Source organism: Polyangium mundeleinium, assembly GCF_028369105.1.
GTDB classification, from domain to species: domain Bacteria; phylum Myxococcota_A; class Polyangia; order Polyangiales; family Polyangiaceae; genus Polyangium; species Polyangium mundeleinium.
This window is the reverse complement of the sequence record NZ_JAQNDO010000001.1, coordinates 12,218,936-12,334,278: the sequence shown is the minus strand read 5'-3', so window position 1 is coordinate 12,334,278 and position 115,343 is coordinate 12,218,936. Positions and strand designations below refer to the sequence as shown.

Annotated in this window: 93 protein-coding genes (1 of these 93 cut by a window edge); 41 read left to right on the top strand and 52 right to left on the bottom strand. The window is 67.8% G+C overall.

Annotated elements, in window-relative coordinates; genetic code table 11:
- From POL67_RS48830 to POL67_RS48815, 4 genes are all read right to left on the bottom strand, one after another.
- A protein-coding gene (locus tag POL67_RS48830) for a hypothetical protein (RefSeq protein WP_271929062.1) crosses the window boundary here: on the bottom strand, window positions 1–175 show its beginning. Its footprint begins 416 nt before the window's first position; 175 of the gene's 591 nt are visible here — the first part of the coding sequence; it begins with the start codon at window positions 173–175; its stop codon lies beyond the left edge, outside the window.
- A 129-nt stretch (window positions 176–304) separates the two neighbouring features.
- Entirely contained in the window at window positions 305–856 is a 552-nt protein-coding gene (locus POL67_RS48825; RefSeq protein ID WP_271929061.1) for a hypothetical protein, read from the bottom strand.
- Between the two features lie 13 nt (window positions 857–869).
- Window positions 870–3,950 (bottom strand): serine/threonine-protein kinase, encoded by a 3,081-nt coding sequence (locus tag POL67_RS48820; protein ID WP_271929060.1) that lies wholly within the window; start codon window positions 3,948–3,950, stop codon window positions 870–872.
- A gap of 143 nt (window positions 3,951–4,093) precedes the next feature.
- Window positions 4,094–4,558: a zinc-binding metallopeptidase family protein gene (locus tag POL67_RS48815; RefSeq protein ID WP_271929057.1), complete on the bottom strand. Its 465-nt coding sequence runs from the start codon at window positions 4,556–4,558 to the stop codon at window positions 4,094–4,096.
- A 270-nt stretch (window positions 4,559–4,828) separates the two neighbouring features.
- Here POL67_RS48815 and POL67_RS48810 point away from each other — a divergent pair, with 270 nt between their 5' ends.
- Window positions 4,829–5,104, top strand: a complete 276-nt coding sequence (locus POL67_RS48810) for a hypothetical protein (protein WP_271929054.1) — start codon at window positions 4,829–4,831, stop codon at window positions 5,102–5,104.
- A 458-nt stretch (window positions 5,105–5,562) separates the two neighbouring features.
- Here POL67_RS48810 and POL67_RS48805 read toward each other — a convergent pair whose 3' ends face one another.
- From POL67_RS48805 to POL67_RS48795, 3 genes are all read right to left on the bottom strand, one after another.
- Window positions 5,563–6,225 (bottom strand): hypothetical protein, encoded by a 663-nt coding sequence (locus POL67_RS48805; protein ID WP_271929051.1) that lies wholly within the window; start codon window positions 6,223–6,225, stop codon window positions 5,563–5,565.
- A gap of 350 nt (window positions 6,226–6,575) precedes the next feature.
- Complete coding sequence (locus tag POL67_RS48800) at window positions 6,576–7,250, bottom strand: DUF2490 domain-containing protein (protein WP_271929049.1); 675 nt, start codon at window positions 7,248–7,250, stop codon at window positions 6,576–6,578.
- 46 nt (window positions 7,251–7,296) lie between these two features.
- Window positions 7,297–9,426, bottom strand: a complete 2,130-nt coding sequence (locus POL67_RS48795; protein ID WP_271929047.1) for a protein kinase domain-containing protein — start codon at window positions 9,424–9,426, stop codon at window positions 7,297–7,299.
- Between the two features lie 231 nt (window positions 9,427–9,657).
- Between POL67_RS48795 and POL67_RS48790 the strand changes: the two genes are divergently transcribed.
- The 3 genes from POL67_RS48790 to POL67_RS48780 all read left to right on the top strand — a co-directional run bounded on the left by POL67_RS48790 (window position 9,658) and on the right by POL67_RS48780 (window position 11,419).
- Window positions 9,658–9,891, top strand: coding sequence for a hypothetical protein (locus POL67_RS48790; protein WP_271929045.1), 234 nt, complete (start codon window positions 9,658–9,660; stop codon window positions 9,889–9,891).
- A gap of 66 nt (window positions 9,892–9,957) precedes the next feature.
- Window positions 9,958–10,452: a hypothetical protein gene (locus tag POL67_RS48785; protein ID WP_271929042.1), complete on the top strand. Its 495-nt coding sequence runs from the start codon at window positions 9,958–9,960 to the stop codon at window positions 10,450–10,452.
- Window positions 10,453–10,696: 244 nt separating this feature from the next.
- Window positions 10,697–11,419: a hypothetical protein gene (locus POL67_RS48780; protein WP_271929041.1), complete on the top strand. Its 723-nt coding sequence runs from the start codon at window positions 10,697–10,699 to the stop codon at window positions 11,417–11,419.
- A 1,029-nt stretch (window positions 11,420–12,448) separates the two neighbouring features.
- Here POL67_RS48780 and POL67_RS54010 read toward each other — a convergent pair.
- Both POL67_RS54010 and POL67_RS48775 read right to left on the bottom strand, forming a co-directional pair.
- Window positions 12,449–12,634 (bottom strand): tyrosine-type recombinase/integrase, encoded by a 186-nt coding sequence (locus POL67_RS54010; RefSeq protein WP_308789587.1) that lies wholly within the window; start codon window positions 12,632–12,634, stop codon window positions 12,449–12,451.
- Window positions 12,635–12,652: 18 nt separating this feature from the next.
- Window positions 12,653–13,399: a phage integrase N-terminal SAM-like domain-containing protein gene (locus tag POL67_RS48775; RefSeq protein ID WP_308789586.1), complete on the bottom strand. Its 747-nt coding sequence runs from the start codon at window positions 13,397–13,399 to the stop codon at window positions 12,653–12,655.
- 316 nt (window positions 13,400–13,715) lie between these two features.
- On the opposite strand from POL67_RS48775, the gene POL67_RS48770 reads away from it, so the two are divergent.
- The 3 genes from POL67_RS48770 to POL67_RS48760 all read left to right on the top strand — a co-directional run bounded on the left by POL67_RS48770 (window position 13,716) and on the right by POL67_RS48760 (window position 16,643).
- A complete protein-coding gene (locus tag POL67_RS48770; RefSeq protein WP_271929039.1) occupies window positions 13,716–14,267 on the top strand; it encodes a GNAT family N-acetyltransferase in 552 nt (183 codons plus the stop codon).
- A 240-nt stretch (window positions 14,268–14,507) separates the two neighbouring features.
- A complete protein-coding gene (locus tag POL67_RS48765; protein WP_271929036.1) occupies window positions 14,508–15,551 on the top strand; it encodes a DUF6891 domain-containing protein in 1,044 nt (347 codons plus the stop codon).
- 201 nt (window positions 15,552–15,752) lie between these two features.
- The gene (locus POL67_RS48760; protein WP_271929033.1) at window positions 15,753–16,643 is read left to right on the top strand and encodes an AlbA family DNA-binding domain-containing protein; all 891 of its coding nucleotides are present in this window, start codon (window positions 15,753–15,755) and stop codon (window positions 16,641–16,643) included.
- Window positions 16,644–17,010: 367 nt separating this feature from the next.
- Here POL67_RS48760 and POL67_RS48755 read toward each other — a convergent pair whose 3' ends face one another.
- Window positions 17,011–17,427: a hypothetical protein gene (locus POL67_RS48755; protein WP_271929031.1), complete on the bottom strand. Its 417-nt coding sequence runs from the start codon at window positions 17,425–17,427 to the stop codon at window positions 17,011–17,013.
- 896 nt (window positions 17,428–18,323) lie between these two features.
- Here POL67_RS48755 and POL67_RS48750 point away from each other — a divergent pair.
- The 10 genes from POL67_RS48750 to POL67_RS48705 all read left to right on the top strand — a co-directional run bounded on the left by POL67_RS48750 (window position 18,324) and on the right by POL67_RS48705 (window position 27,738).
- Window positions 18,324–19,073, top strand: coding sequence for an ADP-ribosylglycohydrolase family protein (locus tag POL67_RS48750; RefSeq protein ID WP_308789585.1), 750 nt, complete (start codon window positions 18,324–18,326; stop codon window positions 19,071–19,073).
- A gap of 239 nt (window positions 19,074–19,312) precedes the next feature.
- A complete protein-coding gene (locus POL67_RS48745) occupies window positions 19,313–20,191 on the top strand; it encodes a hypothetical protein (RefSeq protein WP_271929028.1) in 879 nt (292 codons plus the stop codon).
- 241 nt (window positions 20,192–20,432) lie between these two features.
- A complete protein-coding gene (locus POL67_RS48740) occupies window positions 20,433–21,209 on the top strand; it encodes an alpha/beta fold hydrolase (protein ID WP_271929025.1) in 777 nt (258 codons plus the stop codon).
- A gap of 352 nt (window positions 21,210–21,561) precedes the next feature.
- A complete protein-coding gene (locus POL67_RS48735) occupies window positions 21,562–22,080 on the top strand; it encodes a hypothetical protein (RefSeq protein WP_271929022.1) in 519 nt (172 codons plus the stop codon).
- A 341-nt stretch (window positions 22,081–22,421) separates the two neighbouring features.
- On the top strand, window positions 22,422–22,781 hold the full coding sequence (locus POL67_RS48730) for a hypothetical protein (protein ID WP_271929020.1): 360 nt from the start codon (window positions 22,422–22,424) through the stop codon (window positions 22,779–22,781).
- A gap of 163 nt (window positions 22,782–22,944) precedes the next feature.
- Window positions 22,945–23,550: a GyrI-like domain-containing protein gene (locus POL67_RS48725; protein ID WP_271929018.1), complete on the top strand. Its 606-nt coding sequence runs from the start codon at window positions 22,945–22,947 to the stop codon at window positions 23,548–23,550.
- Window positions 23,551–23,765: 215 nt separating this feature from the next.
- Window positions 23,766–24,881, top strand: a complete 1,116-nt coding sequence (locus POL67_RS48720) for a hypothetical protein (protein WP_271929015.1) — start codon at window positions 23,766–23,768, stop codon at window positions 24,879–24,881.
- A gap of 196 nt (window positions 24,882–25,077) precedes the next feature.
- On the top strand, window positions 25,078–25,734 hold the full coding sequence (locus tag POL67_RS48715) for a DUF6896 domain-containing protein (RefSeq protein WP_271929013.1): 657 nt from the start codon (window positions 25,078–25,080) through the stop codon (window positions 25,732–25,734).
- Between the two features lie 9 nt (window positions 25,735–25,743).
- Window positions 25,744–26,664, top strand: coding sequence for an ATP-grasp domain-containing protein (locus POL67_RS48710; RefSeq protein WP_271929010.1), 921 nt, complete (start codon window positions 25,744–25,746; stop codon window positions 26,662–26,664).
- A gap of 534 nt (window positions 26,665–27,198) precedes the next feature.
- Window positions 27,199–27,738, top strand: coding sequence for an RNA polymerase sigma factor (locus POL67_RS48705; RefSeq protein ID WP_271929007.1), 540 nt, complete (start codon window positions 27,199–27,201; stop codon window positions 27,736–27,738).
- A 33-nt stretch (window positions 27,739–27,771) separates the two neighbouring features.
- On the opposite strand, the gene POL67_RS48700 is transcribed toward POL67_RS48705, so the two are convergent.
- Window positions 27,772–29,130 (bottom strand): DUF1254 domain-containing protein, encoded by a 1,359-nt coding sequence (locus POL67_RS48700; RefSeq protein WP_271929005.1) that lies wholly within the window; start codon window positions 29,128–29,130, stop codon window positions 27,772–27,774.
- A gap of 746 nt (window positions 29,131–29,876) precedes the next feature.
- On the opposite strand from POL67_RS48700, the gene POL67_RS48695 reads away from it, so the two are divergent.
- Window positions 29,877–30,383, top strand: a complete 507-nt coding sequence (locus tag POL67_RS48695; protein WP_271929003.1) for a hypothetical protein — start codon at window positions 29,877–29,879, stop codon at window positions 30,381–30,383.
- 102 nt (window positions 30,384–30,485) lie between these two features.
- On the opposite strand, the gene POL67_RS48690 is transcribed toward POL67_RS48695, so the two are convergent.
- A complete protein-coding gene (locus POL67_RS48690) occupies window positions 30,486–31,418 on the bottom strand; it encodes an L-lactate dehydrogenase (protein WP_271929002.1) in 933 nt (310 codons plus the stop codon).
- A gap of 6 nt (window positions 31,419–31,424) precedes the next feature.
- Window positions 31,425–32,546, bottom strand: a complete 1,122-nt coding sequence (locus tag POL67_RS48685; RefSeq protein WP_271929000.1) for a lysine-2,3-aminomutase-like protein — start codon at window positions 32,544–32,546, stop codon at window positions 31,425–31,427.
- Between the two features lie 146 nt (window positions 32,547–32,692).
- On the opposite strand from POL67_RS48685, the gene POL67_RS48680 reads away from it, so the two are divergent.
- Window positions 32,693–35,476, top strand: coding sequence for a tetratricopeptide repeat protein (locus tag POL67_RS48680; RefSeq protein WP_271928997.1), 2,784 nt, complete (start codon window positions 32,693–32,695; stop codon window positions 35,474–35,476).
- A 71-nt stretch (window positions 35,477–35,547) separates the two neighbouring features.
- Here POL67_RS48680 and POL67_RS48675 read toward each other — a convergent pair whose 3' ends face one another.
- From POL67_RS48675 to POL67_RS48660, 4 genes are all read right to left on the bottom strand, one after another.
- Window positions 35,548–36,246: a hypothetical protein gene (locus POL67_RS48675; protein WP_271928995.1), complete on the bottom strand. Its 699-nt coding sequence runs from the start codon at window positions 36,244–36,246 to the stop codon at window positions 35,548–35,550.
- A 76-nt stretch (window positions 36,247–36,322) separates the two neighbouring features.
- Window positions 36,323–37,294, bottom strand: a complete 972-nt coding sequence (locus POL67_RS48670; protein WP_271928993.1) for a hypothetical protein — start codon at window positions 37,292–37,294, stop codon at window positions 36,323–36,325.
- Between the two features lie 24 nt (window positions 37,295–37,318).
- On the bottom strand, window positions 37,319–38,896 hold the full coding sequence (locus POL67_RS48665; RefSeq protein WP_271928991.1) for a serine/threonine-protein kinase: 1,578 nt from the start codon (window positions 38,894–38,896) through the stop codon (window positions 37,319–37,321).
- A 435-nt stretch (window positions 38,897–39,331) separates the two neighbouring features.
- Window positions 39,332–40,258, bottom strand: a complete 927-nt coding sequence (locus POL67_RS48660) for a hypothetical protein (RefSeq protein WP_271928989.1) — start codon at window positions 40,256–40,258, stop codon at window positions 39,332–39,334.
- Window positions 40,259–40,355: 97 nt separating this feature from the next.
- Here POL67_RS48660 and POL67_RS48655 point away from each other — a divergent pair, with 97 nt between their 5' ends.
- Window positions 40,356–42,110: a M1 family metallopeptidase gene (locus POL67_RS48655; RefSeq protein WP_271928986.1), complete on the top strand. Its 1,755-nt coding sequence runs from the start codon at window positions 40,356–40,358 to the stop codon at window positions 42,108–42,110.
- A 164-nt stretch (window positions 42,111–42,274) separates the two neighbouring features.
- Entirely contained in the window at window positions 42,275–42,802 is a 528-nt protein-coding gene (locus tag POL67_RS48650) for a hypothetical protein (protein ID WP_271928984.1), read from the top strand.
- Window positions 42,803–42,838: 36 nt separating this feature from the next.
- Here POL67_RS48650 and POL67_RS48645 read toward each other — a convergent pair whose 3' ends face one another.
- From POL67_RS48645 to POL67_RS48605, 9 genes are all read right to left on the bottom strand, one after another.
- Window positions 42,839–43,699, bottom strand: coding sequence for a sugar ABC transporter permease (locus tag POL67_RS48645; protein ID WP_271928983.1), 861 nt, complete (start codon window positions 43,697–43,699; stop codon window positions 42,839–42,841).
- The gene (locus POL67_RS48640) at window positions 43,696–45,957 is read right to left on the bottom strand and encodes an extracellular solute-binding protein (RefSeq protein WP_271928980.1); all 2,262 of its coding nucleotides are present in this window, start codon (window positions 45,955–45,957) and stop codon (window positions 43,696–43,698) included. Before POL67_RS48640 ends, POL67_RS48645 begins: the two co-directional genes overlap by 4 nt.
- A gap of 4 nt (window positions 45,958–45,961) precedes the next feature.
- Complete coding sequence (locus POL67_RS48635; protein ID WP_271928978.1) at window positions 45,962–47,044, bottom strand: ABC transporter ATP-binding protein; 1,083 nt, start codon at window positions 47,042–47,044, stop codon at window positions 45,962–45,964.
- A 15-nt stretch (window positions 47,045–47,059) separates the two neighbouring features.
- Window positions 47,060–48,991, bottom strand: a complete 1,932-nt coding sequence (locus tag POL67_RS48630) for an alpha-amylase family glycosyl hydrolase (protein WP_271928975.1) — start codon at window positions 48,989–48,991, stop codon at window positions 47,060–47,062.
- A gap of 25 nt (window positions 48,992–49,016) precedes the next feature.
- Window positions 49,017–50,693, bottom strand: a complete 1,677-nt coding sequence (locus POL67_RS48625; RefSeq protein ID WP_271928972.1) for a carbohydrate porin — start codon at window positions 50,691–50,693, stop codon at window positions 49,017–49,019.
- A 75-nt stretch (window positions 50,694–50,768) separates the two neighbouring features.
- Window positions 50,769–52,088: a glycosyltransferase family protein gene (locus POL67_RS48620; protein ID WP_271928971.1), complete on the bottom strand. Its 1,320-nt coding sequence runs from the start codon at window positions 52,086–52,088 to the stop codon at window positions 50,769–50,771.
- Entirely contained in the window at window positions 52,085–52,876 is a 792-nt protein-coding gene (locus POL67_RS48615) for a BtpA/SgcQ family protein (protein ID WP_271928969.1), read from the bottom strand. The genes POL67_RS48620 and POL67_RS48615 overlap by 4 nt, the downstream gene beginning before the upstream one ends.
- 22 nt (window positions 52,877–52,898) lie before the next feature.
- Window positions 52,899–53,750, bottom strand: coding sequence for a coiled-coil domain-containing protein (locus tag POL67_RS48610; RefSeq protein ID WP_271928966.1), 852 nt, complete (start codon window positions 53,748–53,750; stop codon window positions 52,899–52,901).
- 401 nt (window positions 53,751–54,151) lie between these two features.
- On the bottom strand, window positions 54,152–54,319 hold the full coding sequence (locus tag POL67_RS48605) for a hypothetical protein (RefSeq protein WP_271928964.1): 168 nt from the start codon (window positions 54,317–54,319) through the stop codon (window positions 54,152–54,154).
- A 99-nt stretch (window positions 54,320–54,418) separates the two neighbouring features.
- On the opposite strand from POL67_RS48605, the gene POL67_RS48600 reads away from it, so the two are divergent.
- The gene (locus POL67_RS48600; RefSeq protein ID WP_271928962.1) at window positions 54,419–54,748 is read left to right on the top strand and encodes a hypothetical protein; all 330 of its coding nucleotides are present in this window, start codon (window positions 54,419–54,421) and stop codon (window positions 54,746–54,748) included.
- 34 nt (window positions 54,749–54,782) lie between these two features.
- Here POL67_RS48600 and POL67_RS48595 read toward each other — a convergent pair whose 3' ends face one another.
- Complete coding sequence (locus tag POL67_RS48595) at window positions 54,783–55,529, bottom strand: hypothetical protein (protein ID WP_271928959.1); 747 nt, start codon at window positions 55,527–55,529, stop codon at window positions 54,783–54,785.
- A gap of 570 nt (window positions 55,530–56,099) precedes the next feature.
- Here POL67_RS48595 and POL67_RS48590 point away from each other — a divergent pair.
- Window positions 56,100–57,881: a hypothetical protein gene (locus POL67_RS48590; RefSeq protein WP_271928956.1), complete on the top strand. Its 1,782-nt coding sequence runs from the start codon at window positions 56,100–56,102 to the stop codon at window positions 57,879–57,881.
- A 36-nt stretch (window positions 57,882–57,917) separates the two neighbouring features.
- On the opposite strand, the gene POL67_RS48585 is transcribed toward POL67_RS48590, so the two are convergent.
- On the bottom strand, window positions 57,918–59,378 hold the full coding sequence (locus POL67_RS48585) for an FAD-binding protein (protein WP_271928955.1): 1,461 nt from the start codon (window positions 59,376–59,378) through the stop codon (window positions 57,918–57,920).
- A 240-nt stretch (window positions 59,379–59,618) separates the two neighbouring features.
- Here POL67_RS48585 and POL67_RS48580 point away from each other — a divergent pair, with 240 nt between their 5' ends.
- Window positions 59,619–60,548 (top strand): hypothetical protein, encoded by a 930-nt coding sequence (locus tag POL67_RS48580; RefSeq protein WP_271928953.1) that lies wholly within the window; start codon window positions 59,619–59,621, stop codon window positions 60,546–60,548.
- A gap of 201 nt (window positions 60,549–60,749) precedes the next feature.
- Here POL67_RS48580 and POL67_RS48575 read toward each other — a convergent pair whose 3' ends face one another.
- The 4 genes from POL67_RS48575 to POL67_RS48560 are packed head-to-tail and all read right to left on the bottom strand — an operon-like array spanning window position 60,750 to window position 63,868.
- Window positions 60,750–61,871 (bottom strand): WD40/YVTN/BNR-like repeat-containing protein, encoded by a 1,122-nt coding sequence (locus tag POL67_RS48575; protein WP_271928950.1) that lies wholly within the window; start codon window positions 61,869–61,871, stop codon window positions 60,750–60,752.
- A gap of 24 nt (window positions 61,872–61,895) precedes the next feature.
- Window positions 61,896–62,648, bottom strand: coding sequence for a hypothetical protein (locus tag POL67_RS48570; RefSeq protein ID WP_271928948.1), 753 nt, complete (start codon window positions 62,646–62,648; stop codon window positions 61,896–61,898).
- Window positions 62,645–62,923, bottom strand: coding sequence for a hypothetical protein (locus tag POL67_RS48565; RefSeq protein WP_271928945.1), 279 nt, complete (start codon window positions 62,921–62,923; stop codon window positions 62,645–62,647). Before POL67_RS48565 ends, POL67_RS48570 begins: the two co-directional genes overlap by 4 nt.
- A gap of 18 nt (window positions 62,924–62,941) precedes the next feature.
- A complete protein-coding gene (locus tag POL67_RS48560) occupies window positions 62,942–63,868 on the bottom strand; it encodes a hypothetical protein (protein ID WP_271928942.1) in 927 nt (308 codons plus the stop codon).
- A 361-nt stretch (window positions 63,869–64,229) separates the two neighbouring features.
- On the opposite strand from POL67_RS48560, the gene POL67_RS48555 reads away from it, so the two are divergent.
- Window positions 64,230–65,018, top strand: coding sequence for a hypothetical protein (locus POL67_RS48555; protein ID WP_271928940.1), 789 nt, complete (start codon window positions 64,230–64,232; stop codon window positions 65,016–65,018).
- A gap of 10 nt (window positions 65,019–65,028) precedes the next feature.
- Here the strand turns inward: POL67_RS48555 and POL67_RS48550 are convergent, their stop codons facing one another.
- From POL67_RS48550 to POL67_RS48540, 3 genes are all read right to left on the bottom strand, one after another.
- A complete protein-coding gene (locus POL67_RS48550; protein ID WP_271928939.1) occupies window positions 65,029–66,030 on the bottom strand; it encodes a hypothetical protein in 1,002 nt (333 codons plus the stop codon).
- Between the two features lie 33 nt (window positions 66,031–66,063).
- Entirely contained in the window at window positions 66,064–67,770 is a 1,707-nt protein-coding gene (locus POL67_RS48545) for a VanW family protein (protein WP_271928937.1), read from the bottom strand.
- A 209-nt stretch (window positions 67,771–67,979) separates the two neighbouring features.
- Complete coding sequence (locus POL67_RS48540; protein ID WP_271928935.1) at window positions 67,980–69,077, bottom strand: oxidoreductase; 1,098 nt, start codon at window positions 69,075–69,077, stop codon at window positions 67,980–67,982.
- A gap of 213 nt (window positions 69,078–69,290) precedes the next feature.
- Between POL67_RS48540 and POL67_RS48535 the strand changes: the two genes are divergently transcribed.
- Window positions 69,291–70,514, top strand: a complete 1,224-nt coding sequence (locus POL67_RS48535) for a hypothetical protein (RefSeq protein ID WP_271928933.1) — start codon at window positions 69,291–69,293, stop codon at window positions 70,512–70,514.
- A 47-nt stretch (window positions 70,515–70,561) separates the two neighbouring features.
- Window positions 70,562–74,080 carry a VIT domain-containing protein gene (locus POL67_RS48530; RefSeq protein ID WP_271928931.1) on the top strand — a complete coding sequence of 1,173 codons (3,519 nt, stop codon included), beginning with the start codon at window positions 70,562–70,564 and terminating at the stop codon, window positions 74,078–74,080.
- 12 nt (window positions 74,081–74,092) lie between these two features.
- Here the strand turns inward: POL67_RS48530 and POL67_RS48525 are convergent, their stop codons facing one another.
- Window positions 74,093–74,872, bottom strand: a complete 780-nt coding sequence (locus POL67_RS48525; protein WP_271928929.1) for a hypothetical protein — start codon at window positions 74,870–74,872, stop codon at window positions 74,093–74,095.
- A gap of 523 nt (window positions 74,873–75,395) precedes the next feature.
- Here POL67_RS48525 and POL67_RS48520 point away from each other — a divergent pair.
- The 8 genes from POL67_RS48520 (at window position 75,396) to POL67_RS48485 (ending at window position 87,947) form a co-directional block, all read left to right on the top strand.
- Complete coding sequence (locus POL67_RS48520; RefSeq protein ID WP_271928926.1) at window positions 75,396–76,835, top strand: sigma 54-interacting transcriptional regulator; 1,440 nt, start codon at window positions 75,396–75,398, stop codon at window positions 76,833–76,835.
- 174 nt (window positions 76,836–77,009) lie between these two features.
- Window positions 77,010–78,461, top strand: a complete 1,452-nt coding sequence (locus POL67_RS48515; RefSeq protein WP_271928924.1) for a serine/threonine protein kinase — start codon at window positions 77,010–77,012, stop codon at window positions 78,459–78,461.
- Window positions 78,462–78,476: 15 nt separating this feature from the next.
- The gene (locus tag POL67_RS48510) at window positions 78,477–79,589 is read left to right on the top strand and encodes a tetratricopeptide repeat protein (protein ID WP_271928922.1); all 1,113 of its coding nucleotides are present in this window, start codon (window positions 78,477–78,479) and stop codon (window positions 79,587–79,589) included.
- 21 nt (window positions 79,590–79,610) lie between these two features.
- Window positions 79,611–82,319, top strand: a complete 2,709-nt coding sequence (locus POL67_RS48505) for a MopE-related protein (RefSeq protein ID WP_271928920.1) — start codon at window positions 79,611–79,613, stop codon at window positions 82,317–82,319.
- Window positions 82,320–82,410: 91 nt separating this feature from the next.
- A complete protein-coding gene (locus POL67_RS48500) occupies window positions 82,411–82,974 on the top strand; it encodes a hypothetical protein (RefSeq protein ID WP_271928918.1) in 564 nt (187 codons plus the stop codon).
- A 37-nt stretch (window positions 82,975–83,011) separates the two neighbouring features.
- Window positions 83,012–84,937 (top strand): DUF3604 domain-containing protein, encoded by a 1,926-nt coding sequence (locus tag POL67_RS48495; protein WP_271928915.1) that lies wholly within the window; start codon window positions 83,012–83,014, stop codon window positions 84,935–84,937.
- A 175-nt stretch (window positions 84,938–85,112) separates the two neighbouring features.
- Window positions 85,113–86,729: a sensor histidine kinase gene (locus POL67_RS48490; protein WP_271928913.1), complete on the top strand. Its 1,617-nt coding sequence runs from the start codon at window positions 85,113–85,115 to the stop codon at window positions 86,727–86,729.
- A gap of 168 nt (window positions 86,730–86,897) precedes the next feature.
- Window positions 86,898–87,947: an SGNH/GDSL hydrolase family protein gene (locus POL67_RS48485; RefSeq protein ID WP_271928910.1), complete on the top strand. Its 1,050-nt coding sequence runs from the start codon at window positions 86,898–86,900 to the stop codon at window positions 87,945–87,947.
- Between the two features lie 16 nt (window positions 87,948–87,963).
- On the opposite strand, the gene POL67_RS48480 is transcribed toward POL67_RS48485, so the two are convergent.
- From POL67_RS48480 to POL67_RS48470, 3 genes are read right to left on the bottom strand one after another with little or no spacing between them, the layout of a single operon-like run.
- Window positions 87,964–90,303 carry an Eco57I restriction-modification methylase domain-containing protein gene (locus POL67_RS48480; protein WP_271928907.1) on the bottom strand — a complete coding sequence of 780 codons (2,340 nt, stop codon included), beginning with the start codon at window positions 90,301–90,303 and terminating at the stop codon, window positions 87,964–87,966.
- A gap of 8 nt (window positions 90,304–90,311) precedes the next feature.
- On the bottom strand, window positions 90,312–91,169 hold the full coding sequence (locus POL67_RS48475; protein WP_271928903.1) for a hypothetical protein: 858 nt from the start codon (window positions 91,167–91,169) through the stop codon (window positions 90,312–90,314).
- The gene (locus tag POL67_RS48470; RefSeq protein ID WP_271928900.1) at window positions 91,166–91,588 is read right to left on the bottom strand and encodes a hypothetical protein; all 423 of its coding nucleotides are present in this window, start codon (window positions 91,586–91,588) and stop codon (window positions 91,166–91,168) included. The genes POL67_RS48475 and POL67_RS48470 overlap by 4 nt, the downstream gene beginning before the upstream one ends.
- 164 nt (window positions 91,589–91,752) lie before the next feature.
- Here POL67_RS48470 and POL67_RS48465 point away from each other — a divergent pair, with 164 nt between their 5' ends.
- The gene (locus tag POL67_RS48465) at window positions 91,753–94,323 is read left to right on the top strand and encodes a DUF2169 family type VI secretion system accessory protein (RefSeq protein ID WP_271928897.1); all 2,571 of its coding nucleotides are present in this window, start codon (window positions 91,753–91,755) and stop codon (window positions 94,321–94,323) included.
- A 73-nt stretch (window positions 94,324–94,396) separates the two neighbouring features.
- On the opposite strand, the gene POL67_RS48460 is transcribed toward POL67_RS48465, so the two are convergent.
- The 10 genes from POL67_RS48460 to POL67_RS48415 form a co-directional block, all read right to left on the bottom strand.
- Window positions 94,397–95,212 carry an N-acetylmuramoyl-L-alanine amidase family protein gene (locus POL67_RS48460; protein ID WP_271928895.1) on the bottom strand — a complete coding sequence of 272 codons (816 nt, stop codon included), beginning with the start codon at window positions 95,210–95,212 and terminating at the stop codon, window positions 94,397–94,399.
- Between the two features lie 21 nt (window positions 95,213–95,233).
- Window positions 95,234–97,333: a type VI secretion system Vgr family protein gene (locus tag POL67_RS48455; RefSeq protein WP_271928893.1), complete on the bottom strand. Its 2,100-nt coding sequence runs from the start codon at window positions 97,331–97,333 to the stop codon at window positions 95,234–95,236.
- A 15-nt stretch (window positions 97,334–97,348) separates the two neighbouring features.
- Window positions 97,349–98,209, bottom strand: coding sequence for a DUF4123 domain-containing protein (locus tag POL67_RS48450; protein WP_271928889.1), 861 nt, complete (start codon window positions 98,207–98,209; stop codon window positions 97,349–97,351).
- Complete coding sequence (locus POL67_RS48445) at window positions 98,206–98,568, bottom strand: PAAR domain-containing protein (protein WP_271928887.1); 363 nt, start codon at window positions 98,566–98,568, stop codon at window positions 98,206–98,208. The genes POL67_RS48450 and POL67_RS48445 overlap by 4 nt, the downstream gene beginning before the upstream one ends.
- A gap of 12 nt (window positions 98,569–98,580) precedes the next feature.
- Complete coding sequence (locus POL67_RS48440; RefSeq protein ID WP_271928884.1) at window positions 98,581–100,665, bottom strand: type VI secretion system Vgr family protein; 2,085 nt, start codon at window positions 100,663–100,665, stop codon at window positions 98,581–98,583.
- Window positions 100,666–100,794: 129 nt separating this feature from the next.
- Window positions 100,795–100,983 (bottom strand): hypothetical protein, encoded by a 189-nt coding sequence (locus tag POL67_RS48435; RefSeq protein ID WP_271928881.1) that lies wholly within the window; start codon window positions 100,981–100,983, stop codon window positions 100,795–100,797.
- A gap of 39 nt (window positions 100,984–101,022) precedes the next feature.
- Window positions 101,023–101,787, bottom strand: coding sequence for a TfuA-like protein (locus tag POL67_RS48430; RefSeq protein ID WP_271928878.1), 765 nt, complete (start codon window positions 101,785–101,787; stop codon window positions 101,023–101,025).
- On the bottom strand, window positions 101,784–103,013 hold the full coding sequence (locus POL67_RS48425) for a YcaO-like family protein (protein WP_271928875.1): 1,230 nt from the start codon (window positions 103,011–103,013) through the stop codon (window positions 101,784–101,786). The genes POL67_RS48430 and POL67_RS48425 overlap by 4 nt, the downstream gene beginning before the upstream one ends.
- 4 nt (window positions 103,014–103,017) lie before the next feature.
- Window positions 103,018–103,719 carry an Ig-like domain-containing protein gene (locus POL67_RS48420; protein ID WP_271928872.1) on the bottom strand — a complete coding sequence of 234 codons (702 nt, stop codon included), beginning with the start codon at window positions 103,717–103,719 and terminating at the stop codon, window positions 103,018–103,020.
- Between the two features lie 23 nt (window positions 103,720–103,742).
- Window positions 103,743–107,039, bottom strand: coding sequence for a serine/threonine-protein kinase (locus POL67_RS48415; RefSeq protein ID WP_271928869.1), 3,297 nt, complete (start codon window positions 107,037–107,039; stop codon window positions 103,743–103,745).
- A 209-nt stretch (window positions 107,040–107,248) separates the two neighbouring features.
- On the opposite strand from POL67_RS48415, the gene POL67_RS48410 reads away from it, so the two are divergent.
- Together POL67_RS48410 and POL67_RS48405 are read left to right on the top strand one after the other, a co-directional pair.
- Window positions 107,249–108,091, top strand: a complete 843-nt coding sequence (locus POL67_RS48410; RefSeq protein WP_271928868.1) for a hypothetical protein — start codon at window positions 107,249–107,251, stop codon at window positions 108,089–108,091.
- Window positions 108,092–108,209: 118 nt separating this feature from the next.
- A complete protein-coding gene (locus POL67_RS48405; RefSeq protein WP_271928865.1) occupies window positions 108,210–108,893 on the top strand; it encodes a hypothetical protein in 684 nt (227 codons plus the stop codon).
- Between the two features lie 23 nt (window positions 108,894–108,916).
- On the opposite strand, the gene POL67_RS48400 is transcribed toward POL67_RS48405, so the two are convergent.
- Together POL67_RS48400 and POL67_RS48395 are read right to left on the bottom strand one after the other, a co-directional pair.
- On the bottom strand, window positions 108,917–110,746 hold the full coding sequence (locus POL67_RS48400; protein ID WP_271928863.1) for a sigma 54-interacting transcriptional regulator: 1,830 nt from the start codon (window positions 110,744–110,746) through the stop codon (window positions 108,917–108,919).
- A 416-nt stretch (window positions 110,747–111,162) separates the two neighbouring features.
- A complete protein-coding gene (locus POL67_RS48395; RefSeq protein WP_271928861.1) occupies window positions 111,163–111,981 on the bottom strand; it encodes a hypothetical protein in 819 nt (272 codons plus the stop codon).
- Between the two features lie 187 nt (window positions 111,982–112,168).
- Between POL67_RS48395 and POL67_RS48390 the strand changes: the two genes are divergently transcribed.
- Entirely contained in the window at window positions 112,169–112,591 is a 423-nt protein-coding gene (locus POL67_RS48390; protein ID WP_271928858.1) for a PaaI family thioesterase, read from the top strand.
- A gap of 167 nt (window positions 112,592–112,758) precedes the next feature.
- Here the strand turns inward: POL67_RS48390 and POL67_RS48385 are convergent, their stop codons facing one another.
- Window positions 112,759–113,754 carry a hypothetical protein gene (locus POL67_RS48385; protein ID WP_271928855.1) on the bottom strand — a complete coding sequence of 332 codons (996 nt, stop codon included), beginning with the start codon at window positions 113,752–113,754 and terminating at the stop codon, window positions 112,759–112,761.
- A 329-nt stretch (window positions 113,755–114,083) separates the two neighbouring features.
- Between POL67_RS48385 and POL67_RS48380 the strand changes: the two genes are divergently transcribed.
- On the top strand, window positions 114,084–114,593 hold the full coding sequence (locus POL67_RS48380) for a hypothetical protein (protein WP_271928852.1): 510 nt from the start codon (window positions 114,084–114,086) through the stop codon (window positions 114,591–114,593).
- Entirely contained in the window at window positions 114,590–115,216 is a 627-nt protein-coding gene (locus POL67_RS48375) for a hypothetical protein (RefSeq protein WP_271928849.1), read from the top strand. The genes POL67_RS48380 and POL67_RS48375 overlap by 4 nt, the downstream gene beginning before the upstream one ends.
- Window positions 115,217–115,343: the final 127 nt, after the last annotated feature.

The window sequence follows — 115,343 nt, the reverse complement described above, 5'->3', positions numbered from 1 at the left end:
CGCCCGTGCCACCGCTGCTAGAGCTGCTGCCGCCCTGGCCGGCGCTGCCGCCTTCCCCTGTGTCGTCACCCCCTTCGCCGCCGTTCCCCGAGGGCGGCTCGTAATTTCCGAGCCCGCACGCGGCGAGCCCCAAGGAAACGATCGCGATCGAAACGAAGCCAAGTCGATGGTCCATACCCCCGATGGTACCACGGCCTCGCGTGGCGGAACCACTCCGCGAGGCGCCCGGGGCCGAGCGGGACGGAAGATCAGGGGGTGGCGTGGCAGATGGCCCGCGGGGGCACGTAAGCCTCGGGGCGGTGTTTCATGAAGGCGCGCACTTGCCCGGCGTATCCGGCATGGTGCAGTCCTGTCCGCACGCGCAGACCACGGCTCCTTCGCAAACCTGTGCCTCCGTGCAATCTGCGTTCGACCAGCATTGCCCGCCGAGCAGCGGCTCCTTGCACACTTCGTTGACGCAGGTAAACATTGCGATGCAATCCAAAGCCGACTTGCAGCACTTCGGGCATGTGCTCGCCTCGGACGAGCCGGGGGGACACTCCCACGCGTCGCCGATGCATTGAGCCTGCGCTGGCGTGCTATTCATGCAGTCGTACAAGCATACTGGCATTTTTACTGGGTTACATTCCGGCAAGCTCCCCCCGAACCCGCCATTGCCGCCCGTGCCCGTGCCGCCTCCGACGCCAGTCGCGGTGACCGCAACACCGCCTTCACCTCCGTGGCCGCCAGTCCCACCGTTCGCGCCCTCACCCCCTTCGCCCCCGGCCCCCGAGGGAGGCTGATAACTCCCGAGACCACACGCGGCGAACAGCACGGAAAGAATTGCGATCGAGCCGAAGTAAAGTCGATGGTTCATGCCATCGCTTGTATCACGGAATGGCGAACGACCATATTACCGTGAACGGCTTGCCCTCGAACGGCTGTACGTTCACCTGCCGGAACGCCCGGTCCACGCACGCACCGACCTTTGTCCCCACGAAACGCTCGTCGAGCGAGACGGCCGAGACCGTGCCGTTCGGGTCGAGGACGAGCGCGACCTTGCCATTGCCCTTTGGTTCGGACGCGTCCTCGCGTTTGCAAGAGGACGCGACCACCTTGGCCTGCGACAGCTTCGAGTACGCCTCGCCGGGCACCACCGACCGCGCCACGGGGCCGCCGCGCGGCTGCGGCGGCAGCACCGTCACCGGTCCCGTGAGCCCGGGCTCCACCACGGGCGGCGGGATGTTTTCGGTTTCTCGCAAAAGATCTTCGAGCGGCTCGGGCAGCTTCGCGTTGTCGCGCTCCTGCTTGACGATGTACTCGTCGAGCTGGCGGACGACGCTCGAATCGAGCGCCGTGGGCTCCTTCGGCTCGGAGGCCGACGCTTTCGCCTGAAGCGCGAGCGACCCCTGTACGAGCTTTAGCGCCGTGAGCGCCGCCTTCACCTCGGCCTCGCGCTTCTCGGCCTCCTTTTGCCCCGAGACGGCCCGCTCTCGGTCGGCCTGCGCCTTCGACTCCCGCGCGAGCGCGAGCGCCGCCTCGGCCTTCGCCATCGCCGTGTCCGCCTCGGCCTGCGCGCGCTTCGCCTCGAGGTCGACGTACACCGTTCCCGCCCCGAGCGCGATGGCGCCGGCGAGGATGCCGACCACGCCCACGATGATGCGGCTGCGCTGCGCGGCCGAGACGCTGGCCGTGTAAAACCGTTTTGCCGCGCCTTCGAGGCGGAGCTGCCGCACGCGCAGGATCTCTTCGAGCAGCAGCAAGCGGCGCCTGCGCCACAGGAGCTCGGGGTCGGGTTTGTCGTCCCAAACCTTGGCTGCGTCCTCGAAATCCTCGATGACGAGCCGCTCCTCCCGCTCGCTCGCGACCCAGTCCCGGAGCCTGCCCCAGTGCACGAGCAGCGCCTCGTGGGCGAGCGTGACGAGCTCGACCTCGCCGTCCTTGCGCCGCTCGGTCTCGCGCAGGACGAGTCGCGCCTCCGCGAAGACCTGCACGACGGCGCGCGCGGCGGGGCCGATCTCGCGCACGAGGTCACCGATCGGCCGCGTCATGCGCGCTCCCGCGGGCGTCGTGAGCGAGAGCAGGACGCGCTGCACCACGCGCTCGGTACCTGCTTCCTTCACCGCGCGATCCAGCGTCTCGTTCGCGTGCCGCGAGAGCGCCCCGGAGAACTCGATCGCGCGGAGCGACGATCGCGTGATGAGCTTGTTCGCGCGATCGCGACTGTGCCAGAGCTCGCGCAGCGCGAACTCGACGAGCGGCATCGATCCGGCCGTCGTCTCCAGCGCTTCGATCAGCTCCTTGCGCAGCCGCGGATCCTCGAACGAGTAGCCGTAGCTCTCGAACGCTGCGTCGATGACCTCGCCCCACGCGGCCGATCCGAGCGGCGAGACGAGCACCGCGCCGCGCGTGATCACGCGGCCCACCTGCTCGTGCGCGAGGATCGGATCGAGCAAGTCGCGCCGCGCCGTCACCACGACGCGCAGGCCCGGCCACGGGCGCGCGCCGAGGCGCGAGAGGAGGTCGAGCGTCCACGTCTGGCTCTTGCCGGCGGGGCCCTGCGCGAGCGTGGCGATCTCTTCGAGCTGATCGACGAGCAACACGAGCCCGCGCTTGCTCTGCGCGAGCCACGCCTCGACCTGCGCGGCCGCCTCCTCGGGCGAGCGCCGCGGATCGATGCCCATGTGAAAGAGCGCCGTCGTGAGGACCTGCCGCGGGTCGGTGCCCGGCGAGATCAGGACGGTCTCCCATTGCCGCGGACCGCCGAGCGCGCCGTCGGCGATCGCGGGCAAGATGCCGGCGCGCGCGAGGCTCGATTTGCCGCTCCCGCTCGGCCCGAGCAGCGCCGCGAGGCCGCGCGTGCGCAAGACTTCGAGCGCCGCCGCGACCTCGACCCTGCGGCCGAAGAAGACGTCGCGGTGCTCCTTCTCGAAACGTTCGAGTCCGCGAAACGGCCCGTCTTCCTCCGGCGGCAGCGCGCGCCTCCGACCGACGAGCGCGCTGCGAATACGTTCGAGCTCGATCGCCACGATCTCGGCCGATCGGGGCCGCTCCTCCGGCTCGGGGGCGAGCAGTGCTTCCACGAGATCCCCGAGCGAAGCCGGGAGCTCCGACACGAGCTCGGCGAGGCGCGGCGGCCGCTTTCGCCCGTGAAGGACCTCCTCGTCGAGCGAGCCCCGGCCCGCCGCGGGCGTCCGACCGACGAGGCACACGAAGAGCACCGCGCCGAGCGCATAGAGGTCACTCGCGCTCGTCGCGGGCGAGAGATCCCGCCAGCAGACAGGATCGACGAACCCGCGTTTGCCCCCGATCGCCTCGAGCGGCGAACGAAACCCCCGATCACTCGGGCGATCCCCCGGCGTGCCGGGCGCGCTCGGGATCTTCGATCGCATCGAGGGAATGGTTTGTCCGGGCGTGGTCGTCGGCGACGCGGCCGAGATGCCGAAATCGATCAACTTGTACGCTGCGGGCGTCCCGAGCAGGGCGGCGTCGACGACGACGTTCGCGGGCGAGATGTCGCGGTGCACGAGCCCGGCGCCGTGGACCGCGACGAGGGCGGAGGCGATCGCGATGCCGGCATCGATCGTCTCGCGCACCGAGAGCGTTTGCTTGTCGCGCAGACGCTCGCCGAGCGACTCGCCTGCGACGTACTCCATCGCGAGCCCGATGACGCCGCGCGCCTCGTCGACGGGGAGCTGGTAGAAGCGCACGACGTTCGGGTGCTCGACGCGGCAGAGCCGCGCGGCCTCGTCGATGATCGCTTGCCTTCCGGCCTCGCCGCCCCCGTCGAGCGAAAAGAGCTTCACCGCCGAGAGCCGGAGCTTCGTCGTGCCCGCGGTCTCCTCGGCCAGCCAAACCGGCGCGAAGCCGCCGCGACCGAGCTGTCGCACGAGCCAGAACGCCCCGATGCGCCGCTCGGCATCGGGGAGATCGGTCAGCCGACGGACAGCTTCGGGCAGGGCGCTCGACATGCCAGGGAGGACATTCTCGCGAGGCCAGGGGGGCGTGTCAAATGGAGCCGACGCGAGCTCGAACGACGTGCGAGAGCGACGGAAGAGTCAGTGCGTGGGGCCCCTCGGGGGCGGCGCGGGCACCTGGGAATACCGGGGCGTACTCACGGTTTCGTGAGCGCACCCTCGATACGCACGGTGACGGGGACGTCGAACACGCCGGAGAGGCCGCCGCTGGTGTAGGCATAATGGCGCATCACGAAGGCGCCCTCGGCGTCGGTGCGCGTGACGAAGCGGGTCGTGACCTTGCCATTCTGGTTGAGCTCCGTGGTCATCCAATCGGGCCCTTCGAGGCCGCCGCCGAGGGCGCCCGGGAATGTGTCTGCGCTGGCTCCGACCATGACGTGAAACCAACGATAGCCCTGGGGTGGGTCGATCGGCGGCAGCTCGAAGACGAGGAAGCCGACCGCGTCGAACCACGGCTCGATGCCGCTTTCGGTACCCGGCTCGGTCTCCGAGCTGCTGCGGAGCTCGACCTCGCCGCCCGCTGCGCCGACCAGGAAGAGGCTCGTGTGCCGCCAGGGAAAAAGGCGAATCGGCGGGGGCGCTCGCCCAGCGCGACAGGGCATTGCCGGACCCCGCCGGCTGCGCGGGCCCCATGTGGAACGTCACGGGTGCGTCGCGCCAGACCCCCGGGCCGAAGTGCACCGCGCCAAACATGCCCGTCGCCCCCTGATCGGCGCCGAGGACCGGATAACGATGCACGGTGTCGAGCGTCGGCCACGGGGCCTTCCAGCCGTCGTCGTTCGGGTTCGCCGCGTAAAACCGCAGGGGTTGATCGAGCAGGTGCACGTAACCGCCCGCCGGCCGCCTCCGGGACGAGGAATGCGCCGAGCTCGATGAGGACGTCCGCGCTCGCGCTTCCGGGCACCTCGACCGCGAACGCGCCGTCCGCGCCGCGCATCACGACGAAGCCGTGCGTCGCCGAGACGAGCGGCCCGACGGTATGCGGCGCGCCGGGGGTCGCCGCGTCGCTCGGCTCGACGCGAACATCGATGGCCTCCGTCGATGTCGTGCGCACCGTGACCGAACCGACCACGCCCACGACATCCGCCGCCGCGCTGCCGAGACCACAATCGTCGACGTTCACCACGATACGCCTGGAATTGCCCTGAATGGGCGAAACCACGCCGCAGTGGGCACCCGCGGGGTTCGTCGTATCGACCAGGACCGCGGGCGTTGCTTCGCGGAACACGAGCGGCGTGCCGAGCACGGGGGGCGTCGTGGGGCCGCCGCCCGCGCCACCATCGCCATTGCCACCACCTGCACCGCCGATTCCCCCGCTGCTGGTTCCGCCGGGGTCCTCGCCGCCGGCACCGCCGGAGCCGCTGCTGGAAGGCACGCCCGCGGCGCACGCCGCGAGGACGAGGCCGAGCGCGATGGAAGGGAACGAGGATGCAAGGGGAAACAGACGATCGTTTCGCATGACGATCGCCATTGCAACGGCAATGCCACGTTCTCCTCGCATGCACGACGACCGCGGGTGTTCCGGCGCCGTTGCCTCTTTCGCTCCTCCGCGGCGGCCTTTGCGTGGGGACGCCGCAGGACCCGCCCACGCTGAATCCGCGGGCCGTCAACGCTTGTCGTCGACCGCGATCCAGGCGCCGAGCGCCTCCGCCGACAGGTCGAGGATCAGGTCGCTGACACGGTCCGCCCCCTCCTCGCGGACCCGCGTGGCCAGCCGCGCGTGCTCCCCGGGGCTCAGGCGACGGCGCAGGCGGCGCTCGAACAGATGCACGAGGGGGACGAGCTCGCCCTCGAGGCGTCCTTCCTCGCGTCCTTCCTCGCGTCCTTCCTCGCGACCTTCCTCGCGTCCTTCCTCGCGACCTTGCTGGACATACCTGCGGACGAACTCGCTCTGATACTCATAGTTCGGAATCGTCATGAGCTCCTCCAGGGCCGTCCGGGCTGCCTCGCTCAGGGAGGTTAGCACGAGATCCTCGTAAAGCGTGGCACGTTCCGGATCGAGCCCGACGCTCGCGGCCAGCGCTGCTATGGCCACGGCGAGTCCTCCCTCGCTCCGCCCGTGCGCCATCACCGAGAGCACGGACAGCTCCGGCCTTGCCCGCGCTTCGGGAATGTCTTTCACCACCGGAACGCCGTCCGGCCCGAGCACGAGGGGTGTCACGGAGGCCTCGCCAGGGCCGAGCACGATCGGCTGCGAGAGACGCGCCGCCAGCGCCGCGTTCGGCGTGATGACCAGCAAACACGCTGGACAGCGGTAACGAGCCCGCACCCCCCGCGACGTAGGCCGACCACGCAAAGCGTTTGTCCGGGTCCCATTGGAGCTGCGCCTCGACGATGATCACCAGAACCGGCCGATCGTCGAGCAAGAGCACGAGGAGATCGGCTCGAAGCTCCCGCGGGATGATGTCCGAAAGCTCCGCGGGCGCGATGCGCGCTTCGGTGAAATGTGGCAATGGCACCCCGAGCGCCTCGTGGAGCAGCTCCGCGGCCATCACGGGCCGGTTCCTGAAGAGCTCGACGATCGCCTCGTGCAGCAGGGAAGGCACGGGCGCGTGCGTACGCCGGGGCGTCTGCACCGTCAAGAAAAACGTTTTACCGGGAGCATACGCGCTCCCCCCATCACTTCCCCGGCGGCTGCACGTCGAAGAAAAGCGCCATGAAAAACACCCGGTCGTGCGTCCATCCCGAAGCATCTTCGCGGCTCCGGAGCATGAAGCCAGCGTCGAGGCGCGTCTGCGGCGAGAGCATGCGCGCGAGGCCGATCAGGGCGCGGTTTTGGTTCAGGCCGAGCCCCGAGAGGTCCACGAGCAGCTCGTTCCAGACAAACGGGATCCATTTCGCGCCCTTCGGCGCGTAGTTGATCCGGAGCTGATTGCGATACCGATACCTCGTCTCCGTATCGCGAAACCTCGCCTCGAAGCGATTGCGGTCGTTCCACGTGAAATCGCCGATACGCCCGAAGAAATTTGGCTCGAACTCGAAGCGCGCCTCCTGCGCGAATGCCCCCGTCGGCAAGCGATCGGCGTAAATCGTCCCCTGGACCCCGACGAACAGGAAGTCCGTCAAGAAAAACAGCGGCCCCGCCCGGAGGAACGACTGGTGCAGGCCCCCGCTTCGACCGTTCATGCGGGACTCGGCGTACACGCGGAGGTCGATGCGGGGGAACGTCGGCTTGTCCGTCCGGACGATCGGGACGCGGTTCTCCGACCAGAGCCAGACTTCGTAATCGGCATGCGCCTCGGACGCGAGGCCGAGCGTGAGGAGGGCGGCGGGGACGGCGAGGGCGCGCTTCATGCCCCGAGTCGAGCCACAGGTTTCGTTGGTGGTCAAGCGATCGGGCCTACGAGCCGTGATCGAGTACCGCGGACGTGCTCTGCCAGCTCCCGATGTCGCGCGGAACGAGGTTCGCCCCGCCGCCCCGCGCGTCCATGACACGCGCCCCCTCGTGCGTGAACGTGATGCCGACGAGCGGCGGCGCGCCCGCGTCCTTCTCGTAATACGTCCGCCAGACCGGCGACGTCGAGCCCGCTTGCCGACGCATCACCGAGGACATCGTCACGAGCCACGGCAGGCCCACCGGATCGAGCGCCATCGCCACCGGCCGATCCTTGGCCTCGACCTCCTCGGGGATCACCGCGCCGCGATCCAGGCCGAGCACGAAGCCCTCGCCCGCCGCCCACGCGAGGCGCTCGCCGCTGCAGAGCGCCGCGAACAGCGCGGGTTTGTCCTGCACGCCCGTCGCGTACACCGTCGTCTGCCCGTCGTAGCTCGCGAACAGCGCTCGCCCACGCGTCCCCTTCGCGTTCGCGCCCACGACGAGCATGCCGTAAGGACCCGAGGAGAGCGCGATCACGTGGCCCGAGAAGGGCAGCGCGACGGGCGCAGACCACGCCTCGTCGTTCCACAACCAGAGCTCGGGCAAGCTGTCCTCGTCGTCCTCCACGGCCGCCGTGACAACGGCGAACGTCTGCCCATCCCCGAGCGCGGCTTCGATCGGGCTCTCGCGCGGAGGCAACACGAGCGGCACGATCTGACCGGGCCGCACGAGCCGCACGTGCGAGGGGCCGACGAGCGCGAAGCCCGCGTGAGGACCACGCACGACGAACGTCGTCGCGGCGACGATCGGCGCGTCCTTGGGCCCGACAGGGATGGGCAAGGCGCGCGGACCCCACAGGTACATCAGCCGCCCGCCAAAGCGCGCGAGCGCGCGGCCATCGGGCTGGAACGCGATGTTGCCGGGCCGGAGCGGTGGCAGCATCACGCCCTTGATCTCGACGGGCGCGAGCTCGACGATCTCCGCGGTCGGCTCCAGCGTCACCGCGGGGCTCGCGAGCGCCTGGGTCGTGCGGAATGCGGTCGTCGCGCGGTCCTCGCGCGCAGCGCGGGCCTTCCACCGCGAGGCCGCCGATTCGAGCAGGGGCAGGAGCGCGTCGGCGAAAGCCCGGGCCGAGTCGAAGCGTGAAGGCGCCTCGCGCGGGGCGAGCGCGTGCGCGGCCTCCTCGTTGCGCAGCGGCTCGGGCAGGGCGGGCGAGGCGCCCTTGCCGAGCACACGATCGAGCTCGGTGAGTGTCGCACGATCGGCGGCAAAGCCCGGATGCATGCGCGGCGCGGTCACGAGCGAGCGGCGCTCGCCGGTGACGAGAAAGCCGTTGTCCCAGGGCCCGCGGCACCAGTGCTCGCCTCCGAGGACGAACCACACGACGGCGGCGAGCGCGTGCACGTCGGTCCACGGGCCGATGAGCGGATTCTTTTCACCGGGGCGCGAGAGCCACTGCTCCGTGCCCGCGTACTCGCGCGTGAGCGCGGCGATCGTGTAGGTCGCGTCGGCGACGCGGGCGATGCCGCAGTCGGCGATCTTTGGCGTCTCGTCGCCGATGGGCCCGACGATGAGCACGTTGTCGGGCTTGAGATCGCGATGGATGATGCCCTCGTCGTGGAGCGCGAGCACGCCTTCCACGATGCCGCGGCAGAGGCGCAGGGCGCGGATCGGATCACAGCCGTCGGGCGCGCGCGTGATGCGATCGGCGAGCGACGATCCGTCGGGCCCGCCGTCGACGTATTCGAGCGCGAGCCATGGCAGCTTCACGGTCCGACCGCGCACGTCGACGGGCGCCTCGCCCATGCCGTAGAAGCCCACGACGAACTCGGTGGGCGGCGTGCGGTCCATGATGCGGCTCAGCGCCGTGGCCTCGCGTTGCGCGAGCTGACCCGCGAAGATCCCTTCTTGCATGAGGTCCGACACCATGGCCGGCTTCATGACCTTCACGGCGATGCGGGGCGGACAGAGCGGCGAGAGCGCGCTCGATCGCCTTCCTGGATCGACCTCGGCGAGGAAGACGCTCGACATGCCGCCCACGCCGAGCAGCCTGGCGAGGCGTGCGCCGGTGGGGCTGCCCCACGCGTCCGAGAGCGTGGGCGCGCCGCGCGCGAGGTCGCGGAGATCGACGTCTTGGGAGCGCAGGAGCGGCATGCTCGGGGAGCGATGGTAGGCGCGGATGGTGCCTGCCGTCAAAGTGCGCGACAGACGAGCGGGGGCGGAGGCGGAGGCGGAGGCGCACGCGGGTACGGTACGCAGGGGATCCTGCTCGGGGTCGGCGAGCGTACCGTCGTGCTCGGCCTCTTAAGGCCAAGCCGTGCTCGCTGTGCTCGCAGCACTGCCTGCTGCTCCGCGCGGTGCTTCGCAGCCTTGAAGAGGCCAGCGGTGGAGCTGAACCTCGCAGAGGGCATCGACAACCACGGCGGAACGAAGCCGTTGACCTTAGCGAGCACGCGCTGGGTAACGCTATCGACATTGCAGGTTTCGATTTGGGCCCGCTATCGAAAGGGCAAAGCCCCCTGGCTGGCCCTTCTGTTTGTTGCTCATGTCTACTATTGGCCGCTGAGCCGAAGAGGTGACTCTTCTTTTTCGCGCCAAGGTCGATTTGGTGGACCGTGAACCTGTGAAGGCGGGCCGCCGCAGGCGATCGAGATCCGCGCCGGGACGTGTGCAGAGAGCGCAGCCGTGTCGCTGCCGTTCAGCGGGCCCGCGGGATGGGACGGCTCATGCACGAGCACGAACGCGCTTCCGGCCGGTGCGTCGTGCGGCGGCGAGCTCTGCGCGCAGTCTGTGCGGGCCTCGGTGCTCCCCGGTCCGACGAGTGAGTCCTGCGCACCGAAGAGCGCCGCGCCCTCGTTCACCACGAAGAGAGTGTGGAAGCTCGGCGCGCACGCGTGCATGGCGAACACGAACGACGACACGTGCGGCGAGAGCGCGACGAGGAGGTACTGCGTGGCCGATCCCGGCCCCGAGTTTCTCTTCGTCGTGCACGGCCAGGGTGTGCAGGAGCCTTGCCCGGACAACTACAACCACCAGCGTCATGAGATGTACCCCGAGGAACCGATCGATGATCGCGGCTGCGAGGCGTGCGAGTGCGGGGCGCCGAAGGGGTCGGCGTCGCCGAACAAGAGCAGCGCGATCACCTTCTGCTGCCGCAGGTCGAACTGGAGCGTCGCGTAGGTTACGCGGCCGTTCGTCGACGCCGCTCGATCACTTCGTGTTCACCGCAATCTGAACGGCCGTCGGCTCCCGCACGGTTACGGGAAGCAGGCGTTCTGCAGCACGCTCACGGTGCCGCTGTGGTCGTTCACGACGACGAGGTCAGTCTTGACGCGCCCGTGCACGATTGTTGCACATCCAAGGAATCCTGACCGGTCCTGGCGCCTGGTTGCGCCATGCTGAGCCATCTCCGGAGATGAAGAACATGTCTTTTCCCCGCAAGCAAAAGCCCCGCCGAAAGCCCTTTGTCGTCACCTTCGCCCAGGCCGCGACCGCCGTCGTGTTGTTGCCCGGGTGTATCACCACCGTCACGTCGAACCCGCCTCCCACCGAGACTGAGAACCCGCCTCCCGTCGAGACGCCCGAGTGCCCCGCGACGCCGCCGGACACGAACACGCCGTGCACCGAGCCGCTCTCGTGCGAGTACAACAACGGATGCGTGGAGGTGTATTATTGCGAAGAGGGGACATGGCACATGACGAGCGGGTGCAATCCGCCCCCCGTCGACCCATGCCCGTCCGAAGCGCCGGCGTCGGGAGCGCTTTGCAGCTACGTGACCACGTGCAGCTACACCGTTGATTACGGCTGCGGCCCGCAGGAGCAGACGGCCTCGTGTGATGGCGCGGTCTGGACCACCGAGGGCATATCGACCTGCAATCCCCCGCCCCCCGACTATTGTGTTTCCTACAAGAACGAGACGGAGTGCGGCGCGGACGCAGGCTGCCGCTGGCTCGTCCCGGGCTGCGGGATGCCGGCCCTCCCGGAGGCGGGCTGCTTCGCCGTGACGGATTGCACCGGCGACTTCGATTGCCCCATCTCCGGCGGCACGTGCCAGGAGGTGAGCATCAATCCCTGCCACAACCAGCCCTGCAACGCCTGCGGCATGACCGTCTCGGTGTGCGTGACGCCTACGCCTGCCCAACCGTGAGGGCGAGCCCGGTGGCGTCGCGCTTGGCGAGAAGCTCGGCGAGGCCACGTCCTGATCGGAACGTCGCGCGGACCGAGCATAAAAGACCGCGACGGTGCCGGCGAGTTGGTAGGCAACGAGGTCCACGCCTGGGAAGACGGTCCACATCAGGCGCAGCGAGATGGCAGCAAGGCGAGAGTCCACGGCCGCGAAGGTAGCGCAACGGGTTTGTCCTGGGAAGCGCGTCGAGGTCGAAGACTGGCGTGCGCAGCCCGGAGAAGTATGCCGGGGGCAACGAAGGTCGATCGCATCTGCGGCCGTCGGTCGCACTGGAGCGTCGAGTAGGTCGCCGGGGTCTCTCCAGAAAAATCTCGCGCTTCGCTGTCACCGCGATCGGCGTGTGGCCAAGATCTATCTGAGGGGCGATGTCACCTCGACGCTCGCTGGGGGTGTCTGGGCATATAGCCCCCAGCCTCACCCTTCCCGGGCCGGTTGCTGCCGGACTGCTCGCGCACCAGACCAGAAAGGGCACCTTGATCCGGCCCGGGAGGGGGAGGTTTTTCTCGTTGCTCGTCGCTCGAAGACGGGGCGACGTCGCACGCCTGACTGCGTCATGGCAATGGCCAGGTCAGGCCGACGGGCCCGGAGCTGCGCGAGCTCGCCGCGGTGCAGGCCGCGCTCCGGCGCTTCGGCGTGGATGGTCCGGAGGTCGAGGATCTCTGCCAGGACGTGTGATGATCGCGGCTGCGAGGCGTGCTGCTTCAGCCGCACAGTTTCGAGCGCATCGAGGTCATCGATCTACCTGTATCTGCGCCTCAACGCGGCCCGCTCGTCGTCCGAGGGCCGGCTGGGCTCTTGATCGAGAGGCTCGACCTAGATTCGTTCGGGGACCTTCGCGTTCCGCGAGCGGACGCGGGATGCGGTGTGTTCGCGAAGGGTTCTGGATTCCTGTTGTAGATCCGGACGAGCTGTGAGATCCGTACGTTTGTGGGCCTGGGTGGTGACGGGAGGTTCCGGTCAGCGAGCCACGTTCGTGGGGGTTTTCGCCCCTCACCGATCAAGTGGGCTCACGACGCCCAGGGGGCCGCGATCGGCGATGTGGGTATAAATCATCGTGGTTCGCACGTCGCTGTGCCCGAGCAACATCTGAATGGTGCGAATGTCCGTTCCAGCTTCCAGCAAGTGCGTGGCGGAGCTGTGGCGCAGGGTGTGGCAGGTAACGCGCTTATCGATCATCGCGAGACAAGCCGCCCGCTAGATAGCCTTCTGCACGCCGGTCTCGTGGATGTGATGGAGCACCAGCCGACCCGTCGCGGCGTCGATGCACGGTCTCGACGCTGGAAACAGGTATTGCCTGGCGAGGCTCGTGGCGGCGCCGGGCATCTTTGCGCGCAGCGCGTGCGGCAAGTCGACCTCTCCGCGACCCTTCGCGAGCTCCATGCGGTTGCGCGCCGCGACGTGCTCGAGCTGCGCCCGCAAGCTCTCACGTGCACGCACGGGCAGGAGCGCGGCGCGATCACGATTCCCTTTGCCGCGACGAACCATGACTTGATGGCGATCGAGGTCCACGTCCTTGACGCGGAGGGAGACGCATTCCATCAAGCGCAGGCCAGCGCCATAGAATATCTCGCCCATGAGTCGGAAGGGCGTGTCGAGCTTGTCGAGCAGGGCGAGGACCTCGCGGCGCGAGAGCACGGCAGGCAAATGCATGGGCCGTCGCGCGGGCTCGAGACCGGAGAGCTCGGGCATGGCCATGTCGAGGACACGTTTGTACAGGAAGACGATGGCGCAGAGGGCCTGGTTCTGCGTCGACGCAGACACGCGGCGCTGGGTCGCGAGGTCGTTGAGGAATGCGGTGATCTCTCGCGCGCCCATCGTGCGGGGATGTTGCTTGTGGTGAAAGCGGATGAACTCGCGGATCCAGTAGAGGTACGCTTCCTCGGTACGGCGAGAATCATGCAGGCGTCGGAGCGTCGCCTGCGCGGCTTCCAAGCGAGTCATGGGGTCCTTTCGCGGTTGTGGCGGCTCATCTCCTTCCATCGTCGCGTGGCGCGAAGAGTTGCGCGTCCTCGACGCAAGACTTGGATGATCATGACGCACGGCGGCTCCGTACGAGCGCGCATGTGCTGGTACGGATGTTGCGGCAACGGTCGTGATACGCTGGCGCTGCCGAATCCCCGAAAGAGGCGGGTTATGCAGCTGCTGCGTATCCTGCTGGGTTGCGCCGTTACGCCGCAGCGGGCTAACCAGCGTGGAGGGATGGTTATGCGGCGGCGGGCTAATTACACAGTTAGTCGGACAGGAACGAGGCACGACCGTGGGCCAAGGGAATCAGAGCGCGGCAACGCACCCAGCGCTTGCTGTTTCGATTCGTAGAGCAGCGCCGAACGATGTCGACGTCCTATTCAAGCTTCTGCGTACCTGCGTCGAGAACATGCGAAGCCGTGGTATCGATCAGTGGGACGAGATGTACCCAGACCTTGTCACGATCGAACTCGATGTCCGCAGCGGCACTGCGTTTCTCGCTTCCGTCGCGGGTGAGGTTGTTGGAACTCTAGTGCTAAACGAACATCAGGATCCGGAATACAGTGAGGTTGCGTGGCAATTTACCGCAGGTCGCGTGGCCGTCATTCATCGGCTCATGATACAGCCAGCGATGGAAGGAAAGGGGATCGCACGCGTGTTCATGCGATTCGCGGAGCAGCGGGCGCTGTCGTCGGAATATCGCAGCATCCGGTTAGACGCGTTCACCGGAAATCCGAGGGCACTGCGCCTGTACGAGCGGCTCGGCTACCGGGATGCCGGCAGCGTTCGCTTTCGGAAAGGCGAGTTCCGCTGCTTCGAGAAGGACCTTGGCACAGCCGGCTAACAAGCCGCTGGTGCCGATGGGCACGGAGCGCCCACGGCACAGCTTGGTCGTTGGGCCGGCAAGACGGAAGGGGTCGCAAGATCACGCGGCCGTCTCGTCGATGAGGACCGCGGGTGGCGCGGGTGATACCGTGCGCGCCCGCGACGTCGCCCGACATGCGGAGCCGGCGAGGGAATCGTCCACGTTCTCGCCGCTCCCACGCCGCCGCCCCCATTTCACCGAAAGCCACGGAAATCCCTGATGCTGCGCGACGAGTCCAACCCCTACTCCGCGGCCGTGTTCCTCAAGTCGTGGGCGCTTGAGATCCGCGCCGGATATACCCCCGCGGCGGCGCTCGACGTGACCGAGCGCTTGAACGAGTACTTGGACCCCGACGTCCCTCCGAACGTCGAGGCCTGCCTGCTCGCAGAGGTCACCCGGGAGACGGAGCAGCTCCTCCGCGAGGCCCACGAGGCCGAGGCGAGCTGGGCCGGGCCGACGATGAACGACCGCATCACCGCCGCGTTCGACGAGCTGCGCACCCGAGGCATCCTCGCCAAGGAGTGCGCCGGCCTGACGATTCAAGACGGCTGGGGATACGCATGCGCCGAGGCCGAACCAAGCTATGAAGGCGCCGTGTTCTTCCACCAGCAGGACGTGTTCGACGCGCTCCATGGGATGAGCCTGCTGCTCGCGTTTGGGGGCGTGCAGGAGCAACCCGAGGCCCCAGCGCAGGCGCGCGCGATCGCCCTCTCCGCGCTGGAGTCGCTCGCCGCCCACGGGGTGCCGGCGTCCTGGACCGGCCGCATCGAGGATCGCATCGAGATCCTTCCGTTCGAGTGGCAGCGCCGACGATGGACGACGGCCCCCCGAGAGATGAGCGGCGCGGCGACGTGGCAGCGAAGCACAAGGCAGCTCGGGCTCTTCTCGGTGTCCACCGCGGATCTCGAGCGCTTCGTGGCACCCGTCCGCGCCTACCGCACCACGTTCGGCTTCGACGCGATGCTCTCCGCCATCATGCGTGGCGTGTGGAAGTCGCTCGGCGGCGAGCGTGGGCAGGTCGGGCATGCAGGCGATCCACACGTGCTCGTGCCCGCCGGCGAGGTTACCACGATGATGCCGCGGGACGCGTTCGCGAATCTCGATCCCACCGAGGCCGCTGCAATCCGACGGCGAGCAATGGCTGCCAGGCGGCCTGTTGCGGGACCTCGCAAGAGCGGTGATGCGACAATGACCGTGCCGACGGACACTGCTGGAGCCGCGCCGGAGCAGGCGCGGTCGCGGCCCTGGTGGAAGCTCTGGTGAGACATGCGGCGCCGCGTCCTCATCTACCGTGGCGAGCGGCCCAACCCACGGCTGCACCCGACGGTAAACTCCGTGGCGCCTGGCGGCGCCCTCCGTTGCCCGCGGGTGAGCCGAGCGTTGGGCGGAACGGGCGCGCGACCGTCTGCATCTTCACCGCGTTCACGTAACTACGCAACGAACCTAGCCTAGCCGAATACCATCATGACGCCGCGGACTCTTGCCGAGTGGAGCATCGAAGTCATCGTTGACATCTTGACGAGGGGTTTGTTCGAGACGGAGGACTTTGATTTCAAGGAAGCGCTGCCGGATTCTCGCGACAACAAAGCGAAGGTTCGTCTTCGCGGTGCATGTTGTGCACTCGCGAATGCAAGCGGTGGCTTTCTGGTTTTTGGGGTAACCAATGACCGGGGAAAGGCTCCCCAAGCACGCCTGGTCGGCTTGGATCGCTTGCTCGACTTTCCGGAGCACTTTGGGAGCTACCCTCAAGCTTGCGTGCCGGGGATCGACTGGACGTTCCGGAACCCGCCGCTCGAGGCTCCTGGCGGCGGCTTCGTCCACATCGTTCATATCCCCAGAAGTTGGAAGGCTCCGCATGCGGTCGGGGATCCGAACGAAGGTTGGCGTTTCCTTAAGAGAACAAATCAGGGGGACCAAGGGATGAGCATGGAGGAGGTTCGGTCTGCCTTTCTCGGCTTCTACGAAAAGCGCATGCGCCTGCAGCTGCTTCGCGCCGAACTCGAGGCCTTGGGGCGCATCGCGCAGGAGTCGATGATCGCGCCCGAGCACATTTCTCAGAACTACAGCCTGACGACGTTTGATACGTCAGTGATCGAGTCTGTGCTTGCAGATACGTATCCGCTGACCGTATCTGCACCAGAAGTGGTGACGCTGCTGATTCAGCTGCGCCAACACGTTCGCGTCGCCAACAACAAGCTGCGGATGTTCTTCACTCGGGTTGCACTTCCCATGACGAATGCTGGGCCATTCATTCAGGCCCACAACGAGTCCATGGTGGGCAACTGCCGCGTGATCACCGCTCTGTGCTCGCAGACTGTCGCGGCTTTGACTCCCATCCTTGCCGGTGGACAATGACTGCCGCAAGACGTCCGCCCAACAAGCGGCTGGTGCTGACGGGTCGCTGAGCCTCGCTTCGCTCGGCGCGGCGCACCGCAGCACACCCGAGCGTTAGCCAGACGAGAGGGTTGCCTTGAACCGTGATGAAACGGCTGCCGAGTCCTTCGAGCGGACCCTCGCGGCGTTCGCCGGAATTGCCGTCGGAGAGCCAAATGCAGCCGACCGGAAGATGTTCAGCATCGTCGCGGCAGCTCATGGGGCGCACACGCGCATCACGGCGGGCGGCTTCTCCGTGCTCTGGCCGCATCGCCGTACTCCGTTTACGTACTGGCCCTGCCTCGCGCCGCGGGTCGTCTCGACCCTCCGGCTCCATGCACCGTCACACTCATTCGCGAAGCCCTTCGAGATCGACGAAGCCACTCTTGCTCGCCTCGGATTCTTTCGCGGAGGTGCCAGATGGTTCTGGGTCGCTCTGTCCATCGATGCCATCGTCATCGACTGTCGCCCGGCAACGATTGGCAGCACGCCGCCGACAATCCCGGATCCGCTCCCGCCGTGGAGTCCGGCCGAGAAGGTCTTTCTTCGATTCGAACAGCCCCGACCGTGCGGCCACTGCTCCGTCGCCCCCGAGCGATACCGTCTGATCGACGACGTACTCGTCTGCCTCTCGTGCGGAAGATCCGAACACGTCCCTGGGCTGGAACTTGAGCGGGCCACGTTGGAACATGCTGGCTAACTTACCGCTGCAACTGTCGGTCACCGGCATGGCGCACGGCGTCCTCCGGCCGCCGTGCTTGCTCATGGTGACCGCAGCTGAGCGGTGCGTTGGGCAGCCTCAGAACAGCGGCTCTCAGTATCGAATAGAACGTCATATACGCGTCGTGGCGAAATCTGCGAATACATTTCATACGTTCGTGAACCCAGCACGTGCATGGGCTCTTGTAATCTTTTTAATGGTCACTCAAAGTGTCGGGTGCGCCCGCGAGCCGGCACCATCGCCACCATCGCCGACAGGCAATTCCTCCGCGAGTCTTCGAGCGTCGGCGCCGACCGCTGCAAGTGCCTACGCGCCGCCAACCTCGGCGGCTTCGCCCACGCTAACGCAGCGTCCAATTCCCGCCGCGTCCGTCGATCTGGATCGTGAGCTTTCATTCTACGATTCCCAGGGACGGAGGGTCTGCCCGCGGCTTCTTGGGCAAGGCGAAGGTTACTTGGGTCCTGAGGCGAAGGACCTGCTGCCCGTCGACGGGTGTGGCTCCTGTCTTGAGATTACATCCGTGCTTGGCTCACCGTCGATGGCTAATCTGTGTGGTCATCTGTATCTACGTGTCGACTATGGGTGCGGTACTTGTGTGGAGATTACAGGGCCCAAGGGCTCACGAATCGTTTCGGTGACGAACGAGTGCAGCGTGCGGTGCGGCGGCCGCAACTGCGATCTATCCCTGACAGAGCACGTCTTAGCCGAGATTGTCGGCAAGACGTCGGTACCAAAGAAGGTGACCTGGAGGGCCGTTCCGTGCAGTGGATAGCATACGTCTCCGCGAGCACCGATAACTTGCACACGGAAAGCTGCCCAACCCGGCGCTGGTGCCGACGGCGCGCTGCGCGCCCGCGGCACACCGCAACGTTAGCCAGAGTGGCATGAGCCAAGTCGGAGTTTCTGATACGGGTGTATGGTCATGACCAGATTCTCCCCCGATGTCGCCCGGAGTTGCCTCCTTGCTGGTGCGCTCGGAGATGCGTGGGGTGGGCCATACGAGGGAGGCGGCGCGCTTGGGGTCGCACCGTTTCCCTCGGCGCCACGAATCTCCGATGACACATGGTTCCGCTACTCTCAAGGCCCTGCGCGACCTATCCGCTGGCGCGCATTGGGCACTCTGCGGCGCGTCGGGTGAATTCGCTGCTGGTAGTGGCGCTGCTATGCGGGTCGCGCCGCTGGCATTCATGCTCGACCCCGAAGTCGAGAATGACCGCCGAGTTGTTCGTGATGTCGCACGTATCACGCACAGAAACGAAGAGGCCTATGCCGGTGCGGTCGCCGTGATTGTCGCCATTCGCGCCCGCGCCCGGTCGAGCGTCCGGGATCTACTGGACGAAGCGGCTGCGATTACGCCGGACTCCGCCGTGCGCGACAGGCTCCTGGAGCTCCAAACGCTCCGCAAATCCCCCGCTACGATTGCAACCGAATTTGGGAATTCTGGCCGCGTCGTCGACACGGTTCCGCTCGCGCTATACGTGGCGCGCTCGAACATGTCGTTATCGCTGGAGACTCTGCTGGCCGAGGCGGCTGGCCTCGGCGGTGACACAGATACGATTGCTGCAATTGCCGGTCAGATCTCGGGCGCTGGTGTAGACTGCGCCGATCTTCCCTGGCCCAGGATCCAGCAGATCGCCGAGATCGCTCACGTAGAGAGGGGGGTGAATGCGTTCACGAGACTGCTTTCGTAGCGCTGACCTGGCTAACAAGCGGTTGCAACCGACAAGGGCTGCGTGGCCACGGGTGCTCGCTCCCGTGACGGATATGCCCGCTGCCGTGCCTGCTGCTGCGCGGACACGCCTCCAGGCAGCCCTTGCGGTTGAACCTGTCGTTGGGCCGACAAACCTCATCTTGGCGTATCGACGCAGTCCCAAGGGACGGACACCACGATGCACTGTTCCAGATCGCCGAGGCGTATGTATACTGCACCATGATCTCTCGATGGACGAAGGCTGCGTTCACGACCTCGATCGGGGTGGTCGCGGCGTGTCGCGGCGCCGCGCCGTCGCCGTCGAGCATCCCCTCGCCATCGAGCATCCCGTCGCCATCGAGCATCCCCTCGCCACAAGCGAGCGTTCCCCCGAGCCCGCCCGACGGGGACGCTCATGCGGCGCCCTCGAGCGACGGAAAGTGTAACGCCGGAGCGCCGAAGGCCGATGCGGCGTTCATGCCGGTCACGCTCCGCTTCGATCAGCGCCCGGACGGAACGACCACGGTCGAACCCGAGGTCGCAAGGCGATTCCCGGCGATCAGCGACGATGGTCGAACCATCGCCATTCTCGACGAGCGATGGACCATCGAGGAAGAAGCCAGCCTGCACCTCGCCTTCCTCGACGTCCGAACGAACAAACAGGCCGTGTTCACGCTCTGGGCACAATCGGCACGGGCCACCCGTCGCCCGCAGGCGCAGCGAGCCTTGGACAAGGGCCGCTGGCAATCGCTGATCCCGGGAGAGATCGGCGGCCAAGACTGCGGCCCTTCCGGTGTCGCCGTCGATCCGCACACGCTGCGTTTCAACGCGGTCGAGTTCCAGTTCGTGGGCGAGGGCTACAAGGTCGAACTCTTGCGGCGCACGCGCTCCGGAGACGCCAAACTGCCGCTCGTGGTGCACGGGCTCCCGGGGACGATGGGCGAAGCGGCTGTGCCGACGCGAGACGTCGGCGGGTCCTGTGGGGTCTGGGATCACCTGGAGGCGGGCTGGGTGTCTCAGGACGGCAGGGTCTACGTGTTCAAGCTCGGCGCGAACCTCGGTGGCCGATGCGGTCCAGCGCCCACGCCCGTCGAGTATTGCTCCTGGGTGTCGCAATGACGTGCGCGCTCCGCCCCACGCGTCGGCCCGGCTCGTGCTCGGACAAGCCGGGGGCGAAGCACTCGCGCCGGCCCGCTCCCCATATCGAGCTGCAATGCGCAAACGCAAGGAGCATCAGGACCGTCATGTACTGCCCAACAAGCCGTTGCTGCCGACGGGCCGAGCATCTTCGCTTCGCTGGACGGCCCCAGTCCGCGGCAGACCGTGACGTTGGGCGGCTCCGGCCCAGAAACGTGCTGCCATGAGCTCTGTTCCGGTGCCCTCAGATCTCGTCTACTTCACCGAGCGCGGATCGGGACCGCCCCTCCTGCTCATACATGGGTTGATGATCACTGGGGAGATGTTCGAGCCGGTCATCGAACATCTTGCAGCCCGGCATCGCGTGATTGTTCCAGACCTGCGCGGCCACGGGCGGAGTCGGGGACTTGCGCCGCCGTATACGGCGGCACAGCTTGCATCTGACCTGTCGCGCCTGCTCGACCATCTGGGCATCGACTCTACCGCGGTGCTCGGCTATTCGCAGGGCGGTGCAATTGCGCAACAACTGGTCCTTGACCACCCCCGTCGATGCGACCACCTCGTGCTCGCATGCACCTACGCCTTCAACATGGCGACATTTCGCGAAAGGATCGAAGGCCACATCGTTCCGTTTCTCGTCCACGCCCTCGGCATGAGGCGGTTTGCGAAGCTCCTCGTCTCACAAGGGTTGAAGCAGCTTGCCAAGGAGCGTGCCGACTGGGTTATCGGCCTCATCGCGAACCAGGACGACAAGTTGATGGTGTCCGCGTGGAGGGAGGCGATGGCGTTCGACAGCAGGCGCCGCCTGGACCAGATCAGATGTCCGACGCTCGTCGTCGCCGCCTCGAACGATGACGCGGTCCCGTTCCACCACGCGAAGATGCTCCACGACGGAATCACCGGGTCTCGGCTCGTCATGATCGATGGCGCTGGCCACGCGCTCATCTGGACGCATCCCGACGAGCTTGTGCGGGTGACGGACGAATTCCTCGGGGGCTGATCGCGCGTGGAAGCTCTCTCTGCCAGTTGCATCAGCATGAACCGCCGAGCTCACGGCTGCACCCGACGGCGGTCACTTCGTGGCGCCTGACGGCGCCCCTCCGTCGCACGCGGGTGAGCCGAACGTTGGGCAGATGCACCTGAGCCGTTCACCGAGTGCATGCATGCATCGTCCAGCCTCGACCAAGAGTTCTCCTGTCGCAGTGGTGTATGCGCTGATGTGTTGCACGGCCATGGCACCTTTCGGCTGCAAGGCCTGCTCCGCTAATGATGAGGGCGCGACGCCCGGCGCCGGGGTCACCGCGACGTCGGCTGTGCAGGAGCGGGCTGCATCGCAATCGTCGTCTGCGGCAATGGACGCCGACACGACCGTAGAGGTCACTCAGCTCGTCGGGTGCGAAGCCCTTGCAGCCATGTTGGACTTGGTTGCCACGTTTCGGCGCCGGCCCTGGGAGTACTACCCTCCTGAGAGCGCCGTGACTTGCGAGCGAGGAGTCTGTGGCCAGGCCCGCGCAGAGGATGTCGGGCTGCTAGGCATCGGGTGGACCGAAACGCGGCCCGTCGGGAGCCATTTCTTCGTCGGCTGGTGGAAGCCGATCAACTTCCGATGCGACTCTCTCGGCCTCAAGACCGCTCGCACCAACCCAAATACCGATCGCTGCGAAGAGATCCCAAGGGGACCTCTCGCCGGTATGACGATTGCGTTCGACCGTCGCGGGCGCTGTATGATGATCTTCGAGGATGCGTACGATCGCGCGGATCCGGCGGCTACGCCGTTCATCTGCGACCATGGGGACGAGCCTGTGACCGGAGCAGTGGTACACTGCGCGAACGTGAGCGTAATGGCAACCGGACGACCGGACGCGAAATGATGCGACTCGTGCTGCCCAACAAGCGGCTGGTACTGACGGGGCGCCGAGCCTCGCTTCGCTCAGCACGGCCCGCGATGCGGCAGAGCGGTTCGTTCGGCAGTCTGCGCGTACACTCGCGAGCGCATCTGCGACGGACGCACCTGCGAGACGAGGGGTCGCGAACGGCTCTCGGACCACCGCCCGGCTGACTTGATCGAGGCGCCCAGGAGTACCCGAGGATGTGCTTGATGGTTTGGCTTGGTTCCGCGACTCCTCTTGCCGGCGTGACGCCACCCGAGGCGCCCGACGCGGCTCCGGGGGCTCTCCACGTGAGGCCGGAGCCTGCGGACGCGCCGGTACGCATGCAGTTCGTACAGCCGTACGTCCACTCTATCGGCTCGCACGAGAGCTGCGGTTGCGGATTCCGCAGCCAGCAGCTCGGGCTTGAAGGGTTTGACGTCGTGGCGGACGTGCTTCCACTTCTTCCCGCTCTTTTCGAGGACGAGCGGAGCGAATTCCTCGCCGAACAACGATCGCGCGAGCGCCTCCACGCGCTCGTACGCGCTGCGCTTCGCGGCGGAGATGTCGAGGTGTTTTCGTGCTGGGCTGGCGATGAAACCCAAGCCCCTGCTGTCGTCAAAGACGTATCGCCCGACTATTTCGCCGCCCACCTGGACCCTCTTGAGGAGGGGGCCAAGTACCGGATTCGTCGTGAAAGATAGGGTCACATGGCTCCTTCCCTTGCTCGAGCCTTGCACCGGTGGTTTCGCATGGACACCAGTGAACTGCCGAACAAGCAGCTGGTGCTGACGGTGCGTCGAGCTTCGCTTTGCTCGGCACGGCGCACCGCAGCACACCCGCGCGTGAGCCGTCATTGGAGGGCTCGTGAACAAGATTGATCTCAAGAGCGAGTTGAAAGACCTGTACAAGCCTTCCGCAAAGGAGGTGGTCGAAGTTGACGTTCCAGCGTTCAACTTTCTGATGGTCGATGGCGAAGGGAATCCCAACACATCCAAGAGTTACAAAGAGGCAGTAGAGGCTCTCTATTCGGTCTCATACACCATAAAGTTTGCACTAAAGAAGGAGAAGGGGCTCGACTACGTGGTCATGCCACTCGAAGGTCTGTGGTGGGCGGACGACTTGACTGGCTTCAGCCGCGATGAAAAGGAAAGCTGGAAATGGACAATGATGATCATGCAGCCGCCGGAAGCTGCAAAGCAGATGGTCCAGTCGGCGATTGCCAGCGTTCAAGACAAGAAGGGACTGCCCGGGCTCAAAGGCATTCGCTTTGAACAATTTGGAGAAGGTCGGTGTGCGCAAACGTTGCATGTAGGCCCGTTCTCGGCGGAAGGTCCGACAATCCAGCGGGTGCATGACTACATCTCAAGCCGTTCTGCCCTCAGGGGCAAGCACCATGAGATCTATCTGAGCGACATTCGAAAGGCGGCACCTGAAAAATGGAAGACAATCATCCGCCAGCCCATGGAATGACGGCCAACAATTCATTCAAGCCGACACCACTTCGCGGCGCGGCTTGATTCAGACGTTGGGCGGGCAGCCACCCTCTCGACGGCCACGGCAGCTTCGTTCCGGCTGGGGCTGAGTCGAGAGGCCGCGAGAGGGCCATCGGCAGACGCGTCGCGCTCCCGTCGGCACGGCGTCCTGCCGGTCGCAAAGGGTGCAGAGACCTGTTAGGTTCGCCCGCCGTGACTCCCCCGATCCTGCTTCAACTGCGCGTCACCCTTTACACGCGTGCGCCCGAGGCCTTTGCCTTCGAGCTATCGGAGCGCTTCCGGCAGCTCCGGATCGCCGGGATGGTGGACGGGCGCGTCCTGCCGGACGGCGAGGTGAGCGCGCTCCTCCGCGGGCTGACGTCGCTTGCAGGCGAAGCCATCCCCTCGCTCACCCGGCGCAACCCGAGCGTGGCGCTCGACGTCGTCGAGGTCGCAAGGCTCGCCTCGCTACGGGCCGGCGTGGAGCAGGCGCTCGTGGCCCGGGCCCCCCACCTCGGCCCCATGCTCGAGGTCTTCGGGGCGCGCCCGGCGGCGCGGCAGTACCGGCTTTCCACCTGGCTCACCGACTTCGCGGCGGTGACGGGACGGCTCCGCAGGGTCTCCCTTGACGATTTCGTGGACGATGTCGGCGAGGGCCTGAATTCCTGGGCCGAGTACGACAAGGGAGAGGGCCGATGGCAGTTCCACGAGAGCGGCTCCGAGGAGGTGTGGTTGCTGCTCTACGCCGCCAGTGGCTCCGACGACCTTGCCGTTCGCAAGGGGAAGCGCTGGCTTCACAGCTTCGACCACAAGGACGGGGACGCCTGGGGAGAGCTGCCGAAGATGATCGGCGTGCCAGAGGACGCGTGCTTCGACGCCGAGATCCGCGCCTGGGCGGAGAGCGAAGAGGCCATGGATGTCTTCGATTTCGTCGACCTCTGCAACGCCCGCGCCCACGCGCTGGGGTGCGAGCTGCGCCTGTTCTCCGTCGAGACCCACGGAGACGACCACCTCTTCGTGGCGCTGCCGCCTCTGGCCTGCAAGTCCGCGGTGGAGCGCGGACTCCTCGAGGTCACGCCCTACCTGCCGCATCTGTCGACGATGCCGCGCTGGTCGCTGTGGCACGCCGGCGTGGTGCTGCTCGCCGGCGTGCTCGCCCTCGCTGTCGCCTACGCTCTCTACCCGGCCGCACGCACGTCGATCGAAGCCGTTTGCCTCTTGGGTCCTCTGTTCCTCGTGATCATCCTGGGGAACCGATGGATCGAGCGCACCCTCGCCGCGCGCTTCCCAGCGGTGGCGCGCGCGCTCGAATCGCTGCGAGCGCGGTGAGGCGAAACCCGCATCGGAAGGCAGAACCGCCCAACGCACGCCCTGAGGCCGACCGAAATGCGGACCGACGCGGCACCGTACAGCGGTACCGCCCAACGACGTGTTGCAGACCGACGGAGCACGCCGCCTCGCCCCGCTCGACCGCGTACCCCGCGGCTGAACAGTGCGTTCGACCAGGAGAGCAGAGGCCACAGGGATGACCGAACTTGAGTGCCAATTTTTGTCTGCGGCGGTCGAGTTGGTGGCTCGTCAGCGAGAACTGATCCCACTCGTTGCTCAGGCCATCGGCATCGATCCGTTCGAGTACTGGATCCTCGGCCGGCGCCGGGACGATCCGGGGCTCGATGGCATCAACAGGACGGCGGATGGCGAATGGGCGTTCCACTTCCACGGGCTCGAGTTCGACATCAAGAATCTCCGAGATGGTCGCCGTGTTCGGGTCGATTTTGGTCCGAGAGGCAGGCGCGCATTCACCTCATTTGGGGTTGGCGAGTTCATCGTTAGCAGCCGACAACCGTGGCAGGTCTTTCCTGAACTCAAGGAATACCTCTGTGGCCCACATGAATGGGCAGATTCCCAGCGCTGCGGTGAACTCGCGGATGCATTGCGCGAGCAGGGCTATTTCGCGTTCGCAGAACCGCGCCTGATGAAGCTGATCGCAACACATATACGTGAGGTTCCAGGCCGTGGACGAGTCGTCGACATCCCTGCGAACGAGATGCCGGATGAACAGAGCGACCTTCTCTTGTGCGATAATCTCGTGCTGACGGAGAAACCGCATGTCATATGCGAGCCGAAGCCGGTCCAACAAGCCGGTGCTGCTGACCGTCCGGGCAGCAGACCGCCGCGTTAGGCTCATTCTATGACCATGATCCTCTTTTGTAGTCAGCCGTTCCGTCCCCGCGAGGTCGATGCCGACTTTGCCGAGGAGCACACCGCGGCGAAGGACGCGGGCTTCTCCACGGCCCTCATCGACCATACCAAGGCGTCGGAAGGCGACGCTTCGGGGGCGGTACGTCATGTGCCCACACAGCCGGTGACGGCGGTCTATCGGGGCTGGATGATGCGTGTCCAGCATTATGCAGCGTTCCATGCGGCGCTCACCGCACGGGGAGTATCCCTGGTGAACGACCCGGACGCGTATCGGTTCTGCCACCACTTGCCAGAAAGCTACTCCGCGCTCGAGGGAGACACCCCGCGGACCACGTGGCTTCCGGTGCAAGGACCGGTCGAGTTCAGCCAAGTATTCGAGCGGCTGCAGCTTTTCGGCTCGGGTCCGGTCATCGTCAAGGACTTCGTGAAGTCCCAGAAGCACGACTGGAACGAGGCCTGCTTCATCCCGAACGCCGAGGACCGACCCGCCGTCGAGAGAGTCGTCCGGCGATTCATGGAGCTCCAGGGCGAAGACCTGAACGAGGGGCTCGTCTTCAGGGAGTACGTACCGCTCCGGATCGTCGGTCGTCATCCGCGGAGCGCGATGCCTCTGGCCGCCGAGGTGCGCACGTTCTGGTTCGATGGTGAACTGCTCCTGGCTCACCCCTACTGGGGCGACCTGGCGACGCCACCGGCGCCGCCGCCGAGCGACTGGATGCACCACGTGGCGAGCCGCGTCCGGAGTCGCTTCTTCACCATGGATGTCGCCCTCCGCGAGGATGGTCGCTGGACCGTCATCGAGCTCGGCGACGGGCAGGTCGCCGGCCTACCCGCTCTCGGTTTAGCAAAGCAGCTGTACGAACAACTTCGCGGGGCGCTGGGCGGCCGCGTCTCAGCGCCAAGAGCCTAACAACACAATGCAGCTGACGAAGCCCGCCGTTTGGTTCATCGAATCGCCTCGCAGAGCAGCGTGTTCGTCGCACACCGAGACGCCTGGCGCGGTACGTCTCGTCCTCTTTTCAAACGTTCGATTTGCGACCGTCACGCAGATTGACCTGGCTGGTCTCGTTCCGCTGGTCGTTGGTGATGGTTGATCCAAGCGACGCGCCGCCCGTGGCCCAGCCCTACAGGGTGCGCCAGCGCAAGCTCGAATGGCCCACGTCATCGCCACCCTGAGCCGTCTCGTCTACCGCCGCGCATCGTGAACCACACGGCGGGCTGTCCTCCACCAAGACGGCCCGCCCCGCATCGCCAGGATCACGGCGTTCATTGCGGTGCTCGATCCACCATTCTCAGCGGATCGTGGCTCTCCCGCGACGAACCAATCCAACCTTTTCCCATTGCCTTCGCCCCCACTTCATGGGACAAAGCAAGCGACGCCAGCCGGCGCTCTCAACACCGACCGGCGTCTCCCCACAACCCCGTGCAACCCGGAGTCATGAGTATGGCAACGATACCGCTCCATCCGCCGCCGGCAAACTTTACGGCGGCGCACGCCCTCCTCGGGCGTCTTTACCTCGAACACCGCGCTTTCCTGCGCCGCCTCCTTCTCGGCCAGGCCATCCCTTCCGGCGACGTCGACGACCTCGTGCAGGACGTCTTCCTGACGGCCTGGCGACGCCTTGAATGCCTCGTCATGCCGGAGCAGGCTCGTCCGTGGCTCCTCGTGATCGGGCTCAACCATGCGCGCAATCATCGAAAGCTTGCGCGTTGCGAACGGGAGGTCCTCGTGGGGCTTTCGGAGGACCTTCCCGAGCAGGAAGAAGCGGAGTCGGTGGGGTTGTTCGTGCAGGCGGCGTACGGGATGTTCCGGCTCAAGCGCTTCCTCTTGAAGATCGGGCCGCGCATCCGTGCCGTGGTCGTGCCTTACCTGGAGGGCCGTTCCATCCGGGAGATCGCCGAAGCGCTCGGCATCAAGACGAAGACCGCCTACGCCCGCCTGCACCTCGCCCGGGAGCACCTGAAGACGCTCGCGCTTGCGTGACGCCTGCTCCCACGCCCGCGCGCCTGTCGAGGGTCACGTCGCTCGCGAGACCGCGGGTGGGTGCCAATCTGCATTGATCGCCGCCCGCTTCGGCGAGTACAGCCGCATGGTGAGGTTGAACGCGCCCTGCTGGGGTGCCGGCAGCCAGTTCGACCGCCTCGGATCGGCCTCGTCCATGGAGCGCTGGACGTACAGCGTCACGGAGCCATCGGGGCCCTTGGCCAGGTTGTTTCGCGTGCCCAGCGAGAAGCGGTCGATGGCGTTCGGGACCTGGTATCCCTGCTCGTCGTACAACGTCACGGACCAGAAGGCGTTCACCGGTGGCAGTTTGTCGGCCTCGAAGCGCAGCGTGTAAGGCATGGCGCTGTCCAGCGCGGTGCTCGTGGAATCCACGTAGGCGGTCGGGTAGATTGCGTCCTCCGGGAGATTGGCGCCCAGCCCGATGAGGGCAATGATCGCGCGGCGGAGGTAGCTCGTCCCGTAGGTCCCCATCATCTCGTTCGGATATACCCAGCCATTCGTCAGCGGCGTGAGGGAGACCTGCTTCGCCTTCATCTGGGCGAGGGCGTCGGGGGCCGCTCTCTTGAAGGCGTCTTGCACCACCGCCGGGGCTGCGTTCAGGTCGAACGGCTGGCCCGCCACGAAGCCCGCCCGCGCCAAGCGCGCGAGGATGGGGTAGTCATTGAAGTGCGCCGGAATCCGGCGCATCAGGTCCGCGCCATAGGCGAAGAACGTCTCGGGCGTCATCTTCTCCACGACCACCAACGGCTCTTCGAGGCTGATGTCATCGCCGTCCGACCCGACGGGCGGCGGCGGCGGCCGCCCGGCCTCGTAGGCGGAGAGAGGGATGATCTGGAGGCCATTCTGGAACTCGTGCACGCTGGCATAGTCGGATTCACCGTTGCACTGCGTTCGTCCGATGATCCAGACATACGGCGTCGACGCGTCGATCCGTTGCAGGTTCAGGGCCGGGTTGATCGTCCCCTTCCACCCCGGGCCGACGATGACGAGCTGCTGGGCCGCTGTCCCCGTCGTGCGGGGGCCGGGGCAGGTGAAGACGTCCGTCCACATGTCGAGCATGGGCAAGAGGTAGTAGCGTCCACCGGACGCGGGGACCTTGATGACCAGGGGCTCGCGCACGAGATCGAGCCACGCGCTCGAATAAAGCGTGTCGAAGTTGGGTCGCACCACGGTGCGGTCTGCCGGCCCCGGGAAGCGCGGGTTGTTCATGAACACGTTGGCCGGGGCTCGCCAGGTGGCGAGGTCGATCTCCTTGGTGTTCGTCATCTGCCGGCGCGTCACGTCCATCAACACGAGGGGATAGAGATAGGTATATCCCTCGCTGCCGATCTCGTAGGCCGTATCGAAGTTCAAATCAGCGTTCGTCGCCATAGGCTCCTCTTCTTCGGGCGCGCAGCGCTCGACGTTCCATTCGCGGGTAGGAAACCGCTCTCCTGGGGCCAGGTTCCGTCGCGTGAGCGATCGCGGCAATTCTGCCGAGATCGACGACGGAGCGTCCATCCGCCGTCATCCTCTATCGCGCCAGGCGAGGATGCAACCGCGAAGAATGCATCCGCCTGCTTATCTTGCGTTTCATGTACAGTGCTCTGCGTTTTCTGGATAGGCGAATGGCCACGGGGCCGGGCGTTGCGGACGAGCGTGGCGAGCATGTCGACGGAGCCCCCGGGCGTTGCGGACGAGCGTGGCGAGCATGTCGACGGAGCCCCCGGGCGTTGCGGACGAGCGCGGCGAGCATGTCGACGGAGCCCCCGGGCGTTGCGGACGAGCGTGGCGAGCATGTCGACAAGGACCCTCCTCGTTGCCGACAAGCGTGGCGAGCATGTCGACGGAGCCCCCGGGCGTCGCGGACGAGCGTGGCGAGCATGTCGACGGAGCCCCCGGGCGTTGCCGACAAGCGCGGCGAGCCTGTCGACGGAGCCCCCGGGCGTTGCCGACAAGCCCGGCGAGCACGTCGACACGGCCCCTCCTCGTTGCCGACGAGCGCGGCGAGCATGTCGACGGAGCCCCCGGGCGTTGCCGACAACCGCAGCGAGCATGTCGACGAACACCCAAGCCGTTGCCGACGAGCCCGTCGAACGCGCACACAGGGCCCACTCCCCTGCACAAGGAGGATGACCATGTCTGAGAACGCGATCGGAAAGTATACGGGTAAGGGCATCGTCGACGCGATGCCGTTCAAGAACAAGCTCGTCGACGTCAAGCAAGGCGAGCTTGCGAGGCTCAAGCGCTCGAAGCCAGGATGCGCCGGCGTCCTCGCCGACCTCGCCGCCGCGATGCCCGAGCACGGCAATGCGGCGCGTATCCATCCGGATTGTTATGACGAGATCGTCGAGACGGCGCAGACCCTGGAGCAGATCCGCGCCCAGCGCCCCGAGGCCGACAAACTCGCCGAGGTCCTCCGGGAGAGCGAGGCCTACTACGAGGACAAACTCGAGGGCTTGATCAGCAGGCTCGCCAAGACCGTCCTCGATACCGCGAAGGACGAGAACAAGCCCGCCCTGCTCGCGACCTTCGAGTCCGCGATCCAGTACCGGACGCAATACGCGGACAAGGGGGTCGCCACCCGCCGCAAGAACCAGCAGAACGCAGGCGCGCCGGACGCGGAGACCCCGCGCGAGGCATGACGCGCCCGCCTTGAAACGCCCCGCCTGACGAATCCCCCATCTTCGCGCTGGAGCCGGAGCGTGGCGCGTCGATCACCGACGTCGCCCGCTCCCCTCCCGCGATCAAAGCGGCACGGAGTCCGCGCTCTCCTTCAAGATCGTCGCGCTGCGTACGAGCGCAGATGCCTCCGCGAGGTCGAGCTCGGGCATCAGGTCCGAGAGCACGCCCGCCGCGCCGATCACCCGGGGGATCGAGAGCGCGACATCCGTGATGCCTACGACCTCCGGCGTCACGATCGAGACCGAAAGAACGTCCCGCTGGTCGAAGGCGATGGCTCTGATGATGCGCGCGAGCCCCGCGCCGATGCCGTAATACGTCGAGCCCTTGCCTTTGATGATCTTGTAGGCAGCGTTCCGCACCCCGTCGTCGATGGCGGCCCGAACTTCGTCGGTGAGCGGCTTGCCGACCTGATCCGCGAACGAGCGCAGCGATATCGAGCCCGCGCGCGCATTCGACCACACGAGCACCTCGCTGTCTCCATGCTCCCCCAGCACATGAGCGTGCACCGATTGCGGCGCGATTCCGAGGTGCCGGCCGAGCAGGCTGCGGAACCGGGCCGTGTCGAGGATGGTCCCCGAGCCAATCACCCGCCGCGCCGGCAAACCCGAGAGACGCGTGGCCACGTGGGTCATGACGTCGACAGGGTTCGTGGCGATCAGCAAAATGGCGTCGGGCGAGACGGCGAGCACCTCGCCGACGACCTCACGGAAGACCTCCGCATTGCGACCCAAAAGCTCGAGACGTGTCTCGCCAGGCTTCTGGTTGACGCCGGCGGCCAGGATCACCACGAAGGTCTCGTCGAGATCACGGAAGGAGCCGGCGCGAACCGTCGTCGCGGAGACAAAAGGCACGGCGTGCGAAATGTCCTCGGCCTGGGCGAGGGCGAGGTCCGCATTCCTGTCGACCAGCACGACCTCGCTCGCGATCCCCTGCATTGCGAGCGCATATGCAGCCGCGCTCCCGACCATGCCCGCCCCGACGATGCCCACTTTCATGATGTCTCAGCCCCCCGTCTCTTCGCTCCCCGGCGGATACACATGCCTCCGCCCCCACGGATCCTCCACGGTCCGCCGCCCGTCTTCCCCCTCCGGCCCGAGATATCCCGGCCCGATCGGCACCTTCCCGTAGCCGCCCGGGATATCCAGCACGTACGTCGGCTGCGCGATCCCCGATAAACTCTGCCTGAGCTCGCGCAGGATCGATTGCCCCTCCGCAATGCTCGTCCGGAAATGCCCCGTCCCCACCGCCAGATCCCCGTGGTGCAGGTAATAGGGTTTGACGCGTAAAACGACGAGCTCCCGGAAGAGCGCCTTCAGCGTCTCGGCGTCCGCGTTCACCCCGCGCAAGAGCACCGTCTGCGACAGCATCGGGATCCCCGCGTCCACCATCCGCGTGCACGCCTCGCGCGCCTTCGGACCAAGCTCGCGGGGATGGTTGGTGTGCAAAACGACGTAGGTCGTCAGGTCCGGCACGCGCAGCGCTGCGATCATCGCCTCGTCGACGCGCCCGGGATCCATCACCGGCACGCGCGTGTGCACGCGCAAGACCCGCACGTGCGGGATCGCGGAGAGCGCCGCGGTGATCTCGGCGAGCTTGCGGGGCGGCAGGATCAGCGGATCGCCCCCGCTCAGGATCACCTCCCACACCTCCTCGTGCGCGCGCACGTACGCGATCGCCGCCGCGAGCTCCTCGCGCGACAGCACCTCGCTGCCCGGCCCGACCTTCTCGCGCCGGAAGCAGAAGCGGCAGTACGCAGGGCAGACGTGGACCGGCTTCAAGAGGAGCCGATCGGGGTAGCGGTGCGTGATGCCCTTGACCGGCGTGTGCGGATCGTCGCCGATCGGATCCACGCGTTCTTCCGGCAGGATCCTGAGCTCGCGTTTGCTCGGCAGGAACTGCTTCGCGATCGGGTCGTTCGGATCACCCGGCGTGACGAGATCCACGAGGTCGGGCGTGATGGCCACGCTGAAGCGCTCCGCGACCCGTTCGAGCGCCTCCATCTCCCCGCGTGCCACGAGACCCTGTTCGACGAGCTCGCTGACGCGTCGCGACGTCCGGCGCGTGTCCTCGTGCGCGCCCTCGCGCTCTTGCGCGCGTTCCGTTTCGCATGCCCTCACACCCACGGCGCCGCTCCTCCTAGACTTCTTTCGGTCCAAAAGCCAGCGACGTCGAGCCCTCGCGCCCCCGCTCGTCTGCTGGCTCTCTGTCGCCCCTGGAAAGGGGCCGGCCCGCGTCGTAAGAAAGAACCTGCCTTTCCGGCCCGACGAACATGCGCACGAACCGTCCTTTCCTCGCTGCCCTCTTCGCCGCCACCTTGCTCGCGCCCGCTGGATCCTTCGCGGACGAAGCGTCCAGCAAGGTCCTCGGACGCGCCGCGATCCTCACGCAGAAGGGCGATTACGCCGCTGCGGAGAAGGAGCTCGACGCCGTCAAGTCCGGGCCCGAGCGCGCCCAGGCCCTCGTCGAGAAGGCGCGCCTCGCGCTCCTGCAGGGCCGCTACGCCGACGCGGTGAAGACCGCGAAGAGCGCCGCGTCGCTCGGCAAGGACGCGAAGATCCAGGCCGCTCCCCTCATCGCCGAGGCGCTCGCATCACAGGGGAAGGTGAACGAAGCGATCGACGCCGTGAAGGACGTCGCGGACGAGGACACGGCGCACAGGGCGCGGCTCGTGCTCGGCGAGCTCTTGATCCGCAGCGGAAAACGCGGCGCGGCGAGCGTGCCGCTGCGCAGGCTCGTCGAGGCGTACAACGACGACACGATCAACGATCGTGACGCCGAGGGCCTCTCGCTCGTCGGCCGCGCGGCGCACCTCCTGCGCTCGGCGCACGACGCGAACCAGGCGTACGGCGAGGCCGAGAAGGCGGGCGCGAAGACGCGGGTCGAGACGTTGCTCTGGCGCGCCGAGCTCTTCCTCGACAAGTACAACCCCGGCGAAGCGGGCGAGTCCGTCAAGGCCGCGCAGAAGCTCGCGCCCAAGGATCCACGCGTCCACGTCGCCATGGCGCGCGTCAAGCTCGAGAACGCCATGGACTTCGAGGCGGCCGAGAGCGAGATCAAGCAGGCGCTCGAGGTGAACCCGAACCTCACCTCCGCGTACGTGATCCGCGCCGGCCTCGCGCTGCGCACGATGGACATCGCGGCGGCCGACGCGGCCATCAAGCGCGGGCTCGAGGTCGACCCGACGCACCTGGAGCTGCTCTCGATGAAGGCGGCGACGCGCTTCCTCGCCGACGATCTCGCGGGCTACGAGGCCACGAAGAAGCAGGTCCTCTCGCTCTGCCCCGAGTACTCCGCGTTCTTCCAGATCGTCGCGGAGTACGCCGAGTGGGAGCATCGGTACGAAGACATCGTCCGCATGATGGACGAGGCCACGCAGGTCGACGCGCAGGACATGAAGGCGTTCGCGACGCTCGGCCTGAACAAGATCCGCCTCGGCGACGACGACGGCGGCCTCGATGCGCTGCGCAAGTCGTGGAAGAAGGATCGGTTCAACGTCCGCGCCTACAACACGCTGAACCTCTTCGAGAAGACGATCCCCGGGGAGTACGTCGCGACGAACGGCACGCGCTTCCGCATTCGTTACCACAAGGAAGAGAAGGCCGTCCTCGAGCGGTACGTGCCGCGTATGCTCGACGAGGCGTGGGATTCGATGGTGAAGCGGTATGGCTACACCCCGAAGATGCCCGTCTCGATCGAGCTCTACGCCGATTCGGAGCATTTCAGCATCCGCACGAGCGGCCTGCCGAACGTCGGCATCCAGGGCGTCTGCTTCGGCCAGTCCCTCGCGGCGCTCTCGCCCGGGGCGGGCCCGTTCAACTGGGGCAACGTGCTCTGGCACGAGCTCGGGCACGTCTTCGCGATTCAGTATTCGAAGAGCCACGTCCCCCGCTGGTTCACCGAGGGGCTCAGCGAGTACGAGACCATCATTCGCCGGCCCGAATGGCAACGCGAGGAGGACCCCGCGCTCTTCGCCGCGCTGAAGGGCGGGCGCATCCCGCCGCTCGACGGCTTCAACCGCGCCTTCACGCACGTCGACTCCGTGGAGGACGTGACCATGGCCTATTTCGCGGCGAGCCAGCTCGTCGTGTTCATGGCCGACAAATACGGATTCGACAAGGTCGCGGCCATGCTGCCGCGCTGGGGCAAAGGCGAGCGCACGCCGGACGTCATCAAGGGCGCGCTCGGCGTGCCGCACGACGAGGTCGATCGGCAGTTCCGCGAATGGCTGAAGAAGCGCCTCTCGCGCTACGAAAAGCAATACGTGCCGGACCTGCACGCGCCTCCGCTCGACGAGGCGCGCAAGGCGCTGCGTAACGATCCGAAAAACGCGAAGAAGCTCGTGCAGCTCGCGCTCGCGCTTTTCGCGGACGGGCAGAAGCCGGAGGCGCTCGCGGTGCTCGACGAGGCGCTCACCCTCGATCCGAAGCAGCCCGACGGGAACTTCGTGCGCCTGCGCCTCGCCATGAGTGAAAAGAAGCTCGACGACGCGGCGCGGATCATCGACAAGATGGTGGCGAACGGCCACGACGGCTACGTCATGCGCATGAAGGCCGCCGACCTCGCGGAGCTGCGCAAGGACAAGGCGCGCGTGAAGGCCTCCTTCGAGGCCGCCTTCAAGTTCGACCCCTCGCAAGCCGAGCCGCTCCAGGGCCTCTACGACCTCGCGAAGGCGCAAAAGGACGTCGCCGGGCAGCTCGATGCATTGCGGCGGCTCGCGCTCCTCGATCAGCACGACCGGCGCGTCTGGGTGCGCCTCCTCGAGCTGCTCACCGAGCGCGGCCTATGGGAAGAGGCCGTCAAGGTGGGCGAGAGCGCAATCTACGTCGACGTCTCGAACGCCAAGGTCCACCGCCTCTACGCCAAGGCCCTCGCGCGCACGGGCCGGCAAGTCTCGGCCATCTTCGAGCTGAACAGCGCGATCCTCACGAAGCCCGAGCCCCCCGAGATGGTCGAGATCTACGAGGACCTCGCCAAGGGCTACGACAAACTCGGCAAAGCCGAATACGCCAAGCAGGCGCGGGACCTCGCGAAGCTCGTCGCGCCGAAGGGCTGAGCCCCTCGTCCCCGCTCGCCCCTCTCCCGCGCGGGAGAGGGGCCGGGCATGAGGGAATGGAAACCGTCCCTTTACTTGCGCGCGTTTTCTTTCGCCTCGGCGCGCTTCTGCGTGAGCTCGTCGAAGCCGCCGAAAATCCGCTCGTCGAGATCACGCGGCAGGTCCGGGTGCTCGACCAGCTCGTCGCGAAGCGCCGCGCGGAACCGGCCGAGCTGGCCGATCGTGGTCACGCGGAGCGCCGTCTGCTGGCGGAAATACTCGAAGCCCGTCGCCTGCCCGCGCGTCGAGAGGAGCTGCGCCAGTTTGTCGCCTTGCTCCACGAACGCGCTCGCCCAGTCGTAGAGCGTCTTTCCGTCGGGCGTCGGGGCGGCGCGCAGATCGGCTTCGAGCTCCGCGAGCTTCGGCCGGTTCTGCTTCGCCGCGGCCGCCTCCTCCGCGTAGCTGTCGCTGAGCACGCCGAGATCCCGGATGAACGCCTCGCGAATGCGACGCGCGGCCTCGCGCCGCTCCTCGGGCACGAACGGATGGGAGAGCACGGCCTCGGTGTAATGCCAGATCGCCGCGCCGAGCCCGTCGTGATGCGCGTCGGCCTCCGTCAGATCCCCGACCGGCCTGCCGGCCGCGTCTTCGAGGTGCTCGATCGCCTTGCGCTTGGCGGCCAGGATCGGACCATACAGCTTGCCCGTCTGCGTGGCCGTGAGCGCCTCGTCGCGGTGATGGAACAGGTCCAAAAGCCCCGCGCGCAGGTCGGACAGGGTCAGGTTTCGCATGACAAATCCCTCCGTGAATCCTTCGTTCCCGACGGAGGGTACCAAAGGGGCTCGGCGCGGGGGAAGGACGAGCGCCTCAGAATCGTCCGAGGAGCGAAGCACCGCCACCGAGGGGACCCACGGTCGGTACGATGGCCATCGCCGCGCCGCCTTCGCGCTTCGCAGGAGGTGTGACGAGCCAAAGGACGCCCGCAGCCACGAGGCTCACGCCGCCGATCCCGATGCCGACCGCCGACGTGCCGCGCGCCGGCTCGGACAAACCGCCCGTCGCCAGCGCCGCCGCGGCGATGCCCGCGCCCGCGAGGAGCGCGCCGGCGCCACCGAGCCCGAGCACGAGCGCGGCCGTGGTGCGCACGCTCGGCGCCTCCGTCTCTGCGCTTCTTTTCGTCGAGGGAATCGTGACAACCGCGCGCGGCGTGGGCGGCGCTTCGTTTTCGTTGCGCAGCGTGGGCACGCTGAGCTCGATGGGCACGGACGTGTCGTGCACGGGCACGACGCGACGATAGGGCTTTCGCCCGGGCGCCATGGCTTCGAGCACGTGCTCGCCGAGATCGACCGGGAGCGGATCACAGGTCCAGGCCTCGCGATCGAGCGGCCTGCCGTCGAGCGTCACCGCGAGCTCGGGCGTCTCCGCGACCTCTTTCGGCACCCAGACGACGAGCCGCGCGAGCATCGCCGACAGCGCCTCGCCGCGCAGGCGGGCCCGGCTCTCCCGATCGCTCATGCCGGCGCGCCGCGCCTCGCTCGCGACCTCCGTGTAAAGCCGATATGCGGCCTCGCGACGGTTCGTCTTTTCATAACATTCCGCGAGCCTGTACCGCGTGCCCATGGCCGCATCGAGCCGAAGGCTTTCTTCGAGCATGGGGCAGGCCTCTATTTCGCGCCCCTCCGCCGAGAGCTCCATCGCCCGCGTGAAGAGCACGTCCGCGCGCTCGGCCGGGCCGAGCCCGTGCGCGGACGTGGGCTCCTCGGCGCGGGCGGCCGTCATCGTGGTGGAGAGCGCGATCGCCGTGAACAGCGCGGCTCCCGTTTGCGTCCCGGACCTCATGTCGAAGCTCCTTCGATCCCCGTATCAATGGCGCCCCGTGAAGGGGTCGTAGCCTCTGTGCACCGGCGGCGTGGGTTTGGCAGGGCTCGCAGCCGTGGTCGTCGGGGCGACGACCTTGCGCACGGGGGCGCGGCCCGCGCCGGCGGACGCGGAGGCGGCCGGGGCGACGGCCTCCGCAGCGACGGCCTCCGCAGGCGTGATCTCGATATCCATTTCGTTCGTCGCGGGCGTCACCGCGGCGGTGGACGCGGGCGGCTGCACCGCGGGCACGGGGAGCGCTTCTCGTGTGGTCGTGAAGGGCACGTGCACGCTGAGGGCCCGCGTCTCCTGGGTCCGTTGCGGCATGCCCATGAGGCCGGGCCATTGCACGCCGATCGCCGCGACCCCCGCGCCGGCGAGCGCCGAGAGCGCCGTCAGGCCCGCGACGAGCACGAGGCGCGCCGGCCGCGAGGCGGGTTTGGATTGGGACCCCTCCCAGGGACCCATGCTTCGCTCGTCTTTTTCGACCATCTCGGCCGCGGGCGCCTGCTCCTCGACCCGCATGAGCGGAGGACGGCTCGGCATGCGCGGTGGCTCCGGCGGGGGCTTCGAGGGTGATGTCGGGATCGTGGGCGACGAATCGAGCGTTTCTCGCGGCGTGACCAGCCGGAGCCGGCCGGGCGGAATGCTGCTGCGACGCGCGGGGGAAAAAAGACGGGTCGCATCCTCGTCCTCCTGGAGCATCGCGTTCCAGGGGCCGAACGGCCGGAGCGCGGCGAGCAGATCCGTCGCGGAGGCATACCGGCGGGTCGGCTGTTTGTCGAGGCAACGCAAAACGACGTTATCGAGGCCGCGCGGCACGTCGGGGCGGATCGCGGAGGGCAGCTTGACGGCTTTGGCCAGGACAGCGGCGAAGATCTCGGGGACCGTGGCTGCCTGGAACGGCGCGCGTCCCGTGAGCAATTTGTAGAGAATGGCGCCGAGGGCCCATACATCGGCCCGCGTGCAAACCTTGCTTGCCGAGCGCATTTGCTCGGGCGCCATGTAAAGTGGGGAGCCCATGAGGTCGCGCGCGCCGGTCATCTCCGGGTCGTCGTTCTCGGGCCTCGTATGCTTGGAAATACCGAAATCGAGAACCTTGATGCAGGGGGATCCGTCCGCGCGGCGCGTGAGAAAGAGGTTTCCGGGCTTCAAATCGCGGTGGACGATCCCGGCGGCGTGGGCCTCGGCGAGCGCGTGGCAGGCTTGCGAGACGTACAGGACAGCCTCCTCGATGGGGAAGGCGCCGCGGCGCTTTTGCATCGCGGCGAGGTCCTGTCCTTCGAGCATCTCCATCACGATGTACGGCGCGCCGGAGTCGAGGCGGCCGACGTCGTACACCTCGGCGACGTGCTCGCTGCGCAGGCGAACGACGGCGCGCGCCTCGCGCAGGAAGCGCTCGACGGACTGGTCGCTCGCCGCCTCGGGGCGCATGAGCTTCACGGCGCGGACCTCGCGCAGGTCGATGTGCGTAGCGGCGACGACGACGCCCATTCCGCCCATCCCGAGCACCCTCTCCACGCGGTACTTCCCGGCGAGGACGTCCCCCACCGAAACGATGTTCGATGCATCCTGCTTCGACATGGTGCCTTCCAATCAAATGAAGAAAGGTAGGTATGGCCCACGCCCCCCCGAGGGCGCGCGACGGCGCACGCACGAAGACCCTGCGACCGCCGCTGAATCAGCGTCGCGGACGTTTCGTTCTTTCATGGCCCCGCCGGTCGGGCCGTAATGTGTTCCAGCCCTGTAGTTTTGCAAGTCTCTGCAAAACCGGGCGAGCCGAGATCGCGGAGAAAACCATGGAATTCGACGCCAGGTTTTTTTCGTGGTCAGTCGCCGTCGACGCGGGTCGTCCGGGCAGCGGCGCATGTCCGCGTCATGCAGAGGCTTTCCCCAGGGAGCGGGGGTTTCCTGAAGGAAACACGCGATCAGGGATGGATCGCGGTGTCAGGAGGGATGAGAATGTGATGGGGGGAGAAACGAGATGCGCCGCGACGGACGCGCGGGCGCCCGGAACGATTACTTCCGCGGAAGCGACACGCGCAGGACCTCACCGCCGCTCGTCCCGACCCATACCCAGGCCGAGCCCTTGTTCGTGATGAGCATCGTGCTCGGCTCCCCGCGCGCGCCGAGGGAAAGCGCGTGTGTCGGGGTCATCGGCCCGCCGCCCGCGGCGTCGAGCGTCGCGCCGTCGAAGAGCGCCGCGCGCCCGTCGGCGAAGCCCACGACGAGGCTCGTCTCGCTCACCGCGGCGCACGTGATCGGAACGCCGATGTCGACCATCTTCGTCGCGAGCCGGCCGCCGCGCTGGGTCACGATGCACGCGGCGCTGTCGCCTTTTTTGTAGAGCACGTGCAGGGCCGCGCCGCTGCTCAGGCGGTCGAACTTCTTCGCCTCGGCGGGCAGGCCCACGCGCCCGTTTGCGCCGGGCTCCGGCGTCGGGCCGGGGTGCATACGCAGCTCGAGACCGCCGGGCACCTCCACGACGACTGTCGTGTCCACGGCGCCGACGTCGGCGACCTTCACGTTTCCGCGCAGCGCGAAGGGCCGCGCCTCGACCTCGTTGCCCGAGACCGAGAGCTGGATGGCGTTGCCGTCCCAGGTGAGCGCGAGCGCGTGTTCTCCCGAGGGGCGACCGCGCAGCGAGCGCACGTCGCTCGCGACGCGCTCGAGCTTGGCGCGGTGGTGGATGTCGAGCACCGCCCACACCTCGTTTTCGCTGCGCACGAGGGCCACGTCGCGCGACAGCATCGCCACCTCGTCGCCCTGGCCGAACGAGAGGTTCACCGTCTTGTTCGTACCGCTGCCGATCGGCACGACGGCGAGGCGCGCGGGCGCGGCGGAGACCATGGCCACGAGGCCTGGATTGTCGACCGCGGCCGCGCCGCGGACGTCCGCGTCGAGAGACTCGACGCGACGGGGTGCAGAGAGGCTTTTGTAGGGCATCGCGGCGAGCGTAATGGATCCCGTGGCCGAAGCGGAAGCATCTTTTGCCCTCGCGCGCGCATCTTCTCGGGAGGGCATTTTCCTGTACGATGCCCCCATGCGCTTCCGTTCCCGCTCCTTCCGCCATACCCCCCGAACGCTCTTCGTTGGCCTCACGGCCTTTGCTTTGCTCGCCGCCGGCTGCAGTGACGACCCCGCTTCGAACTGCGGCGTCGCGGGGTGTGGCGAGGGCGGGACCGGCGGCGCGGGGGGCGCGGGGGGCGCGGGCGGCATGGGCGGCACGGGCCTGACGGGGGACATCACGGCGAACGTCGTCCGGTACGACTACACGTTCGACCTCGTCACGGCCGAGGCGCAGTCCAAGCTCGCGCTCGACGTCGCGGAGCCTGGCGGCGATTGCTACAGCGTATCGTGCGAAGCCTCCTCGCTCACGGACGTCACGTGGAACGAAGAGCCCGCGGCCTCGGCCGATTTTGCAAACAATGCGCTGAAAGCCTGCGGCCCGGGGATGCCCGCGGGCCCCACGGTCACGGTCGGGGCACGCACGACGGTTTCGAACGATACGTACTGGGGCCTCGATGTCGGGTTTTCGCGCAAAAAGGACCTCGCGGGCGGCGAGTTTTCGTATCTGCTCTCGTGGGTCGGCGGCTGTGATCGATTCGGCCCCTGCGACGACGATCCCTCGCGCATGAGTGACTTCCATTTCGAGGTCACGCATCCCGCGGGCGCGGTCGTGCTTTGCCCGGGGACGCTCACGGCGGGGGACACGAAGACCACGTGTGACGTCACGAATGCGCCGACCTACTCGGCGTTCGCGATTGCCGCGGATCCGCTCTGGGAGCGCGCGCCGTACGGCAGCTTCGCGGGCGTCGATCTCGTGTTTTACGAGGTCCCGCTCGGCACCCTCGCCGCGTCGCTCGACAAGGCGAGCGTTGGCGCGTTCATGGACTGGATCACCTCGCTGCTCGGCCCGTTCCCTTATGGCAAGGAGCTGCGCATCGCGGGCGGGCCGACGGCGTGGCTCGGCTTCGAGCACCCGGCCAACATCATCCTGCACCAGCAGCTCGACCAATTGCAGACCGATTACGCCGACGCCATGATGCACGTGCTCATGCACGAGATCGTCCACCAATGGGCCGGCGATCACACGACCCTCGCGTCCGCGGCCGATTTCGTCTGGAAAGAGGCGACGGCCGAATACCTCGGCTACGTCTTCGAGGATCTCGCGCGCCCCGAGGGCGAGGCCGCGGCGACGCGCGCCTACTGGGACGGCGTTTCGCCGCTCTCCAAGCATTGGCCCCGCCCGACGGACGAGCCCGCGCCCGAGGTGCAGGACTTCTACGGGGACGTGTATGGCCCCGGGCCGATGGTGCTTTATCTCCAGCTCGAACCGCTCATCGGCAGGAACGCCGTCCTCGCGGGCATCGCGGACTTCCTCTCGAAATCGGGCGGCCGCAGCGTGACGGAGCTCAAGGACGCGCTCGAAGCGGCGTCCGGGCAGGACCTCGACGCCTATTTCGATGCGTGGGTCTTCGGCAAGGGCGCGCCGGTCTGGCCGACGTTCGCCGTCTCGGCGACGCAGCTCGACGGCCAGGCGACGATCACCGTCACCCAACAAAACCCGAATGGAAAACTCTTCCCCTGCGTCGTCGAGGTCGAGATCAAGGGCGCCACGGAGACCGCGCGCGTCGGCGTCGATTTTGGCCTCGCGCCCCAGGACGCCACGGCCACGATGCAGATCCCGTTCTCCGAGCCCGTCGCGACCGTCACGCTCGATCCGGATCACCGCCTCATCGGCACGAAGGCCGGCGCGCAGCCGATCACCGCCGCTCGGCCGGTCTGGATTTTCTGATTCTCCCAGCTTGACGCCATTTGCCGCAAGCCCGCCCGCAAGCCCTGATGACGGCGCCTGCCCGGCGTCCGTTGGCATCGTCCTGGCAATCGCTCCGCGGCGAGGGGTCCGTTTGCCTGGGGCGCGCGCAAAACGCGCTCCCTCGGCAGGTCCCTTGGAGGGATATGGTCAGGTCGAAAGGCACGGGGTTCGGTCGACTCGCGGCATTTGCGCTTCTCCCGCTCTCCGGTGTGGCACTCGCGGATACGGTCTCGCTCTTGGTGCAGCGAGACGGGCCCGACGGAGGGGCCGAGGCTCCACAACCGCCGAACGGGCCAAGCGTCTCCTCGGTATGGGCCTACGACGAGCTTTTCTCGTTTCCCCTGGACAACGGCTGCTGGTACAGCGCGAGCATTCGGGGCACGGTGCGCCCGATTGTCGCGGGCCGCGACGCGGGGCAAAAGGTCGAGCCCGATCTCGCGGTCACGGCCCTGCTCTCCTGCCAGGGCGCGGCGACCGTCAAGGTCTCCGAGCACGTCGCGGGCACGGGTCCAATCACGCAGGCGCAGGTGGAAAACCTGCTCGAACGGCGCGCCAGCATCCTGACCGACGAGGCCGGGAAGAAATGCTCGTACGTGCCGGAAATCGATCTCGTGGGCGATGGGCTCGTGGGCGCGGGCGTCGCCTACCTCTGCCCGCAGTCGAGGCCGTGAAGACGTGGGCGGAGGCGCGATAAGGCCTCTTTGCCGTTACCCCTTCACGCCACCCGCCGTCAGGCCTGCGACGAGGTGGCGCTGCGCCACGTAAAAGAGCGCCATCACGGGCAGCGACACGACGAGCGCGCCCGCGGCGAACTTCTCCCATTGCGCGTCGTATTCGCCGATGAACCGCTGCAGCATCACGGGCAGCGTGAACATTTCCTCCTTGTCGAGCAGCGTCGCCGCGAGGATGAACTCGTTGTAGGCGCCCATGAACGCGAAGAGCGCGGTCACGGCGATCGCGGGGCGAGCTGCGGGGAGCACGACGCGGACGAAGGCGGAGAAACGTGTCGCGCCGTCGACCATCGCAGCCTCTTCGAGGTCGACCGGGATCGCCTCGAACGCCGCGCGGAGCTGGAAGATCGAGAAGGGGACGCTCGTCGAGGCATAACAGACGACGAGGCCCGTCCGCGAGTTCAGGAGGCCGAGGTAATTCAGGATCATGTAGAGCGGGATCGCGCTCGCCACGGCCGGGAACATCTGCGTGGCGAGCAGCGCCCGCACGCCGGATTCCTTGCCGGCGAAGCGGAACCGCGCGAGCGCGTACGCTGTCGGAATGGCGATGAGCACGCCGACGAGCGCCGTCGAGAGCGAGACGACGAGCGAATTCGCGAGCTGGCGGCCGAAGAGCCAGACCTCGGCCCCGTCGACCTTGCGCGAGGCGCCGACGACGGCCGAGAGGTGCGCGAGCGTCGGCGCCTCCGGGACGGGGATCACGCGGGGCGAGGGCGTCTGCGTGCCCGAGAACGCGAGCGCGACGACCCAGAGGACCGGATACAGCGCGAACGCCACCGCAAGCACGAGGATCACGTGGCACGCGGCCGATTCGAGGAGCGAGGGCTTCTTGTTCACGCCGCACCTCCCGCCGCCTTCGCGATTGCCGCCGCCGAGGCCGCCTTTTCGCGTGCCTCGCGTCGCTCCCCGAGCCAATCGGAGAACCGGGTTCGACTGAAGAGCAAGAGGAAGATCAGCACCGCGTACGCCGCGGCGTATCCGTATTGCGCATTGCGGGTGAAGGCCCAGCGATAGGCCTCGGTAACCAGGATCTCCGTCGTCCCGTCAGGCTCGCCGCCCGAGACGAGGAAGACGACGTTGAACATGTTGAACGTCCAGACCGCGCCCATGGTCACGGCGGGCAGGAGGCTCGGCCGGATCATCGGGAGCGTGACGAGCCAGAGCCTTTGCCAGCGGCTCGCGCCGTCGACCTTCGCCGCTTCGAGCACGTCGTCGGGCACCGCCGTGAGCGCGCCGATCGTCACGACCATCATGAAGGGAAAGCCGAGCCAGACGTTCGTCGTCACGTTCGCCGCGAATGCGGTGGAGAAGCGGGCGAACCAGGAAATCGGTTCGAGGCTCGTGCCGAAGGTGTCGTTGAGGGCGTGGACGAGCCCCGTCACGGCCCCGAATTGCCGGTGGAACATGCCTTTCCACGCGAGCGCCGTCACGTAGCTCGGCACGGCCCAGGGGATGATCAGGAGCACGCGGTAGAGCGCGCGTAGCCGCAGCAGCGGCCGGGAGAGCAGGAGCGCGAGCGCGACGCCGATCGCGACGTGGAAAAATACGTTGATCACGGTCCAGAGGACGGTGACCAAAAGGACCACGTAAAATGATCCCGTCGAGAGGAGCGACCCGCCGCGCGCCGTGAGGATCTGGACGAAGTTGTCGAGGCCGACGTAATTGTTCCAGCCGACCTCTTTGAGGTTCTGGATCGATCCGCCGAGCAGCGACGTGAGCGCGCCGAGCACGAGCGGCAAAACCACGAGCACGCCGACCGCGATCACGGCATGCGTGACATACGCATACGCGGGAAGCGAGCGCTTCACGTGCTTTCGGAATTCCGGGTCCTTCGCGCGCCGGACGAGCGAAAGGGCGCCGAGCAAGAGCAACGCGCCGAAGACGACGAGCCCGGGTGTGCGCGAGGCGGGCGGGGGCGGCGGGCGGCGTACGTCGTCGAATCGACGCTTGGCCTCGGAGAGCGCGGGGGAGGGGAGCGCGTCGCGGCGGAGCACCTTGCGAATGGCACGGTCCGAAGGCTCCCACACGGCGTTCATCGCGAGCGACGAGGGCATCGCAATCGTGGCCTTGGCCTGCTCGGCGAAGGCGGCGAGGAACGCGTCCTCCGGCGGCAAGGGGACGTCGATTCGCGCGGGCAAGGTGCGCGCTCGTTCGAGCCGGATCTTCGTCGCCTCGGGGCTCGCGAGCAGCCGCGCGAGCGCGCGGACCTCGGGGCGCGTCGCGCCTTTCGGCGTGAGCATGACGGCCTCGACGCCGAGATACGGCAGGATCGGCTTTCCGGCGGCGCGAACGAGCGGCAGCGGGGCCACGCGGTAATGGAGCGAGGGCGCTTCCGCGAGGCTCGTCGCGAGCCACGGGCCGTCGATGGCGAACGCGGCCTTGCCAGAGCGGAAGAGGTTCGTGACGACCGAGACGTCGGTATCCTCGGCGACGACCTTCTGGGCGCGCAGATCGAGGACGAAATCGAGCGACTTCTCCGCGGCGGGCCCAACGAACCCGAAGTGATCGTCGGGCGTCAGCATGAGCCCGCCGAACGCGTGGACGAATCCGGCGTGGTAATACGTCGACTGCGAGTTGTACGCGAGGGGAACGACCCCGGCCGGGAGGGTCTTTCCGATCGCGGCGATCGATTCGAGGTCGGCCGGGAGGTCCTTGACGAGATCCGTGTTCACGTAAAGAGCGACGCTCTTCTGCGTGATCGGGACACCATAGGGCTCGCCGTGGAGCGAGACGGCGGCGAGCGTGGGTCCGGCGAACGCGCTCCCGTCGAGCGCGTCGCCGACAGGCGCGACGACCTTGCGGCCGTCGTAATCGCCGAGCTTGTCGTGCGCGTCGAGGAAGAGGTCCGGCCCTTCGCCGAACTGGACAGCGGCGGAGACCTTCGATTTGAACGCGTCGGAGGGCAGCGCGAGCAGCTCCACGCGTTCGCCCTGGAAGCGCGCGACGATCTCTTCGAGCGCTTTTTGCTCGTCGCCGCGCTGCGCGTGCCAGAGCCGGATCGGCTCGGCCTGGGCCGCGGGCGAGAAAAAGACGACCACGAAGAGCGCAAAAAACACCCCGAAGGCGGGGAAGCGTCGTCGCTGCGTCGATTTCACGCGTTCACCTCGCGCGGAGCGACGTTCCCGTCGCCGCGTCGAACAGGTGGATCGAGCGGAACACGAGAGGGAGCGTCTCGCCTTTTTTGATGTTCCGGCGGGCCTCCACGCGGGCAATGAACGGCGCGCCCGCGACTTCGCCGTGTGCATACGTCTCCGGCCCGAGCGCCTCGACGACCGAGATCACGAGCTTCGTCGTCTCCCCGCCGCCCTCGGCGAGCTCCACCTCGTGCGGCCGCACGCCGAGCGTGACCTTTCGCCCCGGTTCGAGCCCGCCCGCGAATGTGGCCTCGTCGACCGGTACGACGAGGTCTTTCGCGCGAAACACCCACGCAGACCCCTCGCGTTCGAGCGCCCCGTCGACGAAATTCATCGCGGGGCTGCCGAGGAAGGCCGCCACGAACTTCGTCGCCGGTTTGTCGAAGATCTCCAAAGGCGCGCCGGATTGCTCGACCTGGCCCTTGTTCAGCACGAAGATCACGTCGGCCAGCGTCATCGCCTCGACCTGGTCGTGCGTGACGTAGACGCTCGTCGCGCCGAGCTCGTCGTGCAGCTTCCGGATGTCGACGCGGACCTGCGCGCGGAGGGCCGCGTCGAGGTTCGAGAGCGGCTCGTCGTACAGATACAGATCCGCCTTGCGGACAATCGCGCGCCCCATGGCCACGCGTTGCCGCTGCCCGCCCGAGAGCTGCTTCGGCAATCGATCGAGCAGCGCCCCGAGCCCGAGCATGTCGGAGGCGCGCTTGACCTGCTTTTCGATCTCCGCCGCGTCGGTCTTGCGAAGCTTCAGCCCGAACGCGAGGTTTTCCCGCACCGTGAGGTGCGGGTACAGCGCGTACGATTGGAACACCATCGCGATGTTCCGGTCGCGTGGTTCGAGCCGCGTCACGTCACGCTCGCCGAGCTCGATCTTGCCGGTATCGGCCTCTTCGAGCCCGGCGAGCAGGCGCAGGAGCGTCGATTTCCCACACCCGCTCGGGCCGACGAGGACGGCGAATTGGCCCTCGGGCACGCGTACGGAAACGCCCTTGAGCACCTCGGTTTGTCCGAACTTCTTCTTGAGGGCCGTGACCGTGACCGACGCCATCGGGAAGCTCCGGGGCTAGCGCTGGGATTCGGGGACGAGGACGGCGCCGCTCGAAGGCGGCAGCTTGATCGAGAGGCGGCCGTCGTTCGTGACGGTGTAGGTGGGTCCGCCGTCATTGAGGACGTCGACGAGCACCGTGCCGGGCGCGGCGCCGACCTGCATGGGCTGGCCGCCGAATTCGGGCGCGCCTTCCTTTTCGATGTTCGCGTTGATCACGACGATCGCATAGGAGTCGCCCGCGTCTCCGCCCGTGCGCTCGAACGCGAAGACATTCGCGTCGGAATCATTCGGGCCCGTCCGATCGCTCGCCCAGAGGATCTGGAGGTCCCCCTTGTTCAAGGCGGGGTATTTGCGCCGGAGGTTCGAGAGGCGGCGAATCCACTGGAACGTGGGCGCTCCCCTCTCGTAGCCTGATGTCCAGAGGTCCTCGCGATTGCCGGGATCGTTGCCGCCCTGGAAGTCCTGCTCGGTGCCGTAATACACGCAGGGAATGCCCTCCTCGGTGAAGAGGAAGAGCAGCGCGTTGTGCAGCATCTTCCGGCGCGTCTCGAGCGCGAGCGGCGTGCCGAAGATCGGATCCTCGGGGTACATGCCCGCGCCCGTGAAGAGGAAGCGGGGCACGTCGTGGTTGTCGAGGAAGTTCACGAGCAGCTTCTGCGGGGAGACGCCCTGGCCCGCCGCGTTCACCGCGCCGCCCTGGGCCGGCGTCGCGCCGTAATTGACGGCCCGGTCGGTCCAGAGCTTCTGGATGTTCGAGGTCGGCCCGCGGTACCGGAACACGTCGCGGATGACCTGGAATTGCTGCGGGAAGTAAAACACGCTGTCGAGCATGTCCGCCGTCAGCGGGACGCCGTCCGTCACGCACTGGTTGTCCTTCGCGAGCTCGTCGGCCGGGGGCGGGGCGTCGTTTCCGTTTTTCGTGAACGAACCGACGAGCTGATCCCGCCCGTCGAACGCCTCGCCGAACATGAAGAAGTTCGTCTTGCCCTTCGCCGCGAGGCGCCTGCGGACTTTCTGCGTGAAATGCCGCCAGAAGCCGTTCTCGACGTGCTTGACCGTGTCGATGCGGAAGCCGTCGATGTCCGTGAGCTCGATCCAGCGCGTGTACGCGTCGACCATCGCGTCGCGGATCGGGCAGAGCTCCGTGTTGACGTCCTTCAAGCCGCCCGGGAAATCGCCGCGCAGGAGCTGATCCGGGTCGTCGAAATTGTACGTGCGGCCCTTGCGGTTGTAGGCGAGCGGGTTTTGCAGGATCTCCGGGAACGGCGGCATGTGGTTCGACGCCGGGTCGTGCGCGAAGATGACCGGCGCGAGGCCCGATTCCCCGAGCGAGGTCTCCGCCTGCACGCCGCGGACGTCGTAGGTCGGGTCGTACTCGTTCTCCTTGAAGACGTCCGTCGTGCCGGGCACGGATTGGTTGAGCGGGTCGTCCGCCTGCCCATTGCCGTTGATGTCGTAGAAGAAGAGCTGCCCCATGTGGTTCGTGACGATGTCGAGGATGACCTTGATGTTGCGGGCATGCGCCGCCTTCACGAGGCTCTGGAGCGCCGCGAGGTCACCAAATTGCGGGGCGGGCTGGGTGAGGTCCTGTGCCCAGTAGCCGTGGTACGCGTCGAATCCGGCGTCCGTGTAGACGTTCTTCACGACGGGCGAGATCCACAGCGTCGTGACGCCGAGCTCGTCGAGGTAATCGAGCCGCTGCTCGAGCCCTTTCCAGTCGCCGCCGTGCCACTTGCCGGGCGCCGACGGATAGACGGAGAAATTGTTCCCCCAGTCGCCGTCGGCGAAACGGTCGACGAGGATCTGGTAGATGATCTCCTCGCGCCAATCGACGACGTTCGTCTTGAGCTCGACCTCCGGCGGATCCTCGAACTCCATGCAGCCGGTCGTCGCGAAACCGGAGACGACGAGGCCGAGGATCAGGGCCGATGAACGCGCTCGATTCATGAGGCTCCTTCGATTCGCTTTCATGTCATCCACCGTAGGTCGTCTGCGCGTTGAACCACCACTCGACCCCGACGCCGAAGAAATGCTCCCATTCCCGGAGGCTGAAGACGTCGTCCTTCGGGTACATCGAGCGCGCCCCCTCGTCGCGGTGCGTGAGGAGGTAAATGAGGCGGAGCTGCGGGCGGCTGTAGCTGCCCTTGCCCGCGGGGTTCAGGAAAGGCACGAGGCCGATGCGGAAGAGGCCGCCCATGACCGGATCGGCCGAGGGCGCCGGAATGGGCTGGCCCGGCGGCGCCTGTGGCTGGTACCGCACGCCGCGCTGCTGCGCCTGGTAGGAGAGCTCCGTCGCGATGCCGCCCCACTCCGTGAGGAAAAAATGCGGCCGGGCCATGATGATGCCCTCGTCGACGTCGTTGAAATCGAGGGCCGGGCTCGCGTCGCGGAAGCTCCGGTAATACGCGGCCGCCATGAGCCCGAGCGGCCCCGTCTCCCAGTTGCCGCTGAGCGTGATCCAGAGCTCGCGCGCGCCCGCCGAGGTGCGGTCCGGCGCGAGCTGGAACGGCGTGCCGAACTCGCCGTACGCCGCGGCGCCGCCCGCATACCGGAGGAACAGATTCACGTGGGAGGCGTCGCGCCCCGTGAACGCGCCGAACTGCGCGCCGACCACGTACCCGAAATCGGACGGCAAGGACTCGTACGTGCCCTTCACCTCGGTCTCGCGCTGGCCCGAGGGGATGTCGTGGAGCTCGCCGTAGAAGACCGCCTTCACGCCGCCCGTCTGCCCGACCTTGAGGATGTGGCTCGCCTTCAGGCTCGTGATGAATTTTTGCCGGTCGAGGATATTTACGTTGGTCGAGCCGACCTGGTTCAAGGCCGGCGTGCGCCCCACCGTTTGGCGGAAGAATCCCGTGTTCGGCTGGTTCAGGCCGGCGTGCCAGGCGACGAAGGTGCGGCCATTGGCAAAGTCGTAGCGCAGGCCGCCGCCCACCGTGTTCAGGTTGTCGAGGGGCCAGAAATCGAGCAGGTACGAATCGTCGCCGCGGTACATGCGCGAGCCGACCCAGGCCGAGAGGCCCTTCGTCACGACGTTGTTCGCCTGGAGGAAGAGGTTGCGGACGGCCATGCGGACATTGAAATCCGCATTGTAATGGAACAGCGGCGCGGACGTGCCGAGCGTGATCACGGCCCGCGTGGTCGTGCCCGTGGCTTTCCAGTAATCCTGGCGCTGGACGTCGATCTCGACGTACGGCGATTCGTCGAGGCGCGAGCCGCGCGCGACGATGTCGGCGTCACGGCCGGCGCGCTTTCGGAAATCGGTGGCCGCTCCGACGCGGCCGTACGTGCCCAGGAAAAACCCGGACTCCGGCGGCGGAGGGGTGGCTTTCGGGGCCTCGGCCGCGGGGGGCGCCTCCGCCTTGGGCTCGGCCGGCTTCACGTCGCCCGCATCGGCGCGCCTTTGCGCTTGGCCGTCGTTCGCGGGAGGCGGATCTGCCGGTTTGCTCGCTTCGCTCGGCGGCGGCGGCGGCGGCGTATCGGCCGGCGGCGGCGCGCCTTCGGACGCGGGGGGCTTCGGTTCGGCGGTGGGCTCGGTTTGCGCTGCCGCGAGGGACGGGGAGGCACAGAGCGCCGCGGCGAGGAGGGCCAGCGGGACGCCGTGGATACGGCTCCTTCGCGGCCCGAATTCGGGTCCGGATCGTCGCACGTCGGGCACGGTACACCAAGGTGCGGCCCCGCGTGAAGATTGCATCGGTCGAGACGCACGGAGCCGGCGGCGCCGTCAAACCCCGACCTTCCGCGGCAGCATGCTGCGGACCCAACCGAGCACACGGGTGAAGCCATCGAATGCGAGGGCGATCACGATGCCATCGTAGGGTACGCGATACCGTACGTCTCCAAAGTAAACCATCGCGACCAGCACGAGCGCGACGAGGTGCGCGGAGAGCAGTGCGTGCCGCGCGAGGTGGCGCCGGAACGAGGCGGCGAAGCCCACGAGCATCGGCGGCAGGAGCAGCACGTTGTGCAGATCGATCGCGCGGCGCATGGGGCGGCGATACGCGTCCGTGCCGGAATCGGGCCAGACGATATTGTAACCCCACAACATTACGATGTGGCTGAGCGCGTAACGCGCCTGCCGGACGAGCCCGGTCGTCGCGACGCACCGGCGCGCGAGCGCGTAAAACGGGCCCTCATTCCACATCGTGCCCTGGACGGTGAGCTTTGGGCCGAGCGCGGCATCGAGCCGGACGAACGCATCGGGGTATTTCTTGTCGCGATAGGCGAGGTAGCCCATCGGCGGAGGCCCGAACGAGGAGACGTAGCCGCGCGTGCGTGCCTCGATGTCGACGGCGTGGCAGCGGCCGAAGGCGTAATTGAGGGGGCCGTTCGCGCTGATCAGGCCGACGCGGCCCACGTGGTGATGAAACCGCACGGCGGAGACGGCGAGCACGAGGAGGACGGGCACGAGCGCGCGCGCGAAGTGGGCGGGGCGGATGCGCGGAAGGGCGCGGCGGCGCGCGAGCCAGACGAGGAAAAGCAAGGGGAGCGAGAGCAGGAGCTGCGGGCGGAACGTGGCGCCGAGCGCGAGGGCCGTGCCGAAGAGAAAGGCGTCCCGCGGCCGCCCCGTATCCGCGAGGCGAAGCGAAAAGAGCGCGGCCGCGGTGACCGAGACCGTGAAGGGCAGCTCGCTCAGGAAATAGCCGCCGAGCGAGATCCACGGGTAATAGAAACAAGCGACGAGCGCGGCGATGCGCGGCGCGATCCGGCCGCGGACGACGCGCTCCGTCAGGAGCGAGACGAGCGGCACGAGCGAGGCGCCGAGCAGCGCGTAGACGATGGCCGGCGCGGCATGGTTTTCCCGGCCAAACACGGCGCGGACGAGCGCGAGCAGGACGTGTGTGCCGTAGGGGAAGAGGGCGGCGGAGGGCTCTTTGCGGAGCGGGGCGTCGAGCAGCGCGGTGGAGCGCTCGAAGTACCCCGCCATGTCGGAGTAGAGGTGCTCGTCGGGCGGGTGGACGACGAGGTTCCACACGAGCCGGAGCGCGAGCGCGAGGAGCGTGACGGCGACGAGGAACGTGCGGCGCGGAGGCCGGATCGTCATCGACGCGAAGCGCGGAACGCTTCGGCGAAGCGGGCGGCGAGGTCGCGATCGATCGGAGCGCCGGCGCGACCACCTGCCCGGAGCGCGGAGCCAACGATGATGCCGTGCGCTTTGCGGACCGCGGCGAGGTTCTCCGTGGTGACGCCGCTCGCGACGTAGACGGGGACGGAGACGGCGCGGACGACGGTGTCGAGATCGGCCTCGGAGGCGGCGCGCCCGGTGCCGCTGCCCGTGACGAGCAGGGCGTCGGCGAGGCCGCGCTCGGCGAGGTCGTGTGCTTCTTCCTCGATGGGGCGTGGCGCGAGGGGCGCGGAGTGCTTGACGTCGACGTCGCAGAAGATACGCACGCCGTCGGCGGCGAGCGCGCGGCGCGTGCGCAGCGTCTGGTGCGCGGCGCCTTGCACGAGGCCCTGATCGGTGACGCGCGCGCCGGTGTGCACGTTGACGCGGATCATGTTGGCGTGCGCGGCGACGGCCACGGCGAGCGCGGCGTCGGCGTCGTTGCGCAGGATGTTCACGCCGAGGAAGAGGCCCTTGCTGCCCTCGCGTGCAGCGCGCGCGCAGGCGGTCATGCACGCGATCGTGATCGGCGGGACGGGGCCGGGGAAGAAGGGCGCGTCGCCGAAGTTCTCGATGACGATGCCGTCGTAGCCCGTCGCCACGAGCAGCTCCGCCTCGCGAAAGGCGCGCTCTTCGGCGGAGCCGAGATCCCCGTTGGATCGAGGGCTGCCGGGCAGGGGCGGGAGGTGAATGACGCCGAGGAGGCTGGGGAGGAAGACGCTCGTCACGCGCAGACCCTTACCACGTGGATCACGAAGAACGCTTCTTCGCCGTGAACTGGTTGTAGGTCATGCGGATCGTCTCCTTGTGACCACGGTTCAGGTAGGGATCGGCGTCGAGCGCCGCGAGGAAATCCCCGCCGCCGCTCGTCGCAGCGGCCGCAGTCGCCGCCGGGGGCGGGGGCGCCTTCGCAGCCTCTTCGCGGGCCTTCGTGAGCTCGGCTTCGAGCGCTGCCGCCTTCTCCTTGCTCTCCTTCGCAGAAGCGACCTCGCGGGCGAGCGCCGCGTCACGCTCGCGGAGCTTCGCCTCGCTCTCCGCGAGTTGCTTCTTCGCGGCGGCGCGCTCGTCCTCGGCGGCCTTCTTTTGCCGCTCCACGTCCGCGATCTTCTGCAGGCTCGCGGCGGCCGCGCCGCGACCTTCCTCGGCGGCGCGGGCGAGCTCGGCGATGGTCTTCTGCGCGACGTCGCCCTCGATGGCCTTCGCGTCGAGCGCGCGTTTCGCTTCTTCCTGCGCGGCCTCCGCAGCTCGCCCCGCGGCGCGCGCCTCGTCCCGCTCGCGCTCGAGCCGCGCCACGTCGGCCTCGATCGCTTCGAGCTTCCGCTTCGCCTCCGCGGCCGCCTCGGCCTCTTTTTGCGCGGCGGCCGCTTCTTTCTTCGCGGCCTCGGCGTCCTTCTTCGCGGCCTCGGCGTCCTTCTCGGCGGCGGCGCGCTGGGACTTCAGGTGGATGAGCTCGCTCGTCGCGCGCTCGCGATCTTTGCGCTCGTCGAGGAGCTGACGCTGCGCGGTCTTCAGGCGCGCGGCGGTTTGTCGCCGCAGCAGCGAGAGCATCACGCAGAGGCCGAGGGCGATGATGGTGAGCCAGTAGAGCGAGGACTGCGGCATCGAGCTTGGGGACTACGGTAACGGAAACGGCGCTTCGTTTCATCTCCCCCGGGTGAGATCGGGGCGCCTCGATCCTGTGGGAAAAATCCCGAAGACGGACTAGGCTCCGCCGCCATGTGGTGGCTGTGGATCGTCGCGCCGATCGCCGCGGGGCTCATCTTCGTGCTCACGGGGCAGGTCGACAAGCGGGCACTTTCGGCAATCGAAGCGTGGCGTGACGCGTTCGGCGCGCGGCGGGCCGGGGGCAAGGCCCGGTCCAAGGCGGCGGGCGCGAAAAAGAAGAAAGGCAAGGACTCGCGCCCGAAGCGCATCGCGGGCCTCGCGACCCCGCTCGGGCGGGTGGCGGAGCTCGCGGGCGGCGGGAAGTTGCTCGGCGATTACGAGCTCGTGCCGAAGGTGGCCTACGCGCGGTTCGTCCAGGGAGACGTCGCGGGCAGCAGCGACCACCAGACGGTGGTCGTGGCGATGGAGGAGGCGGGCCCTGCGTTCACTGCGCGTCCGCTGCCGTTCGTCGACGGCAAACCCGCGCCGAACACGGGCATCCAGTTCAGCAAACACCCGGAGTTCATGGCCGCGTACCTCGTCGAGGGATCGACGTCGCTGGCGAAGGCGATCGGCAAGTGGCTGACGCGCCCGCTGCGCGAGCTTCTGTGCGAGTCGGGCGAGGTGTGGGTGCGCGTGGAGGAAAAGGCCCTGGCGCTGACGATCTACGGGCCGGTGCGCGAGGAGAAGATCGCGGCGCTGCTGGAGATCGCCGACCTGTTCGTCGCGGAGCACGGCGCGGAGGGCGGCCGTCGCTCTTCGGTGAGGACGAGGAGACGCGCGCGGCGCGGTTCGCCGAGGACGTCGAGGACGAGGACGACGAAGAGGACGAGGACGAAGGGGACGAGGAGGACGAGGGCGACGAGGAAGACGAGCCCGCGAAGCCTGCGGCGAAGGCGCCGGCGAAGCCTGCGGCGAAGGCGCCAGCGAAGTCCTCGAAGCCGACGAAGGGCTGAGGGGCCGGCGCCTAGATCCGATCCGGGGGGCTTGTCAAGGCTGGGTGGGGAGGGTCGCGTCCTCGGGCGGGTCCGGGCTTTGCGACGCGGCGCGCGCGCGATCGGCGCTCAGCTTGTCGATGTACGAGAAGATCGATGCCTCGTGGCGGGCGGACAGGGGAGAGCCCTCCTCTTCGAGCTCGTCGCGGAGCGCGTCGCGAAAGCGACCGAGGAGGCCGACGGTCGCGCCGCGGAGCGGGGCTGTGACGGAGGCATTCTCCGCGCCTGCGAGGAGTTTGGCCCGCTCGCGGAGGAGGGTATCGATGGAGTCGCCCGCGGCGACGAAGTCATGGGCCCAGGCGAGGAGACTGCCGCCGCCAGGGGTCGTGATGGTGATGAGATCGGATTGGAGGGTGTCGAGATCCTTCCGGAGATCGAGCGCTGCGGCGGCTTCGTCGGCATAAGGACGGCGGAGGACGCCGAGCTGGGGGACGAAGGTCTCGCGAATGCGCTGGGCGGCGTTCTTCTTCGCGGTGGGGAGCGAGGGGTGCGCCTCGACGGCGAGACAGATGTAATGGATGGCGGAGCCGAATCCGTCGTGCTGCTCGTCGGTGGACGCGAGCTCGGTGGCGAGGGGCGCTTGCTTCAGTGCGGGATCGGGGATGTCCTCGATTTCTTTTTGCTTCTTGCGAAGGCGCGGCTCGTAGAGCTTGCCGGTCTTCGAGAGGCGCAATTCATCGACGCGCGTATCCAGGAGATCACGGAGCGAGAGTCGTAGGTCACCGAGGGTCAGATTCCGCATGGTATGCCTGCCTTGTAAGTTGACGGCAGGGGAGAGACGAACGCGGGGCAAGGAACGTCAATGGCAGGGCAGGGAAGCAAGAACTTGTCGGTGTGCCTCGCGGCCCACGCCCGCCGAGGGGTCGGACCCCGCGGCTTGCCTCGCCGTCGAGCCCCTCGCCCTGCTCGGACCCCGCGGCTTGCCTCGTCGTCGAGACCCGCCGGCATGTCCGACCCCGTCGCCGGCCTCGTCGTCGAGACCCGCGCCCTGATCGGACCCCGCTCGGGCCTCGACGACCACACCCGCCGGCATGTCCGACCCCGTCGCGGGTCTCGTCGACGAGGGATCCGGGTGAACTTACGTTGTGGTGACGTGTAGGTTACGCCGTGGCGGCCTGACCGGACGCAGGAGGGTGGTCACGCTGCGGTGGGCCGTGTACACGAGGATCCAGGCGAACCTCGTATGGATCCTCGCAACGTCGTCGTGACCCGAATCCAGATCTGGCCGAACGACGGTGCGTTGCGCGCGCGTCTTCCCGACATCGAGAACATCCCCGGGTTCATGGACTGGTTCTCGCGAGAGCCCGCCGCGGTGCGCGGGGATCCGGCCGAGGTCGTCGAGGTTCATGGCCTGGGCTGCACGTTCTCTCGATCGCTCACCGAAGAAGAGCGAGCCGAAGTCCTCGGCTTTCTTCGGCGCTACGTCGACGTACACACGACGCACCGACTGATCGGGACCCTCTCGTTGCCTCTTGCGGAGCTCTCCGCGGAGCGCATCGACGAATTTCGCACGTTCGCGTGCGAAATCGGGCGCGCAGGAGGCCATGACGGCCGCTGGCCGGGCCTGGAATCGAAGGTGGTTTTCCATTTCGGGGCGCGTCGCGAGGTCGCTGAGCAGAAGCTTGCGGCGCTCGGGACCGGTGGGGTCAACGGACGGATCGTGGACAGCGACGGAGAATGCCTCTTGATCGTGCATCTCCGGATGTCCCTTCGCGAGGCGTTGGGGACGACCGCCGAGGTTGCGCGGGACATCGATTTCGCATGCAAAGAGATCGGTGACGTCGAGCTCGACGCCCCACCGAGGTTTCTTGCCGAGGTATCCGTGCACTTCGACGAGCGCGCGGCGGCCGAGGCCATGCGCCCGCGGTTCGGAGCGCTCGGGCTCGATACCAAGGTCGCCGAGGAAATCCACAAAATCATGCGCTCGAAGGTCGACTTTTGGCAATGGCGCTGGCTGGCCAGGTCGGGGCGCGTCGAAGAGCTGATGCGACCCCGCGTGCTGTCCACGGCGGGATTTTTGGGAGCGACGGAGCGACTCGATGAGGTGCTGAAGGAGGACGCGAGCACCCTTTCCTCGCTGGGGCTCACGCCCGCCGACATCGCTGGACGGATTCGCGAGGTCGTCGGCGAGGCGCTCCGCCGCTCCAGGGAGAGTGCGTGGGAAACGAACGAGCACGACATTGGCAAGTTTCGTGTTCGAATGTTGCAGTATGCCGGATATCAAGACTGCCCTTGGTTTTGCGCACCCGATCACGAATGGGCTGCGCTCGATTTCGTGATCGAGAACCGCCACTCGGGCGCGAAGCTCAAGGGTCCCGGCCTCATCGCGCACTTGATCGCCGAGCACGGCTTTTTCGAAGGCAAGGAAAGCCCCTACCGCGTGGACCCCAGGCAGGCGGCGGAGGTCCTGGAGCTCCCCATGGCAGAGCCCCCTTCCCGAACCGTCGATTATTTTCAGGTGCTGGCCCGCGCACGCGACCTCCTGCCAGATGCACAGGCCTTTCTCGACCAGAGGGCTCTCGTGAGTCCCGACTTGATGGCAGAAGCATTGTGGGTGCATGGCACGACGCTCACCTGGGCGCCGTTCGATCCCGACGATGCCTCGCACCTCGAACGGCTGTTCAAGGCGTTCGCCGGGGACGTTTATGTCGTCGGTCATTCCGCGTATCCTGCCCACTTGCAGGTGATTCACGTTCGATATGACGAATGGGAGAGCGTTCAGCTCGACGTCGATTGGGGTTTCGACGTCATGCTGATTGGAGTTACCACTTCAACGATCGGCCTCATTCATCACGACGGACTGTGCGCCGTCGTGACCGACCTCCCAGCCCGCGGGTCGCCAGAAGACGCGCGAGAGCTCGAACGACATTTGGTGGAGCAAGCCGAGCGGCAACGTAGCGAAGCGCTGGCGTGTATGCCACAGGCAGTGCGGGGGGGCATGTTGGCGCTCCTCGAAGGGCAGAAGAGCATCGCTGCCATCAAGTATCTTCGAGAACAGCTCGGGTGTTCGCTGTCGACCGCGAAAGACATCGTCGACGCCGTTCACCCATCGTGGCCTCGCGGGCGCGGAGCGCGGCCCGTCCGATGCTCATGAACATCACGACGGACCGCGCCGGGGCGTGAAGCCGACTCAGAAAATCCCGTGCCCTGGCGTGAGCACGTAGTCGGGATCGTACTTGTCCTTCGCGTCCACGAAATCGGCCCACGCGTCGCCGAAGTGGTCCTGCCAGTCGGCCTGCGTGACGTCGAGCGAGCCGATCGGGTACCGCTTTCCTCCGAGCGGAACGAGCTCGTCATAGAGGGCGCGGTTTTGCGCGACGAGAGCCGCGACGGCCGAGGGCACCGGCGGGGCGAAGCGCAGCAGGCTGAACAGAAACACGTGCTCGGTGTCGGGCAACGCGAGGAAGGGCGTCGTCACCTTGTCCCGCCGGAATGCATAAAACAGGATCGGACCTCCGCCCATCGTCGAAGCGTCCTCCTCGGCGAGCCTGCTCTCGACGAACGCCGCCGCGTCCGGGCCCGGCACGAAGACGTCGATCCAGGGGTGCGGCAATGCCCAGGCGCCGACCGATTGCAAGAACGCCACGGTGGGCGCGATGCGGTTCGCGAAATCGAAATACGTGACGTCGTTCGTGACCTCCGTCCCCGGGACGAAGGAGAGCCCCGCGAGCATGGCGCTGTCGTTCGGCGGCGCGCCCGGCGTGAAGTATTTCGTCGCTTCGAGCTTGTAGATGGGGGCGCCCGCGGGCTGGAGCTCCGCCATTCCTTCGAGGTAATCGAAGCGCTGGTCGTCCGCGAGCGCGATTTGATCCGCCGCGAAGACGGCAGCGTCCGTGTAGGTGGCCGTGTAGACGCGCGCCATCGGGGCGACGTTGACGAGGCGGATTCGCGCCCGCACGATGATCCCGAACTGCCCGAGCCCGCTTCGCACCGCGTGGAAGAGGTCCGCGCGTTTCGTGGGGGAGCACTTGACCCGCTTGCCTTCCCCCGTGACGACCTCCAATTCGAGCACGTTGTCGACCTGAAGCCCGTGCCGGGACACCTGGCCGCCGATTCCCCCCATGGACAGCGTCCCGCCGACGCTGAGCTCGATGTAATCGGTGAGCGTGGGCGGGCTCTTGCCGAGCGGCACGGTGACGGCGAGAATCTCGCTCCACCGCACGCCCGCATCGACGAGCACGCCATGCGCGCTGATTTCGTGGATCTCCGCGAGCGCCCGCATGTCGATGACCACGCCGACGTCGAGCTGCGCTTGGCCGTACGTGCTGTGGCTCTCGCCGAGCCCACGCGAGCCGGCGACCGCGAATCCGAATTTACGGGCGAATTTCACGATGGCGACGATGTCGTCCACCGAGCCCGGGACGAGCACGGCGCTCGGCGTCTCGCTGATGATGTGACCAAAATCGTCGGCGGCTTGGGCCCGCGTCGCTGCGTCGAAGAGGAGCTCGCCGTCGAGCTTCGGGATCTTCACCTTTCCCGGCCCATGATGCGAGGCCCAGGCTTTCTTGGCGGGATCAAAGGCGACCACGGCCACGGCCGCGGCGGCCACGACGCTCTTCAGAAAACGACGGCGCGGAAGGGAATCGGGCATGAGGGGCTGCTCCTGTTCGGTATCGGGTGCAGGTGTGGTGCCAGTACCACGCGTGGACCTGGCCCGATGGGGCGCAATGGGGACATTCAAGCCGTGGACGAGGGCGAATGCCTCGCCTTCGCTGGGAGGATAGTCCTTTGGGTCGAGTGTGTCGCTATTTTTGAAGCTCGCCCGGGGTGGACTTACGTTGTCGGTACGTGTAGGTATCTGGTTCGTTCCAACGTGGAGGGGGAGGATGTCGTGACCAGCGAGGCCGAACGATTGCCGACGGAGCTCCGGCTCCTGCATGGCGCCATGGCGCTGGACGGCGGCTCTCTCTCGCTTCACGCCGTGGACCAGGACGAAGCGCGGGTCGAGCTTTTTCTGGATTGGGCCATTCAAAGCCAGCGGGAGGGCACGACGCAGTTTTATGCGAATGACCGGCTCGTCCCCCGAGGGTCGCCCGAAGAAGCACGCTGGCTTTCGCTCCTCCGTGGGGCGGTGCCAGAGCCTCGCAATGCACGGCCGGCGTCCGAGGACGGGTCTAGCTTCAGCCCTGGCGTGATCTTGGCCGATGACGCCGCCGCGTATTGGAATGCGATCGAGCAAGGACCCGCGTCCGCCCTCGCGCACCTGGCGACCCGCTTCGTTACCTTGATCTCGTCGCCAGCCTACCAGGAGGGCCGCACGCCCGTTCCGCCGCAAGCTCCACAGAATCGCGTCCGATCGCTCGTGACGGAGGGCAAGCGGATGGAGGCCATCAAAGCATATCGGGATGCTCACCCCGACATCGGGATCGTGGCGGCCAGCAGCGCAGTGAAGGCCCTCGGGGCAGAGATGGAGCAGGCGATGCGTCGAAGTAAAATCGTGACCCGAATCCCGATCGAGGAGCTCTGGACGGACGATGGCGCGCTGCCCGCGACGCGCCTCCGTACCCTCGACCGCGTCGCCATTCGCGACCTCTTACGCCGGGGTCCCGTTCGGTTCGTGGTCGCCGATGTCGGCCACGACCTGAGGTGGATCCCACCCGCCGAACGATTCGATTTCTGGAAACGGGACGGCGAGCTCCACCTCGCCATGACGGTCGAGGTTCACCTCGATGATCTCCCCGACGGCATGGCCTACCTGGCGTCCGAATGGACCGTTGCCGGCGACGAGGCCCCCATCCTCCTTCTGGAAGTTTACCATTGAAGGATGAAATGGCGCTGCGCGCCCCGGAAGCGAGCGGTCGTACCCGCAAAAATCCGCCCCTCAAGGCTTCTTCTGCCTCTCAGGACGATCTCCTCGCTTCGGATATTACCGCCCACTTCCGGAGCGCGCAGCCGAAGTGCTTACTCCATCCATTTGAATCAAAATCGCATTTCTGTCAAGGGCTTTTTGCCCATGCGCGTGTCATGCGGCGGCGCTCGTCCGGCGCAGGAGGGTGCCCGCCGCGCCCGCAATCCATACCTCGCCCGGGCCGGTTCCGCTGATCGCGTGCAATGCCTCCGTCGTCCCGCTCTTCTGCAGCTTCCACGTCGTGCCGCCGTCCGACGTATGCAGGATCGTTCCACCGCGCCCCACGGCATACACGTCCCCGGGACCGCTGCCCCAGACCGCATACAGGTTCTCGGTCGTCCCGCTCGGTTGCGCGGTCCACTGGAGTCCGTCGGTCGAATGCAGGATCTTACCCCCCGCGCCGACCACGTATACATCGTTCGGACCACTTCCCCATACGCCGAAGAGGTCCCGCGAGGTCCCGCTCGCCGTCGGCTGAAAATGGTCGCCCGTCTTGGAGACGATCGTCCCCGCGCCTCCGACGATGTGAGCACGCCCGTTCGAGGACGACCAGACCGCATGCAGGGGATGGGTTTTCGAGGGACCGGGCAGGGGCTGCCATGCCGTGCCCGAGGAAATCGATTGGAGAAGCGTCCCCGCGTCGCCGACGGCGTACATCAACCCCGATCCCGTGCCCGTGATGCCATTCAACGAGACGTTCGTGGTGCTCGCGACGGGGGCCCACGCCCCCCCCGGCTTCGGGCAGCGGAGGATGAGCCCATTGGCACCGACGGCGCAGAGCTCGCCCGCGCCACTGCCCCACAGGGCGTGCAGGCGCTCGCCGGTCGCGTCGCTCGCGGGGCCGAACGTCTCGCCGTCCGGCGACCACAAAAGGACGCCGAGCTTTCCCACGGCGTGGACGTCCCCCGAGGATCTCGCGTGAATGCCGTAGAGGCTCTCGGTCGTGCCCGAATAAAGCGCCTTCCACGGATCGACGGGCGCGCCCCCCGGGCCCGTGAGCTCGGCCCCGGGCGGGAGCGCCGAGAAGCTCATCGTGAGCCTCGCCAGATACGCTGGATCCGGCGTGATGCCGGCCTCGGGGTTCGGCACCTCGAGCAAGACCTCGAGGCCCTTTTGCGACAGGATGGCCGGCACTTCGACCTTGAGCTCGGAGACGGCGAATCCGTCCGACTGCTCGACCTTCGCGAGCGACGTGCGGAACGCGGAGAGGAAATGCGTGAGCGTGACGAATGCCATGACGTTACCTCCGGTTCCCGGTGATCATTTCGTCGAGGCGGGCGCGAGGGGCGGAAAGGTGCCGGCGCGGAAGTCGATACGCACGCTGCCGACGAGCTCCATGCTCTTCGAAGCGGCGATCGAGCGTTCATTGGCGACCCGCACGCGCACGCCGAGCGAGGACGCAGGTTTTGGCGAGGGCGCCGTCGTGCCTGGCGCGGGGCTCGGGGACGAGACCTCGGATTGCGAGATGGTCATCGTCACCTTCGTGCAGATCTGGCCCCCCGTGACCACGATGTTCGGCAGCCCCGCGCGGAGCAAGGCCGTCACGCGCGCGTGGGTGAGCGCCGCGTCCCTCCGGGTCTTCGCAGTCACGAGCGAGAGGAGGTTCGCCTTTTGCACGAACCACGGAAAGACGGCGCTCTGGGACGGCTCGACGAGTTCACTCACGAGCCGGGGCGCGCCGGCCACGTCTTTCGCCACGACGCGATGAAAATGGGCGAGGAAGGCCTCTCTTCGCGACTCGGCGAAATAGACAGGGTCCGGAATCTCCGCGGTCGGGAGCACGAGCAGGGGGAGGACGACCGTTCGGATGTAGGTTTCAACGGTCGTCTGCTTTTCCGCGTCCGTGAGGCCGAGGATCTTTTCCTGATACGCTTCGAGCGGCATTCCGACCTCAGCGGCGAGATCGGCATAGGCCTCGGCCTGCTCCATGGCCGAATCCGTGATCGAGCGGAAGACATCCCGCACGAGCGTCGTCGTGAGATCGGCGAGCGGGAACTCCAGGTTGGTCGTCATGCACGTTCCTCCAAGGCGTCCGCGCGCGGGGCGAGGACGACCACGATCCGGGAGAGCAAATGGGCCGCGCGCGGACGGCGAAGCCCGATACGAACGCCGCGCGCGTGGCAGACGATCGAGGCCGGCATATCGATCTCGATACGCTCGATCGAGACGGGCGCCGGGGCGATGCTTTGGCCCGCCCCGGCGCCCTCGAGCTCGATCGCGCGGGCGCTCGCGCTCGCAGCCTCCCGGCGCAGCGCCTCCACGAATTCACCGAGCTCGCCGTGGTTCATGGGCCTCTTCCCAGGCGCTCAGGGGCCGACGGGCGCTTCCGGATCAAAGGAGGGGAAATAATCCGATCGGAACTTCAGCTCCACCGCGCCCATGATATCGGTGTCGAGGGTCGTGACCGCGGTCTTTTGCTCGTTCACGACGTTGACCTTGATCGTGGAGGACTGCTTGGTCCTGGACCCGCCGAGCTGGAACCCGATGGCGCGCTTCAGCACCGAGCCGCTGAGTCTGCCGCCGATGTGCGAAGTCTGCACCGTGTAATCGGTCGTCGCGCTGCTCGACTGCTGCGCGTCGGATTCGGACGCGGTCACATGGAACGTCATCTTGGTCATGATGCGGCCCTCGGTGATGACGAGCTTCTGCATGCCGAGCTTGAGGAGGATGAGGAGCTTGTCATACGAGGCCTTGATCTCCTTGCGGAACTTCGCGAGCGTGAAGGCATAGAGGCGCGCGGCGGGCATCGTGCCCGCCTCGATGACGTTCGCGTCGGAGATCGTGTGCTCGACGGCGCTCGAATCACCGGTGACCTGGACGGTGGCGACGACGCCCGCGTAATGCGCCTTGAAATCCTCGAGCTTCGCCGCGTCGATCTTGATCACGGTCGGCGTGTAGACGGCACCGGAGCGCGAGAACGTGGTCCACGACGTGTCGGCGAAGGTCGGTCGAACGAAGTTCGCGATGTACTTGATGACGTCGCCCGTGTCGCGTTCCAGGTTGGGGAAGGTGCGCTGCTCGTACTGCTGGAGCGAGCCGGAGACGCTGGCGACGAGCTCGGCGTAGGCCTCGAGCTGCTCCATCGTCGAATCGACGAGCGTGCCGAAGACGTTGCGGACGAGGCCGGACGTGAAATCCACGAAATTGTCGAGCACGGCCTGTCCCTTGAGGACGGCGTCGATCGCCCGACCCGTGGCAGATTCCTCGAGCTTGTTGAGTTCGAGCGGTCCCATGATGAGGATCCTCCAATTCTTCGCAGGCCCGTCCCTCCGCATGAACCCACAACCATGCAGGTACATGGGCGGCGCAAATTCATGGCCATGCCATCGACCACACGGATGGCATTCGCGAAGTCTTCGTCATGAACGAAAAGCATGAATCGGTCAAGACACGAACGTCACGCGAATGGGACATTCTTCGTCCATAATCGGATCGGCAATGCGCGCGGAAGATTCCACGCCGCCGTCGAGGGATCCTGGGAAGCGGAGGTGGCAGGTTCCTGCGGTGCGGCATGCGTCGGAGGATTCGCACCTGCCCCTTGCTCTGCCGCTCCGTTGCGTGGTTCCATTGCCGTCCTCGGGACCGCCGCAATCCATGTTCACATCTCCATCCGACATCGAGACCATCCCCGGGTTCATGGACTGGTTCGTGGGGGAGCCCGATGCGTCGCGCGGGGCGCCGGCCGATGTCGTCGAGATGCACGGCATGGGTTGTACGTTCTCTCGATCGCTCCCCGAAGAAGAGCGGGCCGAGGTCCTCGGCTTTTGGGGCCGCCATGTCGACGCGCACAAGGAATACCGACTGGTCGGGACCCTCTCGATGCCTCTCGCGGAGATCTCCGCGGAGCGCATCGACGAAATCCGCACCTCCGTGTACGGGATCGAGCTCGCAGGCGGGTATGGCGGGCGCTGGCCGAATTTGGAATCGACGGTGATTCTCTATCTGGGCGCGCGTCGCGACGTCGCTGAGAAGAAGCTCGCGGCGCTCGGGCCGAGCCTGTTCGGTAGGCAGATCGTGGACAGGGATGGAGAATGCCTTTTGATCGGGCTTCTCCAGATTCCCCTCCGCGAGTCTTCGGGGACGACCGCCGAGGTCGAGCGGTACCTCGATCTCACGCGCAAAGTGATCCGCAACGTCGAGCTCGACGCCCCACCGAGGTTTTTCGCAGAACTATCCATGATCTTCGACGAGCGCGCTGCGGCCGAGGCCATGCGTCCCCGGTTCGGCGCCCTCGGGCTCGGGACCAAGGTCGTCGAGGTGGTCCACGCATCGGCGCGCCCGAAGGTCGTCGCGTGGCAGTATGGCTGGCTGGCCAAGGCAGGGCGCGTCGAAGCGCGGATGACGGAGCGGGGCTCCTGGTGGAATCGGCTCTTTCGCCGTTGAGGCGCCGGGCTCAATCCTCGCGCACGAGGAGCTTGCGCAAGAGCTCCAGCGGATGGAAGCCGAGCATCTCTTCGAGCTCTCCATGTTGCGCGCTCTTCGCAGCCCGATCCCAAAGCCGCTCGATCGACCCCGCGACCACCCCGCCCGAGTCGACCCGCTCCATCACCTTGCGCATCGCCAGAAACGCCGCGCGGCTCGCGTCGATCCCCAGCGGAATCGCCATCGGAGCCGGGAGCGGCGAAAGGATGATGTCGCGCACGAACGCCGCGCGCGCCCACGCACCCGGGCTCGGGTCCACTTCGAGCGCGCGGAACGTCGCCGTCTCCGCGTAGCAGCCGAACGCGATGGGCCCGACGCGATCCTCGATCGCATGCGACAGGTGCCGGTAGTCGCGCCGCCAGTCCCCCGAGAGCAGGCCCATGTCACCGCGGATCTCGTCGGGGCCGAGGATCAAGCTGATCCCGTCCTGTCCGCGCCGCAGCGCCACGCTCGTCCAGAGCTCGCCGCCCTCGAAGATGCCGAGCACCAGCGCCTTGCCGATCGGGCACACCGCGTCGAGGCTCGTGCGCACCATGCCCGCCGTCGGGATCGGGACGCCGCGCAGGCGCAGCGGCCAGGCCGAGAGGCGGCCCGCCGCGAGCTCGGCTTGCGCGAGCGAGAAGAGCGTGAGCGTCTGCGTCGCGAGGTCGTCGCCTTTGCGCGCGCGCGAAGCGAAGCGCTCCATGATCCGTTCGAGCGTGCCGCTCTCCAGCACGATGCAGAAGCTCGCCTCGTGGCGCGTCGCGAGCTCCTCCGCGGTCATCGGCCACGTGATGTCGTCGATGCCGAGGCGGCCGACGTTCGTGTGCAGGAGCTTGCGGAGGCGGCCGTGGTCGTGGATGGCGATCACGCCGCCGCGCGGGCGGTTGGGATCACGCAGCTCGCCCGTGGTGCGTCGCGGCCGAAAGAGCGACAGGACGCGGACCCAGTCCGTCGCGGTGAACCCCTCGAAGCGTACGTGGGGGGAGAGCACGGGCGCGCAGGGTAGCCCGATGCGCGGAGGTTGTCAGGTCCCGCTCTCGGACGCGGGCTTCTTCTTCTTGCGCTTCTTCTTCTTGCCCTTGTCGTCCTCGGGCTTCTTGGACTTGTCGCCGTCCTTCGGCTCCGCCGAGGCAGGCTGCGTCACCGGCGCCTCGCCCTCGCTCGCGCTCGCGCCTTCCGTGTTCTTGCTGCGGTAGTGCGAGAAGCCGAGCTTTTCGTAGTAGCCAGGCTTGCTCGCCTGTCCGGGCTCGCGGTTCTCGATCGTGCCGCCGCCAGGCTGGGGCTCGGTGACGCCCGGCGTGCGGATGTCGGGGCCCTGGGTGACCACGAGGTAGTCATCCACGACGTACTCGAGGTGGTCGTCGTCCTTCGCCTTGACGTCGAGCTCCTTCGGGCCGGTGCCGACGTTGATGATCTGCGCCGTCGGCGGGTACGAGTCGCTCCACTTGTAACGATGCGCGTGCGCGCCGTCGCGCACGACGCGCGAGCTCGTGGTCTTGAAGCCAGGGATGCCGCGCTGCGCGAGCACGCGCATGCCCTCGGGGAGCTTGGGCGTCTGGCGCTCGACTTCCTCGAACGGGAGGATCGCGTCGATGCGCCGGAAGTACGTGACCGTGTGGCGGCGCTCGGGGCCGAGGATCTCGGCGCGCACGACGCCGTCCGAGACCGTCTCGTGCAGGACGATCGGGAAGTCGAAGGGGTTGCGGAAGCGGAAGCTGATCGTCGGGTAGACGACGGTCGCGTCGAGGCCGAGCTTGATGTAGGAGCTCGGCCGCGAGTGCGGGTACCGTTCGACGATGTCGAGGCCCGCGAAGAAGGCTGCGCCGTGGAGCGTGCCGGAGATCTGGCAGGTGCCGCCGCCGAGGCCGTCGACGAGCTCGCCTTGCGCGATGACGGTCGCGACGCGGTAGCCGTGCGCCTCGTCGCGTGGGCCGACGACGTCGTTGAAGTCGAAGATCTCGCCGGGCATGATCACGGTGCCGTCGAGCTTCGAGGCCGCGAGGCGAAGGTTGTACGTGCGGTCCCGCGTGCGCTCGCCTTGCGTGTAACGCGTCTCGAAGTAGCCGAGCACGTGGCCGAACTGGACGTTGCCCATCTGCTCGGCGCGGCGCTTCGGCGGGACTTTTTCCACCGAGGCCGCGACCTCGTCCGCGCCCTGGCGGAAGGCTGCGTCGATGCGCGCGATCGTGCCGTAGACGTCGAGCCGATGGCCGTCCTTCTCGGGGACGAGTTTTTTCTGGGCGAGGTCGACGTAGGCGTCGGTCGCGGCCGCGTCGAGCTCGCTCTTCAGCGCGAGGAGCTTGTCGACGGCGGCCTCGGCGTCGAGGATGAGCGGCAAGGGGACGTCGAGCGGCTTGCCGGCGTTCGTCGCGTCGTGGGCGCGGCGGAGGGGGCTGTCGGGGCGGACCGCCTCGCGCACGAAGCCGGCGAGGCGGACGCGGTCGATCTCGGCGCCGAGCGCGCCGCGGCGGATCTTGCGGCCTGTGCCGTCGGGCAGCTTGATCGTGATCTCGCCGGAGGCGTACCTGCGCACGAGGTCGAGCGCGTTCGCGACCGGATCACCCTGCATCGGCACGGCCATGCCGGCGACGCGCAGCTCGGGCGTGGGATGCACGACGGGGGCCTCGGGCGCGGGCGGCAGGAGCAGCCACGTGATGCCGAGGCCAGAGGCGATCGCGACGGCGGCCATCGCCGCATACCGTTTCACCTCGGAGGATCGCGGGGCCCGCATCGCCCGGGCATCTTGGAAAGAGAGGGGCGTCGCGTCAAGCGAACGGACCAATGCAATAGAGTTGCAAAAGCATCCGAGGTGGTTTAGAAGGGATGTCGTGGCACGGCGGTTCGTTGGTCGACCGCCGTGTGTCACGCCGCTCGCGGGGGCGCGGGTTCCGGGACCCCTTCTTCCCCGCGCCCTCGCGAGCGTTCTTTTGGCGCAGCGCTCTAACGCGTTTCGTCAGCGACAAAACCCTTCCAGCGCCGCATGTAGTCGACGAACTTCGGGCTGAGGCCACGTTCGAGGAGGTCCTCGGCGCTCATCGGAGGGCGGCGGGGCTCCCACGCCGCGTCGCGCGTGCGGAGCGGCCAGTCGGGGTTCAGGATGCCAGCGCGCGCGAGCGAGACGCCGTCGGCGCCAAGGGCGAGGAGCGACTCGGCCTCGGCGCGCGTCCAGATCTTGCCCGCGACGAAGAGCGGAACGTTCGCCGGGAGAGCGCGGCGGAAGAGCGGGATGGGATGCTCGGCGGGGCGCTTCTTCGTGTTGGCGAAGCTGTCCCAGAGCGAGACGCCGAGGAAGTCGATGCCGTCGTCGCCGAGCCAGCCCGTGAGCGTGAGGCTCTCGTCGAGGTCGAGGCCCTTCGCCTGGCCCCAGTCTTCGGGCGAGATCCGCACGCCGACGAGGAACGAAGCAGGGACGGCGGCACGCACGGCGCGCGTGGCTTCGCGGAGGAGTCGCGCGCGGTTCTCGAAGGAGCCGCCGTAGGCGTCGTCGCGCTTGTTGCCGGTCGCGCTGAGGAACTGGCCGAGGAGGTAGCCGTGCGCGCCGTGGAGCTGGACGCCGTCGAAGCCCGCGCGGTGCGCGCGTACGGCGGCGTCGCGGAAGGCGGCGATCACGCGCTGGATGTCCTCGGGCGTGGCGGCGCGCGGGTTCGCGGGGTCGCCTTCGATCTCGCTCGCGCTCCACGGGCGCGTGCCGGTGACGCTCGCGTCGGCGCGGGCGCCGCCGTGGAAGATCTGGACGATGGAGACGGTGCCGCGCTCGCGGAGCGCCGCGGCGAGGCGCGTGAGGCCCGGCAAGAGCTTGTCGTCGTAGATGCCGAGCTCGCCGGGCCAGCCCTGGCCGTCGAGCGTGACGTGCGCGGCGCACGTCGCGACGACACCGAAGCCGCCTTCGGCCCGCAGGGCGAGCCAGCGGAGCTCGTCGTCGGAGAGCGTGCCGTCGGCGTGGCTCTGCTGGTTCGTCATGGGGGCGAGCGCGATGCGATTGCGCGCCGTGAGGCCGTTGCGAAACGTGAGCGGTTCGAAGAGGTCTTTCGAGGCCATCGTGCGGCGAGGCTAGCAGCGCCGGGGGCACGGGCCATCCTCGGACACACAATGTCCGCGTGCAGGGCATCGTTCATTGAAATGCGCCGGGCGATCCATTAAAGAAAGCAGACGTACCGCGGCTCGGAAGAGGGACGCGGCGAGGGCGGGCCGGACGCGCCGGCTGCCCGCGCTGCGCGGCGCGCGGACGCACGCGTTTTCAACGAGGCTCGCATGAACCTTGCTGCACAGCGCTCGCCCGCGGCGCGCTCGGGCGTCGACGATCGATTCGTCGTCGATGAATTCCTCAGCCTTCGCGGCCGCGCCGTTCGATGGGAGCTCGCCGCATGGTCGGGGGCGATCACGCAGGCGCTCGCCCGGGCGCTCGCGCAGAGCCGCGAGGAGCGGCCCGCGGCGCTCGCCCCGTGCTTCGAGGAGGCCACGATCGTCGCGGGGCACCTCGGCAGGCACGAGGACGCGCGCCGCATCGCAGAGGCCGCGGTTCGCTATTATGCGGTGATCGCGCGGCAGAAACGATCGGCCGAGGCGCTCGCGTTCGCCGTCTCCGCGCTCGTCGGGCTCGGCGCCGCGGAGCGCGCGGCAGGTCGCCTCGATGAGGCGCTCTTGCACCTCGGGCGCGTGCGTTCGCTCGGGCTCGGTGCGGAGATCGGCGCGGGGCTCTTGCGCGTGTCACGCGCGCAATGGGAGAGCGTGCTCGCGCTGGAGCCGGCCGCGGCGCGGACGATCGCGCTCGCGTCGGCGACGGAGGCGCTTTCGGCGCTGCTCGCGGCGCGCAGGCTCGAGGACGTCGTCTCGCTCGCGCTCGTCTCGCGCCGCGGCGTGACCGATCCCCCCGCGCTCGAATGGGCCCGCAAGGAGGCCGCGCTCTCCGCGCTTTGCCACCTCGGCCGCCCCGACGAGGCGCTCGCGCTCGCGGCGCGTTACACTGTGGAGGCCAGCGAGGCGGAGCGGCTCGTCTTCGAGCTGCGCCGCGCCGAGGTGCTCGCGTGTTTTGGTGACGCTTCGAAAGCGCGCGCGCTCGCCGAGGTGGTGCTCGGGCAACTCGAACGCAAATGGCGGTCGCGCCCCGGCACGCTCGAAGACGTGCGGCTCGCCGCGCGCGTGGCGAGGCTCTGCGCGCAGCTCGGCGAGGCGAGCTCGGCCGATTTTTGCTGGGCCACGCTGGCCGAGGCGCTCGCGATCGGCGACGTGCCGCTGCAAGCGGAGCTGCTCGTGCACATCGTGGAGACGGACTGGGACCAGGAGCGGCGCGACGACGCCTCGGAGCTCTTGCGCGCGGTTGCGCTCGGCTCGGGGTATCGATTGCCCGCGGCCGAGCACCTGCTTTCGCCCGAGGACGGACCACGCTCGTCGCGTTCGGCCGACGAGCGCGCGCCTGGCTTCACCTCGCTCGTCGCCTCGCTCTGCGCGCTCGATCCGGGGCGGCGCACGTCTTGATCGGTAGAACGACGCGCCGATCGGTGTAGCATCTGCCTCGGCCCGCCATGACCGATCCCACGACCGACCGAATCACCCAGGGCAGCATGCGCACGTCGAGCGGCACGCCTTTGCCGCTCGAACACACCGACGTCGAGGCCACGATCAACGGCCCCGTCGCGAGCGTCACGCTGAAGCAGCGTTTTCGCAACACGACGGGCGGACCCATCGAGGCCGAATACCTCTTCCCGCTCCCGCACGAGGCGTCGGTGCACACGATGCGTTTTCGCATCGGCGCACGAACGGTCGAGGCCGTCGTCAAGGAAAAGGAAGAAGCGAAGCGCGCCTACGAGGCCGCGCGACGCGAGGGGCGCAGCGCGACGTTGCTCGAACAGGATCGGCCGAACCTGTTCACGCTGAGTGTCGCGAACATCCCGGACGGGGAGACGATCGAGGTCACGCTCGGGTATCAGGAGAAGCTCGCGTTCGATGAGGGCGAGTGGCGTTTCGTGTTCCCGATGGTCACGACCGAGCGTTACCACGCGAGGACGGCCGCCGAGGTGCCGGACGCGGGGGCGATTCGCCCGCCACGCGCGGCGACGGGCGAGCGGAAAGCGGACGTGAGCGTCTGCGTGGAGATCCGCGCCGGCGTGCCGATCGAGCCGCCGCGCTCGCCCTCGCACCGGCTCGACGTCGAGCCCCTCGAAGGCGGCGCTTTCCGCGTGAAGCTGCACGCGTCAGAGACCGTCCCGAACCGCGATTTCGTGCTCGCCTACCAAGCACCGCACGACAAGGGCGTGCGGCCTCGGGTTCATTTCGAGCGCCAGGCCGACAAGATGGGCACGTTCCTGCTCGTCGTGACGCCGCCGGTCGCGCCGATCGAGGATCTCTCGCTCGCGGAGGCCGGCCCGGGCGGCGATCACCGTACGTTCCGCTGCAACAACTGCGGCGGCGCGCTGCGGGATCCTTCGGTCGTGAAGGAATGGCCGGGCCTCGGGCCGGCGTGGAAATGCGAATATTGCGGCGTGGTCGTGGCGGCGACGCGCGAGCTCGCCAAGGTGGGGCTGCCGCGGGACGTCGTCTTCCTCGTCGATCGATCGTGCTCGATGCGCGGCCAGAGCCTCTCGCAGGCCCGGCGCGCGGTGCGCTTGATCCTCGATCACCTCGGGCCGGGCGATCGCGCGCAGGTCTTCGCGTTTGATCACGACCGGATCGCCGCGGACAAACGAGGCGAGACGTTCGTCCCGATCACGAAAGAATGGGTCGAGGAGATCGACGTGTTCCTCCGGAGCATGACGGCGCGCGGCGGCACGGAGCTCGAAGAGGCGCTCATCCGCGCGGCGAAATTGCCCACCGAGAAGGGGCGGACGCGGCTCGTCGTGCTGCTCACGGACGGCGCCGTGGGCAACGAGGGGCGGGTCTTCCGGCGCGCGCCGGAGATCCTCGGCAAGGAGACGCGCCTTTACGTGCTCGGCGTGGGGCCTTCCGTGAATCGGTATCTCGTCGAGCGGCTCGCGCGGGCGGGCGGCGGCGCGAGCGACGTGCTTTTGCCCGGCGAGGACGTCGAGACCGTCGTGCCGCGGTTCGCGCGCCGCGTTCGCCAGGCCGGCCCCGTGCTCACGAACCTGCGTTTGTCCTGGGACGATGCGATGCCCGTGGACGTGTATCCGAGCCCGGTGCCCGAGCTCTTTGGGGGACAAACCGTGCAGCTCCTCGGGCGTTTTGCCGGGTCGGGGAAGAGCCGGCTCGTGCTCACGGCGGAGCGCGCGACGGGCGAGCCGTTTCGGCAGGAGGTCGACGTGGAGCTGCCGGAGCAATCCGATCAGATCCCGGGGCTCGAACGGCTGTGGGCGAAGCTTCGCATCGACGCGCGTTTGTCGCGGCTCGCCGAGGCGCCCGGGGAGGCGGCCGAGGTGCGCCTGGAGGTGCTCGCGCTCGCGCTCAAGCACAAGCTCCTGAGCCCGTACACGGCGCTCGTGGCCGAGGACAGCGAGAAACGTGTCGAGGGGCCCGCGAAGAAGGTGCAAATGGAGGCCGTGGCCTCGCACGCGGACGGGGGCGAGGACGAATTCGAGGAGGAGGCGGAAGATGCGCCGGTCGCGGAAGGCGCGGGGCCGTTCCCCGAAAAGGCGAGGCGGGAGCGAGGGGGCGGTGGCATGGATAGGCTCTCCGCGCGATCGCTCTCGTTCGGGGAGGAGCGAGAGGAGAGCACGCGCGCCGGCACGATTCGGAGCTCTGCCCCGCCCGTGGCATCCGCCGGCCCGCGTGCTGCGCGACCCTTGATGGCCAAGGGCGCCCCGCCCCCCGCGCCGGGAGCGCCTCCGCCGCCCTCCCCGGCGTTTGGCGCGCCGCCCGCGGCCAAAGCGCCGCCGCCACCCGACTTCGCCTCGGTCGAGGCGTCCAAGTCCAGGGGCGGAGGGTTTTTCTCGAAGGTGAAGGAAGCCTTCGGGATCGGCGGGAAAGCAAAAGAGGAAGCGGCGTCGGCGACGATGGACTTCATGCCGATGGAGGACCGCGAGGTGGCGGACGACGACGCGCTGTCCATGCCGCCCAAGCTCGCGACCCTCGACGCAGGCGCCCCCGCCCCGAAACCGGCGTCCGCGCCCGCTCCGGCGAGGCCGGCGCCGCAAGGCCGCTCGCAGAATGCGCCGTCGCTGCAATCGAACGACTCCGAGGCGTATTCACCCGAAATGATCGCCCGCGTGGCGAGCGCCGGGGTCGGCGAGCTCGATCTCGTGTTCCTCGTCGACGAGACGGGGAGCATGGGCGAATACATCGAGCAGGTGAAGCGCAGGCTCGTCGAGATCATCGACGCCCTTCGTCACGCCCCGCTCTGCCGCAGCCTGCGCCTCGGCCTCGTGAGCTACCGCGACCATCCCCCGCAGGATCGCTCCTTCGCGAGCCGGGTCGTGCCCCTCACCGCCGATATCGCGTCGATCAAGAAGGGCGTCGAGCGCATGGAGGCCTCGGGCGGCGGCGACGGCCCGGAATCGGTGACGGACGGGCTCTTCGACCTCGTGCGGCTCGATTGGCGGCCCCGCGCGGCGCGTGTCGTCGTCTGGGTCGGCGACGCGCCGCCGCACGGCGTGGAGCCTTCCGGCGACGCCTTCCCCCAGGGCTGCCCTTGCGGGCACCACTGGTATGCGCAGGCCGAAAACGCCCGCGAGATGGGCATTGTCATTCACGCCGTCGGCTGCCTGCCCACGCTGCGTCAATACGTGGGCGCCGAGGACGTGTTCAAGACGGTGGCGCGGACGGCCCGCGGCCTGTATTTGCCGCTCGAACGCGCGAACCTCCTCATCCCGATCATCACCGGCGTCGCCGAGACCGAGCTCGACAAGCAGCGCATCGAGGAGCACATCGCGGAGGTGCTCGCGAAATACGAAAAAGAGCTCGTCCCGGCCGATCAGGAGGAGCGCGTCCGTTTCGTGACCGACGTCCTCCGCCAGGGAAACGTCCGCCCGCGTGGCCTCGTGTACGACCCTTCGATTCCTGGCCCCTCGCCGCTGCGCTTCCGCGAGATCACGCTCGCCGACGTGGAAGAGGGGATCGAGCGGCTCCGCAGGATCGCGCGTACCTCCCTGTAAAAACCATTCCACTCAGTAGCAGAGCTCGGACTGCGAGCTCCGCGGGTTCGAGGGCCGCTCGCCCGTGATCGCGCGTGCGCTCGCCTGCGCGGCCTGCACGCATTCGCGCAAAAAATGCCGGTAGATGTCGAGCGCGCCGGCGCCGATCTCCGCGAGCTGCTCGGCGGCCTCCGGCATCCCGTCGAGGATCGTCTCCAGCGTCGCGGCATAAAGCGCCGCGCGCTCCACGCCGACCGTCGCGCGCTTTCGCAGCCACGTGAGCCGCTCGGCCATGTCCACGCCGAGCACCCGCTGGGCCTGGAGCAAGAGCCCGATGCTGAGCGCGCTCGTGACGCGCTCGATCTCGTACTGGATCGCGGCATACCCGAGGGGCAGGTCGGCCCCGAGGACCTCCTCGTTCAGCACACGGTAGGCCCGCATGACGACGGTCGGGCGCTCGGCGAGCATGGCGACGTCGATGGAGATGCCGCACCGCATGTTGATGATCTGAGCGACGGCGCGCGCGTCGCGCAGGACGAGCGAGGCGCGGACGTCTTCCTCCGCCGCGTGTTCGCGGAACGACTGGGCGACGGCACCGAGCCCGAGCTTGTCGCATTGCTCGGCGGCGCGCCTCGACCAGCGCGCGGTCGGTTGCATGAGATAGGGCGTCCGAGCGAACCATTCGAGCAAGAAGCACTCGACCAGGACGGGGGATGCGTCGGCCGCCAGGATCTCGCCGAGGACGTGGTCATTCTCGACCTCGGCGCGGAGAGAAAGGACGCGTGGTTCGTAGAGGGTCTTCAAGCTGTTCATAGGGAGAGCCTCGCTCCCATGTTTTTGCATTCGCCATGCCACGAGAGAAAAAGGCCGAGAAACTGGACATGTCATAGGATTGTCGAGCCGATTCTGCTCGATTGGCGCTTCGCGGGCCCGCGTTTGGGCGGAATCGGGCTGACGCACATGCCCTACGGTGATGCTTTGCCTCATCAGGTCTGCGACGCAGTCTCCCCACCACGGCGCGCACCTCCGCACCGGCGCAACTTGGTGCAATTCCACACAGGGAACTTGACTGTTGACAAGGAAACGTTTTTCGTGTGGAGGGCCCGCCGAGGTGTCCGCGTCGTCGAGGTGGAGGGGCGGGGCGCTGGGGAAAGGGAAGCGGGCCCACCGTGGCCAGGTTGGACAGCCGCTCCGCGAGGGGACACACGGCCCGCGCTCACCTCGGGGGTGGTTCGAAGCGAACACCCCGACGCATGGTGGCTTGCGTTTCGGGGCGTGCTCGACCTACGGTTCCGCGAGCGGTGCTGTCCATCGGAACGAAGGGAACGACGAGAACGTGAAGGGGCGCCTCGAGCTCGCAGTCTTCGCCGCGGGCGGCGTCACCCGTCACCCGCTGCCCGCCGAGGGGAAGGTGATCCTCGGCCGCGCCGAGGAGACCGACATCCGGATCGACGACGGCTCGGTGTCGCGCCGTCACGCGCTGATCCACATCGGACCCCCCTTGCGCATCGAGGACCTCGGCAGCGCGAACGGAACGACCGTGCGTCGCGAGAAAGGTGCAGGCGGGACGGTGCGCCTGCTCGACACGCGCGTCGAGGCCGGGAAACTCGTGGAGTTCGGCGTCGGCGACGCCATCAACCTCGGCTCGACGATCCTCGTCGTCCGCAAGCTCGAGGATGAGGAGCCCGAGGTGCACGGCGAGGGTTCGCCGAGCAGCTACGTGATCCGCGACGAGGCGATGAAGCGCCTCTACGCGCTCGCCGAGCGCGTCGCCGAGGGTCCGATCAGCGTGCTTTTGCTCGGCGAGACGGGCGTCGGCAAGGAGGTGCTCGCCGAGACGATCCACCGCAAGTCGCAGCGCGCGTCGGGGCCGTTTCTACGCCTCAACTGCGCCGCGCTCAGCGAGTCGCTGCTCGAGAGCGAGCTCTTCGGTCACGAGAAGGGCGCGTTCACCAACGCGGTGCGCTCGAAGCCCGGCCTCTTCGAGACCGCGGAAAAAGGTACGGTTTTCCTCGACGAGGTCGGCGAACTGCCGCTCGGCATCCAGGTGAAGCTCTTGCGTGTGCTCGAGGACCGCCAGGTGATGCGCGTCGGCGGGCTTGCGCCGCGCCCCATCGACGTGCGCTTCGTCTCCGCGACGAACCGCGACCTCGCGTTCGAGGTGCAGAAGGGCACGTTCCGTCAGGACCTCTACTTCCGGCTCAACGGCATCGCGCTCTCGATCCCACCCTTGCGCGAGCGTCGCTCGGAGATCGAGCCCCTCGCGCGGACGTTCGTGGCGCGCGCGGCGGCCTCGATCGGCAGGAGCCCGCTGGAGATCACGCGCGAGGCCCTCGCCGCGATGACGAGCTACGACTGGCCGGGCAACGTGCGCGAGCTGCGCAACGCCATCGAGCGCGCCGTCGTGCTCTGCGAGGGCGTGATCCGGCCCGAGGATCTCGTGCTGGAGGGGCGCGTGCAGGGCATGGCCTCTTCGCCGCGCAACGTGCCGCTCACGGGCACCGTCCCGCTCACCTCGATGGACCCATCGCTGTCGGCGTTCTCGATCTCCGCCGACGACGCGACGTCGCAGCTCCGCGGCAGCGTGGTCGATACGGCCTCGCTCGGCAGCCTGCGAGAAGAGCTCGGCTCGCTCGAACGGCAGCGCATGATCGACGCGCTCGAAAAATGCGCGGGCAACCAGACTGCGGCGGCGGCGATGCTCGGAATGCCTCGACGTACGTTCGTCTCGAAGCTCTCGGCCTACAACATTCCTCGGCCGCGGAAGAAGGGCTAGAGCGCCGAACAGTTCGGCGCTCTGCGAGATCGCGAAGCGAGCTCGCCTCGGGGGGTGAATCGGTCGGGCTTTGCCCGGACGAGAGGGGGTCGGGGATCACATCGTGCGTGAAGCGTAGGATCTTGGTCCCTGGTGCCTGAACTCTGGCATAATGGGGGATAATCCGAGGAACGCATGGGCGCCCCGAGCGTGGTCTTTCTCCCGACTGGAACGCTATTTCACGAGCGTTATCGTGTCCTTCGGGGCATCAAAGCGGGCGCGATGGGCGCGGTCCACGAGGCGCGCGACGAGCGCACGCATGGCCTGTGCGCGCTCAAGGTGATGCTTCCCGGCGTGCTCGAAGACGCGGTGCTGCGGGATCGGTTCGCCCAGGAGGCGCGGATCACCGGCGAGATTCGGAGCGATCACGTCGTGCGCGTGACCGACGCGGGCATCGATCAGACCACGAGCATGCCGTTCCTCGTGATGGAGCTGCTCCACGGCGAGGAGGTCGGCGCGATGCTGAAGAAGCGCGGCCACATCCCGATCGACGAGGCGCTCGTCTACCTCGGTCAGGTCGCGCTCGCGCTCGACAAGGCCCACGCCGGGGGCATCGTCCACCGTGATCTCAAGCCGGGCAACCTGTTCATCGCGGAGCGCGACGACGGCTCGCCGTGCGTGAAGATCCTCGATTTCGGCATCGCGAAGATCGTCTCCGAGGGGACGAACTCGAACATGACGCAGGCCGTCGGAACGCCGACGTACATGGCCCCCGAGCAGATCGCCGGCAAGAGCAGCCAGATCGGGCCCGCGACCGACATCCACGCGCTCGGCCACATCACGTACACGATGCTCACCGGCGAGGCGTACTGGCAGGAAGAGGCGCGCGAGCACGGCGTGTACGCGCTCATCCGCCGCGTCGTCGAGGGGCCGGAGGAGATGCCCTCGGTGCGCGCGCTACGCCGCCGCGGCATGGTCTTGCCGGCCTGGTTCGACGGCTGGTTCGCCCGCGCGACGGCCTTGCATCCCGAGGATCGTTTTCAGCGCGCGACCGAAGCGATCGCGGAGCTGCGCGACCAGTACGCGGAGTCGGGGCCGGACTCGTTCCGGATGAACTTGACGATCCCGCTCGTGCGACGCTCGGATGCGCCGGAGAGGCCGCTCGAAGAAGCGTCGACGACCCGCGCGTCGGTCGCGCTGATTCAGGCCTCGACGCCGCCTGCGCCGCCTGCGCGCTCGCGCTGGACGCCGGGGCTCGTGGGGCTTGCTTGCCTCGTGCTCACGGTCGTGAGTGGGCTCGGGGTGCAGGTGCTCGTCGGCGTGGCGCCGCTCTCGGTCGCGCGCGCGGGGTTGCCTGACACCGTGCCTTTGCCGCCGATCGCGGCGGGCGAGGCGCCGCGCACGGAGCCTGCGAATCCCGCGCCGCCCTCGTCGCCGCCTGGGGTGGGCGAAGAGGCGATCGACGTCGAGCCATCCCCCGCAGCCGGCACGCCTGCGGCCGCGCAGACGGTTGCATTGCCCGGAAAAACTGGATCCGTCGGGCAAACCGTCCGCCCGGCTTCGACCCAGGCACCACCTCCGTCCACGAAGAGCACGGGGACGAAGTCGACCCGCAAGCCTTACGAGCCTCCGAGTTCGATCGATTAGGAGACGGCTTTGCGCATGATGAGCGGAAAACCCGGCGCGTGGATCGTTCGTTCGTTCGTCGCGCTCGGGGTCGTCCTCGTCGCGTCGGGCGCACACGCGGGAGACCCGGCCGACGAGGCACGGGCGAATGCGCTGTTCCAGGAGGCGCGCGCGGCGTTCATCGCGGGGGACTACGCGACGGCGTGTCCGAAATACGAGGAGGTCGTGCGGCTGCGCCCCGGCCTCGGCGCCCGCATCGGCCTCGGCGATTGTTATCGGAAAATGGGCCGGCTCGCGCGGGCGTGGGAGACGTACCGCACCATCGTGGACGACGCGGCGCGCATCGCCTCGACGTCGAAGAGTTTCAGCGAGAAATCGACGGCGCAGAAGCGCGGTGACGAGGCGAAAACGCGGATGGGCGAGATCGAGCCGCGGCTCGGCTGGATCACGGTCGCCGTGCCCGAGGCGGTGCTCGCCTTGCCGAACGTCGTCGTCACCCTGGACGGGGTCCCGCTCGCGCGCGAGGTGTTCGGGAAGCGATTGCCGGCCGAGCGTGGCGAGCACGTGGTCGACGCCAGCGCGCCTGGGAAAAAGTCCTGGGAGAAGAGCCTGGCCATTGCCGAAGGCGCGGAGCTCACGGTCGCGGTGCAGGCGCTCGAAGATGAAGCCGCGCCGAAACCCGAGCCGAAAACGACCCCGGAGACGAAGGGGCAGGAGCCGCCCAAGGGGACGAATACGGCGGCGACGCAGGATCTCCCCGGACCGCGGGGGCCCCGCGAGCCCGACCGCATTCCGGAGGCCCCGAAGGAGAGCTTTTTCAGCCCCCAGCGCGTCATCGGCCTCGGGCTCGGGATCGCGGGGCTCGGCGCGGGCGCCGTGGGCACGTATTTCGGGCTCCGCGCCATGGAGAAGCGCGACGAGAGCGAGGTGGACGGACATTGCGCCGGCAACACCTGCAACGAGCTCGGCTACGACGCGCGTCGAGATGCTTATCAGTCCGGCAACATCTCCACGGGGCTCTTCATCGCGGGCGGCGTCGCGTTCGCTGGCGGCCTCGCGCTCTTCTTGACGGCGCCGAAGCGCACGAAGACGCAGACGACGGCGATCCTCGTGGGTCCTTCTTCTTTTCTTTGGACGGGGCAGTTCTAGCGCCCGAAGGGAAACTCGGTCATGCGGCGTGCATTGGTGCTTGGGCTCGTGCTCGTGGGGGTTGGGGCGTGGGCTGCCGGGTGCAATGCAGCCCTCGGCATCGACGAGCCGGTGCTCGTGCAGACGGGTTCCGGCGGGATGGGCGGCGGCCAGGGCGGTGTCGGTGGCCAGGGCGGCAGCGGCGGTGCGGAGTGCACGGCCGTGGAGACGGCCTGCGACGGGATCGACGACGATTGCAATGGTACGATCGACGACCTGCCACTCGCGACCTGCGGCTTCGGCGTTTGCTTCGTGAGCGTGGAGGCGTGCGTGGACGGCATGCCCGTGCCTTGCGTGCCCGGCTCCCCCTCGCAGGACGAGCTCTGCGACGACGACAACGACGGCATCGACGACAACTGCAATGGCCAGGTCGACGAGGGTTGCCCCTGCACGGTCGGCGAGACGCAGGCCTGTTATACCGGCTCGATGGACACGCGGAACATCGGCGCGTGCAAGGACGGCTCGCAGACGTGCATCGCGGAGAACACGTGGGGGCCCTGCGAGGGCGACACGCTCCCCTCGATCGAGACGTGCAACGCGGTCGACGACGATTGCGACAACGTCGTCGATGATGGCTTCCCGGAGCTCACCTGCGGCGAGGGGGCCTGCCAGGTGAGCGTGTCCACCTGCAACCCCGCCGGCGGGGATCCGCCCGAATGCACGCCGAAGGACCCCGTCGAGGAGATCTGCAATGGCCAGGACGACGATTGCAACGGCGTCGTCGACAACGGCGATCCGGGCGGCGGCGGGGTGTGCATGTCGGGTGTTCCCGGGCAATGCGCCACGGGGACATTCCATTGTGACGGCGGCGCGCTCAACTGCGTGCCCGACGCGAAGCCCACGATGGAGACCTGCAACGGCGCCGACGACGATTGCGACGGGATGACGGACGAGGACAACCCCGGCGGCGGCATCGCGTGCCCGACGAACCAGCTCGGCGAGTGCGCGTTCGGCTCGACGAAATGCTTCGGGGGCTCCTTGATCTGCGCGGCGCCGCTCCCGATGGACGAGATCTGCGACGGCAAGGACAACGATTGCGACGGCGAGATCGACACGCACGGCGTCGACGCCGACAAGCCGTGCACGACGGGCATGCCGGGCGAGTGCTCGCCGGGCAAGACGCTCTGCGTGACGGGCGCGCTCCAGTGCAAGCCTTCGATGCTGCCTGAAATGGAGTCTTGCGACGGCAAGGACAACGACTGCGACGGGACGATCGACGAGGGCAACCCGAACGGCGGCTCCGCTTGCACGCTCTCCTTCAACAAGGGCGTGTGCGCCGCGGGGACCGAGATGTGCGTGGGCGGCATCATCACCTGCGTGCAGAACGTGCAGTCGTCGGCCGAGACCTGCGACGGCCTCGACAACGATTGCGACGGCGACGCGGACGAGAGCCTCGCCTGCGGCGCCTGCGGCTCGTCGACGATCGCCTCGGGGAGCTGCACGAGCTTCGCGATCCCCGCGCAAAACCCGCTCACGACGAACTGCGAGCAGATCTTCCCCCCGACCTCGACCCTCGCGATCTCGATCGCGGAGACGGCCGTCAAGTATTACGTCAATGCCGCGGGCGGGAGCGACAACAACGACGGCAAGAGCCCCGCGAAGGCCTGGGCGACGCTCTGCAAGGCCGTGGCGATGGCGCCCGGGGGCAGCACGATCCTCGTCGCGCAGGGCGGGTATGCGTCGACCTCGGTCATCGTGGCCAAGGAGCTCACGATCAAGGGCGGATTCAGCTCCTCGTTCGCGAACTGGAACCCGGACACGTACCCCACCGCGTTTTACGGGCAGCTCACGCTCGACCACAACAAGGCGGTCTGGGGCGGCTTCCGGATGCTCGCGACGCCCACGACCTCGCTCACGCAGCACAACCTCCGCGCCGGCACGTTCGTGCGCAACTACGTCGAGACGCTGTTCAGCGGCGGCGCCGCGACCTCGGCGGCGCTCGGCGCGACGGCCTGCACGGGCAGCACCTCGACGTTGTTCGGCAATGACGTGTACGCCCGCTCCACCACCTCGACGACGCACGCGGCCATCCAGTTCGGCAACCAGCGCGGCGCGACGATCTTCGATTCGAATCGCATCTGCGTCGAGGGCAAGAGCAGCGGCGCCGTGACCTATGCCATCAACGGATCCGGGCCGAACGCGGCCAGCGTGGCCTCCTTGATTGCGCGGAACAACGTGATCGAAGCGGCGAGCAACAATGCGTACCTCGTCAATTTCCTGGGCAGTAGCGGCGGCGTCGATTTCAACCTGATCTTCACGAACAACACGATGCTCGCCCGTACGTACGGCATCTGGGGCACCGCGGCGTCGAGCGGCAAGATGCGCTGGCGGCTGACGAACAACATCCTGTTCAGCATCACGGGCGGCAGCACGGCGGTGAACCTCGGCTCGGGCGCGGGCGTCTCGCTCGACTCGGCGGAGAGCAACCTCGTCTTCGGGTTCAACAACAACCTCTTCAGCGCGCCCGCCCCCGTGTCCTCGTCCGGCAACGACACGTCGAACACGCCCACCGTGACGAGCGTCTTCGTCAATGCGACGAGCGGCGATCTCCGGCTGAAGACGGGCGGCCAGGGCGACGGGACCGGGAAAAACGTCTACAACCAGGCCACGTACGGCACGGTCACGACCGACATCCTGCAAGCGGCGCGGCCCCAGGCGGCGGCCTGGGACCGCGGGGCGTACATGAATTGAGGCGGGCGGGTAGACGTTCCTCCTCGTCGTGAAAACGGCGGGTTCGTGCGCGCGCTCTTGCGATGCGTCGCGGATCGGGGCTCAATGAGGCATGCACAAGCCGCTCCCGGCAGCGCGCATGGCCCGCCGTGTCGCGCTCCAGAACCTCGTCCTTGCGATCGCGGCAGCCGCCGTCACGAGCTGCGACAACCTCGACAATTTCGAAGTGGATGTCGGCGCCAAGGCGACGATCCCCCCTGGCACGATCCTCGACGAGCTGCTCGGCGTCCTCGCGTTCGACGATTTCCAGAGCATCAATCTGACGCAGGAGCTCGACAACCAGGGCGTCACGAAGGAAGACGTCGACTCCGTGCGCATGATCTCCCTCGCGCTCGTCATCGACGGGCCGGCCGGGGCGAACTTCGATTTCATCGAATCGATTGCATTTTTCGCCGAGACCGAGGGACAACCGAAGGTGCTCGTGGCCGAGCTCGATCCCGTGCCGAAGGGGCAGACCTCGCTTGATTTCGTCGTGTCGGGCGCTGAGCTGAAACCTTACGTCGTCGCGCCCTCGATGAAGCTCACGACGACGACGAAGGGCAAGCGCCCCCCGCAGGAGACGATGGTCTCGGCCGCGGCGGTGCTCGACGTCGACGTCACCGTGCCCGGTTGCTGAGCTTGACGACGGAGCCGGGTCCGTTTTTCATGATCCCGTGAGGATCGTCGGACCGGCTCTTTTTCTCCTCCTCCTCTTCGACGGTTGCGCGGAGGCGCCTTCCCCTGCGGCGCCCCCGCGTGTGCCGCGACCACGCGCCGCCTGCGCGGAGCGCGTGCCCACGCGGGTCCCGCTCTACGGCGACCTCCACGTCCACACGGCATTTTCTTTCGACGCCCGCTCCTACGACACCGTGGTCACGCCGGCCGATGCGTATCGCTTCGCGCGCGGCGAGTCGATCCACCTGCCGCCGCTCGACGCGTCGGGGAAGGGGACGCGCGAGGCGCGGATCGACAGGCCGCTCGATTTCGTGGCCGTCACCGACCACGGCGAGTTTCTCGGCGAGATGTACCATTGCATGACGCCCACCTCGCCCAAGTACGACACGTTCACCTGCCAGACGTATCGCGAGGAGGTCGGGCAGGGCGCCTCCACATTCGCCGTGCGCCTCTCGCAGGCGAACCCGACACGCGTCGCGGAGCTCTGCGGCGAGGGCAAGGACTGCGAGGCCGCGGCGCGCGAGCGCTGGCAGGCCATGCAGGACGCGGCCGAGGCGGCCTACGATCGCAGCGCGTCCTGCGCCTTCACGACATTCGTCGGGTACGAATACACGAACACGTTCGGGATCTCGAACTTGCACCGGAACGTGATTTTCGTGAACGACATCGTGCCCGACCTGCCCATCACCTATTTCGAGGCTCCGACGCCGCTCGACCTCTGGACGTTGCTGCGCGACGGGTGCAAGGCCGCCGAGAAGGGATGCGACGTGCTCGTCCTCCCGCACAACTCGAACCTCTCGAATGGCCGGCTCTTCGACCCCACGTACCCCGGCGGCGCGACGATCGAGGAAGAGGCCTCGCGCGCGGCGCTCCGGGCGGAGATGGAGCCCGTCGCCGAGATCTTTCAGCACAAAGGATCGAGCGAGTGCCGCAACGGGTTCCTCGACGTCGAGGCGGACGTCGACCCGCTCTGCGACTTCGAGGAGCTCCGGCCGGACGACGACGAGCAATGTGGCGACAAACCGGGCTCCGGAGGCATGCGCCTCTGGGGCTGCACGCATCGGCACGATTTTCTGCGCTATGTCCTGAAAACCGGGCTCCTCGAAGCCGAGCGGCTCGGGACGAATCCCTTTCTCTTTGGTCTCATCGGCTCGACCGACACCCACAACGGCACGCCGGGCAACACCTCCAGCGTGGGTTTTCCCGGGCACGTCGGGCTCGTCGACGACACGCCGGAGAAGCGCCTCGGCGCAGGCACGGAGACGCACGACGGCGTCATCAACAATCCGGGGGGGCTCGCCGGGGTATGGGCCGAGGAGAACTCGCGCGAGTCGATCTTCGAGGCGATCCGCCGCCGCGAGACCTTTGCCACGAGCGGCGCCCGCATTCCCATCCGCTTCTTTGGCGGCTTCGGGTACGACGCGGGCCTCTGCGGGCGCTCCGAGCGGCTCGAAGAGGCCTACGCGGCCGGCGTCCCCATGGGCGGAATGCTCGGAACATCGTCGGGTTTGGAGCCGACGTTTTTCGTACAGGCGACAGCCGACCCCGGCACGGCGAGCTGGCCAGGCAGGCCGCTCGAGCGGCTCCAGATCATCAAAGGCTACGTGCGCGAGGGAAAGGTGTACGAAAAGGTCTATGACGTCGCGGGCATGGCCGCCCCGGAGCCCGCCGTCGATACGGCGACCTGCGATGTGCTGGCCGAAGGCGCGGAGGAGCTTTGCGTCGTCTGGACGGACCCCGATTTCGATCCGAACGACCGAGCCTTCTATTATGCCCGCGCCGTCGAGGTGCCGAGCTGCCGCTACAGCACGTACGAATGCAACGCGCTCGATCCGGCCTCGGCGCCGGCGGCGTGCACGGACGTGACCGTCCCGAAGACCGTGCAGCACCGCGCGTGGAGCTCGCCCATCTGGTACGGGCCATGAGAGGCCGCTCGGCGGCTTCCAGGGGCTCCCGGGAGACGGGCACGTCGGCCCTCGACATCCTTTGCCGTCGTGACTACTTCCTTTCCGGGGTCGCGCGCGCCCGAGCTGCATCGAGAAGAAAAAGAGGAGGCGGACATGGGGCAAAACGAGGGGCGACGGGCAACACGAGGAGCCCATGACGGACGACGTCTTCTCTGGCGTTCGTGAAATGCAAGCGGAGTCGGTCCTTCTCCGCGGCGCTCTCGACGTGCTGGACGAGGCAATCGTCGTGGTGGACCAGACCGGCAAATTCGTCTCGTGGAATCGGACCGCGGCGCGCCTCGTCGGGGTCCCGGTCGACGCCTCCCCCGAAACGTGGACCGAGGCATTCGGCGTTTTCTTGCCGGACGAACGGACGCCTTTCCCCACCGAATCCATTCCGCTCTGGCGGGCTCTTCAGGGCGAGCGCGTGGAGGGCGTCGAGCTCTACGTGAAGAACCCGCGCGCGCCGCAGGGGATCCATGTCGTCGCCTCCGCGCGGCCGATCCTGGGCGAGCAGGGCCGGGTCCGCGGCGGCGTGGTGGTCTTTCGGGACGTGACGTTGGCGAAGGTCGCGGCGGCGGCGCTCGGTCACGCGGAGGCGCGCATGCGCGCGATCGTCGCCAATACGCCAAACATTGCGATCGAGGGGTATGACCTGCAGGGCCGCGTGCTCTACTGGAACCGGGCTGCCGAGCGCCTCTTCGGCTGGTCCGAGGACGAGGTCGTCGGCAAGACGCTCGACGGCATGATGCTCGATACACCCTCGACGGCGAAGTTCGTGGAAACGCTCGAAGAGATCGCGCGTACGGGCATGCCGAACGGTCCCAACGAATGGTCGTGTTATCGCAAGGACGGCAGCCAGGTATGGGTGTACTCGACGATCTTTTCGATCCCGACGATCACGGGCGCGAGCGAGTTCGTCTGCATGGACGTGGACGTGACGCCCCTCAAGCACGCCGAGAATCGGATCCGGGAGCAGGCGCAGCGGATGGAGGCGCAGGCCACCGACAACGCGAATCTCTTTCACGAGGCGCTGGAGGCGATCTCGGCGCGCGACGACTTTCTGGCCGTGGCCTCGCACGAGCTCCGCACGCCGCTCACGCCGCTCAAGTTGCAGCTCGAACGCCTCGTGCGTGATGCGCGCGCCGGGGCCAACCAGGAGCGCCTGGCGCCGGCGCTCGAAGTGGCCTACCGGCAGGTCGGGCGGCTCGCGGCGCTCATCGATCGCCTGCTCGACGTCTCGCGGATCACGGCCGGCAAGCTCGATTTGTGCCTCGACGAGGTCGACCTCTGCGCGCTGGTGCACGACGTCGTCACGCGCTTCGGTCGCGAGGTCGAGGACGCCGGGTGCCAGCTCTCCTTCCACCATGACAAACCGATCCTGGGCGCGTGGGATCGGCTGCGGATCGAACAGGTCGTCACGAACCTCCTCGGCAATGCGCTCAAGTATGGCCGCGGCAAGCCGATCGAGATCGGGCTCGAAGCGGACGAGGGCACGGCGCGCCTCACGGTCCGCGACCACGGCGTCGGCATTGCGCCCGAGGATCAGGGCAAGATCTTCGAGCGCTTCGAGCGCGCCGTCACCAACCAGTCCTTCGGCGGCCTCGGCCTCGGGCTGTGGATCGTGCGGCAAATCGTGGAGACGCACGGCGGGACCGTGCGGGTGGAGAGCGCGCCGGGCAAGGGCTCCACGTTCCGGGTGGAGCTGCCGCGGTGGAGGAAAACGCTCGACGAATCGCAGGGACCGCTCTCGATATCGCAGGGGACGTGATCGCTGTTGCCAGCGGCGCGCCGGGGAGCGATCCTCGGGCGCATGCAGACGTTCGCGCTTGCCTCCCTTGCCTCCTTCGCACTCTTTGCCCTCGCGTGTGGCCCGTCTTTGGGCGGGGGAGGGACGCAGGGCTCGGGCTCGGGGAGCGGCGGCTCTTCATCGAGCGGGATGTCGTCCTCCACGGGCTCCTCGTCGTCGAGCGGCGCGGGCGGCGGCGGTCCGACGGCGGAGGTGCATTTCATCGGTCGATTCACGAACGAGGCGGATCCGCGCTTTGCCTGGCCCGGCAGCACGATCGTCGCGCGCTTCTCGGGCACGGGTCTCGACGTGCGCCTCGCGGACGCCGGCAACAACCATTTCGCCGTCGTGATCGACGACGGGCCGCCTACCGACCTCGCGACGAGCAGCGCCAAGGACACCTACACGCTCGCGGCGAACCTGCCCGCCGGCGAGCACACGATTTTGCTCGAAAAACGCACCGAATCGTATGTGGGCGTCGTGCAGTTCAAGGGATTCGTGCCTGCGCCCGGCGGCGCGCTCGTCCCCACGCCCGAGCCGTGGAGCCGCAAGATCGAGCTCGTCGGTGATTCGATCACCTGCGGCTACGGCAACACCGGCGCGGGTCCGCTCTGCCCGTTCTCGCCCGAGACCGAGGACGAGTATTCGGCGTACGGCGCCATCGCGGCGCGCAAGCTCGGGGCCGCGCACGTGGGGATCTCGTACTCGGGGATCGGCGTGTACCGCGATTACAGCGGCGCGACGCAGAACCAGATGCCCATCCGCTTCGAGCGCACCCTCGCCGATGATCCTGCCTCGACCTGGGATTTTTCCTACATCCCGGACGTCGTCGTCGTGAACCTCGGGACGAACGATTTTGCCAAGGGTGACCCCGCGCAGGCGTACATCGACGCGCTCTCCGGGTTCCTGGACAAAGTGCGCGGGCATTACCCGAACGCGTACCTGCTCTGCGCCGTCGGCTCCATGCTCTCGGACTCGTATCCCGCCGGCGCGATGCATTTGACGAAGGCCAAGCAGCACATCAACGCGGTGCTCGACGCCCGCAAGGCGAAGGGCGACACGAACGTGGGGTTCGTGGACCTCGGCGAGCAAAATTCGGCGGCGGACGGGATCGGCTGCGATTACCACCCGAGCGTCGCCACGCACCAGAAGATGGCGGACAAGCTCGTGGCTGCGATTCAATCGGCCAAGGGCTGGTGAGGCGCGCGCGGGGGCGTCACGGCGAGGGGGCGCGGTCCGGGGTCACGGTCCGCGCCCATCGCCCGATCGGCCCACGCTCCTCTGGCGAGAGACCGAGCGCGCGTGCGACGAGGTCGTCGAGCGTGTCCTGCTCGGCGCGGCTGATTCCCTGATTGCGGGCGCCGAAGCTCTCGGCGAGCGCCTCGATCTCGGGGACGAGCCCGAGATCGGCCGGCGCGGGGAGCGCGCGCAGGTGCGTGATCTTCACCTGGGGCATTCCCTGCCGGGCGTCGCGGTGCCGCATGTAATGGTACCAGCGAACGGGGCTCGCGTTGAGCCATCCGAGGAGAAACCCCGCGCTCCACCGCTCGTCGGCGAACCCCGCGAGGATCGAGTTCCGGAAGGCGAGGCCGTCGGACAACGCGACCATGGGAAAGCGGGCCGTCTGGCGAATGAGGAGGCGCACGGCGAGCCATTCGGCGTCCTTGCGGAAGCGCCCCGTGAAATCGGCGGGATCACAATAGAGGCGCGGAGGACGCCGGGAAAACGGCTCGATGTCCCCGCCCACGCGCAGGCCGATCTGGAAACGCCCGTCGGGCGCCTCGCGCTCGTGGAGGTGCCGGACGTCGTTGCCGTTGCTCTGAAACCCTCGCTCGCCAAAGAGGTGCGGGGGCAGCTTCGGCAGGGCCGAGAGGGTCTCGAGCAGCGCCGCCGTTTCGGCGTCGAGGTCCGTGCGCGCGAGTGGCCAGGCGAGCGCCGTGTCGAGCGAGGCTTTTTCCTTCCGGCGCGTGGAGAGCAGGCCCATGCTCGGCTGGAAGACGCCCTCGAATGCGTCCCCGAAATCGGGCAGCTCGTCGTCGCACACGCAGAGCGCGTCGTGCGCGCGACGCGAGGGCTCATAGCCGCCGAGATCCGACATCGACGTCGGCAAGACGAGCCCGAGCCGACCTCCGGGACGGAGCATGCGGGCGCACTGGTGGACGAAGAGGCCCTGCAAATTGCGATATCCGGCGAACGCCGGGTTCGTGCGTCGATAGAATTCGCGGAGCTCGTCCGCGAGCGGCTGCGCGGCGCGGCCGGCGTACGAGACCCAGGGCGGGTTTCCCACGAATGCGTCGAATCCGCCGCGGCCGAAGACCTCCGGGAGCTCGATGTTCCAGTGAAACGGGGAGCGCGAGGCCACGAGCGCCGTGGCCTCGGCTTCGATCTCCGTCCCACCTTCGCCGGCGAGATAACGCGCGGCGAGATCCGGCAGGGCCGCCAGGCGTTCTTTTTGTGCTTTCTTGTCGGTCGAGGCAAAACGCGCGGAGAGAAGGGCATTCCCCACGGTTCGCAGCGGCGCGAGAGCGTGATCGGCCTCGGCGAGGAGATCCGGATCGGCCGTCTCGAAAAAACGCCGCCGCAGCGTCTCCGCCTCGGCCAAGCGCTCGCGGACCTTCGCAGGGGCGATGTCTTCCACGGGCTCGCGCCCGAGCCCCACGAGCGAATCCCCGTGGCGCAGGCTGGCTGCGAGAAACGAAAAGGGATGCGTCTTCGGCGCCGTGAGCAGCCAGAGCGAGACCCGGGCGAGGTCCACGGCGATCGGATTGCGATCCACGCCGTAAAGGCAAGACGCGGCGACGAGCCTGCGCGCGTGGGATTGCGGATCCTCGCCGGGCGGCAACGCCGCGGGCATCCCGGCGCGCTCCCAGGCGGCGACGAGGCGATCGGCGAGCCACCGACAAACCTGCACGAGAAAGGCGCCCGCGCCCATGGCGGGATCGCAGACCGAAAGGCCGAGGATCTCCTCGGGGCTCGCGTCCGTGCGCACGAGCGGGGCGAGCGTGCGCTCGACCATGATCCGCGTGAGCAGCGGCGACGTATAATGGGCGCCCGTGCGGCGCCGCTCCTCGGAAAACCCCATCAGGGTCTCGTACACGGTGCCGAGGTGCTCGACGTCGAGGTCGGCGTACACGAGGCGCTCGCCCGACACGAGGAGGAGTTTGTCGAGGATACGCAGGACGACGGCGTCGGAGAGCCGCCCTTCGAGGAACGGAAACGCGTCCGCGTCGAAGAGCGCGCCGCGCCGGGCGGGGCCCGGGGGAGGGGTCGGTCCGAGAGCTCCTTCGTGCAGGCGGCGAAACAGGGCCAGCACGCGCGGCCACGCGTCGTGACGTTCGGCGAGCGAGGCACGTTCGGCCGCGGCGAGCTCGGCGTGCAGGACGCCGAGCTCGTCGCCTGGAAAGAGCCCGCGCGACGAAGCAAAAAGGACAACGACGAGGCGCAGGATCACGCTCACGAGCCCCGCGGGGTCCGCTCCCGGAAATCCGGCAGCGAGCTCGCGCAGGCAGAGCGGCGCCTGCTCTCGCAAAACGCCCGCGCCTCGGGCCGCGTTCACGCTCTCCGTCACTGTTTTTCGCAATGGATGAGCTCGATCCAGGGGAGCGCCGCCTCGCTCGCGTCCGTCTCCGCTTGGGCCGTGTACGTGTCGTTTCGCGCATACCCGGTCGCGGCGCCGTTGCTCACGAGCCCGATTCCGTGGGAGGTCGTGGCGAGCGAGACCTCGCCTCCGTGCGTATGCGTGCGCGCGGCCGCGCTCGAAAGGGGTTCGCCGCCGAACGAGAGATCCGGGGGCGCGTCTTTCGGCAGGCCCACGACGAGCCGGCCTTGCGTCGCGGCGGCCTGCTGAAAGCCTGCGGGGCATTTCGGGCCGTCGTAAAAGATCTGCATGCCCTTCGGCAAGGGTTTGACCCCGGCCGCCGGCTCCGCGAGCTTCTTGCACGCGAGGAGCTGGACGTACGGCAAACCCGTGGTGGATGTCTCGGACGTCGTGCCGAATTCGACCACGCCGGCCGCGGCGACGCCGTTGTTGCCGCCGCCCGAGACGCCTGCATACGTGATGGGGACGAGGTCGAACGTCGCTTTCACCCCGTGCGTGTGAGGCCGCTCTTCGCCGCTCAGCAGCGGCTCGCCCACGGTCGTGCCGCCCGCCGCGTCGGCGATCGTCGGGAGCACCGTGCGCCCGGCCGCGGCCTTGTACGGCTCCCATCCACTCGGACAGGCAGGGACCTGGAAAAACCCGATCGTGTTCGTGGGCATTGCGTCGCCGCGCGCCCCGGGCCCGCCGCCCATGCCGCCGCTGCCGCCGCCGCTCCCGCCGTTTCCCTCCCCGCCGGCGCCCTGCGATCCGCTGGTCGTCGACACGGATCCGGTCGCGCAGGCCGTGACGAGGGTGATGGCCGCGATCGCGGCCGCGCTTTTCATTGCTTGACGCATGCCATCACCTGCACGAAAGGAAGGCCCGAGACACCGGGGTTCGTCGTCCCCGCAATGGCGTAGGTCTGCGCCTGCGCGCCCGCCTGGTTGCTCCCGTCGGCGGCCGCGATCGACTTCGAGGGCAGGGCGATCTCGCCCGCATAGTCGTGGGTGTGCGCGCGATCCTCGCGGTCCGCGAGCGGCGCGCCCACCTGCACGCCGACGTCCTTGCCCTCGGCGACCGCCACGACGAGCCGTCCCTCGACGTTCGGCGCGGGCGCCCATCCAGGCGGACAAACGCCCCCTTCGACGTGGGCCACCATGCCGGCCGGCACACCATCCTCCTCCACGGGTTCCCCGGACGCGCTGCGGCTCGCGACGAGCCCGAGGCCAAGACCGAGGCCGAGGAGCAGAAACCTTCCTGTCATCGTACCCGAGATTGGTTTGTGCATGCTTCGAGGCGTATCGACCCGGGCCGGGCGCGTCAACGGGTAGCGGATGACGCACCGCTGCGTAAACCACGTCGCCGCTCCGCGGGAAGCCGTCCATTTTTCCCGTCGATCCCGCGATGTTTGAGATAGGCTTCGGCACGATGCAAATCCTCTCGGTCGGTCCCCTGCGCACGGGGTCCATCGTGTGGCAGAAGCGCGCGGGGGGCTTCGTCCTCACGGTCGTTTGCAAGGCCACGTATTGGCTCCAGCCTGGCGAGGCCGTGCTCTCGAACGAGCAAGAAGCCCTCAATGAGGCCGACGATCACTGGGACGACGACCCGAACCGGAGCCTGCGCGCCGCGAGTGATCTCGTGCCGCTCAAGCCACGCCCCGAGGTCACGCTCGTCGGATATGCCTACGCGCCGGGGCAGCAGCCGGTCCGCTCGCTCGTGGCGCGCCTCATCCTCGGCGAGGTCGACAAGGCGATCGAGGTGTTCTGCGACCGCTCGTTCCTGCCCGACGGCTCGCTCCAGGAGGGCACGCGGTTCACGCGTATGCGCCTCACGTGGGAGCGCGCGGGCGGCGGGCCCGGCACGAACAACCCCGTCGGCGTGCGCGCCGATGTGCGGGACGGTTATGGGCGGCGTGCCCTGCCGAACCTCCAGCCCCTCGGGATGTACGTCTCCACGGCCGACGATTTCGTACCGCCCGTGTGTTTCGCGCCGATCGCGACGAGCTGGCCCTCGCGCGCGGATCTCGTGGGGCGCGCGCCGCCGCCCGCGGGCGTGGGGCTCGACGGGCCGAGCGAGGCGTTTTTCAATGCAGCGCCCTCGGATCAGCTCCTCACGGCGCTGCGCGACAACGAGCGTATCGTGCTCGAGAACCTGCACCCCGAGCACACGCGGCTCGTGACGAACCTGCCGGGCGTGCGGCCCGCGATCTTCGTGGACCGAGGCAACGGGCCGGCGCAACGGCAGAAGGTGCGTGCCGATGCCCTGTGGATCGATACGGACCGCGGAATCGCCACGCTCACCTGGCGCGTGCAGGTCCCGCTCGCGCGGCCGGACGAGCCGGGGCGCGTGATCGTGGGAATGGAGATGCCCGGGCACGACCTGAGCTGGGGCGAGATCGTCCAGACCATGGCCGCCTCGGAATCGAAGGGGTTTGCGGAGGAAGACCATACCCAGACGAACATCATTTCGCAGATGGAGGCCGAGGCGGCGCGCCGCGCGGCGCTGCCCTTCGCGGCCTCGTCCCTGCAACCGGCGGCGCGCGAGCCGCAGCCCTCGCTTTCGGGCGATTTGCCGTTCCAATCGTCGGTCCTGCAGCCGCCGACGTCGGCGCCCCGCCCCTGGACGCAGCAGCTCCAATCGCCGCAGCCGCCGACGCTGAAGCCCCCGCCCTTGCCCTCGGCGGCGCGCGCCCCGCTCCCGGGGACCGTCGTCTCCCCCGCGCCCGTGCCGCCCGTGTCCAAGCCCGCGCCGCCGGTGCCGCCGCCTGCGACCAAGCCCTCGACGCCCGCGTTCATCCCGCCCGTCGTGCCCGCGCCGCCGCCGGTGCCCGCGCCCGTGCCCATGTCCGTGCCCCTCCCGGCGCCCGTGCACGTCTCCGCGATTCCCGCGGCGCCCCCGTCGCCCATCCCCGCGCCGGTTCGTCCGGGCACGATATCGTCGGAGGGCGGCCGCGGGCCGAGCCCGTGGGCGGGCGGCGCGCCTGGCGGCGTGGCGCCGGGGCGAGAGACCCTCGGCACGGCGGCAGCCGCAGCCGCGGCGGCCGTCGCGGAGGCGCCCAAGGATTCGGCGTCGGACGGCGGCGCGCTCGGCGCATCGAATGATGCGGCGGGCGTGCGCGCGTGGAGCGCGCCGCGCCGGGAGATCCGCGCGGTCGTCGCGGAGGAGGAGGCGCAGAAGCCCGTCATCGTCCGCGAGCTCTTGCACCTCGTGTGGTTCGAGCCGAGCTTCGTGCCGCGCATCCGGCGCGTCCCGGCGTGGAAGCGGCTGCTCTCCGAGCTCGAGCAGCGCGGCGCCGACAAGGAGATCGACGACGTGCTCGCCGGCAAGGAGGCCTGGGAAGTCGAAGATCGCCGCGAGATCTTCGAGATCCTCGCCCGCGCCGATCGCATGGACGACCGGAGCCTCGTGGAGCTCATGGATCAGGCCATTCGCGAGGACGGCAAGTACGCGACGCCGATCGTGCTGGTCGCCGGCGAGCTCGAAACGCCGTTCGACGAAATGGAGACGCTGAAGGCGCTCTCGACCGCGGCGGCGCCGCTCGTCGGGCCCACGGACGAGGGGCTGAAGGCCGCCGTGGAGGCCGCGGACAAGTTCATCGCGCGCTCGGGGTTGTCCTGGGCGCCGGTCGTGCCGGAGGGATTGTCGAATCGGATTCGCGAGGCGTTCGTCCGGGAGAAGAAGGGATTGCCCGCGGACGCGCTCGACATGCAGGCCGAGCGGGCGCTGATCGGCGGACGTCATTACCAGAAGCGCGAGGTGCTCGGCGGGACGTACCTGCGGCTGCTCCTGCGCCTTCATTCGGACAGCCAGCCGATCGTGGCGTACGCGCCGGACGCGGTCGCGCGCAAGCTGCCGATGTTCCGCAAATTCCGGGCGAGAATCGTGGGCGAGCTGCATCCGGCGCAGGATCAATACGAGGCGCGGGGCGAAGCGCTCCGGGCGCTCGCGGTCGGGACGGTCACGGTGCCGGAGCGGGGGACGGCCGGGGCCAAGAGTTGATCGGGGGCGATTCTTATCGCCAGGCCGTGGCCCCATGGGAGGGCACGGCCCGCCTGCGGACGCGCGGGCCGCGTCAGAGATCCTTCGGCCGCGGCCGCGGGAGGGGCGGGTTCTCCGGCAACTTCGTCGTCTCGGTCTCGCCCCCGCAGAGCGCGGAGCGATTGGCAATGATGTAGTTGACGACGCCCTCGGTGAACTGCTCCGCGATCGAGGTCTTGTTGTTCATGACCTGCGTTCGGTCGTTTTCGTTCGGGATGAAGCCCATTTCGATGAGCGCGCTCGCCTTGATCGTGCCCTGGAGCTTGATCACCGCGAAGTTCCTCTCGAACACGCCGGTCTGACCTCGGCGTTTCAAGGGGAGCGTGTACGCTGCCATGATCGAGGTCGCCAGGCTCTTGCTCTGGGCCTTGCCCGGAAAACACCAGACCTCCTTGCCGTTGGCCGTGGTGTCGAGGACATCGTTCCCATTCGCGTCCTTGAGGCACTTGTCTTTGTCGTTGGGATCCCGCTTGCACGCCGAATTCATGTGCAGGCTGACGAGGATCTGAGCTTTTTTCTCGTTCGCAAAGTCCAGGCGCCACTGGAGTTTTTTCAGTTCGCCGCTGCCCACGTCGCCTTCGCGCGTCAGGTACACCGCCTCGATCACGTCCGTCTTGGCCGCCAGCTTCTCCTTGAAGACCTTGGCCACGTCGAGGACGATGTCCTTCTCTTTGTATTCGAGGTTCGCCCCGCCCAGCGCTCCCGGATCGACGCCCGAGGTCTTGTTGTTATGGTCCCCGTGACCCGGGTCGATCACGACGATGACCCGGCATTTCTGGACGGAGTCCGAGTTCGATGCTTGCTCGATTGCGCCTTGTTGATCGGGGGAGACGCGGAGGGGCGGGGCCATGGCGGTACTCTCTTCGCGAGGTCAATGTTCATCCAGCGAGTCGTCGGCTTCGTCATTGGCCGGCGGCGGCGGCTCCTGGTCCTTTTGCTCGAACGGATCTTGCGGCCGCGCGACCTTGCCGTCGTTGGGCTCGCCGCGCTCGTTGATCCAGACCATCGTGCCTGAAATGGTGACGCCCGCGCCGTCGATCTTGATGAAGCCGCCGGCGCCCTTGATCGTGGCCGCGCCGCCCGCCTCGCCGACCCACTCCTCGCCGGCCACGTGATGCACCTCCTGCCCGGCCGCGAGAGCGCTCCGGCCTTGCACGTGTTCGTGGCGGCTCTTCACGACGGTGAGGGATTGCTTGCCGTCGATCCGCTCCCGCCGGCTGCCCTTCACCACGAGGTGCACGTTCGTGTTGTATGTCTCGTTCTTGTTCTTTTTCGTGACCTCGTCGTAGTCCTTGCCAACCCAGAACTTGCGGTGGCCGTGCGTCTCCTCGGTCTCGTCGTTCTTCACGAGCTTCTGGCGGTCGTGCACGACCGTGGCGAACTCGTCATTGCCGACGTCCCGCTTGCGATCCTTCTGCGCCTGCTGCCAGACGAGCTCCTTTTTTGCGAGATCCTCGAACATGATCTCGTTGAACCCGTCGTGGCCGATGGAGGAGTCGCTCTTCCACGTGCTGCGTGTCTTGTCCTGCGGCAGCTTGTACGGCACCTGCTGGGCGGCGTTGTAGACGCGGCCGACGACCGTCGGATGGTCCGGATCACCTTCGAGGAACGCGACGAGCACCTCGTGGCCGATGCGGGGCAGGGTGACCATTCCATACCCCATGCCGCCCCAGCCCTGGTTCACGCGGATCCAGCACGAACTTTGATCGTCCCGCTGGCCCTCGCGATCCCAGTGGAATTGCACGCGCACGCGGCCGAACTCGTCGGTGTGGATCTCCTGGCCCGAGGGGCCGACGACCATCGCGCTCTGGAGGCCGTGGATTTTCGGCTTTGGCGTTTGTCGTGCCGGTCGATAGGGCGCCTCGGCGAAGAACGCGTGGCCATAAAAGTTGAAGTCGCCGGTGTCCGTGCCTTCGATCGAGGCGCCGACGACGAGGAGAGGCCGGCTCTCGGGGAGCGCCGCATGCGGGTGGCGGCCCATCGAGAAGATGACGCCCGGCGCGAGGTCGAACGTGTTGGCCGCGAACGAGACCATCCGCTCGCCGGTGCGCTCGGCTTCGAGCACACGCGTGGAGAGCGCGGTGCCGTACTTGCCGTCGTGCCGCGCGAAGCCACGATCGTCGGCGTTCGGCGTTCCCTCGTCCTTGCCCGTCTCGACGAGGAACGAGCCCGCGTCGTAATGGTACTGCTCCATCTTGCCCTCGATGCCGGCCGTGGGTTCGGCCTTGCCGAAGAGGGCGAGGTCGGGCTTGCGAGGGTCGTAATCGCGGAACGTGGCCGCGCCGGGGCGCACCTCGCGGCCGAAGCGCACGCGGCTGATGAATTCCTTTTCGGCCGCCTCGTTCGGGTTGTCGACGTACGGAATGGGCGGGCCGGAGCGGGGCGTGTTCGTCTGGATGCGATCGCCGAAGACGAGCGTCGTGCCGCGCTCGGGGTGCTCGCTCAGGGTATACGCGATGCCTGCCTCTTCGAGCAGGCGGCAGAGGAAGGCGTAATCGGTCTCCCGGTACTGGACCTTGTAATCGAGCTTCGGATACCGCGCGCGCTCGATGCGCCACGTCGGCTGGATGTTCCACTCGCCGAGGAGGCGATCGATGATGTCCGGGATCGAGAGCTGCTGGTAGATGCGATTGCCCTGGCGATGCGTGAGCAGCCAGAGCTCCGGCACGATGTGGATCTGGTACGTCGAGAGCCCGTCCTCGGCGGAGATCTCCTGCAGCGCGTGCGCCTGCTCGGCGCGGGCCACGATGCCCGTCCACGTGCGCTGGGCGCCGCTCTGCACGTGGGCATACCCGGCGTGCAGGCGGAAGCCCGCGGGATGCCCGACCGCGGCCCCGAGGTCGAGGCTATGGTCCGGCGAGCGGACGAGGAGGTGGATCGAGAACAGGTTCGAGACCGATTCCCGGACGGAAAAACGCCGCACGTAGAGGTCGCGTTGACCGGAGGCGAGGGAGAGCTCGAGGTTTGCCACGGCATTGACTCCGAATCAGTGAGGCTTTACGAGCGCCGATAACGAGAGGTCCTCTTCCTCGACGAAGATTTCCTCCATGCTCTCCGACAGCTTCTGTTGTTGCCCCGCATGGCACGTCGGCCAGAAGACGCGGAACACGCCCGGATCATAGAAACGGAAGTAGACCTTCTCGTTCGTCGATTCGAGCGTCACCATCAAGAAGCGCCGCCAGTGCCGCCGCACCTCCACGAACTTTTCGTAGCTGGTGCAGAAGATGCCCCAGCGATTGCCGAAGCCCTCGGCGAGCAACCGATCGAGCAGCGCCGAGTCCTTGCGGAACGGGCCCACGAGGTACGGCGCGACATCTTCGAGCGTCTCGCCCTGCAGGCCGTCGTAGAGCGATTGGTGCGGCTCGACGCCCTCGCGGACCACCTCGAGGATCCGCCGATCCCGCGCGCCGTCGAGGACCGCATACAGCGGCGCCTTCGCCGCCTCCGCGCGCAGGCGCTCGCATGCCCGCGCGGCGGCCTCCACACGCGCCGCCTCGTCCTCGGGCGAACGCGCGAGCTTTTTCCGCGGGGGCTTCGTGCGGCCCTCGACGTAGACCATGAAATCGGTCTCGCCCGCCTGGATCCAGGCCCCGTGAGGGACGTCGCCTCGCTCGACGGCCTCCCCGCCAAGGCGCGTCCCGTTCTGGCTCTGGAGGTCCCGCAAGACGCACCGCGCGCCGTCCCATTGCAGCTCGAAATGCGTGCCCGACATCTGCCCGTCGTGCCCCACGACGAGGTCCGAAAGCTCGGTGCGGCCGACCTTCAGCGCGCGGCCGGCCTCGACGGCCTTCTTCGTGCCGGCGAGCTTGCCATAACGCACCTCGACGATGAGCCGAGGCTCCGTCACGACCCTTCCCTCCCGGCCTTCTGGCGCGCCGCCCGCTCGGCGGCCTTCTTGGCGCAGTCCTCGCAGAAGGGTTTGTCCGTCTGGAGGATGGCCATCGGATTGGAGCCGATGATGACCGTCGGGCAGCCCGAGGCGATGGTGCCGCCGTGGTTCGTCGGGTCGCCCTTTCGCGCGGCGTCCTTGCCGCCGATGATGACGGTGGGCTCGCCGGCCGAGATGGCGGCGCCGCAAGCCTCGGCGTCGCTGACGCGCGCCTGGGGCTGAAAGCCGACGATGACCGTGTCCTCTCCCTGGACGATGACGTTCGGCGGGTGAATCCCGCAGACGTGACGATCGGTGATTCGTGCCGCAGGAGGCATGTTCGTGGCTCCTTATTGCGCGATGAGCGTCTTGCTCACGTCGTCCACCTCGGCCTCGACCGCCTTGTCCGGCGCCTCGGGCGACGCGCCCGCGCCCTGGCCGGCCGCGCCGCCGCTGTTGATGTAGACCTTCGTGCCGCGGATCGTGACGCCGCTGCCGTCAATGCGGACGAACCCGCCCGGGCCCTTCAAGGTGAGATCCTCGGCCTCGATCACGAGTGCCGTGCCCGCCTTGATGTGGATCTCCTTCGTCGCCGAGAGCGCGTGGTTCTCGCCGACGAGCTCGTGCCGATCGCCCTTCACCTCGAGCGACTGATTGCCCTCGATGCGCTGGTTGCGCTTGCCCATCACGTGCAGGTGGCTGTTGCCCTCGACGCGCTCGCGTTTGTCCTGCTTGATGACGACGTCCTGGTCTTTGCCGACGTAGACCTTGACGAATCCGATCGTCTTGTCCTGCTCGTCGTTCATCACGTACTTCTGCCGATCGTGGCCGACGGTGATCGTCTCGTCGTTCTTGACGAGCCTGCGCCGGTTCTTCTCGGCATGCTCCCAGACGAGCTCCTGGCCCTTCAGATCCTCGAACATGATCTCGTTGAAGCCCTCGGAGCCGAGCGACGAGTCGCTCTTCCACGTCGAGCGTGTCTTGTTGTCGGGCAGCTTGTACGGGACGGCCTGCTTCGCGTTGTAGACGCGGCCCACGATGATCGGCTGATCCGGATCACCGTCGAGGAAGCCCACCATCACCTCGTGCCCGATGCGCGGGATCACGATCATGCCGTACCCCGTGCCCGCCCAGCCCTGGCTCACGCGGATCCAGCAGGAGCTGCCGTCGTCGTTTTTCCCCTCGCGATCCCAGGGGAACTGCACGCGCACGCGGCCGAACTCGTCGGTGTGGATCTCCTGGCCCCCGGGGCCCACCACGACCGCGCTCTGCACGCCCTCGACCTTCGGCTTTTGCGTCTTCTGCTGCGGCCGGTAAGGCGCGTCCGTGAACGCGGCTTGCCCCGACATCGTCCACTCCTCGCCCGGCGTGCCCTCGACCGAGAACTCCGTGACGAGCAGGCGTTTGTCCTCGCCGAGCTCGGCGTGCGGGTGTTTGTCGACCGAGAAGATTTGCCCCGGCCAGAGATCGATCGTGTTCGTCTCGAACCCGATCGTGCGCTTGTCGGCGCGCGTGCCGCCGAGCATGCGATCGGCGCGCTCCTTGCCGAACCCTTGATCGTAGCGCGCCGTGCCCTTGTCGTCCGCGGCCGGCGTGCCACCGCCGCCCTTGCCGTTCTCGACGAGCGTGGCGCCCGGCTGGTAATGGTACTGCTCGTACTTCGCCTCGGGGCCCTCGGCCTTCGGCGCATCGCCGAAGAGCGCGAACATCGGATTCCGGAAGTCGTAGTCGCGAATCGTGTGCGCGCCCGGCCGGACGATGTGCGTGAGGCGGACCTTCGAGAGGTACTCCTTCTCGGACTCGCGGTTCGGGTTGTCCACGTAGGGAAGGGCGCCGCCGGGGCGCGCGGGGTTTGCTTCGAGGCGATCGCTCAACGTGAACTTCGAGCCCTTCGCGTCGTCGTCCGGGAACGTGTACGAGATGCCGGCCTCTTCGAGCAGGCGGCTCACGAAGGCGAAATCGGTCTCGCCGTACTGGACCTTGTACTCGAGCTTCGGGTACCGGCCCCGATCGATCTCCCACTTCGCCTCGACGTTCCACTCGCCGAGCAGGCGATCGACGATGTCGGGGATCGAGAGGTGCTGGTAGATGCGATACCCGCGCCGCTGCGTGAGCAGCCACAACGTCGGCACGATGCGGAGCGAATACGTCGAGAGCTCCTTGCCGAGGCCTCCCGGCTGCACCGCGTGCACCTGCTCGATCGAGCTCACCACGCCGCTCCAGAGCCGGGCGCCGCCGAGGCGCGCGTACGCCCAGCCGCTGATGACGCGGAGGCTCGCCGGCTGCCCGACGATCGCTTCGAGATCGATCGAGGGGCTCTCCGAGCGCGCCATCACGTTCACGCTGAACAAGCTCGAGACGGACTCGTGCACCGAGAAATGGCGCACCGACAACGACGTCTCACCAGATGCGAACGATAGCTCCAAGATCGGCATGGAAGCCGCCTCCTCGACGTGACCGCCCGGACCAATGCGCGTACTGTCCGATTTTTGGCATGGGCACCCTAAACCGGCTTCGCGGTCGGGCTCAAGATCAAAATGGGCGAAAAAAGGTGTCGCTCTGCGTCAATGCTCGCAGCCGATCTCGTCGTCGCCGAGCGGATCGGGCATGTCGCTCACGTCCTGTTCGAGCGGGGAGCCCGTGGCCTCGACGAAGTGGGGCGCCTCGGGCCTTGCCCGAGGGAGGACGGGGAGCTGGGGAAGCTGGCGTGAAAGGTCGATCTCCCGCTCGGCCTTCGCGCGCGTGCAGGGCAAGAGCCCGGGGGAGCACCTGGCAGGCTGTATCCGCGGAGCTCAAGAGCGCCGCTCGTCCGGGATCGGTGCCGCCCTCTCGTGCACCCGGCGGGTGATCGACGCCCACGCGTCCGTGTGCTGGAACGGAAACCGCACCTCCTTGCGCGCAAGCCCGCTCGCAATCCGCTCCCGGATGAGCCGCAGCATTGCGAGCGCGTCGCGCTTCTTCACGTCCACCCGTAGCTCCGGCAGCGCGTCCCGTAAGGCGGAGAGCTCCGCCTCCGGCACCCCGCGTACACGCCCGCTCGCGAGGATCGCCGGGTAGCACCGCTCCGCATAGAACAGCTCCCGGGCGGCCTGGATCAGCGCCTCGCGTGATCCCTCCGTGATCACCCCGCGCAGCGTCGCGCGGCGCAGCGTCTCCCGCATATTCACCATGGCCTCCGACACCGGTCGATACCCCCCCTCCGCGAGCCTGTGCGCCACCGCCACCTCGTCATCGTCCGTGAGATCACCCCGCGCGTACGCTGCGTGGATCTCGCCCACCCCCTCCATGCCGAAGGGCCCCAGCTCCGCCGCCCGGAGCGCGCCCAGGCTCGCCGCGCCGAAGACGTGAATGCCCCGCGACATCGCCCATAGCACCTCCTTGTGCGCCATCGAGGGCACGTGCTCGAAGGAGCCGTCAAGGATCCCGATGACCGCCGGCTCCTCCTGCGCCGCGTGGTACACGTCGCCCTGTGCGGCCGGGGGGCGGTACATCGCGTCGAGCTCCCGGAGGCCCTCCTCCGCCGAGAGCGTCGGGCCCGTGAAGATATGGACCTTCATCTCGTGCGCCCCTCCATGCGTCTCCGGGCGCGAAGCCCCGGCACATACCCCGGCACATCATGGTTGGCCTCGAGCCCCGGCACGATCACCCGCACCACCGGAATCCCGAAGGCTGCCTTCGTCAGATCGATCGTGATGACTTGCGAGAGCCCCGCCGCCGCGAGGCGTTCGAGGAGCCAGGCCACGTCGTCGTCGAGCGTCTCGTCTTCGTGATCCGGCGCGGCCTCGAAGCTTCGCGCCGGCGGCGACGCCGCGAGCATCCGGAGCGCCCGGCGCGCGGCGTCGAGATCGCCCCCCTCGGGCCGCTCGTGGCAATGCACGTCGTCGCGAGACCCCGTGATCAGCGTGAGCCGGCTCTGGGCCGCCTCCGTGAGCGCGCGCGACAGGGCGACGGCGCGCGACGGGTGACAGCCCATGCCCCCCATCGGCCCGATCGGCCGCTGGGGGTTCGGCTCCCGGTCCACGATCACGCACGAGAAGACCGGGACGCCGATATCGGACGTCACCTCCCAGACGGCCACCTCCACGCCCGCCTCTTCGTATTTGTCGAGCAGGGACCGGCAGAGCGGGTCATGGACCGTGGAGAGGTCCACGCGCGCCTCTTTTTGTGCCTCGCCGGCAAGCTGGAAGAGCGCCGTCGCGTCGCGCTCGATCAGCTCGGCGAGGGCGTGGCCGAGCGCCTCCAGCGGGTGATTGCCGGAGGCGAGGCCGTTCGAGCTCATCAAGAAGGACCCGCTGCCCGAGGGGAGCGGCAGCGTGTAATCCATATGGACCATCTCGTAAGGCACCCACATGCTGCCGCCATGGAGCATTTCCTGCCCCTCGATCCACAACGTACGTAGGTTGTCGTGAAACACGCTCCCCGCGAGGCGCGGCAGGCCGGAGAGGTCGGCCACGCGGTGGGAGAAGCGCAGCTCGTTCCGGGTGGCGAGCCGGAGGGGTCGGTCGATATGCTCTGCATGATACTGCTCCACCGACTCCATGAGCGCCGAGGCCCGCGCCGAGGCGCGATCCGCGCCCTTGCCCTGCGATACCGAGAGCGACCGCGCATTGGGCCGGATCGCCAGGGCCACGGGAATGCCGATGGTGTCGAGCCCGGCCACGTCGGCGATGCGGGTGATACCCATGATGGGCAGGAGGCCCTGGACGCGGGCGAGCGTCTCCTCGGGCGGGACGATGCGGTGTGTCCCCCGCCGAAAGCGCTTCGCTGCAGGCGTGGTGGACATGCCATCACACCTTCCTCACGAGCTTCCCGGGAGCCGGGGTGATTGGCGAGGGGTTCAGGACGTAACATGTGGTCCACGTCGGCGAGGGGGGCACGTAGGAGGCGAGCGTCTTGTCGCTGGACTGGGCCTTGCTGTTCATGTCGCTGAACGACGGGACTTGGCTGCTTTTGGTAGGAACGATGGTCGCCAAGGTCCAGACGTCGGGCGTGATCGCGTACAGGGTGCCGTCGGCGCCGTAGACGAGCAGCATCCCCGCGCGCAGCGTCGCATACCCGACATTGCCGTTCGCGTCAGCGGCCTGGATGATGGCCGTCCCGAGGTTGATGGCCTCCGCCTTCCCGTCCTCTGGGCCGATCGTCACCACGGCCTTGTTCAAGCTCGTCCAGGTCACGGCATCCACGCCGCGTACGGAGAACGTGATGTCGTTACCCGTCTCGATCGCCGTATCTCTCGGGGCTACCTCGAGAGAACCTACGTAGAGGGTGACGCTCGCCGTGTTTTCATCCTCGTCCATGCCCGTGATGGTCACGGGCGAACTGCTTTGCTCGACGCCCGTCACGAGCCCCGTTCGATCGACGGTCGCAATGCGCGAGTCCGAGCTTGTCCAGGACAGAGATTGGTGCTGCGTAAGGTTCTTCAACGAAATCTGCGTCTGCTGCCCGACGACGAGACTCCGGGTCTCCGCGTGAAGGATGAGAATGCTCATGGTTCTTCAATTGCCTTTCTCGATCATAGGTATTCCGTCTCGCCAGCGCAGACGAGCGCGCGCCGCATTGCAGCCTCCGTGCCACCCTCGCCCCGCGCCGCCTCCAAAGCAGCCGTGAGCGCCTCGGGGAGCCGTTGCTGTCCCGGCTCGATCAGGGCCGCGGCGTAGCAGGCCGCCCCTCCGCGATCCCCCCGCGCGAGCGCCGCCGCCGCGAGCGGCAAGAGCGCCATCCACTGGAAAGGATACACCAGCGCCGACGAACGAAAGCGAGCGAGCGCCGCCTCCCCCAGGCGCATCACCTCGCCGATATCGCCCTCCGCGAGCGCGACCCAGGAGAGGTTCGCGAGCGCCGCGCCCACGTAGTCGTCCATCGCCGCCGCCTCCGCCGTCCCGAGGCTCCTCTTCGCCCACGCCCGCGTCTCGGCCACCCGCCGCCGCCGCCGCCAGACCTGCGTCAGGTACGTCAGGCTCCGCGCCTCGAGCGTCACATCGCCCGTGCGCTCCGCCTCCGCGAGCGCGTCGAGCAGCCGCGCCTCCGCCTCGTCGAGCGCCCCATGCCAGAGCAGCACCGTCGCGAACGCGAACCGCGTCGCGGCGAGATCCGGCGAGCCCTCTTCCTGCTCGCAGGCCAGAAGGCAAGCCCGCGCGTTTCGCACCGTCTCGGCCGAGAGCAAATATCGCTCGCTTCGCAGCCCGATCTGCGTGAGCGCGCGGAAAAAACGCGCCCGCTGCGCCGCCGTCCCCCCCGCCTGCACCACGGGCCGCACCCGCTCCACGATCGCGGCCATCTCGTCGACACGCGCGGCCCAGTAAAACACGGCGATACGGTCGATCTGCACCTCGACCCACGCATCCCACCACGCCGCGGAAGCGCTGGGCGCCGAGGCCCCGAGCGCGGCCTCGGCCTCGGCATACGCCGCGAGCGCCTCACCGTGGTCGTGGTGGACTTCCCACGCCTTGCCGATCTTGCGAAACACGCGGGCCCGCGGGATCGCCGCCTCGACGGGCAGGCGCGCCAGGGCATCTGTGTAGGCCAGCCGCGCTTCCTCCTGCCGCCCCACGAGCCCCAGCACGTCGCCGAGGCTCTCGAGCACGCCCGCCGGCGCGGCCCCCTGCGCCTCCTCCACGGCCGCCCGGTAGAGCCGAATCGCCTCCCCGTTCGCGTACGAGGCGCGTGCTCGATCCGCCGCGCGCGCGAAGAAGACGCTCGCCTGCGGGTGATCGCCGGCCTCCGCGTGATGATGGCCGATCTCCGCGAGCCGCGGTTCGCCGCCCGCGGTGAGCGCGAGCGCGACGTGGTGGTGCATGGTCCGGCGCAGCGCAGGTGCGATCCGCGCCTGCGCGACCTCCCGGATCGTGCCGTGCACGAAGGCGAGCCGCCCATCTCCCTTTTCCTCGAGGATCTGCCGGACCCGCAGCTCCTCGATGGCGTCCATCATCGCGACCTCCTCGAGCCCTCCGAGCTTGTCGAGCATCGCCGTGTCGAGATCACGCCCCAGCACCGCCGCCCACGCGACGACCTTCGCTGCCTGCTCGCCCAGCGCCGACAACCGCCGCTCGACGAGCTCGGCCAGCGTGTGGGGAAGCGTCAGCGAGAGCGTGGTCTGCCCGAGCTGAAGATGCCCCGCGGCGTCCCGCGCGAGCAGCCCTTCGCCGAGCGCCGCCCGCAGGTACTCCGCGACGAAGAACGGATTGCCGCCCGTGCGGAGATGCAGCCCATCCACGAGCTCCCGGGGCGGCGCCGCGAGCGCCACCATGCTCGTGATCATGGCGGCGACGCCCTCGCGATCGAGCCGCCCGATCTGGACGTCGCGCGCGCTCGCCCGGCGCACGATCGCGGAGAGCTCCTCCGTGCGCTCCTCCAGGCGATACGTGCCGAGGACGAAGAGCCCGTCGTGATCGCGCTCCTTCGCCGCGAGGGAAGCCAGAAAGCCTAGCGAGAGATCGTCGGCCCACTGGAGGTCGTCGAGCACGAGCAGGAGCGGGGCGGGCGCCGCGAAGGCGAGGAGGGTCTCTTCGAGCGCGTGGAGCACGCGCGCTCGGGCGGCCTCTGGAGGGAGCGGGGGCGGCTCGGGCGTCGCTCGTACGACGGGGAGATCCGCGATCGCCGGCGCGTAAGGCGCGAGCAGCTTGCCCCGCGCGCCGAGCTGCCTCGTGGTCGCCTCCGCCCCCGCGGCGCGGCACCGATCCGCGATGGCCGTGAGCGCCGGGCGAACGAGGTGGAGCGGCTCGCCACGCAGGACGGCGCTCCCGGACCACACCGTCACGCCCCTTTGCGCGGCCCGCTGGGCGATCTCCAGCGCGAGCCGCGTCTTGCCCACGCCGCTCTCGCCCCCGAAGAACCAGAGCCCCCCGCGTCGTTCGGCCGCGAGCGCCTCGATCGCCGCCGTGCTCTCGGCCAGGATCGTTGCGCGGCCCTCCAGCGCAGGTCGATAGAGATAGGCACGGCTCCGCGACGCAGCAGCAGGCGCATCGCCGCCGGGAACATCGAGCACGGCGAGCGCGTCCGCCACGTCTTCCGCGTACCCGATCCGATCCTCGGGCTGCTTCGCGAGCAGCCGCGCGACGAGCCGATCGAGCGCCTCGGGGACGCCGCGCGCCTTCGAGGACGGCGGCGGGGGTCGCAGGTTGAGGTGCCCGAACCGGATCGTCGCGGCGTCGCGCCCGACGAAGGGCGTCGCGCCCGTCAGGCACTCGTGGAGGATGCAGCCGAGCGCATAGAGATCCGCGCGTGCGTCGACGAGCGCGCCCCGGATCTGCTCGGGCGCCATGTACGGGAGGCTGCCCCCCACGGCGTTGACGTCGATGGCCTCGCGTCCCTCGATGCCGCCGAGCTGCGCGGCGATGCCGAGGTCGACGAGCACGGGCGCGTCGTCCTTCCGGATGATCACGTTGTCGGGCTTGAGATCACGATGCACCAGCCCGGCGGCGTGCATGTGGGCGAGCGGCGCGGTCAGGTGGCGGATGAGCGCGAGCAGGGGCCGGCGCGCGTGCGTCCTTGGGGAGTTGTGGAGGCGCTCGATGCGGCGGCGGAGGGTCTCGCCGGCGACGAGCTCCATGGCCACCCAGGGCAGCCCGTCGAAGACGCCCTGATCGAGGATACGCACGATCCCCGGGTGCTGGAGCCGCCCCAGCGCGTGGATTTCCCGGCGAATCGCGGCGATCGCGCTCGCGGAGGGGAGGGCCACGGTCTTCAGCGCGACGGGGGCACCGGTCGTGGGGTGTTTGGCGCGGTAGACGACGCCCATGCCTCCACGACCGAGGACGCTCGTGATCCGATAGGAGCCGATCTGCGGGAGCGAGCGTCCAGCCGCTTTCATCCGACTGCGATGTTACCCGCCTCGCTTGTGTGAGGTCGAGGGTTCTTCCGAGCGTGAGGGCAAGATGTTGCCCGCGGCAAGAGGTTGCTTTCGGGGGGAGGGGGGCGTCGGGCCAATTGTTGCCGCTCCCGAGCGGCAATGAGGGGGCGCCGTCGCATGGACGATTGGCATGCGGATTGCTCGGTTTATGTGCACGGACGAATCGAGCGGTGCTCGACGGAATCGAACCATTCACCCGGCCAAACCCGACCATGCCCAACCTGAACGTGATCACCTGGAACAGCACGGGGGAGACGCCGCAGGGCGCAGCCGATCTGCTGGACGTCATCAACCATCTCACGACCAACGGCTGGCTGCCGGATCTGATCGTGATCCAGGAGGCGAACGCAGCCCCCGGGGGCCCGATCTACCAGATGCTGCAGGGGCTCGGCGCCGCATACAACCAGCCACCTGCACACGCCACCGAGGGGTGCCCCGGCGGACGAGGTTACATCCTCCTCCTCCGCATCGGCATCGGCGGCCAGGGGTCCTTTGCCACGGCCGATCTGGCCAATGATCAGGCGCTGTTGAACTGGATGAACATCCATTTGAGCCTCGCTGCACGGCAGATTGCCCTGGCCGAGCTCGCGACCATGCGTATGCCGGCGATGGCGACGCTGACCGTCGGCGGCCGAAACGTGCCGTTTCTGACGTGGCATGCGCCGCGCGGGCCTGGGCAAGTGCTCACCGGCGCCACGTTGGGAGGCGGCGCCAACCCCGATGCCTATCTGTTCCTCCAGAACTCCGGCATCTATGGGCCGCTCGTCGCCCCGGGGCCGAACAACCTGGGTCTCATTGCCGGTGACCTCAACGTGAACGTCGCCACGCTCAATCACAATACCGGTATCCCGGCTCTGCCCTACATTCTTCCGGGATTCGTCGGCGTGTCGGACAACCTCGATCACATCCTCGGACATGCCAATGCCGGCGGAGCGCCCCCCACGTTCTCGGGCTCCGGCCATTTCCCGGCCTCGGGCACGCACAACATCCTGGTCAGCACCGTTGGCTTCTAGCCGGCGCGGCCAGCAGACCAAAGAAGAATTCCCACGAAGCGTCCCCTCGCTGCTGAGGGGGCGCGTCGCCAAGCCCAATGGAAAGTGGCTTCAAGAAGAAGCCAGAGGAGATCGAATCATGCCCACGTTCAAGCTGAGCACCGCGTTTACCCAGGAGGACCTGAACCGCTTCTACGCTTCGGGGTCCAACATCGTCGTCGCCAAGCCGAACGCCGGCGGAATGCCGAACGTCGCGTGGCTCGTGTACAGGCCGCTGATCAGCAACACGATCACCTGGGAAGAACGATACGGCATCTACGCGTCCAACGCCGACATCATCAACGGGGCGCAGCTCACGCAGATGTCGAAGTCCGAGTTCCCGGCCCTGGACAACAAGAGCTATCCGCTCACGGCGGCCGGGTTCTTCGGTCCCCCGTCGACGGGCGGGAGCCCGGGCTCCTACACGGCCGTGAATCAATACGACAACCTGCCCAAAGGGTACCTGACGTTCGGGTTGTTCCAGGACGCGGTGGTGGATGGAACGCCGGCCCAGGGGAACGCCGTGTCCGCCGCTCCGGTCATCTACAACAGCACCGCGGACATGACCCCGTTCACCACGGTGTATCTGTGGGTGCAATCCCAGGTGGTGAGCAACACGGTCGTCACCCACGTGACCTCACCCATGACGGAGGTCATGTTCGGCGGCTCCGTCACGGAGGTCGCGCTGATGTACGACGCGAGCTCGGGCAAGTTCGTCACGGCGTCTGGCAAGAACATGGCCGAGAAGGCCCCGCTGCGACATCACCTCCCCTCGCTGGCCTGATCCAAGCGGATCCGAGGCGTTGGTCACGAGCGCCCTGGTCGCCGGAGGCCGAGCCGCTTCATTCGGTACGACAACGTTCGCACCGGTATGCCCAGCCGCTCGGCCGCCGCCTTCCGGCTCCAGCCCGACGCCTCGAGTGCCTCCCGTAAGATCGTCGCCTCGTACCCCTCCACGCGCTCGCGGACCCCGGCCGGATCCTCGCCTTCGCCTTCCACGGGCGCGTCGGCCGTCCTCGTCGGCGCTGGCCCCTCCCATTCCACCGCCGCCCGTGCCGGCCTCTCCGCCCCCCGCACCCGCGCTGGCAAATCCTCCTCGTCGATCAACGTCCCGTGCGCCACCACCACCGCCCGCTCGATCACGTTCCTCAATTCGCGCACGTTGCCCGGCCACGCATACGCCCGCAGCCGCGCGAGCACCGCCGACGAAAAACCTTTCACCGCCCGCGCATTGCCCTCGTTCGCCCGCGCGAGGAACCTGCGTGCGAGCGCCTCGATCTCATCCAGGCGCTCCCGGAGCGGCGGGATCTCGATCACCACCGTGCTCAATCGATAAAACAGATCGGCGCGGAATGCCCCGTCGCGCGCCATGGCCTCCAGATCCCGGTGCGTCGCCGACACGACCCGCACATCCACCGTGATCTCCCGGACCGAGCCCACACGGCACAACGTCCCCGACTCCAGCACCCGCAAGAGCGCCGCCTGCGCTGGCATGGCGAGTTCGCCGATCTCGTCGAGGAATACCGTCCCCCCGTCCGCCTCCTCGAAGACCCCCTTTTGCTGCGCCGCCGCCCCCGTGAAGGCCCCCCGCTCATGCCCGAACAGCGTGCTCTCGACCAGCTCCTTCGGGATCGCCCCGCAGTTGACGCGCACCATTCGCTTGTTTCGCCGCGGCCCGCGCTCGTGCAGCGCCCGCGCGAGCACCTCTTTCCCCGTCCCCGTCTCGCCGTGCAGGATCACCGGCACCCGCGCCCCCGCTACCCGCTCCACTGTCGAGAGCACCTCGCGCATCGCCCGACCCGCGACGAGCGCGTCGTCCTCGAGCACCTCCCCGTCGGCGAATGCCCTCGTCCCCTCCACCTCCACGGGCCGCTCCGCTGTCGCGCGATTGACCGCGTCGCGGGACAGGCTGAACAGCGCCTCCACCGTGCTCCCCGCGTCCGGATACGCGGCCACGCCGACCCGGAGCGACGCCCCTTCCTTCCCCTGCGACGCCACGATCCGCTGCGCCACGCGCGTCGCCTCCTCCGTCCCCATCTCGGGCAAGAGCACCTGCGCTGCCCCGGGCCCGTACGTCGCGATCCGATCGAAGGGCCGGATCGCTTCCCGCACCGCGGCGAGCCAGTCCCGCACGTGCGGCGACCGATCCCCCACGGGCTTCGCGCGCACCACGAGCAGCGCGAACGGCCGCCGCAGCTCGCGCGCCCGCGCCGCCTCCTCGTTCACGCGGCGCAAGAACCCCTCTTCGCCGTCGATCCCGAGCGACTCCCCCGTGGGGGCCAGCACGTGAACACACGCGAGCACGCTGCCCAGCATCACCTCGTCGCCGATCTCGATGCCGGCCCTGTCGATTCGCCGCCCGGCGAGCCACGTCCCGTTGCGCGAGCCAAGATCCTCCACGAGGAGCCGATCGCCCGCGAGCACGAAGCGGGCGTGTTGCCGGGAGAGGGTGCCGTCGTGAACCTGCAGATCCGAAGGCTCCGTCCGCCCCACGACGAGCGGCGTGTCCGGCACGAGCAGAGCGATCTCCATGCCCTGCTGGGCCTGAACCACCACCGCGAGCCGCCGCCCTTCCTCGGGAGCGTCCAGCGGCGAGGGCGCCGATGCCATCGGTTCGGTCTCGACTACGCCGCTCATCGTCAACCCGCAACGTTACCATAGGGCGTTCCGAGGCGGACAGAAGCGGAAGTTGGAGGAACGCGGTGAGGGCGTGCACGAGGTCCGGGACCTTGTGGTCATGGTCCGGGGACTTCGATCACGGAGTCGGCGAGCTTGAAGTCACGGTCCGGGGACTTCGATCACGGAGTCGGCGAGCTTGAAGTCACAGTCCGGGGACTTCGATCACGGAGTCGGCGAGCTTGAAGTCACGGTCCGGGGACTTCGATCACGGAGTCGGCGAGCTTGAAGTCACGGTCCGGGGACTCCGATCACGGAGTCGGCGAGCTTGAAGTCACGGTCTGGGTACTCCGATCACGGAGTCGGGGTACCTCGATCACGGAGTCGGCGAGCTTGAAGTCACGGTCCGGGGACTTCGATCACGGGGTCCGAGGGCGTCAAGGCAAGCGCGCCGTCGCCTTGGCTGCCAGGCGCTCGAGTGCGTCGAACGTGCACGCCTGCTGCCGCGCATGGAAGGTCACGACCATGCTGACGCGGCCCTTCGCCACCGCCACACGGCACAACGAGCCCTCCGCATGACGTTCTGCCACATCGCCCAGGCCGGGCAGGAGTTTCTCCTGCGTCGCCTTCTCATGAGGCCCTCGGACCAGCTCCGCGGCGTCCGACGCGGTCCGGTGCGATCGAAGGTAAACGAGCAAGAACCGCCCATCGTCCGTGTGGAAGTCTCGACTGCAGTTCTCCGCCGAGGTCGGCTCTTCGTCGTCGGACGGCCTCATCGACAGGCCGAGATCCGCTTGGATGTCCTCCGGCGCGAGCAATCGATCACAATCGAGGGGAACGCTCGGAAAGGGGTGACTTTCGTCGCAGGCGAGGACGTCGTCGCCTGTCTTCGCGGCGAGGAAGCAGGCGGCACGGCCTGCCCAGCGCTCCTTGTCAGCCGCCTGTCCTGTCGACTCCTCCTCCAAACACCCCCGAATGAATTCTTGCTCTTTGCCTTCGGTCACCGGGCGCCCGTCGGTCGAGAGCTTCCGAGAAACGACGGCGAGCAGGTGCTCACATACCTCCCGTGGGCCAGCCGGTTGGGCTTGGGCTGTGGGAGCGGCCGTCGCATTCGTGGCGTCCGCGGAGGGAGGAGGCGCGGAGCCGCCGCACGCGCTGCCAGCCGCCGGGAGCGCGAGGGCCCACGCGAGGAGCCGAGGCCGGACGAACGTTCGCAGACAGGCGGTATCAATGCATTCGGAGGAGCGGGTCTTCATGGCGGCGCCATGGGTAGCACGGCGTACGCGCGGAGCACATCGTGGAGCTTCGCCCGCCGTCTGGAGGACCGGAGCTTGCGATGGACAGGAACGTCGTGGCACGCTGCGGCCTCGTCCCCGGCCGCTTTGCGGCTCCCCCGCAGGCCATCAGGCGTCCTGCAACCCTTCACGACCTGCCCCCCACTCGATGAGCGACATCCACAATCGAATCGCGGCCAGCTTTCATGCGCAGGGCCTGATGGCAACCCTCGGTGCAAAGCTCGCCTTGGTGGCAGATGGCGAGGTGCATATCACACTGCCCTTCTCCGAGCGGCTTTCTCAGCAGAATGGCTATGTTCATGCGGGCGCAATCACGAGCATCGTCGACAGTGCTTGTGGGTATGCAGCGTTGACGAAGGCACCACCGGAATGCGATGTCGTCACGGCTGAGTTCAAGATCAATTTCATGCGGCCCGCGCTCGGGGACCATTTTTTGGCGATCGGAAGGGTGCAGAATGCGGGAAAGCTTCTCACGGTCTGCACGGGCGAAGTCCGAGCGTTCTCTGGAACGGGATCTGCCCACAAGGTGATCGCGATCATGCAGGCTACGATCGCCAATGTTCGTCCATGATGCGTGACCTGTCGTTGCCGCCAACCTGCAATGGGACCGCCGATCCGGTCCCGGACCGGTCGGAGCCCCCATAGGGGGCATCCGCCTCCCCACACCCCACGACCGTAACGCGAACGGCCCTGGTCGTGTCCATGGGCGTCGACCCCTCGACCACGGACGCGCGCGTCTCAGCTGGCGTCGATGTGCATGTTCACCATGGTCTTGGGGTTCGACGCACGGTAAACGCCATGCAGGGTGACGTTGTACTGTCGATGCGCGGACTTCTTCACGATGTGCAGGTATCCACCGCCGAACGCCGTCCCCTCCAGGGCGAGGAATTCATTGTAAACGGCTGCGGCGTACTGCTTGGGGACGCTGAGCGCAGGGCCATACATGACACAGCCTGCCCTCGCGGGATTGTCCTTCTTCGCGTAGACGGGGAATCGTCCGATGTTACGCTCGATCTCGTCGAGGATCCCCGTGACGTATTGGTCCACCACCTTCTGGGGATCCTTCGGCGTATGGACCTTGGTCGTCGTCTTGCTTGACCGCGGCACGAAGGCCAGGCGCCGGATCGGCTCCACGCCGGACGCCCTCGCGTAAAACCGCTTCAGATCCTGCCAGTTGTCCCACTCTCCATGGAAGGGCTGCGGGCGCGAGTTCCAGATCTGCTTGAACTCGTAATCTTGGGGCTCCTTGCCGGTCTTGGCGAGCCCGCCTCGCTCGTCCACCCAGTCGCGCAGGGTCGTCTGGACATAATCCAGCCATTGCTCGGAGGTAAGCGGCGGCGGTTCCTTCTTCTTCACCACGGTGATTTGCTGTTTGGGCTTCTGCTTCTGTCTCTGATTCTGCTGCGGCCTCCGCTCGTACACCGGGAGCTCTTCATTGGCGAACGCCGGCAACCAGCTCGACCACCATTGCTTCTCGCCGGTGTCTCGAAAGGTGTCGTCATTGAGGGCCTCGTTCTTGACCCACTTCACGGTTTTGCCCTCGCGCAACCAGAAGGGTTGCGCGACGTCATCCTGCGTCGCCGCGTGGGGCACCTTGGGCTGCGCCACCGTCGCCGCGTGGGGCACCTTGGGTTGCGCCACCGTCGCCGCGTGGGGCACCTTGGGCTGCGCCACCGTTGCCGCGTGGGGGGGATGGGGTTTGCCGTCAGGGCGGCGCCGTTCGTCTTCCTTCATGACATGCCTGTACGCCGATCCAGGCTATGTCAGCGTCCCGCCACAGGCCAAGATCCCGGGCGCCACACGCGGCCCGCGCCAGACCATCCCTGCGAGCGCGTGCCTTTGCGCGCGGGCACGACCGAAGTAGAGTGCGCGCCCGCGTATACCATCTACATCGCCAACAGCGCTTCGAGGGTACCAGACCATCGATTCCGCACAAAAAGGACGCCTGAACCGCACCCCGGCGCTTTGAGGATGCGCGGCCGGCCGGTCCGGTCCTCGACGAGGCACCGAGCAGACCCATGGAGCCCTGCGTGCCCGGCGGACCCTGCCGGGGAGGGGGAGACATGGTTCGAGCTGGCAAGCGCTGGTTTGCGTGGATGGCCGCCGCCTGTTGTGCGGCGGTTTCTGCGATTGCGCAGGCGGCACCGGAGGACGTCGAGGAGGAGACGGAAGAGGTCGCGGACGCTGAAAGTGCGTTCGTGGGGGCTGGCGGATTCTCGGCGGCACTTTTTCGATTCGTGACGATTGTTCAGGATGACGGGACGGATAAAGCAGGCGGATGGCAAGCCGCCGCCACCACACTGAACTTCGTGGACGGACGGCACCTGTTCCCGCAGGGATGGGCCTGTCAGGTGTATATCGGAATGCCCATCCGGCATTCGACGCATGGGGTCATCCCCCCGCAGGAGGCTGCCCGGGTGACCGCTGTAGCCGCGACCAACGCGTCTACGATCGTGATGCATAGAAGACCGCAGTGGTTGCGAGCGCTCTTTTGTTTGGAGTTCGAGAAGGAACTGCTGGCGCAGTTGAACATGCAGAAGTCAGGGCTCGGCGCTACTGTAAGCGCACGATGAAGCACTCGCCCGAGGCGTTGATCGAACTCGCCCGCCAGTACTATCCCGGTATCGGCATCTCGCCTGTCGAGCGCGAATACAGGCAGACAGAGGAACATCGACGGCTGATCGAACGGCGCAGGCAAGCCATCACGAGCGCAGAATACGAGGTCTGGCGCGGCCTGCTCCGCCGCCTCCGGGACCGGTTCCCGGACTGCGACGTGGAGAACGCGTTCCCGCATTTTTGGGGAGCAGGACCGGTCGGGGCTCACGTGGGGGGTATCTGTCTGCCCACGCTCGCCCGGGACGTTGGTTTTCACTCGCTCGCCTTCGAGGTGAGCTTTCTCGTACCCTACTACGTCATCCATAGTTACCGCTATCTATGGCTCGACGAGCCGGACAGCCACGGCAATCTTTTCCCACCGGCGGAGCGGCGCTTCGAGCTTACACCCGAGGAGCAACCCTATGCGGATGGGATCGCACACGAAATCGCAGTCGCGTATCCCGGGTACGAGTTCATGCCGCCCGAAGTCGGCCACGTCGTCGTTCCGGATGTTCAACACCCGTTGAAGTTGGCAGGTGAGGCCACGATCTACGATTGCCTGATCGACGAGCAGGTGCTCCCGCGCAAAAAGGACGCCTGAACTTCACCCCGGAGCCAAAGCGGATCAGCCCCGGCTGTAGCCTTCGCGCGAGGCTGTTCTTGACGACCAGGAGCCGTTTGTCTTACCTACCGCGCTCCGACTCCGGCCCGCTCGCTCCACCTCCCAT

Bases quoted from the DNA above. Each gene is read 5' to 3' on its own strand.
- POL67_RS48375 (WP_271928849.1), top strand. From the start codon at position 114,590: ATGAAGCACTCGCCCGAGGCGTTGATCGAACTCGCCCGCCAGTACTAT.
- POL67_RS48730 (WP_271929020.1), top strand. From the start codon at position 22,422: ATGCAGTTCGTACAGCCGTACGTCCACTCTATCGGCTCGCACGAGAGC.
- POL67_RS48485 (WP_271928910.1), top strand. From the start codon at position 86,898: ATGTCGTCCTCCACGGGCTCCTCGTCGTCGAGCGGCGCGGGCGGCGGC.
- POL67_RS48710 (WP_271929010.1), top strand. From the start codon at position 25,744: ATGACCATGATCCTCTTTTGTAGTCAGCCGTTCCGTCCCCGCGAGGTC.
- POL67_RS48810 (WP_271929054.1), top strand. From the start codon at position 4,829: ATGAGGACGTCCGCGCTCGCGCTTCCGGGCACCTCGACCGCGAACGCG.
- POL67_RS48420 (WP_271928872.1), bottom strand. From the start codon at position 103,719: ATGAGCATTCTCATCCTTCACGCGGAGACCCGGAGTCTCGTCGTCGGG.
- POL67_RS48555 (WP_271928940.1), top strand. From the start codon at position 64,230: ATGTTCACATCTCCATCCGACATCGAGACCATCCCCGGGTTCATGGAC.
- POL67_RS48610 (WP_271928966.1), bottom strand. From the start codon at position 53,750: ATGCCGCAGTCCTCGCTCTACTGGCTCACCATCATCGCCCTCGGCCTC.
- POL67_RS48705 (WP_271929007.1), top strand. From the start codon at position 27,199: ATGGCAACGATACCGCTCCATCCGCCGCCGGCAAACTTTACGGCGGCG.
- POL67_RS48380 (WP_271928852.1), top strand. From the start codon at position 114,084: ATGGTTCGAGCTGGCAAGCGCTGGTTTGCGTGGATGGCCGCCGCCTGT.
- POL67_RS48540 (WP_271928935.1), bottom strand. From the start codon at position 69,077: ATGGCCTCGAAAGACCTCTTCGAACCGCTCACGTTTCGCAACGGCCTC.
- POL67_RS48530 (WP_271928931.1), top strand. From the start codon at position 70,562: ATGACCGATCCCACGACCGACCGAATCACCCAGGGCAGCATGCGCACG.
- POL67_RS48560 (WP_271928942.1), bottom strand. From the start codon at position 63,868: ATGGGACCGCTCGAACTCAACAAGCTCGAGGAATCTGCCACGGGTCGG.
- POL67_RS48430 (WP_271928878.1), bottom strand. From the start codon at position 101,787: ATGAAGGTCCATATCTTCACGGGCCCGACGCTCTCGGCGGAGGAGGGC.
- POL67_RS48395 (WP_271928861.1), bottom strand. From the start codon at position 111,981: ATGAAGACCCGCTCCTCCGAATGCATTGATACCGCCTGTCTGCGAACG.
- POL67_RS48695 (WP_271929003.1), top strand. From the start codon at position 29,877: ATGTCTGAGAACGCGATCGGAAAGTATACGGGTAAGGGCATCGTCGAC.
- POL67_RS48745 (WP_271929028.1), top strand. From the start codon at position 19,313: ATGATCTCTCGATGGACGAAGGCTGCGTTCACGACCTCGATCGGGGTG.
- POL67_RS48820 (WP_271929060.1), bottom strand. From the start codon at position 3,950: ATGTCGAGCGCCCTGCCCGAAGCTGTCCGTCGGCTGACCGATCTCCCC.
- POL67_RS48715 (WP_271929013.1), top strand. From the start codon at position 25,078: ATGACCGAACTTGAGTGCCAATTTTTGTCTGCGGCGGTCGAGTTGGTG.
- POL67_RS48490 (WP_271928913.1), top strand. From the start codon at position 85,113: ATGACGGACGACGTCTTCTCTGGCGTTCGTGAAATGCAAGCGGAGTCG.
- POL67_RS48570 (WP_271928948.1), bottom strand. From the start codon at position 62,648: ATGACGACCAACCTGGAGTTCCCGCTCGCCGATCTCACGACGACGCTC.
- POL67_RS48690 (WP_271929002.1), bottom strand. From the start codon at position 31,418: ATGAAAGTGGGCATCGTCGGGGCGGGCATGGTCGGGAGCGCGGCTGCA.
- POL67_RS48400 (WP_271928863.1), bottom strand. From the start codon at position 110,746: ATGAGCGGCGTAGTCGAGACCGAACCGATGGCATCGGCGCCCTCGCCG.
- POL67_RS48525 (WP_271928929.1), bottom strand. From the start codon at position 74,872: ATGAACAGCTTGAAGACCCTCTACGAACCACGCGTCCTTTCTCTCCGC.
- POL67_RS48795 (WP_271929047.1), bottom strand. From the start codon at position 9,426: ATGCCGCTCCTGCGCTCCCAAGACGTCGATCTCCGCGACCTCGCGCGC.
- POL67_RS48545 (WP_271928937.1), bottom strand. From the start codon at position 67,770: ATGCGGGCCCCGCGATCCTCCGAGGTGAAACGGTATGCGGCGATGGCC.
- POL67_RS48740 (WP_271929025.1), top strand. From the start codon at position 20,433: ATGAGCTCTGTTCCGGTGCCCTCAGATCTCGTCTACTTCACCGAGCGC.
- POL67_RS48575 (WP_271928950.1), bottom strand. From the start codon at position 61,871: ATGGCATTCGTCACGCTCACGCATTTCCTCTCCGCGTTCCGCACGTCG.
- POL67_RS48585 (WP_271928955.1), bottom strand. From the start codon at position 59,378: ATGCCCGATTCCCTTCCGCGCCGTCGTTTTCTGAAGAGCGTCGTGGCC.
- POL67_RS48475 (WP_271928903.1), bottom strand. From the start codon at position 91,169: ATGAAAAGCGCGGCCGCGATCGCGGCCATCACCCTCGTCACGGCCTGC.
- POL67_RS48515 (WP_271928924.1), top strand. From the start codon at position 77,010: ATGGGCGCCCCGAGCGTGGTCTTTCTCCCGACTGGAACGCTATTTCAC.
- POL67_RS48535 (WP_271928933.1), top strand. From the start codon at position 69,291: ATGAACCTTGCTGCACAGCGCTCGCCCGCGGCGCGCTCGGGCGTCGAC.
- POL67_RS48660 (WP_271928989.1), bottom strand. From the start codon at position 40,258: ATGCCCTACAAAAGCCTCTCTGCACCCCGTCGCGTCGAGTCTCTCGAC.
- POL67_RS48565 (WP_271928945.1), bottom strand. From the start codon at position 62,923: ATGAACCACGGCGAGCTCGGTGAATTCGTGGAGGCGCTGCGCCGGGAG.
- POL67_RS48700 (WP_271929005.1), bottom strand. From the start codon at position 29,130: ATGGCGACGAACGCTGATTTGAACTTCGATACGGCCTACGAGATCGGC.
- POL67_RS48605 (WP_271928964.1), bottom strand. From the start codon at position 54,319: ATGAACTCCGGGTGTTTGCTGAACTGGATGCCCGTGTTCGGCGCGGGT.
- POL67_RS48465 (WP_271928897.1), top strand. From the start codon at position 91,753: ATGCAAATCCTCTCGGTCGGTCCCCTGCGCACGGGGTCCATCGTGTGG.
- POL67_RS48765 (WP_271929036.1), top strand. From the start codon at position 14,508: ATGCTGCGCGACGAGTCCAACCCCTACTCCGCGGCCGTGTTCCTCAAG.
- POL67_RS48620 (WP_271928971.1), bottom strand. From the start codon at position 52,088: ATGACGATCCGGCCTCCGCGCCGCACGTTCCTCGTCGCCGTCACGCTC.
- POL67_RS48815 (WP_271929057.1), bottom strand. From the start codon at position 4,558: ATGCCCTGTCGCGCTGGGCGAGCGCCCCCGCCGATTCGCCTTTTTCCC.
- POL67_RS48750 (WP_308789585.1), top strand. From the start codon at position 18,324: ATGTCGCCCGGAGTTGCCTCCTTGCTGGTGCGCTCGGAGATGCGTGGG.
- POL67_RS48425 (WP_271928875.1), bottom strand. From the start codon at position 103,013: ATGTCCACCACGCCTGCAGCGAAGCGCTTTCGGCGGGGGACACACCGC.
- POL67_RS48650 (WP_271928984.1), top strand. From the start codon at position 42,275: ATGGTCAGGTCGAAAGGCACGGGGTTCGGTCGACTCGCGGCATTTGCG.
- POL67_RS54010 (WP_308789587.1), bottom strand. From the start codon at position 12,634: ATGATCGATAAGCGCGTTACCTGCCACACCCTGCGCCACAGCTCCGCC.
- POL67_RS48655 (WP_271928986.1), top strand. From the start codon at position 40,356: ATGCGCTTCCGTTCCCGCTCCTTCCGCCATACCCCCCGAACGCTCTTC.
- POL67_RS48800 (WP_271929049.1), bottom strand. From the start codon at position 7,250: ATGAAGCGCGCCCTCGCCGTCCCCGCCGCCCTCCTCACGCTCGGCCTC.
- POL67_RS48505 (WP_271928920.1), top strand. From the start codon at position 79,611: ATGCGGCGTGCATTGGTGCTTGGGCTCGTGCTCGTGGGGGTTGGGGCG.
- POL67_RS48440 (WP_271928884.1), bottom strand. From the start codon at position 100,665: ATGCCGATCTTGGAGCTATCGTTCGCATCTGGTGAGACGTCGTTGTCG.
- POL67_RS48635 (WP_271928978.1), bottom strand. From the start codon at position 47,044: ATGGCGTCGGTCACGGTCACGGCCCTCAAGAAGAAGTTCGGACAAACC.
- POL67_RS48595 (WP_271928959.1), bottom strand. From the start codon at position 55,529: ATGCGGAATCTGACCCTCGGTGACCTACGACTCTCGCTCCGTGATCTC.
- POL67_RS48470 (WP_271928900.1), bottom strand. From the start codon at position 91,588: ATGACAGGAAGGTTTCTGCTCCTCGGCCTCGGTCTTGGCCTCGGGCTC.
- POL67_RS48755 (WP_271929031.1), bottom strand. From the start codon at position 17,427: ATGAGCAAGCACGGCGGCCGGAGGACGCCGTGCGCCATGCCGGTGACC.
- POL67_RS48445 (WP_271928887.1), bottom strand. From the start codon at position 98,568: ATGCCTCCTGCGGCACGAATCACCGATCGTCACGTCTGCGGGATTCAC.
- POL67_RS48665 (WP_271928991.1), bottom strand. From the start codon at position 38,896: ATGTCGAAGCAGGATGCATCGAACATCGTTTCGGTGGGGGACGTCCTC.
- POL67_RS48825 (WP_271929061.1), bottom strand. From the start codon at position 856: ATGAACCATCGACTTTACTTCGGCTCGATCGCAATTCTTTCCGTGCTG.
- POL67_RS48775 (WP_308789586.1), bottom strand. From the start codon at position 13,399: ATGACTCGCTTGGAAGCCGCGCAGGCGACGCTCCGACGCCTGCATGAT.
- POL67_RS48385 (WP_271928855.1), bottom strand. From the start codon at position 113,754: ATGAAGGAAGACGAACGGCGCCGCCCTGACGGCAAACCCCATCCCCCC.
- POL67_RS48670 (WP_271928993.1), bottom strand. From the start codon at position 37,294: ATGAGGTCCGGGACGCAAACGGGAGCCGCGCTGTTCACGGCGATCGCG.
- POL67_RS48780 (WP_271929041.1), top strand. From the start codon at position 10,697: ATGTCTTTTCCCCGCAAGCAAAAGCCCCGCCGAAAGCCCTTTGTCGTC.
- POL67_RS48760 (WP_271929033.1), top strand. From the start codon at position 15,753: ATGACGCCGCGGACTCTTGCCGAGTGGAGCATCGAAGTCATCGTTGAC.
- POL67_RS48390 (WP_271928858.1), top strand. From the start codon at position 112,169: ATGAGCGACATCCACAATCGAATCGCGGCCAGCTTTCATGCGCAGGGC.
- POL67_RS48500 (WP_271928918.1), top strand. From the start codon at position 82,411: ATGCACAAGCCGCTCCCGGCAGCGCGCATGGCCCGCCGTGTCGCGCTC.
- POL67_RS48405 (WP_271928865.1), top strand. From the start codon at position 108,210: ATGCCCACGTTCAAGCTGAGCACCGCGTTTACCCAGGAGGACCTGAAC.
- POL67_RS48675 (WP_271928995.1), bottom strand. From the start codon at position 36,246: ATGCGAAACCTGACCCTGTCCGACCTGCGCGCGGGGCTTTTGGACCTG.
- POL67_RS48680 (WP_271928997.1), top strand. From the start codon at position 32,693: ATGCGCACGAACCGTCCTTTCCTCGCTGCCCTCTTCGCCGCCACCTTG.
- POL67_RS48630 (WP_271928975.1), bottom strand. From the start codon at position 48,991: ATGAATCGAGCGCGTTCATCGGCCCTGATCCTCGGCCTCGTCGTCTCC.
- POL67_RS48510 (WP_271928922.1), top strand. From the start codon at position 78,477: ATGATGAGCGGAAAACCCGGCGCGTGGATCGTTCGTTCGTTCGTCGCG.
- POL67_RS48460 (WP_271928895.1), bottom strand. From the start codon at position 95,212: ATGGCCCCGCCCCTCCGCGTCTCCCCCGATCAACAAGGCGCAATCGAG.
- POL67_RS48735 (WP_271929022.1), top strand. From the start codon at position 21,562: ATGGACGCCGACACGACCGTAGAGGTCACTCAGCTCGTCGGGTGCGAA.
- POL67_RS48415 (WP_271928869.1), bottom strand. From the start codon at position 107,039: ATGAAAGCGGCTGGACGCTCGCTCCCGCAGATCGGCTCCTATCGGATC.